General features: G+C 50.7%; 114 protein-coding genes and 1 tRNA gene (2 of these 115 only partly in view). 56 read left to right on the top strand and 59 right to left on the bottom strand.

From position 1 onward, the window contains the following. Positions 1–690, top strand: the 3' portion of a protein-coding gene (locus tag BW972_RS04150; RefSeq protein WP_076421225.1) for an FAD-dependent oxidoreductase. It extends 696 nt beyond the left edge of the window; the window shows 690 of its 1,386 coding nt (coding positions 697–1,386); the start codon falls outside the window, past its left edge; its stop codon occupies positions 688–690. Between the two features lie 128 nt (positions 691–818). Here BW972_RS04150 and BW972_RS04145 read toward each other — a convergent pair whose 3' ends face one another. The 4 genes from BW972_RS04145 to BW972_RS04130 all read right to left on the bottom strand — a co-directional run bounded on the left by BW972_RS04145 (position 819) and on the right by BW972_RS04130 (position 5,150). Beyond that, positions 819–1,115 carry a hypothetical protein gene (locus BW972_RS04145; protein ID WP_143731846.1) on the bottom strand — a complete coding sequence of 99 codons (297 nt, stop codon included), beginning with the start codon at positions 1,113–1,115 and terminating at the stop codon, positions 819–821. A gap of 115 nt (positions 1,116–1,230) precedes the next feature. Beyond that, the gene (locus tag BW972_RS04140; RefSeq protein ID WP_143731844.1) at positions 1,231–2,478 is read right to left on the bottom strand and encodes a hypothetical protein; all 1,248 of its coding nucleotides are present in this window, start codon (positions 2,476–2,478) and stop codon (positions 1,231–1,233) included. A gap of 91 nt (positions 2,479–2,569) precedes the next feature. Next, on the bottom strand, positions 2,570–3,826 hold the full coding sequence (locus BW972_RS04135) for an outer membrane beta-barrel protein (protein WP_083674066.1): 1,257 nt from the start codon (positions 3,824–3,826) through the stop codon (positions 2,570–2,572). Positions 3,827–3,917: 91 nt separating this feature from the next. Next, on the bottom strand, positions 3,918–5,150 hold the full coding sequence (locus BW972_RS04130; RefSeq protein ID WP_234986293.1) for a porin family protein: 1,233 nt from the start codon (positions 5,148–5,150) through the stop codon (positions 3,918–3,920). 297 nt (positions 5,151–5,447) lie between these two features. Here BW972_RS04130 and BW972_RS04125 point away from each other — a divergent pair, with 297 nt between their 5' ends. Beyond that, positions 5,448–5,942, top strand: a complete 495-nt coding sequence (locus BW972_RS04125) for a DUF4168 domain-containing protein (protein WP_076421217.1) — start codon at positions 5,448–5,450, stop codon at positions 5,940–5,942. Between the two features lie 66 nt (positions 5,943–6,008). Here BW972_RS04125 and BW972_RS04120 read toward each other — a convergent pair whose 3' ends face one another. The 3 genes from BW972_RS04120 to asnS all read right to left on the bottom strand — a co-directional run bounded on the left by BW972_RS04120 (position 6,009) and on the right by asnS (position 9,766). Continuing rightward, positions 6,009–7,544 carry a hypothetical protein gene (locus tag BW972_RS04120; RefSeq protein WP_076421215.1) on the bottom strand — a complete coding sequence of 512 codons (1,536 nt, stop codon included), beginning with the start codon at positions 7,542–7,544 and terminating at the stop codon, positions 6,009–6,011. A gap of 71 nt (positions 7,545–7,615) precedes the next feature. After that, entirely contained in the window at positions 7,616–8,203 is a 588-nt protein-coding gene (locus BW972_RS04115; RefSeq protein ID WP_076421213.1) for an outer membrane beta-barrel protein, read from the bottom strand. Positions 8,204–8,326: 123 nt separating this feature from the next. Continuing rightward, the gene (gene asnS / locus BW972_RS04110) at positions 8,327–9,766 is read right to left on the bottom strand and encodes an asparagine--tRNA ligase (RefSeq protein WP_076421211.1); all 1,440 of its coding nucleotides are present in this window, start codon (positions 9,764–9,766) and stop codon (positions 8,327–8,329) included. A gap of 288 nt (positions 9,767–10,054) precedes the next feature. Here asnS and rpoN point away from each other — a divergent pair, with 288 nt between their 5' ends. From rpoN to BW972_RS04090, 4 genes are all read left to right on the top strand, one after another. Further along, entirely contained in the window at positions 10,055–11,503 is a 1,449-nt protein-coding gene (rpoN, locus tag BW972_RS04105; RefSeq protein WP_076421209.1) for an RNA polymerase factor sigma-54, read from the top strand. A 141-nt stretch (positions 11,504–11,644) separates the two neighbouring features. After that, complete coding sequence (locus BW972_RS04100) at positions 11,645–12,265, top strand: hypothetical protein (RefSeq protein ID WP_007652209.1); 621 nt, start codon at positions 11,645–11,647, stop codon at positions 12,263–12,265. Between the two features lie 65 nt (positions 12,266–12,330). Then, entirely contained in the window at positions 12,331–13,113 is a 783-nt protein-coding gene (locus BW972_RS04095) for an enoyl-CoA hydratase-related protein (protein WP_076421206.1), read from the top strand. A gap of 189 nt (positions 13,114–13,302) precedes the next feature. Next, positions 13,303–14,022, top strand: coding sequence for a TapB family protein (locus BW972_RS04090; protein WP_076421204.1), 720 nt, complete (start codon positions 13,303–13,305; stop codon positions 14,020–14,022). On the opposite strand, the gene BW972_RS04085 is transcribed toward BW972_RS04090, so the two are convergent. Continuing rightward, entirely contained in the window at positions 14,023–14,733 is a 711-nt protein-coding gene (locus tag BW972_RS04085) for an ABC transporter ATP-binding protein (RefSeq protein WP_234986292.1), read from the bottom strand. It abuts the gene before it with no gap. A 237-nt stretch (positions 14,734–14,970) separates the two neighbouring features. Between BW972_RS04085 and BW972_RS04080 the strand changes: the two genes are divergently transcribed. Together BW972_RS04080 and BW972_RS04075 are read left to right on the top strand one after the other, a co-directional pair. Then, positions 14,971–15,558: a DUF4142 domain-containing protein gene (locus BW972_RS04080; protein WP_040573375.1), complete on the top strand. Its 588-nt coding sequence runs from the start codon at positions 14,971–14,973 to the stop codon at positions 15,556–15,558. A gap of 89 nt (positions 15,559–15,647) precedes the next feature. Beyond that, positions 15,648–16,220 carry a DUF4142 domain-containing protein gene (locus tag BW972_RS04075; RefSeq protein WP_076421200.1) on the top strand — a complete coding sequence of 191 codons (573 nt, stop codon included), beginning with the start codon at positions 15,648–15,650 and terminating at the stop codon, positions 16,218–16,220. Between the two features lie 65 nt (positions 16,221–16,285). Here the strand turns inward: BW972_RS04075 and uvrA are convergent, their stop codons facing one another. The 3 genes from uvrA to BW972_RS04060 all read right to left on the bottom strand — a co-directional run bounded on the left by uvrA (position 16,286) and on the right by BW972_RS04060 (position 20,189). Then, positions 16,286–19,180 (bottom strand): excinuclease ABC subunit UvrA, encoded by a 2,895-nt coding sequence (uvrA, locus tag BW972_RS04070; RefSeq protein WP_076421198.1) that lies wholly within the window; start codon positions 19,178–19,180, stop codon positions 16,286–16,288. A 131-nt stretch (positions 19,181–19,311) separates the two neighbouring features. After that, positions 19,312–19,728 (bottom strand): YidH family protein, encoded by a 417-nt coding sequence (locus BW972_RS04065; protein WP_234986291.1) that lies wholly within the window; start codon positions 19,726–19,728, stop codon positions 19,312–19,314. A 65-nt stretch (positions 19,729–19,793) separates the two neighbouring features. Next, positions 19,794–20,189 carry a DUF202 domain-containing protein gene (locus tag BW972_RS04060; RefSeq protein WP_007652189.1) on the bottom strand — a complete coding sequence of 132 codons (396 nt, stop codon included), beginning with the start codon at positions 20,187–20,189 and terminating at the stop codon, positions 19,794–19,796. A 185-nt stretch (positions 20,190–20,374) separates the two neighbouring features. On the opposite strand from BW972_RS04060, the gene BW972_RS04055 reads away from it, so the two are divergent. The 4 genes from BW972_RS04055 (at position 20,375) to BW972_RS04040 (ending at position 27,312) form a co-directional block, all read left to right on the top strand. Further along, positions 20,375–23,059: a TonB-dependent receptor gene (locus BW972_RS04055; RefSeq protein WP_076421196.1), complete on the top strand. Its 2,685-nt coding sequence runs from the start codon at positions 20,375–20,377 to the stop codon at positions 23,057–23,059. Continuing rightward, complete coding sequence (locus BW972_RS04050; protein WP_076421193.1) at positions 23,056–24,111, top strand: DUF4249 domain-containing protein; 1,056 nt, start codon at positions 23,056–23,058, stop codon at positions 24,109–24,111. The genes BW972_RS04055 and BW972_RS04050 overlap by 4 nt, the downstream gene beginning before the upstream one ends. Positions 24,112–24,179: 68 nt before the next feature. Continuing rightward, on the top strand, positions 24,180–25,205 hold the full coding sequence (locus tag BW972_RS04045; RefSeq protein WP_234986290.1) for a DUF4249 domain-containing protein: 1,026 nt from the start codon (positions 24,180–24,182) through the stop codon (positions 25,203–25,205). 16 nt (positions 25,206–25,221) lie between these two features. Continuing rightward, positions 25,222–27,312, top strand: coding sequence for a hypothetical protein (locus tag BW972_RS04040; RefSeq protein WP_076421188.1), 2,091 nt, complete (start codon positions 25,222–25,224; stop codon positions 27,310–27,312). A 154-nt stretch (positions 27,313–27,466) separates the two neighbouring features. Here the strand turns inward: BW972_RS04040 and BW972_RS04035 are convergent, their stop codons facing one another. Together BW972_RS04035 and BW972_RS04030 are read right to left on the bottom strand one after the other, a co-directional pair. Further along, on the bottom strand, positions 27,467–28,330 hold the full coding sequence (locus tag BW972_RS04035; protein WP_230392215.1) for an LOG family protein: 864 nt from the start codon (positions 28,328–28,330) through the stop codon (positions 27,467–27,469). A gap of 141 nt (positions 28,331–28,471) precedes the next feature. Next, positions 28,472–29,719 (bottom strand): ABC transporter permease, encoded by a 1,248-nt coding sequence (locus BW972_RS04030; protein WP_076421185.1) that lies wholly within the window; start codon positions 29,717–29,719, stop codon positions 28,472–28,474. A gap of 182 nt (positions 29,720–29,901) precedes the next feature. Between BW972_RS04030 and queA the strand changes: the two genes are divergently transcribed. The 3 genes from queA to BW972_RS04015 all read left to right on the top strand — a co-directional run bounded on the left by queA (position 29,902) and on the right by BW972_RS04015 (position 32,404). Then, positions 29,902–30,948, top strand: coding sequence for a tRNA preQ1(34) S-adenosylmethionine ribosyltransferase-isomerase QueA (gene queA / locus BW972_RS04025; RefSeq protein WP_007652169.1), 1,047 nt, complete (start codon positions 29,902–29,904; stop codon positions 30,946–30,948). Between the two features lie 95 nt (positions 30,949–31,043). Beyond that, positions 31,044–31,679 carry a CatB-related O-acetyltransferase gene (locus BW972_RS04020; RefSeq protein ID WP_076421182.1) on the top strand — a complete coding sequence of 212 codons (636 nt, stop codon included), beginning with the start codon at positions 31,044–31,046 and terminating at the stop codon, positions 31,677–31,679. A gap of 32 nt (positions 31,680–31,711) precedes the next feature. Continuing rightward, entirely contained in the window at positions 31,712–32,404 is a 693-nt protein-coding gene (locus BW972_RS04015; protein ID WP_007652166.1) for a 2-C-methyl-D-erythritol 4-phosphate cytidylyltransferase, read from the top strand. Here the strand turns inward: BW972_RS04015 and BW972_RS04010 are convergent. From BW972_RS04010 to BW972_RS04000, 3 genes are all read right to left on the bottom strand, one after another. Continuing rightward, entirely contained in the window at positions 32,401–33,129 is a 729-nt protein-coding gene (locus tag BW972_RS04010) for an ABC transporter ATP-binding protein (protein WP_007652165.1), read from the bottom strand. The genes BW972_RS04015 and BW972_RS04010 overlap by 4 nt on opposite strands. Positions 33,130–33,201: 72 nt before the next feature. Then, positions 33,202–33,423 carry a DUF2795 domain-containing protein gene (locus tag BW972_RS04005; protein WP_007652164.1) on the bottom strand — a complete coding sequence of 74 codons (222 nt, stop codon included), beginning with the start codon at positions 33,421–33,423 and terminating at the stop codon, positions 33,202–33,204. Positions 33,424–33,702: 279 nt separating this feature from the next. Continuing rightward, positions 33,703–35,016: a DUF349 domain-containing protein gene (locus BW972_RS04000; protein WP_007652163.1), complete on the bottom strand. Its 1,314-nt coding sequence runs from the start codon at positions 35,014–35,016 to the stop codon at positions 33,703–33,705. 366 nt (positions 35,017–35,382) lie between these two features. Here BW972_RS04000 and ettA point away from each other — a divergent pair, with 366 nt between their 5' ends. After that, a complete protein-coding gene (gene ettA / locus BW972_RS03995) occupies positions 35,383–37,053 on the top strand; it encodes an energy-dependent translational throttle protein EttA (RefSeq protein WP_076421179.1) in 1,671 nt (556 codons plus the stop codon). 1,000 nt (positions 37,054–38,053) lie between these two features. On the opposite strand, the gene BW972_RS03990 is transcribed toward ettA, so the two are convergent. The 3 genes from BW972_RS03990 to BW972_RS03980 form a co-directional block, all read right to left on the bottom strand. Beyond that, positions 38,054–38,758: a hypothetical protein gene (locus BW972_RS03990; RefSeq protein ID WP_143731842.1), complete on the bottom strand. Its 705-nt coding sequence runs from the start codon at positions 38,756–38,758 to the stop codon at positions 38,054–38,056. Positions 38,759–38,763: 5 nt separating this feature from the next. Next, positions 38,764–40,332 (bottom strand): serine hydrolase, encoded by a 1,569-nt coding sequence (locus tag BW972_RS03985; RefSeq protein ID WP_076421174.1) that lies wholly within the window; start codon positions 40,330–40,332, stop codon positions 38,764–38,766. Between the two features lie 122 nt (positions 40,333–40,454). Further along, positions 40,455–41,468: a zinc dependent phospholipase C family protein gene (locus BW972_RS03980; protein ID WP_076421172.1), complete on the bottom strand. Its 1,014-nt coding sequence runs from the start codon at positions 41,466–41,468 to the stop codon at positions 40,455–40,457. A gap of 205 nt (positions 41,469–41,673) precedes the next feature. Here BW972_RS03980 and BW972_RS03975 point away from each other — a divergent pair, with 205 nt between their 5' ends. Next, the gene (locus BW972_RS03975; RefSeq protein ID WP_076421170.1) at positions 41,674–42,102 is read left to right on the top strand and encodes a DUF1810 domain-containing protein; all 429 of its coding nucleotides are present in this window, start codon (positions 41,674–41,676) and stop codon (positions 42,100–42,102) included. A gap of 159 nt (positions 42,103–42,261) precedes the next feature. Continuing rightward, positions 42,262–43,353 carry a signal peptidase I gene (gene lepB, locus BW972_RS03970; protein ID WP_076421479.1) on the top strand — a complete coding sequence of 364 codons (1,092 nt, stop codon included), beginning with the start codon at positions 42,262–42,264 and terminating at the stop codon, positions 43,351–43,353. Between the two features lie 58 nt (positions 43,354–43,411). On the opposite strand, the gene BW972_RS03965 is transcribed toward lepB, so the two are convergent. The 4 genes from BW972_RS03965 to ruvX all read right to left on the bottom strand — a co-directional run bounded on the left by BW972_RS03965 (position 43,412) and on the right by ruvX (position 45,924). Beyond that, positions 43,412–43,762, bottom strand: coding sequence for a hypothetical protein (locus BW972_RS03965; RefSeq protein ID WP_143731839.1), 351 nt, complete (start codon positions 43,760–43,762; stop codon positions 43,412–43,414). 180 nt (positions 43,763–43,942) lie between these two features. Further along, positions 43,943–44,731: an alpha/beta fold hydrolase gene (locus BW972_RS03960; protein ID WP_076421166.1), complete on the bottom strand. Its 789-nt coding sequence runs from the start codon at positions 44,729–44,731 to the stop codon at positions 43,943–43,945. A gap of 207 nt (positions 44,732–44,938) precedes the next feature. Next, a complete protein-coding gene (gene def / locus BW972_RS03955) occupies positions 44,939–45,511 on the bottom strand; it encodes a peptide deformylase (RefSeq protein WP_007653138.1) in 573 nt (190 codons plus the stop codon). Continuing rightward, the gene (gene ruvX, locus BW972_RS03950) at positions 45,508–45,924 is read right to left on the bottom strand and encodes a Holliday junction resolvase RuvX (protein ID WP_007653137.1); all 417 of its coding nucleotides are present in this window, start codon (positions 45,922–45,924) and stop codon (positions 45,508–45,510) included. The genes def and ruvX overlap by 4 nt, the downstream gene beginning before the upstream one ends. A 373-nt stretch (positions 45,925–46,297) precedes the next feature. Here ruvX and BW972_RS03945 point away from each other — a divergent pair, with 373 nt between their 5' ends. The 5 genes from BW972_RS03945 to BW972_RS03925 all read left to right on the top strand — a co-directional run bounded on the left by BW972_RS03945 (position 46,298) and on the right by BW972_RS03925 (position 53,068). After that, the gene (locus BW972_RS03945) at positions 46,298–47,983 is read left to right on the top strand and encodes a S41 family peptidase (protein ID WP_076421164.1); all 1,686 of its coding nucleotides are present in this window, start codon (positions 46,298–46,300) and stop codon (positions 47,981–47,983) included. A gap of 76 nt (positions 47,984–48,059) precedes the next feature. Next, positions 48,060–49,259 (top strand): homogentisate 1,2-dioxygenase, encoded by a 1,200-nt coding sequence (locus BW972_RS03940; protein ID WP_076421162.1) that lies wholly within the window; start codon positions 48,060–48,062, stop codon positions 49,257–49,259. Positions 49,260–49,399: 140 nt separating this feature from the next. Continuing rightward, positions 49,400–49,927, top strand: coding sequence for a hypothetical protein (locus BW972_RS03935; protein ID WP_076421159.1), 528 nt, complete (start codon positions 49,400–49,402; stop codon positions 49,925–49,927). 17 nt (positions 49,928–49,944) lie between these two features. Beyond that, complete coding sequence (locus BW972_RS03930; RefSeq protein WP_040573517.1) at positions 49,945–50,325, top strand: co-chaperone GroES; 381 nt, start codon at positions 49,945–49,947, stop codon at positions 50,323–50,325. 193 nt (positions 50,326–50,518) lie between these two features. Beyond that, positions 50,519–53,068: a DUF5916 domain-containing protein gene (locus tag BW972_RS03925; protein WP_143731837.1), complete on the top strand. Its 2,550-nt coding sequence runs from the start codon at positions 50,519–50,521 to the stop codon at positions 53,066–53,068. Between the two features lie 78 nt (positions 53,069–53,146). Here the strand turns inward: BW972_RS03925 and BW972_RS03920 are convergent, their stop codons facing one another. The 7 genes from BW972_RS03920 to BW972_RS03890 form a co-directional block, all read right to left on the bottom strand. Further along, a complete protein-coding gene (locus BW972_RS03920; protein ID WP_007652234.1) occupies positions 53,147–53,770 on the bottom strand; it encodes a hypothetical protein in 624 nt (207 codons plus the stop codon). A 110-nt stretch (positions 53,771–53,880) separates the two neighbouring features. Next, entirely contained in the window at positions 53,881–55,818 is a 1,938-nt protein-coding gene (locus tag BW972_RS03915) for a heparin lyase I family protein (RefSeq protein ID WP_076421155.1), read from the bottom strand. Positions 55,819–56,382: 564 nt separating this feature from the next. Further along, on the bottom strand, positions 56,383–60,144 hold the full coding sequence (locus BW972_RS03910; RefSeq protein WP_076421153.1) for a S8 family serine peptidase: 3,762 nt from the start codon (positions 60,142–60,144) through the stop codon (positions 56,383–56,385). 202 nt (positions 60,145–60,346) lie between these two features. Further along, positions 60,347–61,321 carry a porphobilinogen synthase gene (hemB, locus tag BW972_RS03905; protein ID WP_076421151.1) on the bottom strand — a complete coding sequence of 325 codons (975 nt, stop codon included), beginning with the start codon at positions 61,319–61,321 and terminating at the stop codon, positions 60,347–60,349. Between the two features lie 76 nt (positions 61,322–61,397). Continuing rightward, positions 61,398–61,655 carry a putative signal transducing protein gene (locus BW972_RS03900; RefSeq protein WP_007652236.1) on the bottom strand — a complete coding sequence of 86 codons (258 nt, stop codon included), beginning with the start codon at positions 61,653–61,655 and terminating at the stop codon, positions 61,398–61,400. A gap of 123 nt (positions 61,656–61,778) precedes the next feature. Continuing rightward, positions 61,779–63,020, bottom strand: coding sequence for an ornithine--oxo-acid transaminase (gene rocD, locus BW972_RS03895; protein ID WP_007652238.1), 1,242 nt, complete (start codon positions 63,018–63,020; stop codon positions 61,779–61,781). Positions 63,021–63,168: 148 nt separating this feature from the next. Further along, positions 63,169–63,471 (bottom strand): hypothetical protein, encoded by a 303-nt coding sequence (locus tag BW972_RS03890; RefSeq protein ID WP_007652241.1) that lies wholly within the window; start codon positions 63,469–63,471, stop codon positions 63,169–63,171. A gap of 143 nt (positions 63,472–63,614) precedes the next feature. On the opposite strand from BW972_RS03890, the gene BW972_RS19615 reads away from it, so the two are divergent. The 9 genes from BW972_RS19615 (at position 63,615) to BW972_RS03850 (ending at position 69,967) form a co-directional block, all read left to right on the top strand. Further along, positions 63,615–63,788, top strand: a complete 174-nt coding sequence (locus BW972_RS19615) for a C1orf53 family protein (RefSeq protein ID WP_234986289.1) — start codon at positions 63,615–63,617, stop codon at positions 63,786–63,788. A gap of 133 nt (positions 63,789–63,921) precedes the next feature. Then, positions 63,922–64,161, top strand: a complete 240-nt coding sequence (gene rpmB, locus BW972_RS03885; RefSeq protein ID WP_007652245.1) for a 50S ribosomal protein L28 — start codon at positions 63,922–63,924, stop codon at positions 64,159–64,161. Further along, complete coding sequence (locus BW972_RS03880; RefSeq protein WP_076421149.1) at positions 64,161–65,777, top strand: aminopeptidase P family protein; 1,617 nt, start codon at positions 64,161–64,163, stop codon at positions 65,775–65,777. Before rpmB ends, BW972_RS03880 begins: the two co-directional genes overlap by 1 nt. Positions 65,778–65,910: 133 nt before the next feature. Next, complete coding sequence (gene rpmG, locus BW972_RS03875) at positions 65,911–66,099, top strand: 50S ribosomal protein L33 (protein ID WP_007652246.1); 189 nt, start codon at positions 65,911–65,913, stop codon at positions 66,097–66,099. 2 nt (positions 66,100–66,101) lie between these two features. Continuing rightward, entirely contained in the window at positions 66,102–66,254 is a 153-nt protein-coding gene (locus tag BW972_RS03870; RefSeq protein WP_007652248.1) for a DUF4295 domain-containing protein, read from the top strand. 114 nt (positions 66,255–66,368) lie between these two features. Next, positions 66,369–67,328 carry a signal recognition particle-docking protein FtsY gene (ftsY, locus tag BW972_RS03865; protein WP_076421147.1) on the top strand — a complete coding sequence of 320 codons (960 nt, stop codon included), beginning with the start codon at positions 66,369–66,371 and terminating at the stop codon, positions 67,326–67,328. Between the two features lie 18 nt (positions 67,329–67,346). Further along, a complete protein-coding gene (locus BW972_RS03860; protein ID WP_076421145.1) occupies positions 67,347–67,862 on the top strand; it encodes a hypothetical protein in 516 nt (171 codons plus the stop codon). A gap of 204 nt (positions 67,863–68,066) precedes the next feature. Then, the gene (rimO, locus tag BW972_RS03855) at positions 68,067–69,380 is read left to right on the top strand and encodes a 30S ribosomal protein S12 methylthiotransferase RimO (protein WP_076421143.1); all 1,314 of its coding nucleotides are present in this window, start codon (positions 68,067–68,069) and stop codon (positions 69,378–69,380) included. Positions 69,381–69,571: 191 nt separating this feature from the next. Beyond that, a complete protein-coding gene (locus tag BW972_RS03850) occupies positions 69,572–69,967 on the top strand; it encodes a hypothetical protein (RefSeq protein ID WP_007652257.1) in 396 nt (131 codons plus the stop codon). A 1-nt stretch (position 69,968) separates the two neighbouring features. Here BW972_RS03850 and BW972_RS03845 read toward each other — a convergent pair whose 3' ends face one another. Next, a complete protein-coding gene (locus BW972_RS03845; protein ID WP_040573377.1) occupies positions 69,969–70,349 on the bottom strand; it encodes a PH domain-containing protein in 381 nt (126 codons plus the stop codon). 251 nt (positions 70,350–70,600) lie between these two features. Between BW972_RS03845 and bshC the strand changes: the two genes are divergently transcribed. Together bshC and BW972_RS03835 are read left to right on the top strand one after the other, a co-directional pair. Beyond that, on the top strand, positions 70,601–72,178 hold the full coding sequence (bshC, locus tag BW972_RS03840) for a bacillithiol biosynthesis cysteine-adding enzyme BshC (protein ID WP_083674062.1): 1,578 nt from the start codon (positions 70,601–70,603) through the stop codon (positions 72,176–72,178). Beyond that, entirely contained in the window at positions 72,178–72,768 is a 591-nt protein-coding gene (locus BW972_RS03835; RefSeq protein ID WP_076421140.1) for a 5-formyltetrahydrofolate cyclo-ligase, read from the top strand. The genes bshC and BW972_RS03835 overlap by 1 nt, the downstream gene beginning before the upstream one ends. Before the next feature lie 122 nt (positions 72,769–72,890). Here BW972_RS03835 and BW972_RS03830 read toward each other — a convergent pair whose 3' ends face one another. The 3 genes from BW972_RS03830 to mnmD all read right to left on the bottom strand — a co-directional run bounded on the left by BW972_RS03830 (position 72,891) and on the right by mnmD (position 74,740). Then, on the bottom strand, positions 72,891–73,196 hold the full coding sequence (locus BW972_RS03830; RefSeq protein WP_007652269.1) for a hypothetical protein: 306 nt from the start codon (positions 73,194–73,196) through the stop codon (positions 72,891–72,893). 271 nt (positions 73,197–73,467) lie between these two features. Beyond that, entirely contained in the window at positions 73,468–74,007 is a 540-nt protein-coding gene (locus tag BW972_RS03825) for a glutathione peroxidase (protein ID WP_007652270.1), read from the bottom strand. A gap of 55 nt (positions 74,008–74,062) precedes the next feature. Then, the gene (gene mnmD / locus BW972_RS03820) at positions 74,063–74,740 is read right to left on the bottom strand and encodes a tRNA (5-methylaminomethyl-2-thiouridine)(34)-methyltransferase MnmC2 (protein WP_007652271.1); all 678 of its coding nucleotides are present in this window, start codon (positions 74,738–74,740) and stop codon (positions 74,063–74,065) included. Between the two features lie 314 nt (positions 74,741–75,054). On the opposite strand from mnmD, the gene BW972_RS03815 reads away from it, so the two are divergent. Beyond that, on the top strand, positions 75,055–75,483 hold the full coding sequence (locus tag BW972_RS03815; protein ID WP_076421138.1) for an acyl-CoA thioesterase: 429 nt from the start codon (positions 75,055–75,057) through the stop codon (positions 75,481–75,483). 21 nt (positions 75,484–75,504) lie between these two features. Continuing rightward, on the top strand, positions 75,505–76,581 hold the full coding sequence (gene rlmN, locus BW972_RS03810) for a dual-specificity RNA methyltransferase RlmN (RefSeq protein ID WP_076421135.1): 1,077 nt from the start codon (positions 75,505–75,507) through the stop codon (positions 76,579–76,581). A gap of 74 nt (positions 76,582–76,655) precedes the next feature. Here rlmN and BW972_RS03805 read toward each other — a convergent pair whose 3' ends face one another. From BW972_RS03805 to BW972_RS03785, 5 genes are all read right to left on the bottom strand, one after another. Continuing rightward, positions 76,656–77,645 (bottom strand): YihY/virulence factor BrkB family protein, encoded by a 990-nt coding sequence (locus BW972_RS03805; RefSeq protein WP_040573380.1) that lies wholly within the window; start codon positions 77,643–77,645, stop codon positions 76,656–76,658. 62 nt (positions 77,646–77,707) lie between these two features. After that, positions 77,708–79,162 carry a DUF4403 family protein gene (locus BW972_RS03800; protein ID WP_234986287.1) on the bottom strand — a complete coding sequence of 485 codons (1,455 nt, stop codon included), beginning with the start codon at positions 79,160–79,162 and terminating at the stop codon, positions 77,708–77,710. Positions 79,163–79,235: 73 nt separating this feature from the next. Then, positions 79,236–79,577, bottom strand: coding sequence for a thioredoxin family protein (locus BW972_RS03795; RefSeq protein WP_076421131.1), 342 nt, complete (start codon positions 79,575–79,577; stop codon positions 79,236–79,238). 164 nt (positions 79,578–79,741) lie between these two features. Then, complete coding sequence (locus tag BW972_RS03790; RefSeq protein ID WP_076421129.1) at positions 79,742–80,413, bottom strand: opacity family porin; 672 nt, start codon at positions 80,411–80,413, stop codon at positions 79,742–79,744. Positions 80,414–80,701: 288 nt separating this feature from the next. Next, positions 80,702–81,679 (bottom strand): NAD-dependent epimerase/dehydratase family protein, encoded by a 978-nt coding sequence (locus tag BW972_RS03785; RefSeq protein ID WP_076421127.1) that lies wholly within the window; start codon positions 81,677–81,679, stop codon positions 80,702–80,704. 418 nt (positions 81,680–82,097) lie between these two features. Here BW972_RS03785 and BW972_RS03780 point away from each other — a divergent pair, with 418 nt between their 5' ends. From BW972_RS03780 to BW972_RS03765, 4 genes are all read left to right on the top strand, one after another. Then, a complete protein-coding gene (locus BW972_RS03780; protein ID WP_076421125.1) occupies positions 82,098–83,450 on the top strand; it encodes a hypothetical protein in 1,353 nt (450 codons plus the stop codon). Between the two features lie 59 nt (positions 83,451–83,509). After that, complete coding sequence (gene kbl / locus BW972_RS03775; protein WP_007652288.1) at positions 83,510–84,706, top strand: glycine C-acetyltransferase; 1,197 nt, start codon at positions 83,510–83,512, stop codon at positions 84,704–84,706. Positions 84,707–84,807: 101 nt separating this feature from the next. Then, entirely contained in the window at positions 84,808–85,098 is a 291-nt protein-coding gene (locus tag BW972_RS03770; protein WP_007652290.1) for a hypothetical protein, read from the top strand. Between the two features lie 31 nt (positions 85,099–85,129). Beyond that, entirely contained in the window at positions 85,130–85,348 is a 219-nt protein-coding gene (locus BW972_RS03765) for a PLDc N-terminal domain-containing protein (RefSeq protein ID WP_007652292.1), read from the top strand. A gap of 73 nt (positions 85,349–85,421) precedes the next feature. On the opposite strand, the gene BW972_RS03760 is transcribed toward BW972_RS03765, so the two are convergent. From BW972_RS03760 to folP, 3 genes are all read right to left on the bottom strand, one after another. Then, complete coding sequence (locus BW972_RS03760; RefSeq protein ID WP_007652294.1) at positions 85,422–85,766, bottom strand: hypothetical protein; 345 nt, start codon at positions 85,764–85,766, stop codon at positions 85,422–85,424. A gap of 293 nt (positions 85,767–86,059) precedes the next feature. Next, complete coding sequence (gene cdaA / locus BW972_RS03755) at positions 86,060–86,908, bottom strand: diadenylate cyclase CdaA (RefSeq protein ID WP_007652295.1); 849 nt, start codon at positions 86,906–86,908, stop codon at positions 86,060–86,062. Continuing rightward, positions 86,905–87,762: a dihydropteroate synthase gene (gene folP / locus BW972_RS03750; protein ID WP_076421123.1), complete on the bottom strand. Its 858-nt coding sequence runs from the start codon at positions 87,760–87,762 to the stop codon at positions 86,905–86,907. The genes cdaA and folP overlap by 4 nt, the downstream gene beginning before the upstream one ends. Positions 87,763–87,804: 42 nt before the next feature. Between folP and BW972_RS03745 the strand changes: the two genes are divergently transcribed. The 4 genes from BW972_RS03745 (at position 87,805) to BW972_RS03730 (ending at position 90,934) form a co-directional block, all read left to right on the top strand. Continuing rightward, entirely contained in the window at positions 87,805–88,359 is a 555-nt protein-coding gene (locus tag BW972_RS03745) for a DUF1599 domain-containing protein (protein WP_007652301.1), read from the top strand. A 227-nt stretch (positions 88,360–88,586) separates the two neighbouring features. Continuing rightward, positions 88,587–89,678: a BT_3928 family protein gene (locus BW972_RS03740; RefSeq protein WP_007652302.1), complete on the top strand. Its 1,092-nt coding sequence runs from the start codon at positions 88,587–88,589 to the stop codon at positions 89,676–89,678. A gap of 18 nt (positions 89,679–89,696) precedes the next feature. Beyond that, a complete protein-coding gene (locus BW972_RS03735; protein WP_076421121.1) occupies positions 89,697–90,212 on the top strand; it encodes a shikimate kinase in 516 nt (171 codons plus the stop codon). 107 nt (positions 90,213–90,319) lie between these two features. After that, positions 90,320–90,934 carry a sterol desaturase family protein gene (locus BW972_RS03730; protein ID WP_007652304.1) on the top strand — a complete coding sequence of 205 codons (615 nt, stop codon included), beginning with the start codon at positions 90,320–90,322 and terminating at the stop codon, positions 90,932–90,934. A 63-nt stretch (positions 90,935–90,997) separates the two neighbouring features. Here the strand turns inward: BW972_RS03730 and BW972_RS19945 are convergent, their stop codons facing one another. After that, positions 90,998–91,168 (bottom strand): hypothetical protein, encoded by a 171-nt coding sequence (locus tag BW972_RS19945; RefSeq protein ID WP_007652305.1) that lies wholly within the window; start codon positions 91,166–91,168, stop codon positions 90,998–91,000. Between the two features lie 229 nt (positions 91,169–91,397). Between BW972_RS19945 and BW972_RS03725 the strand changes: the two genes are divergently transcribed. Further along, on the top strand, positions 91,398–92,429 hold the full coding sequence (locus BW972_RS03725; RefSeq protein WP_076421119.1) for an AI-2E family transporter: 1,032 nt from the start codon (positions 91,398–91,400) through the stop codon (positions 92,427–92,429). 44 nt (positions 92,430–92,473) lie between these two features. Here BW972_RS03725 and BW972_RS03720 read toward each other — a convergent pair. From BW972_RS03720 to pheS, 4 genes are all read right to left on the bottom strand, one after another. Beyond that, positions 92,474–92,547: transfer RNA gene (locus BW972_RS03720), tRNA-Asn, on the bottom strand. 136 nt (positions 92,548–92,683) lie between these two features. Then, on the bottom strand, positions 92,684–93,136 hold the full coding sequence (locus BW972_RS03715) for a Rieske (2Fe-2S) protein (protein WP_234986286.1): 453 nt from the start codon (positions 93,134–93,136) through the stop codon (positions 92,684–92,686). Further along, a complete protein-coding gene (locus BW972_RS03710) occupies positions 93,096–93,953 on the bottom strand; it encodes a 3-hydroxyacyl-CoA dehydrogenase NAD-binding domain-containing protein (RefSeq protein WP_076421117.1) in 858 nt (285 codons plus the stop codon). Before BW972_RS03710 ends, BW972_RS03715 begins: the two co-directional genes overlap by 41 nt. 91 nt (positions 93,954–94,044) lie before the next feature. Then, a complete protein-coding gene (gene pheS / locus BW972_RS03705) occupies positions 94,045–95,073 on the bottom strand; it encodes a phenylalanine--tRNA ligase subunit alpha (RefSeq protein ID WP_007652308.1) in 1,029 nt (342 codons plus the stop codon). Positions 95,074–95,283: 210 nt separating this feature from the next. On the opposite strand from pheS, the gene BW972_RS03700 reads away from it, so the two are divergent. The 8 genes from BW972_RS03700 (at position 95,284) to BW972_RS03665 (ending at position 105,098) form a co-directional block, all read left to right on the top strand. Beyond that, positions 95,284–96,132: a LiaF transmembrane domain-containing protein gene (locus tag BW972_RS03700; RefSeq protein ID WP_076421115.1), complete on the top strand. Its 849-nt coding sequence runs from the start codon at positions 95,284–95,286 to the stop codon at positions 96,130–96,132. Further along, complete coding sequence (locus BW972_RS03695; RefSeq protein WP_007652309.1) at positions 96,132–97,190, top strand: sensor histidine kinase; 1,059 nt, start codon at positions 96,132–96,134, stop codon at positions 97,188–97,190. The genes BW972_RS03700 and BW972_RS03695 overlap by 1 nt, the downstream gene beginning before the upstream one ends. After that, positions 97,165–97,908, top strand: a complete 744-nt coding sequence (locus BW972_RS03690) for a LytR/AlgR family response regulator transcription factor (RefSeq protein ID WP_076421113.1) — start codon at positions 97,165–97,167, stop codon at positions 97,906–97,908. The genes BW972_RS03695 and BW972_RS03690 overlap by 26 nt, the downstream gene beginning before the upstream one ends. 269 nt (positions 97,909–98,177) lie before the next feature. Beyond that, on the top strand, positions 98,178–98,810 hold the full coding sequence (locus tag BW972_RS03685; RefSeq protein WP_143731833.1) for a TetR/AcrR family transcriptional regulator: 633 nt from the start codon (positions 98,178–98,180) through the stop codon (positions 98,808–98,810). A 20-nt stretch (positions 98,811–98,830) separates the two neighbouring features. Beyond that, on the top strand, positions 98,831–100,201 hold the full coding sequence (locus BW972_RS03680) for a TolC family protein (protein WP_007652312.1): 1,371 nt from the start codon (positions 98,831–98,833) through the stop codon (positions 100,199–100,201). Between the two features lie 33 nt (positions 100,202–100,234). Continuing rightward, a complete protein-coding gene (locus BW972_RS03675) occupies positions 100,235–101,383 on the top strand; it encodes an efflux RND transporter periplasmic adaptor subunit (RefSeq protein WP_076421111.1) in 1,149 nt (382 codons plus the stop codon). An 18-nt stretch (positions 101,384–101,401) separates the two neighbouring features. Beyond that, complete coding sequence (locus BW972_RS03670) at positions 101,402–104,836, top strand: efflux RND transporter permease subunit (RefSeq protein ID WP_076421109.1); 3,435 nt, start codon at positions 101,402–101,404, stop codon at positions 104,834–104,836. 4 nt (positions 104,837–104,840) lie between these two features. Next, positions 104,841–105,098: an acyl carrier protein gene (locus tag BW972_RS03665; protein WP_076421107.1), complete on the top strand. Its 258-nt coding sequence runs from the start codon at positions 104,841–104,843 to the stop codon at positions 105,096–105,098. Positions 105,099–105,272: 174 nt separating this feature from the next. Here the strand turns inward: BW972_RS03665 and BW972_RS03660 are convergent, their stop codons facing one another. The 3 genes from BW972_RS03660 to BW972_RS03650 form a co-directional block, all read right to left on the bottom strand. Beyond that, entirely contained in the window at positions 105,273–106,013 is a 741-nt protein-coding gene (locus BW972_RS03660) for a M48 family metallopeptidase (RefSeq protein WP_007652316.1), read from the bottom strand. Positions 106,014–106,277: 264 nt separating this feature from the next. Next, on the bottom strand, positions 106,278–106,970 hold the full coding sequence (locus BW972_RS03655; protein WP_076421105.1) for a YkvA family protein: 693 nt from the start codon (positions 106,968–106,970) through the stop codon (positions 106,278–106,280). Positions 106,971–107,150: 180 nt separating this feature from the next. Continuing rightward, positions 107,151–107,771 carry a C40 family peptidase gene (locus tag BW972_RS03650; protein ID WP_076421476.1) on the bottom strand — a complete coding sequence of 207 codons (621 nt, stop codon included), beginning with the start codon at positions 107,769–107,771 and terminating at the stop codon, positions 107,151–107,153. A gap of 290 nt (positions 107,772–108,061) precedes the next feature. Between BW972_RS03650 and BW972_RS03645 the strand changes: the two genes are divergently transcribed. Beyond that, positions 108,062–108,439 (top strand): hypothetical protein, encoded by a 378-nt coding sequence (locus tag BW972_RS03645; protein ID WP_007652319.1) that lies wholly within the window; start codon positions 108,062–108,064, stop codon positions 108,437–108,439. A gap of 2 nt (positions 108,440–108,441) precedes the next feature. Here the strand turns inward: BW972_RS03645 and BW972_RS03640 are convergent, their stop codons facing one another. Further along, entirely contained in the window at positions 108,442–109,077 is a 636-nt protein-coding gene (locus tag BW972_RS03640; protein WP_076421103.1) for a thioredoxin family protein, read from the bottom strand. A gap of 9 nt (positions 109,078–109,086) precedes the next feature. Continuing rightward, positions 109,087–109,584, bottom strand: a complete 498-nt coding sequence (locus BW972_RS03635) for a TlpA disulfide reductase family protein (RefSeq protein ID WP_234986285.1) — start codon at positions 109,582–109,584, stop codon at positions 109,087–109,089. Positions 109,585–109,700: 116 nt separating this feature from the next. Here BW972_RS03635 and BW972_RS03630 point away from each other — a divergent pair, with 116 nt between their 5' ends. Then, entirely contained in the window at positions 109,701–110,258 is a 558-nt protein-coding gene (locus tag BW972_RS03630; protein WP_076421101.1) for a type 1 glutamine amidotransferase domain-containing protein, read from the top strand. A gap of 81 nt (positions 110,259–110,339) precedes the next feature. Here the strand turns inward: BW972_RS03630 and BW972_RS03625 are convergent, their stop codons facing one another. The 3 genes from BW972_RS03625 to BW972_RS03615 form a co-directional block, all read right to left on the bottom strand. Then, positions 110,340–110,885: a DUF6992 family protein gene (locus BW972_RS03625; protein ID WP_234986284.1), complete on the bottom strand. Its 546-nt coding sequence runs from the start codon at positions 110,883–110,885 to the stop codon at positions 110,340–110,342. A 127-nt stretch (positions 110,886–111,012) separates the two neighbouring features. Beyond that, positions 111,013–111,735 (bottom strand): YceI family protein, encoded by a 723-nt coding sequence (locus BW972_RS03620; RefSeq protein WP_159439841.1) that lies wholly within the window; start codon positions 111,733–111,735, stop codon positions 111,013–111,015. Positions 111,736–111,901: 166 nt separating this feature from the next. Further along, positions 111,902–112,531, bottom strand: a complete 630-nt coding sequence (locus BW972_RS03615; RefSeq protein ID WP_076421097.1) for a porin family protein — start codon at positions 112,529–112,531, stop codon at positions 111,902–111,904. Positions 112,532–113,095: 564 nt separating this feature from the next. Between BW972_RS03615 and BW972_RS03610 the strand changes: the two genes are divergently transcribed. Continuing rightward, positions 113,096–113,998, top strand: coding sequence for a histone deacetylase family protein (locus BW972_RS03610; RefSeq protein ID WP_076421095.1), 903 nt, complete (start codon positions 113,096–113,098; stop codon positions 113,996–113,998). A 2-nt stretch (positions 113,999–114,000) separates the two neighbouring features. Here BW972_RS03610 and BW972_RS03605 read toward each other — a convergent pair whose 3' ends face one another. The 4 genes in view from BW972_RS03605 to BW972_RS03595 are tightly spaced (at most 42 nt apart) and all read right to left on the bottom strand, a layout consistent with a single transcriptional unit that may run on beyond the window. Next, complete coding sequence (locus tag BW972_RS03605) at positions 114,001–114,213, bottom strand: hypothetical protein (RefSeq protein ID WP_076421093.1); 213 nt, start codon at positions 114,211–114,213, stop codon at positions 114,001–114,003. Between the two features lie 23 nt (positions 114,214–114,236). After that, the gene (locus BW972_RS19835; RefSeq protein ID WP_155801024.1) at positions 114,237–114,410 is read right to left on the bottom strand and encodes a hypothetical protein; all 174 of its coding nucleotides are present in this window, start codon (positions 114,408–114,410) and stop codon (positions 114,237–114,239) included. 42 nt (positions 114,411–114,452) lie between these two features. Beyond that, entirely contained in the window at positions 114,453–115,154 is a 702-nt protein-coding gene (locus tag BW972_RS03600) for a methyltransferase domain-containing protein (protein WP_007660503.1), read from the bottom strand. Further along, on the bottom strand, positions 115,135–115,343 hold the 3' portion of the coding sequence (locus tag BW972_RS03595) for a type III polyketide synthase (protein ID WP_007660504.1). Its footprint extends 913 nt past the window's final position; only the last 209 of its 1,122 coding nucleotides appear in the window; the start codon falls outside the window, past its right edge; the stop codon is at positions 115,135–115,137. The genes BW972_RS03600 and BW972_RS03595 overlap by 20 nt, the downstream gene beginning before the upstream one ends.

The raw sequence follows: 115,343 nt of genomic DNA, 5'->3' as shown, positions 1-115,343 counted from the left end.
TGTACCTTGTTTTTCCCTTACGAGGGGGAGCTTTCCTTTGAGAGCATCAAAACCGACGACGACCTGCTCAACTTCTTCCTGCAGACTTTCCCTGACGCTATACCTTTGATGCCTGACCTGGCCGAAGATTATTTCTCTAACCCCATCGGTTCGCTGGTGACGGTCAAGTGCTTCCCCTGGTCCTTCGAAGACAAAGCCTTGCTGATAGGCGACGCCTGCCATGCGGTGGTGCCGTTCTACGGACAGGGGATGAATGCCGGCTTTGAGGATATCACCGTGCTGGACCAGATGCTCGACACATTTGACGGGGACTGGGAAAGCCTGTTCAAGAAGTTTGAGCGCAGACGCAAACCCGATGCCGATGCCATTGCTGACCTGGCCGTAATGAACTTCATCGAGATGCGCGACAAGGTAGCCGATCCGCGCTTCCTGCTCCGCAAAAAGATCGAAGGCAGGATCAACCAGCAATACCCCGACAAGTGGATACCGCTCTACTCCATGGTAACCTTCACAGACCTGCCTTATTCCTACGCCCTGGAAACAGGCCGTGAGCAGGATAAGATCATGAAAAAGGTGATGAAGCACATCAAGGCTGTAGAAGATTACGACAAGCCGGAGGTGCAGAAACTGCTGGAAAAGCAGCTTGTAAAAAAAGAGAAACTGAAGGGGTATCAGGCAGAGAAGGTATAGTCTGCTGACCCAACCAGGTTTAAACCGGAATGCCTGTACATCTCTTTTTCATAGCCGTTGCCATTAAACTTCGACTCAAAGGTGCACAGGCATTCAGGAGAATAAATTGTGAGAGGAAATGGTTGCTACTACGGTGCCTTAAAAGAGATCATCTGCCCATATACCAGTGTGGTCCCGGTCTTAACGAATGGCCTCACATAATACACGACATTTCGGTCAAAGGTATGCTGTACATCAGCTGTAAAATAACCCGATTCTGACTTTTTACCCAGATTGACAGCTTGAGCAGTTTGCAGGCCCAGGTAAGGCTTCGTCTTGGCCCAAACGAAGCCGTGTTCTATGATAGGCTCCGTACCTGCATTGAGTATGGTCGCACTGAAAGTGGCGCTTGAGGCCGCTACATTGCTTGCCGAATGCGTATCCAATTGGTAATAATCCCTGGTCGGGCTAACGTCTTCTTGTGTGCACGCACCCAGGCACACTCCAATAGCTAGCAGCAAGAATAAACTGATCTTTTTTATAAAATTCATAACAAGTTGATTATCGGAAAATGTAAGCTGCTGTCAGATAAATACTGTTGTTGCTGTTCAACTGCGTGGAGGATCTGGAAGTGTCCTTTTTATTTCCGGGTGACAGTTGGCTAAGGTCATACCTGATCTGGAATTGCATCGTGTGCTTGTCACTTATCTGGTAGCCAGTGCCTACAGCAACAGTCGGAACCAAGTATAGCTTCTTGAGGTTGGAGTCCAGGAACTCATCCGTAATGCTGGTTTCAATATGCCGTGTATCATTGATCATACTCTCCGTCTCGATACGGGCGATCGCCTGACCACTCAATATGATGTTGCTTGTGAGGCCAACCCCCAGGTATGGCGTAAATGCAGCCAGTTGCGCAAGCTGATAACGTCCCATTGACACAATAGCTAGTCTTTTGATCGCAATGCTATAGTCGGTCTGATGTTTCACTTGAGCCTCCTGCACAGCCGCATACCCCTGGTGCTTTTCCTGGCTATAGAGCGGTTCCAACTGCAGCGATAGCCTCTGACTGGTTCTGGGGAATGCAATATTGAAGAAAGCGCCAAAAACCAGGTTCTGCGACTGGGAAAAGGTCGCCTGCTCCAACGAGTGTGAGCCTGTGTTAAAATCCAGTGTAGCGGTATGAGTACTTACTGATAAGCCCTTCTCGACGGTTGTCCAGGGCTTGTCGGCATTGTAAGTGATGCTATTATTGGGGCTAACACAGTTGTTGTAATTCTCCACTACCTCAACCATCCGCTGCGTGCTGATTTTGTTTAGCATCTTTGCCAGGTGCTCTTCCGGTACCGGACAGTCAAGGGTAAGTGAGTTGATCAGAATCAGGTGTTTCGTGGAGTTGGCATTCTGTTCATCCTTCTGCAGCGGCATCAGCGCTTCACCCTGCTTTGCGAGGTAAAGCTGATTCTGGTACTGGTATAAGTTTAAGCGGCCACGCACCAGCACCTCTGCAAACGCTGTAAGCACATTTCCCTTCTTATCCGTCAGTTGTTTGCGCTCCAACTGAGAACCATTGGTGAAGCCATAAGCCACGACAGATTCAGGGGAATACTCTGTCATATCAGCGTTTGTGTCTTTTTTGAAGAAAAAGCTTTTATAAATGCTTTTGCCCTCGCGGTGCTTCACCAGACCCCTGATTGTGTCGCCTGACGCCTCCACCATAAAGCCGGCTTTGTATGACTGCGCGGTTGCAGTTGTAGTGCAAAAGAAAGTACCCCCAATCGCAAGAGCACCTAATAAAAGTCTGTTAAGCATAAAATGAGAATGATGTAAGTGTCAAAAGCCTTGCGCAAAACTCCTTATGGGGGCTGAACACATAGATATGAAATAGTATGTACAATGTGATCTATTTGATCACAAAAGCAGCAGTCAGGTACATACCCGTCTGTTTGTTACTCATGAATATTCTGTTATCCATCGGATTGCCTCGGGTGTCTGCAATGTAACGACCGAACTCATATCTGAACTGCAATAGAAGATCCTGCCGTTCACTTAGTTGGAATCTGGATCCTACGGCAGCCGTTAATGCATGGGAGAACTTTGTGCCGATTTCAGAGTTAAATGTTCCTGCTTCGATGTGACCGTTATAATGATATTCAGTATTTTGATTCCCTCTCACCCTGCTGTTAAGAATGTAATCATTTGCAATACCAAAGCCTACATAAGGATTAATCCTTTTATCGAGCGTAAGTTTATATCTTAGAAAAACAGGAATGGATAGGCGGGTCATATTTATGTTATAATTCCCATAGGTAACGTAGGATTCCTTTGGATGACGGAAGGTACTGCTGTGCCGTTCTTTGCTGTATGTTGGCTCAACCTGCACCGAGATCCGCTCACTTCTTTTAGGCGAGGTAAAATTCAGAATAGCTCCGTAAACCAAGTTGTGTGACATATCGAGCTTAGTAGGCTCGGATGATTTGTGATTGAACTGTATAGCTGTTGAATAGCTACCTGCAAACATACCTACTTCTGCCTTAAGCCATGTTTTCTTATAAGAAACATTGTTGGCAGGCGCTACACAAGTGTTATAGCTGCGAACAATGGCCGTTACATCGGATACAAGCAGTCGCTTCTGCACCTTCAGCATCAACTTATCCGGTACCGGGCAGTCGAGGGTAAGGGAGTTGAGCAGGATCAGGTGCTGGGTGGAGGTGTTCACCGTTTTTTGCTCGCCGATATGCCTCGTTATGTCCTGGTCGTCTGTTTGCAGGTATAAGTGCTTCAGCCCGCTGTTCTCCTTCTCCAGGTATAGCAGGTTGTCTTGTGTGTAAAGCATAAGCTTTCCTTGCTCCAGCACCTCTATAAACATGCGGTTTAGTGTCCCATCTATTGCAGGCACCTCTTTGCTCATGAAAGGAGCTTCGCCTGCTATACCGTAGGCAAGAATGTCTGCAGGGAGGTACTCTTTTGTGTCAGCATCTTCAGCGGTTTTAAAAATACAGCTCTTGTAGTTCTGCCTGCCTTCCCGGTAGCGTACCAAGCCTTTGGTTGTATCACCGGCAGCCTGCACGATAAAGCCGGGCCGGAATGTCTGGGCAGTTGAACATAGAGGAGTGAGCAAGGCCACAGCAGCCAGCCAGTAGAGTAAAACTTGTTTCATGAAATTTGGAAGAAGCAGTGAAGACAAACAAGGCCGGAACCACCTATGGCTCCGACCTTATCAAGTTATAGTTTAAATTGGGGAATACAGCTTAAAAGTAGAAGCCGAGAAGCACTGATACGGTTCTTGTGTCAGAGTCAAGTGCATTGGTAATTCTATTAACGGCAGCTTGATCGTGCAAATCCAGCCCCAACTCATAGCGAGCTTCCAATGATAGTCTGTGCTTATTCAGGTTGAAATACGTGCCGGCACCCGCCATAATGCCTTGCTGCATTTTCCCAAAGAAGTTCTCATCATCACGGTTCCTTTCGGTAGGTGTACTGCTCTGTGTTCTTCTGACATACTGGGTGTGCTTGTAGTCGCGCTGACTGAAGATGTTGAAAAAACCACCGGCATTCACGAATGGTTGAAGCGTCTTACCCGCAAAATCGTAACGGAGAGCTGTCGTGAGCTTAACGGCAGCAAGCTCAATTTCAATGTTGTTATCATAATAGGATTCAAACCAAGCATAGCTGGGGTTGGCCTGATAGCTGTTGCTAAAATAACGGCCCTCTACCAGGATAGACGCATTCTCATTGATACGGGGTGAGTTGAGCAGCAGCGCGATACCAAAGGTAGGGTGAGTATTGGTATTGAACTCAGCATTTTCCAGGTGGATGTATCTTTCGTCAGTGGCTGAGAAGTTAAGCGAGGTATGGCTGATGGCTCCCACTAATCCCGGTTTGATGGCGAACCACTTCTTTGACTCCTTAAATGTCGTTTGTTCTTCAGCCCCGCCAATGCAGCTGTTATACTCTTTTACCAGGTCCACCAGGCTCTTTTCGGCCAGCTTGACCCGCTCCACCTTGCTGAACATCGCAAAGCAATCCTGCATCAGCGTGTTCAACGTGCGTACATGATGGTTGATGTCCCTTTGGGCTGTTACGCCGTAGTTGTTGACGTACGTTTCCTTTGTGATATAAAGCTTATGCAGTTTGTCCGGGTTGTCATTCTTTTCGACAAAGAATGTGCCTTTGTAAACATAGAGGCTGAGCGTACCCCGAACAAGTTCCTGCATAAACACATACTCAGCAGCCAGCGAATCAGCGTGATCAAGCGTGCGGGTGCGGTAGTTCCTGTCGCCCGGGAAGCCATAGCCTGAGAGGTCGTTAGCGGTATAGGATGTGGTGCCTGATTCTCCGTTTCTCTTGAAACCGATCATTTTGCCAGATGCGTCGGTGCGGTAGCTCACCTGCCCCTGCAGGGTATCGCCCTGTGGCATCACGACATAGCCTGGTTTGTAGTCACTTTGCGCCGCAGCGGGCACTGCAAGAAGTACACTCATGCAGAGTGTAATAAGTTTGTATAGATTTTTCATAAAAGCAGATTGGTGACTAAATATAGTAGGATATATTTATATAAGTTTATCTGCTAAAAGAAATTTTGTTCAAAAACTCCACCGAGGACGACCTCTGTTATGTGATTTAATTTTCAGCTGTTTGTGGCAGGGTTTTTGGAACCTTGGCCGATCGGAAGCAGGCCTCCGAAAACTATTTTTCTGAAATAAGGTATAGTTTAAGTGGTAATCGAGAGAACCTGCCTTTCTTTATTCATCATTTCAAAATTTTTAACCCCGAATCTCATGAATTTTTTACATAAACTGAAGGCCACTGCCGTGGCAGGACTTGTTGTAGGCTTCGTGTCAATAGGCGGTAGCGCTGTAGCCCAGCAGGCTACGCCTCAGAAAGCACCGCAGCAGCAGACGCAAGCTATTTCTGATCAGGATATCAAGCTCTTTGTAGATGCCAGTACCCGTTTGATGGAGCTGCAGCAGGAAAGCGAAAAAGCCATGCTGGTGATTCTGGAAGAAGAGAAATTAAGCGTCGATAAATTCAACACCCTGGCGCAGGCACATCAGCAGCAGAAGCTGGCTGAAGCCGAAGGCACAGCAGAAGAGAAGGCCGCTTTCAATAAAGCGATCGGACGTATGATGGAAATGCAACCTGACATTGAGAAGAACATGGAGGCTGCTATCCAAAAAGATGGCATGTCAGTAGAGCGCTACGAGCAGATCATGCTGGCTTACCAGCAGGATCCGGCCGTGCAGGCCAAGATCCAAAAAATGATGGGTTTGTAAAAGCTCTCAGGTATAAAGCCCAATAAAAAAGCTCCGCCGAATTCCGGCGGAGCTTTTTTATTGGGCTTAGTTCTGTGTGAACTCCAGTATCTTAAAGGTCTTACTGCGCTTGTCGTAATAGCCGTAGTGCAGCTTGTTATTGCCGTAGCGGTACAGTGTCTTATACTCCGGCGTCTGCTTCAGCTCTTCTTCATAGGCCTCTATCTTGTCCTGCACGGTGGCGGCGGTACTGTCGTCTTTTGCTACATAAGCTTTCTCAAGCGTCTCACTATCGAGCACAGCCCTGAAATAGGTACTCGTTCCCGGCCCTACCGGCTCACCGGATCGGTTATAAAACGGATCATAGTAGTAGCGGTTGTAAGGGAACATACTGTAGCTATACGGTAAGGTATAAGCAGGCACCCAACGACCTGGCATCAGGTATAAGCCACGTGAGGTCTGGATAAAACGATCGGGCGTACGCACCAGTCTGCCCGGGTCTCCGTTTATGTTCCGGCGGCTTGGTGGCTGATACGAACCGATGGTAAGCTGCAGTGTGCTGTCGTTGAAGGCATCCACCGTAATGGCAGGTTTACCCGTCGACAGGTTTCGCATCACCTTAGAGGTCTTCTCGATCACGCTATTGCCTGAAGAGAACAAGGCGCCTGCCCCCCGCTGGTGCACTGGCGTGGCTTTGATGTCGATATCCTGGTCGGCCGTATACCTGTACTCCTTAATTGGCTGCAGCGTGTTGAAGTTATAGGCAGTCAATGTAAACTCGTCTTTCTCTAGCTGTACCCGGAAAAGGGTGTTGGCATGCAGGAAAGAGTTGAAATTGGACTCGCTTTTAACAGCCAGCGACGGCAGTGTGCGGTATTCGGTTTGGCCGCTTGGCCAGTCGAGCGTCAGAATCTCGGTGGTCAGCTCTTTCTTCTTGCCACGGAGAGAGAAGCCGTCGAACACCAGGTATAGCTTATCACCGCGGGTATAGATCTTGCTGCGGTGCTGACCGGCAAACACGGTGCGTTCCAGATCGGGGTGCACAAAGATCAGTTCCTGCTGGCGTTCGCCCCGGGTGCGGGTGCGCGGCAGGTCAGCCATCTGGAAGGTCTTCTTCTCGTAGTAGCTTTCATCCAGTTCACGGTGCAGGATCAGGTTATCCTTTTTGTCGGTGTAGATCATGTAAAAATGTGATGCATCGGCAAAGGCCCCGACAAACGTCTCGTTCCTGTCACGGCGCAGCGGAACATCGGGTAGGCTACGGAAACCACCGCTATACCTGTTCACGGCAAACGGGCGCACAAACTCTTTGCTGCCGTTTACATACCGGCTGTAAAACACAAACTCAGTATCGGTTACGCGGGTGCCCAGCACCTGCGGCTGCTGGCCATTGCGGTACGGTATCTCCTGAGTCGCCACGGTCTGCCCTTGTGCATCTACCAGACTAAAGTGCAGCTTGCCACCCTGAAAGAAGTAAAGGCAGACATTACCGTCACCATCGGCCACCGACACCAGATCTTCGGCGCGGCGCAGGGGCAGCTCCAGGCTGGCGAACTCCTGCTGCGCACGCACTTCCGGAGCGGCAAAACCGAGCAGGAGCAAGGCTAAAAATATATATCGCATAAGTTTAATTTATTAAGGATTAATCTTAGTTGTGATAGCAAAATTCTAGCCAAAAAGATAAATTAGTAACACTACTTGCTACTGATGCAATAGGATAAGGATAGTTGGAATACTTGGTTTTTAGCGTGTATTACTTTGACCAAGCCTACCTGGTGACGAAGGCTAAAGGTCAGTCCGGCTTCATCTCCGTAGGTAAGCCCATACAATAATCCGTGATCTGCTCCTTTCATGTTCGGCCTGGAAGAGTAAGATTCAAACTCATAACGCTCAGACAGTAGCAGACCTGCATAGGCACCTCCTTGTAAACTTACATTGGGAGCAAGAAAGACTTTGGCAAGTACTGGCACATTCAGGTAATGCAGCAGCAGGTGGCCTCTGTTTATCTTTGCTCCCTGTAATGAATACTGAGCTTCTAGCTGTATACCTAGCCAGTCGTTTTCCATGGTGAGATAAGAGATGCCGGCATGGGCACCAATTTGTCCGCCAAACCAGGGCTCGCCCTTGGGAGATAAAGCCGTAAGGCTTGGTCCTATTTTGATACTGGTATACTTCCTCTTTGCAGAAGAGGAGGCTTGCTCCTGTGCCATCATCGTAGTAGAGTAAAGCAAAAAGAGTCCTGTAAAGAGTCCTGTAAAGAGTAGTAAGTAGAGTTTGTGCATAGAGAATTAGAAATAAGTTAGCAGCATAAAGATAGGTAAACGCGGAATAGCTTTTTCAGGTCAAAACAAAAGAGCCCGGCTAAGGTATAGCCGGGCTCTTTTGTTGTACAGGTATAGCCTGTGTTAAAACTCTGCGTTCTTCGGTGTGCGAGGGAATGGAATCACGTCACGGATGTTGCCCATACCGGTCACGAACTGCACCATGCGCTCGAAGCCCAGACCAAAGCCGGCGTGCGGACAACCTCCGAAACGGCGGGTATCCAGGTACCACCAGAGGTCCTCCTCGTGTATACCTACGCTCTTCATGCGCTCCACCAGTATGTCCATACGCTCCTCACGCTGCGAACCACCCACGATCTCGCCGATGCCCGGCGCCAGGATGTCCATAGCAGCCACGGTTTTGCCGTCGTCATTGAGACGCATGTAAAAGGCCTTGATGTCTTTTGGATAGTCGGTTACGATCACCGGCTTCTTGAAATGCTTCTCCACCAGGTAGCGCTCGTGCTCACTCTGCAGGTCGATGCCCCACTTCACGTCGTACTGGAATTTCTTCTTTTTGTAGTGGTTCGAGTTGAGCAGGATGTCGATGGCTTCAGTATAGGTCACACGCTCAAAGTCGTTGTTCACTACAAACTCCAGCTTCTCAAGCAGGGTCATTTCCTGGCGCTCGTTCTGCGGCTTGCTCTTGTCTTCCTCTGTCAGGCGCTGGCCCAGGAACTCAATGTCCTCGCGGTTGTGCTCCAGCGCGTAGCGGATGATGTACTTGATGAACTCCTCGGCCAGGTCAGCGTTCATTTTCAGGTCATAGAAAGCCATCTCCGGCTCGATCATCCAGAACTCAGCCAGGTGACGGGCCGTGTTGGAGTTCTCTGCCCGGAAGGTCGGTCCGAAGGTATAGATATCGCTGAAAGCCATGGCTGCCAGTTCGCCTTCCAGTTGACCAGATACGGTCAGGTTGGTTGCTTTGCCGAAGAAGTCCTCTTCGTAGTTTACCTGTCCGTTTTCGGTAACAGGCGGGTTCTGCGGATCAAGCGTGGTCACGCGGAACATCTCACCGGCGCCCTCTGCGTCAGAGGCCGTGATGATCGGCGTGTGCATGTACACGAAGCCTTTTTCGTTGAAGAATCTGTGTACGGCAAAAGCCAAAGAGTTTCGCACACGGAACACGGCCCCGAAGGTATTGGTACGGAAGCGCAGGTGAGCGATCTCTCGCAAAAACTCCAGCGAGTGCGCCTTCTTCTGCAGCGGATAGGTTTCCGGATCGGCTTTGCCCAGCACCTCAATCGTATTGGCCATGATCTCGTAGGCCTGTCCCTTGCCCTGCGACTCTACCAGCTGCCCCGTAATGGCTACGGCAGCACCGGTGGTTACGTCCTTCAGCGCATCCTCGCCAAATTTCTCGGCATCGGCTACTACCTGCAGGTTCTGTATCGTGGAGCCGTCGTTCACGGCGATGAAATTCACAAATTTGTTGCCGCGCTTGGTGCGTACCCAGCCCTTCAATAAAACCTCGTTGCCTACACCGGCACCCGTCAGTAGCTCTTTTACTTTTGTGCGTTGCATGTTATTTCTAGTAGCGTAATGTGTCTGAACAAATTATAAGTTAGGGTATAGTTCTCTGCCCTTCAAAAAAGATAGAAAAAGATGCGCTAACACCTTCAAAGGGACGACTCTAATCTGCTTAGGTAAAGTTCAGTAGCAGGCAAGTTAACCTGCGTTGACACTTAGGTATAGCCCCTTTTTCAATAATCCCTCAAAGTAACGATATTTTAACCTTTTTTGTAAATGCGAGTAAAATTATCCTAAATTTGAAGGTGCACTGACAGGCGCCAGAATCCATTTTCACCCACTATGCAGCGACTCGATTTAAGACAACTCTTATCCCAGAAGTTATCGCCGCAGCAGATACAATTTATCAAGCTGCTGCAGATACCTACTGTTGAGCTCGAAGCGCGCATAAAAGAGGAGATGGAGGTGAATCCAGCGCTTGAAGAAGGCCGTGAAGAGCCCGAAAACGAATACAGCGACTCCGACTCAGACGACTACGACAGCGATGACGACTACGGCAAAGACGATGTCGACATCAATGACTACCTGAACGATGACGAGATAAGCGGCTACAAGATGCAGGGCGACCGCGGTGGCGATGATGACGATGACCGTGAAATGCCCATCGCCATGTCCACTTCGCTCACCGACAACCTGATGGACCAGCTGGGCTTCCTGGAGCTCGACGACAAGCAGTACACGATCGGGATGCAGCTCATAGGCAGCATCGACAGCGACGGGTACATCCGCCGCGACCTGAGCTCTATTGCCAATGACCTGGCTTTTTCTCAGAACGTGATGACCACGGAGGAGGAGATCGAGCAGGTGCTGCACATGATACAGACCTTTGATCCGGCAGGTATAGGCGCACGTGATTTGCCGGAGTGCCTGCTGCTGCAGCTCGAGCGCCGCGAGCAGGACGAGACCATCCGGTTGGCTGAGCGCATCATCAAAGACTCGTTTGACGAGTTCACCAAGAAGCACTACCAGAAGATACAGAGCAAGTTTGGCGTATCGGAAGAAGAGCTGAAGAAAGCGATCGACGTCATCATCAAGCTTAACCCGAAGCCAGGTGGCAGCGGTGCCGGCATGACGCGGGTGCAGTACATTATACCTGACTTCATCCTGACGAACGAAAACGGGCAGCTGCAGCTGTCGCTCAACTCCCGCAACGCCCCGGACCTGCGCATCAGCCGCTCCTATGCCGATATGTTCGATGCCTACGACAAGTCGGACAAGAAGGATAAGAAGCTGAAGGAGACGGTGGCCTTTGTGAAGCAGAAACTGGATGCGGCCAAGTGGTTTATCGACGCCATACGCCAGCGCCAAAACACACTGCTGCGCACCATGGAGGCCATCATTAAATATCAGCACGATTTCTTCTTGGAAGGCGACGAAAGCCAATTGCGCCCGATGATTCTGAAAGATATTGCCGAGGAGATCGGGATGGACATCAGTACCGTGAGCCGTGTTGCCAACAGCAAAGCCGTGCAAACTGAGTTCGGTATTTACCCGCTCAAGTACTTCTTCTCCGAAGGTATAGCCACTGACTCTGGTGAGGATGCCAGCAGCCGTGAGGTGAAGCATATTCTTAAAGAGATCATTGACAAAGAGAACAAGCGCAAGCCACTGTCCGACGAGAAAATTGAAAAGCTCCTGAACGATAAAGGCTACAACATTGCCCGCCGTACCGTGGCCAAGTACCGTGAGCAGCTCAACATACCTGTAGCACGTTTGCGAAAGGAGCTTTAACTGTTGATGTCTAAATGGGTAAATTGTTGATTGCTGATTGTTTGGTGCACGATTGGACAAGTCACGACCTGTTTCTACAAGTGAAACCTTCTGAACTTTTTAACTCCTCAACTCCCAAACTTTTAAACTCCTAAACTCTACTTGAACCGCTCCCTTGCCCGCTTTTTGTCTATTGCGTTTCACCCACTGCTGATGCCGACCTATCTGTTCGTCATCATCCTATATTTTTTGCCGGTTTCCTCTATCTCACTTCCGCTCCAGAGCCGCTGGATTGTGCTGAGCATGATCTTCTTCAGCACCTTCATGGTGCCCGGGCTAGGAGCTTTTGCGATGTTCAAAACCGGTTTTATCGACTCGTATGAGATTGACCGACGCGAGCAGCGCAGCAAGCCGCTTTTGTTCACGGCTATTTGCTATGCGGTCACGACTTATCTGTTTTACTCAGAGCCTGTTTTTGATCAGCTTTTCTATTTTGTAATGGGGGTGATCACCGCATCTGTCTTTGTGGCCTGGTTCGTATCCTTCTTCTGGAAGATCAGTGCGCACGGCATCGGACTGGGAGGGGCCTTAGGTGTGCTTTTGCTGGTGAACAAACTGATGCCCGAAGCAGGTTTGCTCATGCCTATCATATTGCTGATCCTGGTATCTGGGGCAGTGCTCTCAGCCAGGCTGGCGTTGCATGCTCATACCCCGGCGCAAGCCTATACCGGCTTTCTGACAGGGCTTGTGCTGGTGCTCATGGCAGGCATGGTGGCATTATAGCGGTTTTTGCTCTTCAGGGTGATTATCTATACCTTTGGTTATCTCTACTATAAACAAACGACAACATGAACTACGAGTGCTTGCTATACAACGTGCAGGATGGCGTCGCGACCATCACGCTGAACAGACCTGATGTTTTCAACGCGTTTAACGACAAGCAGAGCTACGAACTGCAGGATGCTCTGAAGCAGGTAACGCGCGACGACAGTGTGCGGGTAGTTATCCTGACGGGTGCCGGTAAGGCCTTCTGCTCTGGTCAGGACCTTAAGGCCATCGCCAGTGCCGACAAGCGCGACCTGTCGGAGTCGCTTGAGAAAAGGTATAACCCGATCATACGGGCGATGCGAAACCTTCCGAAGCCAATTATCTGCAAGCTAAATGGTGTGGCCGCAGGTGCCGGTTGCTCGCTTGCTTTAGCCTGTGACCTGATCGTTGCCTCTACTGCTGCCAGTATGATCGAAGTGTTTGTGAACGTGGGCCTGGTGCTGGACTCTGGCTCGTCTTTCTTCCTGCCGCGTGTGGTGGGTTCACTTAAGGCCTTTGAGTTGAGTACCCTTGGCTCCAAGGTGGGCGCTGAAGAAGCCCTGCAGCTAGGTATGGTCAACAAAGTGGTAGCACCGGAAGAACTCGACGCTGCTGTGGCTGAGCTGGCGGCCCGTTATGCCGTGGCACCGACCAAAGCGATAGGCCTGATGAAAAAGATGCTTAACAAGTCATTTAACTCCACCTTGGACGAGATGCTGGATTACGAGGCGCACTGCCAGAAAATAGCCGGTAACTCAGCAGACTATAAGGAAGGAGTTACTGCCTTCAACGAAAAGCGCAAGCCGAACTTCACGGGTGCTTAGGCCAGCATATAAGTCCTTACCATAAGTATAGAAGCCGGAACCAGTGTCCGGCTTTTTTTATACCCCGCATTTTAGGCCATTCGCCCATGCTAACAGCCCTTTCACACATAAATTGAAATATGATGGGCACACAACTACTACATCAAGTATACATACAGTAGTATTCAAAGGAATAATTAGCTTAAAATTATGAAAAATCAGTTTCTCCTCATCACGACTGTACTGCTATGGGTATTGCTGACCACCCCTGCACATGCGCAGGACTGCAACGGCTATATGCTGTTAACTGAAAATGCAGAGTACGAGATACTCAACTACAACCAGCGCAATAAACTTACAGGCCGTATGCTTTACAAGGTGACAGATGTGCGGCGCGACGGCAATAAATTGGAGGCTACGGTTCATACCCAGATGTATGATGAGAAAGGCAAAATGGCCAACGAAGGCAGCTACCAGGTAGGCTGCGAAAACGGCTCCATCTGGATAGACATGCGCTCGCTTATGAACCCGGATATGATGGAAGCTTATAAGAACATGGAAGTTAAAATGGAGGGCGACCACATGGACTACCCGGCCTCCCTCAGTCCGGGACAGCAACTCAAAGACGGAAGCTTCACCATCAACGTCATAGACAAAGGCAGCGGCCAGAACATGAGCACGATCACGATGCAGGTGACAGGACGCACTGTGGGCAACAAAGAGCGGCTGGAGGTGCCGGCCGGCACCTACGAAGGCTTCAAGATAAATCAGGACATGGAGGTGCAGACCCGTGCCATGGGAATGAAAATGCCCGGTACCCGCATGCAAACGGTAGAGTGGTTTGTGCCCGGCACCGGCTGGATCAAGTCGGAAACTTACCGCAACGACAAACTAATGGCTTACAGCGTGCTCAACAAAATCAATAAGTAATCAGAAAGAATAGCCGATCGAGAAGTTCAGCTGCGGAGAGGGCCCCACCGTGAAGACGGCGCCTTCATCGGAATGCACCACATGCCCGATGATGTTTTCCCTGATCAGGTCTCCGCCGTTGGTGGCATTGGCAATCTTAACCCGCCCTCCAAGTCCTCCTGACAGCTCTGTGGTAAAGTGACGGCCCAGCCGGAACTGGTAACCAAGGTGGTAGCTCAGGTCTATGACATTCTGGTAAAGCCGGCCTACATACCTGAAGTCAGGGTCGTTGGGCGGCACGTCCGGCAGGTCAAACACATTGCGCTCAAACACAATGAAGCGGTAGCTGAACATAGGGCCGTGGAAAAAGCCGAAAGGAGCAGGTTTCTTCTTAGAGGTATAGTAACGCTGACTCATCCGGATGCCGATGCCCATCACATCCTTTATATTAGTTGACCAGCCATCGCCCTTCATGTGCAGTTTGTAAAAATAGCTCAGTCCGAACTCGTTACTGATACCGGGTGCGCGCACTTTTTCATAAGAAACGAAGACTTCTCCGTAGTGCAGCGGGTGTATCTTGAATACCTTGTCATGGTCCCGGTCAATGTTAGCCATCTCGGCACGATCCTCCCTTTCCTGCTCCGTTACCTGTGCATGGGTTGCGGTACAAATCATAAAACAATAGAAGAATACCAAAGCTGCGGTGGGGCGCAAGGCCAATAGTCGTGTCATAAGGTATGGCTTAAGAAGGGTTGCAGGCTTGTTTCAGGTATATATCGTTTTATGCCTGAGATGGTTGTAGCCTTTTCCGTCTGGGTTGCATACCCTCTCACTTTAACCCGAAAAATCCTCCAAACAGCGGTTTTTTGACTGTGTCTACTATATTAAAAGCACATAATATAACAACATTGCATTAGGGGCGTATACCAATCTGTTCAAACTATTTTACTATTAACAAGAAATAACACTATGAAAAGAATTGCAACAACAGGATTAATGGCATGTGCCTTTATGTTCGGCACAATGGCCTGTGGCGGCTCGGGCAGCGACAGCGTAGAACAGGCACAGGAAGCCACCGAACAAACCTTTGAGGACACTGCCATGGAGGACCGAAGAGTAGAGGCCTCTGAGTTTGTGACCAAAGCAGCCAGCAGCAGCATGATGGAAGTAGAGGCAGGTAAACTGGCGCAGGAACGTGCGACCAACCCACAAGTGAAGGAGTTTGCCGCCATGATGGTAAAGGACCACTCAGCGGCAAATGACGAACTGCGCACGCTGGCAACCAGCAAAAACATCACACTGCCTGACAGCATGAGCAACGAGCACATGGACCAGATGCGTGATTTGCGCGACAAGCAAGGTGCTGAGTTTGACAGAAACTATATGGACAAAATGGTGAGCGCGCACGATAGCGACATCAGCATGTTTGAGGATGTGGCAGAAGATGAAAACTACGCAGATGCAGATGTGAAGGCATTTGCCAGCAAGACACTTCCAAAGCTGCGCCAGCATCGTGATCGTGCCCAGCAGATCAGAGACGGCCTTGGTAATAACTAAGCACTTGTTCTGATTTATTTTATAAAAAGACTATCTTGAGCATCTGCAGCCCTTATGGTTGCAGATGTTCCTGTTTTAAACCCATGTGTATGATTCGGAAATTTACGGTGTATATGGCGAGCGCCCTATTGCTGTTGGGCAGCACCTCATGTGGCGGAGACGATAGCATAGAGCAGGCAGCCGCCCAGAGCGTAGAGCAGTTTGAGGCCGCTGGCGTGCAAGGCATGAAAAACGACGCCCTGTTTATAGCAGAGGCCACCAGCGCAAATATGCTGCAGGTGCAGCTCGGCGACCTGGCTTTGGAGAGAGCTGTCAGCCCCGAAGTAAAAGAAATGGCGCAGGATATGAGCACAGGTCACCGTCGTGTGATGGAAGACCTGCAGGATGTAGCTGTTCAAGGCGAATTTGTGGTACCTAACGAACTGGGCAGTTCGCATCAGAAGGTATACAATGAAGTGAGTGGCGAAACAGGTATAGGATTTGACCTGGCCTACATCAAGCGTATACGCGAAGAGCACAATCGTTTGCTGAAACGCTACGAAGACATGGCAGAGAACGCAATCAATATGGATGTCAAGCAGTTTGCCTCCAAGCAACTACCACTCTTGCGGCAGCACCTGCAGAAGGCCGAAGCACTCGAAGACAGACTCGGAAGCATCTAAAAACGAAAAGTCCGCTGCTATACCTTAGCAGCGGACTTTTCAAATATGCTGAGCTATACCTGATTTTAAGCCTGACCGTTTTCGCGGTAGTGGCTGGTCTTGAGCTCCTCTTTCAGGAAGCGGGCGGTATAGCCTTTGCCTTTTTTAACGATGTCCTCTGGCGTGCCGGCAGCCACAATGGTGCCGCCGCCCTCGCCGCCTTCCGGTCCGATGTCGATGATCCAGTCGGCGATCTTGATCAGGTCGAGGTTGTGCTCAATGATAAGCACCGAGTTGCCTTTGTCAGTCAGCTTGTGCAGCACCTCGCTCAGGTGCTCAATGTCCTGGAAGTGGAGACCGGTTGTCGGTTCGTCCAGGATGTAGAGCGTCTTGCCCGTGTCTTTCTTGGAAAGCTCTGTAGCCAGTTTCACACGCTGTGCCTCACCGCCCGATAGGGTAGTCGCCTGCTGACCGAGGGTAATGTAGCCTAAGCCCACCTCGTTGAGTGTCTGTATCTTGCGAAGTATGCGCGGCTGACTTTCAAAGAATTCCACTGCCTGCTCTACCGTCATATCCAGCACGTCAGTGATGCTCTTGCCTTTGAAGCGCACTTCCAGTGTTTCGCGGTTGTAGCGCTTGCCTTTGCAGACTTCACACGGCACGTATACGTCCGGGAGGAAGTTCATCTCGATCGTGCGCATACCTGCCCCTTCGCAAGCCTCGCAGCGGCCGCCCTTCACGTTAAACGAGAAACGACCTGGGTTATACCCTCTGATCTTGGCTTCCGGCAGTTGCGCAAACAGCGTACGGATATCGGTAAACACACCCGTATAGGTAGCCGGGTTGGATCGTGGCGTACGACCGATCGGTGATTGGTCCACCTCAATCACTTTATCAAGATGCTCTAATCCCTCAATTTTCTTATAAGGAAGCGGGTCACGCTTGGCCCGGAAGAAATGCGTGTTCAGGATCGGATAGAGCGTGTCATGTATGAGCGAGGACTTGCCACTGCCCGATACACCCGTTACGCACACCATCTTGCCGAGCGGCAGCTCCAGCGTTACGTTTTTCAGGTTGTGGCCCGTAGCACCTTTCAGCTTCAGCACCCCACCCGTGCCCGGACGCTTCACACGCGGCACCGCTATACCTCTTCTATTGCTCAGGAAGTCTGCTGTGGTGGTGCCGGCATTCATCATGTCTTCCGGTGTGCCGGCAGTTACCACCTGTCCGCCGTGTATACCTGCGCCCGGACCGATGTCCACCACGTAGTCGGCCTGCAGGATCATGTCTTTGTCGTGCTCCACCACAATGATGGAGTTGCCCAGATCGCGAAGGTCCTGCAATGCTTTGATGAGGCGCTCGTTGTCGCGCTGGTGCAGGCCTATGCTCGGTTCGTCCATGATGTAGAGTACGCCCACGAGCTGGGTGCCGATCTGAGTGGCCAGGCGTATACGCTGGCTCTCGCCGCCCGAAAGGGTTTTTACAGGACGGTGCAGGCTCAGGTAGTCCAGACCTACATCCAGCAGGAAGCCGATGCGCTTGCGAATCTCTTTCAGGAGTTCACGGGCAATCACATTCTGACGCTCGTTCATGCGGTCTTCCACGCCCTCAAACCAGGCAGCCAGTTTGTTGATATCCAGCACCGAGAGTTCGCCTATATTAGTATCAGCGATCTTGAAGTGCAGGGACTCCTTTTTGAGTCTATACCCGTTACACTCCGGGCAGGTCGTCGTCTGCGCAAAGTCCTCCACCCAGGAGCGGATGTTGTCGGAGTCAGATTCCATCTGCCCTTTCAGAAAATTGACAATGCCCTCAAACTCGACCACATAGTTGCCTTTTTTGGTATTCACCTCCAGCTCTTCGTCCAAACCATAGAGCAAAACACGCAACACGTCCTCCGGCAGATCTTTGATCGGCGTCGAAACCGATACCTTGAAATGCTTGAAAAGGGCTTCAATCTGCTTGAAGATCCAGATATCTCGGTACTCACCCAATGGCGCTATACCTCCGCGACGAATACTCAAACTTCTGTCAGGTATAACAGACTCTTCGGTGATCTCCTGAATCTCTCCCAAGCCGTTACATACCGGGCAGGCACCGTACGGCGAGTTGAACGAGAAAGAGTTTGGAGCCGGATCGTCATAGGCTATACCTGTGGCAGGGTCCATGAGGTGACGGGAGAAGAAGTGTGTCTTGTCAGCGTCCACGTCCAGTATCAGCACCGTGCCCTTGCCGTGCGTGAGCGCATTCTGGATAGAGCCAGACAAACGGAAACGGTCTTCCTCCTTCACCACGATCTTGTCGATTACGATCTCGATGTCGTGGATCTTATACCTGTCCACCTGCATTTTCGGGGCGATCTCCATCAGCTCGCCATCCACACGGGCCCGAATGAAGCCCATCTTGCGGATCTGCTGGAAGAGCTCGCGGTAGTGGCCCTTACGGCCTTTCACCACCGGGGCCAGTACCACAATGCGTTTACCGTCGAAGTTCTCCAGGATGTGGTTCACGATCTGGTCATCGCTCTGGCGCACCATTTTCTCGCCGGTCACATAGCTATACGCCTCGGCTGTGCGGGCCCAAAGTAGTCGCATAAAGTCGTAGATCTCTGTGATGGTGCCCACAGTAGAACGCGGGTTGCGGCTTGTGGTCTTCTGCTCGATGGAGATTACCGGCGAGAGGCCTTCGATCTTGTCCACGTCGGGGCGCTCGAGTCCGCCCATGAAAGAGCGGGCGTAGGCCGAGAAAGTTTCCATGTAGCGGCGCTGTCCTTCGGCGTATATGGTGTCGAAAGCCAGCGAGGACTTGCCCGAGCCACTAATGCCGGTAAAAACGACCAGCTTGTAGCGGGGCAGCTTGATGGAAATGTTTTTGAGGTTATGTTCGCGGGCACCGTATACTTCAATCTGCTGTGTTTCGCCATTTAGCGAAAAGGCAGTGTCGGTGCTGCTTGCTGTGTCTTGCGCTTGATTAAAAGCCATTCAGGAATGCTTGATTTTAAATAGCAAAGGTACAAAAATATCGGCTCCTCCGGACTCGGAGATGCTAACCCTTCTTAACAGAGATCAGCGCTAAATGGTTTAGCTTTCAGCAATTATCCTTAGCATATACCTCAATCTATGTTTCCGTAGCGCGATGCCTGTTTTTCGTGAAGTTCTTCGTGGTGGTGACTTGTGGGCTCGTATTCTTGCCGATGGCGCTGGATCAGCTTCTGCTTATTGAGGTAGCGCACGAAGCTATACACTGCCAGCAGTATACCAATAGGCAATAGCGTTAAGCCGATCAGCTCCATGTAAACATGCTGAGAGAACTTAATGGCAGCAAAGCCCCCCGCAATAAGTGCAATAGCCGTTCGGAAATAAGCCATCAGGGTACGCTCATTGGCAAAGATGGTACGTTGTATAGCCATCTCGTCCCGGATCTCAGCGTTCTTCTTTTCCAGCTTTTTGATCTTCTTACGCAGTTTCTTGATTTCGTCTTGCTCCTGCACAGGCATCGATTCTATTTTTTTGAGAAATATACGAAACAAACAGAAGGAAAGGGGTAGCAGCAGCGTGCCTTGTCTTTATAACGGCGGGCATAAGCAGGTACGCATTAGGCAGAGGTTTGTTTACCATTCTCGCCGGGTTCGAGCATTTCGCTGTGTGCCCGCTCGTGTTCATGACTGGTAGGGCAGTAGCCCTGGTGGTGATTCTCAATGATACGCTGCTTGTGCCTATACCTGACAAAGCTGTAAACGCCCAGTATAATACCAATCGGGATCAAAATGACACCAATGATCTCCAAGTACAGATCATCGGAAAGCTTGATGGCCACAAAACCACCTACTGATATGGTCATGGCCGTGCGCAGGTAGGCCATCAGGGTACGTTCATTGGCGAAGATGGTACGTTCTGCCGCCATGTGGTCACGTATCTCCGCGTTTTTCTGCTCCTGCACTTTCAGCTTCTTCTTGAGCTTCTTGATCAACTCTTTGTCCGCGTCTGACATAGGCTTGGGGCTTTCCTGTTATTATGTACGATTCTACTGGGCTAAGGTAATGGCAATCAGATAAAGCCTTTAGTTAGAACCGAATTCAAAATTTTCAAATTCAATGTTAAAACTATATATTGCTAAGGTGCAAAGTAGCTCCTTTTATACCTGCTGCGCACATACGCCAACTGCACCTCCGTTTTATGAAAAGACGCTACCACTATTTTCTGCTTGCAGTACTGATGCTATTGTCAGGTTATACCTGGGCGCAGGATACCGGGCAACCGCGCCTCACCGCCAGCTATCAGAACCAGCCCCTGAAGGCAGTGCTGCAAGACCTGCAGCAGAAGCACAGATTGCGCGTGTTTTACCAGCCTGACTGGGTGGAAGGTATACAAGTGACCAAGACCTTTGAGCAGGAACCACTCACAAGTGCTTTGCAAAAGCTTCTGGAGAAAGCCCGCCTTTCATTCGTGCTGTATGATGACCACACCGTCGTGCTGGTGCCTCTTTCTGCGGCTTCCATTTTTCGGTCCGATACGGTGCTGTCAGAGGCAGCAGCTGCAGGGCAGGTCGCCGAACGCATTGTGACGCTGAGCGGAGAGGTGCGTAGTGCCAAAACAGGCGAGCCGTTCATTGGCGCCACCGTGCTGCTCGTAGAGATTGGGAAAGGTACCGTTGCCGACGAGCAGGGCAGGTATACCTTGTCGGTGCCCGCCGGTAACTATACCCTGCGGGTGCGGGCCATCGGCATGGTGGAAGACCAGCGGCGGGTTAGTTTACAGCAGAGCCGCACCATGAACGTGGAATTGTTTGAAGTTAGCAACCAGTTGCGGGAAGTGGAGATATCGGCCAAAGCGCCTGACCATAATGTGGAGAGTCTCGAAATGGGAGTGGCCCGCCTGTCGATTCAGGAAGTGCGCAAAATGCCTAATTTTCTGGGAGAGGTGGACGTGTTGCGGAGCGTGATTACGCTGCCCGGCGTGACCACCGTAGGAGAGGGGGCCAGCGGCTTCAATGTGCGGGGGGGCAGTATCGACCAGAACCTGATCCTGCAAGACCAGGCGCCGCTTTTCAGTGCGTCTCACTTGTTCGGATTCTTCTCCGTATTCAACCCGGATATGGTGCAGGATGTTACCCTGTACCGCGGTGGTATACCTGCGCGGTATGGTGGCCGCATCTCATCGGTGCTGGACGTGGAGCTGAAAGAAGGCAACAAGAAAGCGCCAATCCTGAGCGGTGGTATCGGTCTGCTGGCAAGCCGCCTGATGGTGGAAGCACCACTGCTGAAAGACAAAGCTTCTTTTGTGCTCGGAGCTCGTGGTGCCTACCCCGGGCTGGCACTGCGCTACGTACCGGACAAGTCCGTGCGCGACAGCGACGGCTACTTCTACGACTTCAATGCCAAGGTCGACTATACGCTCAGCAACAAAGACCAGCTGATGGTGTCTGGCTACCTGAGCCGCGACGGTTTTCGCTTCGGGGCTGATACCACCTATACCTGGGGTACCGCCACCGCGACTGCTCGTTGGAACCACACCTTCAATGACAAACTTCTGTCGAGTGTCACGGGTGTGGTGGGTGATTATGACTATGGCGTAGAAGCCGAAACAGAGCCTTACAGCTATACCCTTGACTCAGAGATTAAATACAAGCAAATCAGGGCAGACCTGAACTACGAACCTACTGTACGGCATAAGGTAGGCCTGGGCGCCTCGTCCTCCTGGTATGAATTCAGTCCAGGCACTCTGACGCCCGGCTCAGAACTGTCCAGTCTGCTGCCTGTCAGCATGCCTCGTGAGCGCTCCGTTGAAGCCGCGCTATACCTGGACCACGAATACACGCTCAACCCAAGAATCTCGGTCAGCTACGGCCTACGCTACTCTTCTTACTATAACCTGGGGCCGGGCGATGTGTACGTGTACGATCCGGAGTCACCACGGCGTGAGTCTACTATTATAGACACGCTCAGCTACAGCAACGGCGGTGTGATACAGCAGTATGGAAACTTTGAGCCGCGTGCTTCACTAAAGATAAGCCTGGGCGAAAATAGCTCGGTGAAGCTGGGCTACAACCGCATGGCGCAGTATATCCATTTGATCTCCAATACAACAGCGGCCTCTCCGGTAGATATCTGGAAAACGAGCAACCCGAACCTGCGCCCGCAGATCGGTGATCAGGTAGCGCTTGGCTTTTTCAAAAACCTGCAGGACAATACCATCGAGCTCTCGGCGGAGGCCTACTACAAAAAGCTGCACGACCTAGTGGAGTATAAGGACGGAGCCCGGCTGCTGCTCAACAGTACCCTTGATGCCGACCTGCTGCCGGGCGAGGGCAAGGCCTACGGTCTTGAACTGATGATGCGCCGCAAAGGCAAAAAGCTCACGGGCTGGGCAAGCTATACCTACTCCAGATCGCTGCGCCGTGTGAATGGCCCCACACCAGAGGAACGCATCAACAACGGTAACTTCTTCCCCGCCAACTTCGACAAGCCGCATGACCTTACCCTGGTCCTGAACCAGCAGCTTACCCGCCTGATCAGTCTGTCAGCGAACTTCACCTACAGTACCGGCAGGCCTATTACTTATCCGGAGTCAGTGGGCTACATCGATGGGTTGCTGATCGTGAACTACAGCGACCGCAACCAGCACCGCATACCAGACTACCACCGCCTGGACCTGGCATTTGTGATAGATGGCACCAACAAGCGGAACGCCAACTGGGTAAGCAGCTGGGCCTTCTCGGTATACAACGTGTACGGACGCAAGAACCCTTATTCGGTATTCTTCAAGCCTGCTTACGGCGGCACTATTCCGCAGGCCTATAGGCTGTCAGTGATCGGGTCGGCGGTGCCGGCTATTACTTACAATTTCAAGATCACACGATGAAAAGGCTGCTGAGTTGGCTGGTGACTGTAGTTGGCCTGAGCTCCAATGCCTGCGTCGATCCGATCGCGATACAGACTGGGAAGACAGAGCCCCAACTGGTGGTGAGCGGGCTGATCACGGATCGGCCTGACGAAAGCCTCAACAAAGTGAGCCTCTCCTGGTCGGAACCCTTTGACGGTGAAAGCAAGGTGGTGTTCAACAGGCCTGTGCTGGGGGCCTATGTAAAGATTCTGGACAATCGGGGTACAGGATTTCAACTGATAGAGGGGGAGCGGGGTGTTTACTTCCTGCCTCAGTACCTGGCCGGGGAAGCAGGTCAGCACTATAGACTGTACATCAGGTTACCCGATGGCCGGGAGTATGAATCAGTACCCGAACTGCTGCAGCCGTCTCCACAGATGGAGCACGTCACCTATACCTTCAAAGAGTTTACCGAAGTAGTCAGAAACGGCAGCGGTGAACTGGTGGAGCAAACCTCAGAAGGCTTTGAGGTATACGCTACTCTAGCAGATCCGGCTGGCACCGCGAACTACTACCGTTGGGACGCAACCGGTGTATTCGAGTACTTCAGTCGCGCTCCAGACGCACTGCCTATACCTGCCACCCAATGCTGGTCTTTTGCAGGGCGTGTTACAGGCAGAGCTGTCACTGCCGGCGACAGGCTTTTTAACGGGAACATGCACAAGCAGACGGTCGTGGTGCTGCCTGCTGACATGCCCACCAAGTATCTGGTGAGAGTGCGGCAGTATGCCCTCACAGCACAGGCCTATGAGTTCTGGCGGCTTTTTGAACAGCAGCAGTCCAGTGTGGGAAGCATTTTTGATCCGCCTCCGGCCAAAATACGGGGCAACCTGTATAGTTTGAGCAAGCCCGCAGAAGAGGTGATCGGGTATTTTGGCGCTTCGGGGGTAAGCGAGAAAGGCGTGTTGATCGACAGAGCGGTGCACGCTCCTTTCCGGAGCGGACCTTATGAGCCCCCTTTTGTGGTACCGCCCCAGGATTGCCGGATTCTTTTTCCGAACAGCACTGCCATGAAGCCGGCTGGTTTTTAAGATTTACAGATTATTGTCTTTCAATGCAGCGAGTAAAAAACACATATCGTCAAATCCGGCAGTGGGCCATGTTACTGATCCTCATTCTGCTGCAGGCCTGCGTGGATCCTTTTGAGCTCCAGACCGGCACAGAGCAGAAGTCACTGGTGGTGAGTGGCATGATCACAGATCAGAATAACCCGGAACTGAACAAAGTAACCCTCACCTGGACCGCCCCCTTTGATAGCGAAAGCCAGCAGGTGATTGTAGAGCGTGTGCACAATGCCACTGTAACCATACAAGACAACCTCGGCAACAACATGCCTCTGTATGAAGAAGGCAGAACCGGCGTGTATACACTGGAAGAAAGCGATTACCAGGTAGAGCAGGGCCGAAGCTATTCCTTGCACATCACCTTGCCTGACGGCCGGGAGTATGCATCGCGTCCGGAACTGCTGCGCCCGGTACCAGCCATCCAAGGCATAAGCTATGAGTTTAAGCAATTTGTAGACGTCGTGCGCAACTCAGCGGGCATGTTGATCGAGCGCAGGTCGGTGGGTTTTGAAGTAAAGGCCCAGGTGCAGGACCCGCCAGAGCGAGGCAACTACTATCGCTGGGACACAGAGGGGGTGTTTGAGTTTTACACCAACACAGGTGATGCGCCAGTGCCTTCCGTGTGCTGGGCCAACATGGGTAGCATCAACACCAAAGTGGTGGCGAATAATGACAGACTGGTGAACGGACGCTACTTTGAGCAGCCCGTGGTGGTGGTGCCTGCCGATATCCCAACCAAATACCGCATTAAGATCAGGCAGTTTTCTTTGACCAGCGAGGCTTACGAGTTCTGGCGCCTGTTCAATGAACAGCAGACGAGTGTGGGCAGTATTTTCGATCCGCCTCCGGCACGCATTAACGGTAACATGTACAGCGTCACCAATCGCGAAGAACGGGTAGTCGGGTATTTCACTGCTTCTTCCATGGTGGAAGATTTTATCGTGATCCAACGCATGTTCTATGCGCCTTTTCCAGGTTTGCCATATGAATTACCTATTGGCGATTGTCGCTATACCTTCTTGTACCCGAATGTAACTGACCAACGGCCAATCGGCTTCTAACCTTTAAACCAAACAGATGCACATAGCCTTTTACAACATCCCCAAAATAACAGCCAGGCTGCTGCTGGCAGTTGCTCCCTTGCTCAGCATGCCGGCTTTTGCCCAGCAGGAGCAGGTTGCCAAAGTCGCCGCCGCCCAGGTACAGCGCCAGCTCTCAGACGAGCAGGTACAACTGGTGCACAGTCAGTCCTGGTACATGGCTGGTGAGCGCCTCTGGTACAGTGCCGCTGTGCGCAAAAGCTCCACTGCTCCCGCGAGTCGGGTGCTTTATGTAGAGCTGCTGGATGCAAAAGGCAGCACCCTGATCAACCAGCGACTGGTGCTGGAGGATGGAAAAGCACAGGGAGATTTCCTGTTGCCTGAAAACATGCCTTCGGGCAGTTATACCTTGCGGGCTGCCACCAACTGGATGCGGAACTTCAGTACGCGACAGCACTGGCAGGAACAGCTCACCGTAGTCAACCCGAACGAAGTAAAGGCGCTGGAAGGGCGAACAGCAGCAGCTAAAGCCCTGCAGGTACGATTTTTACCTGAGTCTGGTGTTTGGCCAGCGGGAGTGCCTACCAAAATAGTAGCGACCGTGACCAACGCAGCAGGTATAGGTATAGCCGCCCAAGGTATAGTAGCTGATACAGCCGGGCAAACCATTGCCTCCTTTAAAAGCGACGAGTCAGGTGTAGCCGTGTTTAGCCTGGCGGCCACAGAACAGCAGGAACTGGTAGCACAGGTACAGGCAGCTAACTATACGCCACAGCAGGTAACGCTTCCCAAACCAAAGAAACAGGGCGTAAGCCTGGCAGTTGGGGAAGTGAGCCCAACAGGTATACAAGTAAGGGTGCAGGGGCAATCAGCGGCAGGTCATGTGCTGGTGGCAGCGTCGGGGAGCAAGGTATACTTCGCGCAGCACGTGACGGGGGCAGAGCAGATCACCGTGCCGTGGTCAGATGCAGAACAGCCGCAGTGCAGGTTGCTGCTGCTCAACACGGGAGGTATGGTAGAAGCTGAACAGCGCATCACGATGCCACGTGCAACAGGTATAGAAGTACAGGCCGACCGCCAGCAGTACGGCACCCGGCAGCAGGTAACTGTTACAGTCAAGGGGTTGCCTGCCACTGCTATGCTCACAGCCTCTGTGGCAGAGCGTCGTGCCAAGCTAAAGCAGCCCAGCGGATCTGTAGTTGCAAACGGCATGCGGCTGGAACAAGAAACAGACGTGGAGCTCTGGGAGGCCATCACAAAAAATGAAACAGAGGCCCGCTTTGCCCGGGAGCCCCTGGTGGAGCCTATGCGGCAGGAAGCCGTAAAGGGGCCTTTTCAGCAGGAGGCTTTTGCCAAGCAGTTGGACACGGCTTTTGTGCAGGCGCTGCCCCCACACGTAATAAGCGTCGCGCAGAAGCATTATACCCGCACTAATATCCAGGACATTTATGGCCTGACAGAACCACATGCTGCCTCTCCACTGCCACGTTTGCCAGCCGACCGGGTGTTCAAGCTGGATGACTACGTTGCTTTTCAGGATGTAGAGGAGACTATCCGGGAAGTGACCACTAACCTGCGCATGCGTAAGAAAAAGGGTAAGCAAACCGTGCGGCTGCTTTACGTGGCCCCCGGAACCAAACGCATGATGAAGGACGAACCGCTATACCTGCTGGACGGCGTCATCCTGGAGAATATGGACGAGATCATGGCGCTCGACCTGAACGACATCGCCTCTATCGAGATAGCCTGGTCTGAGGAAAAGCTGTACGCCGGCAACCTGGGACGCCTGGTAGACAATGGCATGTTTGCCATCTATACCAAAAGCGGCGAGGCTCGGGAGCGACTAAAAGCGAAGGGCCTGCCTGTGTTGTATGAACAATACAACTTGCCCCGGAATTTTGTAGTGCCGGCCGCTGCCTCTAACGACGCGGTGCAGACTCAACTGCCAGACTTCCGGCAACAGCTTTACTGGCAGCCGCACCTGCAGGTTGGAGCTGACGGAAATGCCACCTTTACATGCTATACCTCCGATGAGACAGGAGTATTTGAGATACGGGTGCAGGGGCAGACAGCCGAAGGCCTTCCCGTAAGCGGAAGCACTTCCATTGAGGTAAAGCTGCTAAACTAGAAGCCAAACTAAGGTTGAATTTTAGCTAATGGCCTGCTTGTGCATGCTTTCTGCATAAAGTCACTGAGGTATCAGCTATGGAAAGACGGTACAACTAAATAAAAACGCCCCACTGAAGAACAGTGAGGCGTTTTTTTGTGGGAATGTTTTTCTCTTAGAAGTTCGGAGACAGCAGGTATTTGCTGTAGAACTCGTCGATTACTTTCACGGCTTCCGTTGGGTCATCCACGATATGCACCAGGTCTAAGTCCTCAGGACTGATGTTGCTCTCTACTTTCAGCATTACATCTTCTACCCACTGCATCAGGCCGCCCCAGTATTCACGACCTACCAGTACGATTGGGAAGGCGCCGATCTTCTTGGTCTGGATCAGCGTGATCGCCTCAAACAGCTCGTCGAGCGTACCAAAGCCGCCCGGCATCACGATAAAGCCCTGCGCATACTTCACAAACATCACTTTGCGCACAAAGAAGTAATCGAAGTTGATGAGCTTGTCAGAGTCGATGTAGATGTTGTTGAACTGCTCAAACGGCAGCTGTATGTTCAGGCCTACAGACTTGCCTCCCTCGGAGTGCGCGCCTTTGTTGCCGGCCTCCATAATACCCGGGCCGCCGCCTGTGATTACGCCGTAGCCATGGCGTACCAGCTTGGCTGCGATTTCCTCAGCCATGACGTAGTACTTGTGGGTGTTTTTGGTGCGGGCCGATCCGAAAATAGAAACGCATGGGCCGATCTTGGCCAGTTTCTCGAACCCTTCCACAAACTCCGACATCACCTTGAAGATCTGCCATGAGTCAGCGATTTTGATCTCGTTCCAGTCTTTGTCAACAAAAGCCTGTCTGATTTTTACATCCTCTTCAGATGCCGGGGGAGCTGAAACCTGTCCGGCTTCGCGCAGGTCGGTAATGGATTTTGCTTTATTTTCGTTTACGTCCGGGTTCAGGATAGTCTGTCCGCTACCGCTGTTGTGTGACTCGTCGTTGAGTTTCGTTTTGCTTGTCTTTCTAAGCTTTGTCATAATTCTTTCTTCGTCTTCTTCAGGAGGCAGGCCTCCTGCGGCACACTCGCAATGAGGCGCCTTCTTCATTAAACTAAATAATTTTAAGGGTGTGTGGCTGCAGCGTGGAGAAGAAAACTATGCAGCCACGGTTGTGTCTTTTTATTTGGAGCGAATCGCAATCACGGGATCCAGGTTTGACGCAAGCACCGCCGGAATAATCCCCGACAGCATACCTATGACCGCCGATACGCCCAGGCCCAGTATAATGTTGCCTGCCGATAGCGAAATCTTCATCATGTCCTGCGGTATAAGTGTGAGCAGGAACACGAGCAGGATGCCAATGCCACCGCCAATAATGCTCAAAAATACTGACTCAAACAAGAACTGAAACAGAATGAAATAGTTTTTAGCGCCCAGTGATTTTTGTATACCGATAATATTGGTTCTTTCCTTTACAGACACAAACATGATGTTGGCGATACCGAAGCCGCCCACCAGTATGGCAAAACCACCAATTACCCATCCCGCCAGTCCCACTACCTGGAAGAAACCTGTTACAGCTTGCGTTGCCATTTCGGGTCGATTGATGGCAAAGTTGTCTTCGTCGCGGGGCTTCAGACCCCGGATGTTGCGCATCATGCCGCGTACTTCGTATTCCAGTTCCTGTAAGCCTATGTCCTCTTCGCGGCCTTTTACCGCAATAGTGGAGCCGATGCCATTAGGGCCGGTCGCGTACATTTTGCTGAAGGTACCGTAAGGTATGATTCCCATCTGGTCAAAGTTAGGCATGCCAAACATACTCTCGCCTTGCTTCTCCATCACCCCGATCACCGTAAACTTATGCCCACTCACCCGTAGTTCCTGCCCAATGGCAGGCTGGCCCGGGTACAGCGTATTGGCTATCTCGTCACCTATAATCATCACGTTGCGGGCTGCGTCCACTTCCTGCGGTATAAAGTAACGGCCTTCTGCCACCGGAATATCTGTTACTTTGTTGTAGTCGAAGGTAACGCCCATCAGGCCGGCATCTCTGTAATTGTTATTGCGATGCTTGAACACGTTGCGGCCTCTGTTAGCGAAGATGGCCACACCCGCATCGTTGGTCAGGTTGCGGTCCAGCAGGCGGTATTCATGCGTGTTAGGCTGCGGTCGCTTAAAGTACTTCCACCAGGGGTATTCACCACCAAAGCTCCAGGGCCACTTCTCTACGTACAGCACTTTGTCACCTATAAAACTCATGCTGTCGCGCACGTTGCGCTCGAGCGAATCTACCAGCGTAAACACCGATATGATAGCAAAAATGCCTATCGTAACGCCCAACAGGGAGAGGATCGTTCGGAGCAGGTTCGCACGAAGGGCTTGCCATGCAAATCGGAAACTTTCAGCGATGAGGCGTAGGTAGATCATAGTTGGACGTACAGTAAAGTAATTTTCTTAAAAGTAAGAATATTTCGGGCAAACTAAGTAAATTTGCGGTTTGATTTTTTAATTGTATCATGGGTATGTCTTCTTGAATTTTGGGGAAGAAGACATAGGATTTGATACAGGCCGTTCTAAGTCAGCACGATTTATACCGTAATATAAAAAGTATGAAGTTATCAGAATTTAAGTTTGAGCTACCTGAGAGCCTGCTAGCCACACATCCATCCGCTAACCGCGACGAGTCGCGCATGATGGTGGTACACCGCGATACGGGCAAAATTGAACACCGCGTGTTCAAGGACATCCTGGAGTATTTCGATGAAGGGGATGTGATGGTAGTGAATGATACCAAAGTGTTTCCGGCCCGCCTGTATGGCAACAAGGAGAAAACCGGTGCCAAGATTGAGGTGTTCCTGCTGCGTGAGCTCAACAAGGACATCCACTTGTGGGACGTGCTGGTAGACCCTGCCCGTAAGATCCGCGTTGGCAACAAGCTCTACTTCGGCGACAGCGACCTGGTAGCTGAGGTAATCGACAACACTACTTCCCGTGGCCGTACGATCAAGTTTTTGTTCGATGGTCCGGACGAGGAGTTCTACAAGACCATCAATGAGCTGGGCGAAACGCCGCTTCCAAAGTACATTAAGCGTGAAGCTGAGCCGGAAGACAAAGAGCGTTACCAGACAGTATACGCTAAAAATGTAGGTGCTGTGGCTGCTCCAACGGCTGGTCTGCACTTTACGAAAGAAGTATTGAAGCGCCTTGAGATCAAGGGTGTTGATGTAACGCCGCTTACACTGCACGTTGGCCTGGGTACTTTCCGTCCTGTGGATGTGGAAGATTTGACCAAGCATAAAATGGACTCAGAGAACTTCAAGGTGCCAAACGAAACGGCAGAGCTGGTGAACAAAGCGCTGGATAATAAAAAGCGTGTTGTGGCCATTGGTACTACCACTATGCGTGCGCTCGAATCGTCTGTATCGGCCAGTAACCGCCTGAAGCCAAACGAGGGCTGGACAGATCGTTTCATCTTCCCTCCGTATGACTTCAAGATCGCGAATGCCCTGGTGACGAACTTCCACATGCCGGAGAGCACACTGCTGATGATGACAGCTGCTTTCGGAGGCTACGAACTGGTGATGAAAGCCTATGAAGAGGCCGTAAAAGAAAAGTACCGCTTCTTCAGCTACGGCGACGTAATGCTGATCCTGTAGTAGCAGGTATAAGATTTAGAAAAGCCCCGACTCTCCAAAGTCGGGGCTTTTTGCTTTATTTGCAGCCTCATCTAGTTTGCAACTAAATCGAAAGTATGCCTGCTCCGGACCCCAGTAACACATACCCTCTTCCGCATCACCAAAATCTGGTTTTTCTGAAGAACATCATCCAGAGTCCTAATATCATAGTAGGGGACTATACTTACTACCATGATATGGATAACCCACATAACTTCGAGAAGAATGTGCTGTATCACTTCGATTTTATAGGTGATAAGCTGCGCATCGGAAAGTTCTGCGCCATTGCCTCTGGTGCGAAATTTATCATGAATGGTGGCAATCATGAAACCAAGCCCATCTCTACATACCCTTTTGAAATTTTTGCAAATGGCTGGGAGAGGAAAGGTGGAACAGACGCGTCAGAATATCCATACAAAGGTGACACGGTGATAGGGAACGATGTCTGGATTGGCTATGAGGCCGTGATCATGCCTGGTGTGAAGATTGGGAATGGAGCGATTGTCGCAACCAAGGCGGTGGTGACCAAAGATGTGCCGGATTACGCTATTGTAGCGGGGAACCCGGCACAAGTTGTGAAGATGCGTTTTGTAGAAAGTGAGATAGCACAATTGCTCCAGACAGCCTGGTGGGACTGGAGTGTCGAAAAGATTACTCGGAACCTACCTTTTATCAAAGCTGCAGATATAGCCCGGTTGGCCAACTGCAAGTAAAAACAGGCTTGTACAGCACATAAACTTATTCTATGGAAAAAGCTTTGCAACAATACGCCATTATAGTAGCCGGTGGCACGGGCAGTCGCATGCAGCACAGTCTGCCGAAGCAGTTTATCGAGCTTGCCGGCAGGCCGATCCTCATGCACACGATTGAACGGTTCCATACCTATAATGCCGACATTCGCATCGTCGTGGTGCTGCCCGAGGACCAGCTGCAGGTATGGCGAAACCTTTGCAAACAGCATAAGTTTCCTGTTTTTCATATGGCGGTGCCGGGGGGCAAGACGCGCTTTGGCTCTGTGAAAAGTGGTTTGGCAACAGTACATGGCGAGGCGCTGGTAGCAGTGCATGATGGTGTGCGGCCATTTGTAAGCTATGCCACAATTAAAGCAGCCTTTGAAAGCGCAGCTGAGGCGGGAGCTGCTGTTGTGGCTGTGTCTCCGAAAGACTCTATCCGGGAGCTGACTGAGGGCGGAAGCCAGGCTGTGCCCCGCACCAGGTATAAGCTTGTGCAGACACCCCAGTGCTTTAAGGCAAGTTTGTTGAGAGCTGCCTATGAGCAGCCAGAGTCGGAGCACTTCACCGACGATGCCTCAGTGGTAGAGCAGCTGGGCGCAGGTATAGCGCTGGTAGAAGGTAGCTATAGTAATATCAAGATTACGACGCCTGAAGACCTGCTGTTGGCTGAAGTGCTCGTGAAGCAGTTCGATCCGGCATCCTAGCGAACAATGCGCTGCGCTTCCAGAAATTCCTGGTTCTGCTGTACTGTTTTAAGTGAAAGCAGTTCCAGTGTGGGATCGGGCTTAGACAGGTTAAGGAGATAACCTTGCATGGGCAGCAGGTTGTAGAGGTCATGTGTTATGCAGAACACCGTTTTGCCTTTTTGCTGTACCCATTGCTGCAAAAGCTGAAATACCTGTTTCTTATAGTAAACATCCAGCTGCTGGGTGGGCTCATCGAGTAACACCACTTCGGCGTCCTGTAGCATCAGCTGCGCCAACCACACCATTTGCTGCTCACCTCCCGAAAGCGTAGTAAAGTCTTGCTCCTGCAGGTGTGTCAGTTCCAGTTGCGCTAGTGTAGCGCGGGCCAAAGCATAATCCTGTGCGGTATAATTCTCAAAAAAGCTCTTTCTCCTGAAAAGGCCCATCACAACCAGATCAAGCACGCTGATCGAGAAAGAGACGATGTTTTTTTGGGGAAGGTAAGAGAGAAGGCCGGATGCCGCTACGTCTTTGGTGTTTTGCAAGTCTTGGCCGTGCAGCAGGAGCTGCCCCTGGTAAGGTATCTTTTGCTGAAAAGCTCTGAAAAGGGTAGTTTTGCCTGCTCCATTGTGACCAACGATAGCTACAAATGCCTGCGAAGGCACAGAAAAAGAAAGGTTGCGGATCAGAGTTCGATGCTCATAACCCGCAACCAGATTTTTTACTTCAACGATGTTTTTCAATGAGTAATGAATAGTGAAGAATGAATAATATAAAGTCAATTACTCATTATCCATTATCTAATTAATCATGAATTAGTACTCGTCTTCGTTGAACATGAAGTCTTCCTTGGTAGGATAGTCAGGCCAGATCTCCTCGATGTTCTCGTAAGGCTGTCCGTCATCTTCGAGTGCCTGCAGGTTTTCTACTACCTCCATAGGGGCGCCTGAGCGGATAGAGTAATCGATCAGCTCGTCCTTAGTGGCTGGCCAAGGTGCGTCCTCCAGGTATGATGCTAATTCCAGTGTCCAATACATAGTATGTGTCTCCTTAATCTAAATGGCGTTGAAAAAAATAGTTCGCAAAAGTATGAATTAATTCACAAACTAAAATTTTTTTGAAATATTTATTGCTTTTTGTGATTGTTTTTACCAAAACAACGCAAATACACTGTAAATGTTCATTTTGAGTCAAATTTTTTTGACCCCGCTTTTTCGCTGCAATTTGCCCTGATTGGGCTGTATGTAAATATAAAAAGCGCCTGCCGCATTCGCAACAGGCGCTTCCTCAAAAAATATAGGTAAATCTGAATTTTTCTATTTATTGATTGTGCTGAGCTGCTCCTGGAACATCTCGATCAGGGCCTGCTTCGTCTTGATCTTACGGTTGAAGTTGCGAATCTTGCCCAGAAGCATGTTACGGAACGAGTCATTGCTTGGTGCTTCGCTCAGTTTACCCAGGTTCGTCTCTAGCACTTCCAGCTCCTGACGGTCAGACTTGATGAAGTCGCGCAGGGCGTTGATACGGGCGTGCAGCCCCTCTTCGTGACTATAGGTTTCGTTGGCGTTCTGCTGGCGCTTACGAATGTAGTGCTCCAGGCTACTCATTTCAAACACGCGGTCGCAGGCTTTGATGAAACGCTCCCAGATGGCATCTGAAACATCAGGACGAACAGGACCTACTTTTTTCCATTCCGCCTGCAGTTCTTTAGCGCGTCTCACGGCATCATTGAGGCTGTTTTGCTGCAGCAATTGCTCGGCCTGGCTTACCAACTCCTGCTTTCGCTCCAGGTTAGTGTCGTAGTATTTTTCTTTCGAGTCGGCCTTCTCGTTCGTGATTTTTACTTTCAGGCGCTCAAAGAAGTGGTTGTGCGCTTTTCTGAACTCAGTCCATAGCTTGTTGGTGGTGGCACGCGGCAGCGATCCTCCAATCTGCTTCCATTGCGTCTGCAGATCTTTCAGCTTGGCTGTGGTTGCTTCCCATTCTTCAGAGTTTTGCAGTGCTACCGATTTGGCGATCAGGTCTCTATACCTGTCATACGTGCGGTTCTGCATTTGTTTCTTATCATTGAAGAAAGACTTCTTGCGCTCAAAGAAAGCCTCCAAAGCAGTTTTAAAGCGTTCTTCGATTTCGTCGGTAAGTTCTTTCTCTACAGGGCCGGTTTTGATCCAGGTGGCACGGAGGTCCTTCATCTTGTCAGAAGTTTCTTTCCACTCCACGCTATCCTGCAGCGCCTCTGCTTCCTGTATGAGTCCGATCTTGATGCTTAGGTTCTTCTCCCGGTTCTGCTTGATGGTTTCATTTATCTCCTCCTCAGCTTTGCTCAGGGTATGATAAATAGCCTCAAAGTCACCTAAAGCGTCATAGTTGCCTACCTGGTCTTTCATGTGCAGTACTTTCATCAGGAAAGAGCCTTTGTTTTCGGAAGTTGCAATGCGCTCAAGCAAGGCGTTTACTTTATCGCTAAACATGTGAAAGCGCTTGGCAAAATAAACCAGCGAGTCTTCTTCTGATTCTTTCACTTCGCCTACTTTCCGGTCGGGGTAGGTCATAAAAGCTTTCAGCCATACTTGCTGGTCCTGAATAAAGCCGTATTTTTTGGCTTCTTCCAATAGGTCGTTGTTTTCCATTTAAGGATCGGGTTAGAATCGGAACATAAAAGGGCAAAGGGTCCAAAATTTAGACTAACCTTAGCATACGCATGTCAGGTTGAAGCGTTGACAGTCTGCTCTTTAGCAGCATAAGTCTTTTGGCAATGACCTGATTAGGTGCTACGATAAGTCTGTGCGGACTTCTCCCATACAGTTTTTCTACAAGTTTAGTGATTTCAAAGCACTTTTGTGAACCATAAACACATGAATTTTTACGATATTTGTGTTTGTCGGCGTAAATAATGACTTATCCGGGCACTTTTGCCGGACCAGGCGCTGTAAACGCCGCTTTTCTTCTAAACTAATTTACTGTCTGCGGGCAGTACTAAACTGATATACAGTAAAATGAGCAACGAAACCATTATTTTCTCCATGGCCGGGGTCAGTAAGATCTACCCGCCACAGAAACAAGTACTCAAAAATATTTACCTCTCCTTTTTTTACGGTGCCAAGATTGGCGTGCTGGGTCTGAACGGTTCCGGTAAGTCAAGCTTGCTCAAGGTGATCGCCGGCGTGGACAAGGAGATACGCGGTGAAGTAGTGTGGTCGCCGGGCTATACAGTGGGCTACCTGGAGCAGGAGCCTCAGCTAGACCCGACCAAAACCGTACGCCAAGTGGTAGAAGAAGGCGTAAGCGAAGTGGTTGGCCTGCTGAAAGAGTTCGACGAGATCAACATGAAGTTCGCCGAGGAGATGACCGATGATGAGATGAACAAACTCATCGAGCGTCAGGGAGAGGTGCAGGAGCGCCTGGACCAACTCAACGCCTGGGAACTGGACAACCGCCTGGAGCGCGCCATGGATGCCCTGCGCACACCGCCAGAGGATGCCGTGATCGGAAACCTGTCGGGTGGTGAGAAGCGTCGCGTGGCCCTTTGCCGCCTGTTGCTGCAGGAGCCGGACGTGCTGTTGCTGGACGAACCTACCAACCACCTGGATGCTGAATCTGTGGATTGGTTGGAGCAGCACTTGCAGCACTACAAAGGCACTGTAATCGCTGTTACCCACGACCGTTACTTCCTTGACAACGTGGCCGGCTGGATTCTGGAGCTGGACCGTGGAGAAGGCATTCCGTGGAAAGGCAACTACAGCAGCTGGCTGGAGCAGAAAGCCGCTCGTCTGGCGAAAGAAGAAAAGTCGGAAAGTAAGCGCCAGAAGACTCTCCAGCGCGAGTTGGAGTGGGTGCGTATGGCTCCAAAAGCCCGTCATGCTAAATCAAAGGCTCGTATCAGCCAATACGACAAGTTAGCCAGCGAAGAAGCTTCTAAGAAAGAAGAAAAACTGGAGCTCTTTATACCGGATGGTCCTCGTTTGGGAGCACAAGTTATTGAGGCGCACAACATCAGCAAGGCCTATGGCGATAAGCTGTTGTTCGAGAACCTGAACTTCTCTTTGCCGCAGGGTGGCATTGTGGGTATCATTGGTCCGAACGGTGCAGGCAAGACTACCTTGTTCAAGTTGATTACTGGTCAGGAGAAACCAGATGCAGGTGATTTTACTGTTGGCTCTACAGTACAAATTTCTTATGTAGACCAGGAGCACGCGAACCTTGATCCGAGTAAGTCAGTGTTTGAAGTGATTTCAGGCGGAACAGAGCACATGATGATGGCTGGCCGTCAGGTAAACTCACGTGCTTATGTAAGCAAGTTTAACTTCTCGGGGGGCGACCAGGAAAAGAAAGTGGAGAAGCTGTCGGGTGGTGAGCGTAACCGCGTGCACCTGGCTATGACGCTGAAAGAAGGCGGCAACTTGCTGCTGCTTGACGAACCGACCAACGACCTGGATGTAAATGCTATCCGCGCCCTGGAAGATGCACTGGAAAACTTTGCAGGCTGTGCCGTGATCATTTCGCACGACCGTTGGTTCCTGGACCGCATCTGTACTCACATCCTGGCTTTCGAAGGTGACTCACAGGTATATTGGTTTGAAGGTAACTACACAGATTACGAGGAGAACAAGAAGAAGCGCCTGGGTGATACTGAGCCAAAGCGTATACGTTATAAAAAGCTGGTATAGATTGCACGATTGTGTGCTGAAGTTCTCTATGTCAATGGAATCCCCTGGCAACCGTTTAGTTGTCAGGGGATTTTGCTTTTATCTGCTTATCAGTAGAGGTAACGACCTGGATTAAGATTTTTTCCATAAAATTTTTAATAAAAATTTTAATTTCATTATTCTTATGGTTTATTGCCTTTTTGTATTCGTTTGACTATTAGTTAGTTGTATTATGGATAGGAGGTTAAGTAGTGGCAGGGTGTAGATATTGTTCTAATAAATAGAATTAGTATACAATTGTTTGTATATAATAATTATTTAATATTTATTTGCAATGTCTTCTGGAGAAAATATGGCTATATTTAACTAGAAGTGAATTTTTTTATGCTTACAATAATAAAGTCTAACCTAAACCTTAAAACATTCTATTGACATGAAAAAATTTACTCTTAACGAATCAAAAGCTAATCTGATTGTTGCTGCTTACTTTGTGCTCGGTGGTGCAATTAGTAGTTTACTAGTAGTAGTAGCATAGTTTAGCTTAAGAACATATTCTACAACAAGGGCGGTGCTGTCGAGCACCGCCCTTGTTGCATTAAAACGGATACTTAATTTGAATTAGACGTCCAGTAAACGAGCGATTACGTTACAACGATAAGAATATATAAGCTCTCAGTAATTGTCTGGGCTTAAGCAACATATATACATACCTATATTAATATATAAATAATTATAAATGTATTTAATATAGTACAACAATTGCCTGCATAAACACGTAAAGCATACTAAGACGGCCGAAGGTATTTTAAAGCATTTCTAACGTTTAAAAGGTTGTCACTCATGAAAAAACTTTACTTTGATGAAGATGCGCTCGCATACATTGTCATAGCAGGCTATTTTGCGGTTGCGAGCATTGTTTCTGTTATTGTAGCTTACTAAGAGCAGTATCTTAAAAGCAGCGGGGCCATACCTGAGATCAAGTATGGCCCCGCTGTTTTAGTTTAACTCTAATATTATGCTCTTATTGACTCGAAGGTACAATAGATAAATTAGACGTATTAATTTTCTTATAAACTGAAAAGGTAAACAAAAGAAATCCATATGACATGATCATTTCACATGGTTCGTTATCAATTCTTTCAACAAAGTATAAGTATTTTTCAGTCGAAATGTTTAAGTATGTTTCCATTATAATGATTCCGTATTCAAAATAAAATGCTGACATCATTATGGGTAAGAAATAAAATCTTAGTTCCTTGATAGGAACTAAGATTGGATTAAGTATTTTGAACTTTTTGTTTATCCACCAGCCCATCATCCCACTTATTCCGATTAAGATATAAATGTCCATAGTTATTGAATGGAATAAGCGTATGTTATGTAAATTTAACTCATCTTGAACATTAATAGCCTTCATATTATCGGGTGTTTCTAAGTTGAAAATACGTTGTCCCCAACTAATTTCCTCTAATGCTATTATTAAAAAAACTATAGATAATAAGCTAAAAACGAGTCGTAATTTATGGCTTTTATTTTCTATGATTTGTGCGATTTTAAAACTAATATATGCAGATGTTGCAAAAGAAATAGTTGTAAAATACTCAAAAACACCATCCTCATCCGAGAGTTTATGATAACTATGATAATTTGTAATCTTTATAAAAATTAAAAATAATATAATTAAAAGTGGAGTATACTGAATGATTAGTCTCGATCTATTCGTCATACAGCTCATTTAACTTTCTTGAATTCAAGTTCACTGAAGTGGAAATCCGGGTTATTTGCATCGAGTCGCATTTCAGCAATCTTACCATCCGGACCTACAATGAAACGCACTTTGGTTGGCGTGAGCAGCGCGAAGTTGTTCTTCCACTCCAGGTCAAAGATGTCATGTTGCCAGTGCGTGAGCTTGCCGCCTAAGGCAGGAGCAGGGGCCAGGTCCAATACTAATTGCTTGTTCTGTACCTTAATGGTAGCATCACCATACAACGGACTATTGTAGGTGCCCGCGTAGGCTTCCAGATCCATGGTCGGTTTACTCTTGCGCGGCTTTTCTTTTGGGGCTTTGGCGGCGGCTTCGTCTTGTGCTTTACGGGCTTTGGCTATGTTGTCGAGTGAGAACTGGCTCCAGTCGCGGCCGTTCTGCACTCCCAGGAACTGATCGAGGGTATAGTTGGCCAATGGCGACATAATACTGCTCATGCTGTTTGTCAGGATGATGATGCCCAGGTTCTCTTCAGGTACCAGCACCGTGCGGCTGTTCATGCCTTCATGCCCTCCACCATGGGCCAGTATTTTGCGACCTTCGTAATCGTTCATCATCCAGCCCAGGCCAGCGGCCGAAAAGTGTGTGGAAGGTACATTGGCTTCGGCTTGTTTGGATATTGGCATGGCATTGTGTGCAGTCCACATCATGCGGCTGGCATCTTCGCTGAAGATTTTTTGGCCATTGTAAGTGCCGCGGTTGAGCTGCAGGCGCATCCACTGGGCCTGCTGGTTTACGCTGGTAAAAATCCCTGCCGCCGGGTTCCAGTTGTCCCAGGCTGTAAAGGTTGTAGGGTAGGGCTTGCGCTTTTCGTCGAAGCCGTGCGGAGAGGCGATGTTGTCTTTGCCGGCCAGTTCGTTTACAGAGGTATAAGAGCGGTTCATACCCAGTGGCGAAAAGAAGCGCTGCTTGATAAAGTCTTCCCACGTTTGTCCCGATACGGCCTCTATCACTTCGCCGGCGGCGATGAACATGAGATTAGAGTAGCCGTAACCGTCGCGGAAGCTGTAGGCGGGCTTGAGGTGATGGGCACGCTCCAGAATTTCGCGACGGCTGTAGGTGGTGTTGTACCAGAGCAGATCTCCGCTGAAGGTGCGGAAGCCGGCGCGGTGGCTCAGCAGGTCCTTGATGTTGAGCTCCTGCGTTACGTATGGGTCATAGAGCTGCAGCCAGGGCAGGTGCTTTGTAACTTTGTCGTCCCAGTTGAGTTTGCCTTCATCAACCAATATGCCGAGGGCGGCGGAGGTATAAGCTTTGGAATTGGAGGCGATGCCAAAAACCGTGTTGGCATCCACTTGTCCGCCTGTTTTGTGGTCGCGCACGCCGTAGCCCTTGGCAAAGATCACAGAGTCGTTTTTCACGATGGCGATGGCCATGCCCGGGACATCCCAATCCTTCAGCGCCTTCTGGTAATAAGCATCCAGCTTTTGGAGGGTAGCGGCCGTGTTTTGCTGCGCTGAAGCCTGCAGGCTACACACTGTTGCCAGTGTAAGGAGCAGCACAAGGCGCTTAAAGAAAGTATCAATAGAGTTCATAGGTGAGTAAGTGGGTTGTAGAGGCAAGATAGGCAATTTTACATCCTTTTGCATAACATGGCCTGCCCGTTGTTGTATAGACGACAATAAAGAAAATAAGCAGTAGATGGGAAGCTTTCTAACTACTCTCTGCGTCCTGAAATCCACGTCTTGCGATGGAGGAGGGTCTCGCCTTCTTCACGGGGAAGGTGAGGGCCTTGTTCATACTCCTTCAGCTCCATGCGCAGGCGCTCCTGTTCTTCTGCCGATAGGGTGGGAGCTAGCTGACGAAGGTTAGGCTGACCCGCGTCTACCCAGGCTGTAAACCAGTAGCTGGCCACAGTATGGATGGCAAGACGCATCTGCCGCTCCACCTGCCCGTTTAGTCGGCGGTGATAGGCCTCTGAAAACTCTCTGGAATACACTCGCGTGGTTAGGTTGCCACGCACTTCGTAGCTATACTTCTTCTCTTCCTCAAAAGCCAGGGTGAGTTCACGCTCAAAACCGAGAACGGAGTCAAGGGCCAAATGGGCGCTGGCGACAATCTCCCAGGCCTTAAGCTGTGGTTGCTCGATATACCTGGCCTGCCCCACAAAGAAGTCGTAATTATCGGAGAGCAGCTCGGGGAGGCGGCTTTCCCAAAAGCCATGTATACCGCGCTGCCCTGTGAACTGTCCGTTGTAGTTGCGGGTGGTGTGCAGCGGCACGCAGGCATCGGCTATGTAATGGCCCATATCGGCCGAGAGGCGCAGGATGCGATCCAGGTCGCGGTCTTTGAAAGCCTGCGTGAGCTGAAACTTCATGCGGTTGATGTGCCAGGGCACGATACCATGCGCCATGAGTGTATCTTCACCATAGCGCTCCACCGCCTGTTGCCAGTAGCGGGGAATTTTATAAAGGGCGCTGTCGCCGTACACATCCAGGTCGATGTAGTGACGGGGCGCCTCGCCAGCCACAGCATAGCGGCGGCGGTCTGGGTTCACGGCGTTTTCTGTGATGTAGCGGATGTGCTTTTTGTAGAAGCCTACCATTTCGGGCGGCAGGGTATAGACGGCCAGCCGGTTGATGCGCTGGTGCGCGAAAAAGCCCCAGCTATACCCGCTGAGCGGCAGCAGGAAGGCAAGCAGGAGCAGTACAGCGATTTGTCGGAAAGCCATACCTGCGGTGTACGGAAAATAGCGGAATTTGTATGTTAAAAGCCTCCCTGGCTTTCTCGGAAGTGCGGAATAATAACAGGTATACAATGACAGTGAGTTTGGCCGGCAAATCCGTAAATTAGGCATATCGATTATGTAAGGTTTACATGCAGAAGCCTATAGTTTTTCGTTTAAACTCTTTTGTTCCGACATACACTTGAAACACATGAGCACAGAGAATATACCAAGCCTTGCCCGCTTCCTGGATGCACAGGCCAGCAGTTACGAGCAGGCTCTAACTGAAATAAAAAATGGCCGCAAGCACAGCCACTGGATGTGGTTTATTTTCCCACAATTGCAGGGGCTGGGGTATAGCGAGACTGCCCGATACTACGCCATTAAAGACCTGGAAGAGGCCCGGCTATACCTGCAGCATCCTGTGCTGGGGCAAAGATTAGTGGAGATTTCCAAAGCCATGTTAGCGCTGGAGGGAAAAACAGCCAACCAAATCCTGGGGAGCCCCGATGACCTGAAGCTGCGCTCCAGTATGACCCTGTTTGCTAAAGTACCCGGTGCTGATCCTGTTTTCAAAGCTGTGCTCGACAAGTATTACAGTGGCAAAGAGGATGAAAAGACGCTGCAGCTTTTGAAGTAACGCTGGCGATTTTTCCAGCTTAAATGGAGGCCCGTGCAGGCAGGTACTATCTACCCCTATACCTTACCAGGGTACAGACACGTGATTTTTTTCAGCAAGGATTATAATTTGTTGAACCTTGCTGCAGTTAAAATATACTAAACCTACTATGCTCTGATGATGCAGCTAAAACTCTGGAAGAAAAAACCGGCTGTGAAGCCAGCTAAGAAAAGTGCTCTGCGTGAATGGGGAAATGCCCTGATGTTTGCGGTAGTCGTATCCTCGTTTTTCCGCTGGGCCACATTTGAGGCCTATGCTATCCCGACGCCTTCCATGGAAAAATCGATGCTCGTAGGCGATCGCTTGTTTGTGAGCAAACTGCACTACGGCCCCCGCACCCCCATGACGCCATTGCAGGTGCCACTGACTCACCAGACCATTTGGGGTACGGATCTACCTGCTTACTCTAATGCCTTGCAATTGAAGTCTTTCCGGTTACCCGGCTTTTCGGAAGTGAAGCATAACGACCCGGTGGTGTTTAATTTTCCGGATGAAACGGAGCACCCTATGGACCAGCGCACGCACTACGTGAAGCGCTGCGTAGGTATAGCCGGCGACATGCTGGAAATCCGCGACCGGCAGGTATACATCAACGGTAAGCCGCTCGACAACCCGGAGCAGATGCAGTTCGGCTACTTCATGGCCACTGACAAGGTGCTGCAGCCGAAGTTTTTCAGAGAGCGAAATCTCACAGACGTATACCCGGTGCAGGGAGGTTACCTGCTGCACACTACACCTGCCAGGGCGCGGGAACTGGCTTCGCTCCACTTTATACGGGGCATCGAGCTGCAACAAATGGTGCCCGGTGAATCGGAGGCTGGTATCTTTCCACAGGTGCAGGGCCTTAACTGGAACCGTGACAATTACGGTCCGCTTTACATTCCAGAACAAGGCATTTCAATAGCGATCACACCCGAAACGCTACCCATCTACCAAAAGATCATCCTGGAATACGAGCAGAACAAAAACGCTGAGGTGCGGGAGGGCAGGCTATACCTGGACGGTAAGGAAGCCAAAAGCTATACCTTCCGGCAGAACTATTACTTTATGATGGGAGACAACCGTCACAACTCCCTTGATTCCCGCTACTGGGGCTTTGTGCCGGTAGACCACATTGTCGGGAAACCGTTGTTTACCTGGTTTTCGGTGGATGAAGAAGCGGGTGGGTTGGACAAAATTCGCTGGAGTCGGTTATTTAGCTGGGTGGAATAATAACCTCAGCTAGGGCTAACAGCGGCTGGGCAATTGGCTGCCAGCATACCTGGACAGGCTATGTGCTGGTCTTTTTGATGGAGACTTTCATGCGGAGCCACTCTTCGGCCCCCTCCTCAGCATCAAATGACTTTACATCGAGCACCTCCCTGAGGTTAGGAAACAATGCTTTAAATGACCGCTGCCCATAGATACCGGGAGACAGTACATGTGCAAAGTAGCGCAGCCCCAGACTTTTGGCCTGCGGGGCCCACTTAAAGGCCAGCCAATTGACTGCTGCTTCCCAGGGGCCTATTAGCTCCCGATTACTGTTCAGAATTCCTGGCGACGACTTCTGCCGCATCATCGACAGAACCAGGTTACCCCCCATCACAACAGTTTCAAGAGACTGTATACCGATCCAGTTCATAGCTATAAAGCCATTATCAGGCATCCTTCTTACCTCCAGGAAAACATCTCCGTTAGCCTTCTTTAATTCTTTATATTCTACACTGTCTGTCAATTCCACTAAAATGTATATCTGCTTCTTCGTAACCGAATGACTTTGCGCCCACTGACCAGTATCCGCATAAATACTTGTACGGTATTTTTATAAGAAATTCTTAATAGCCTTTATTGTCTCTTCCGGCGCACTCAGGTTAGGGCAGTGGCCTGTCGCCTCTAAAATTGTGATCTTGCTGCCAGCGATGCTCCGGTGGGTATATTCGCCAACCGGCGGCGGAGCAATGGCGTCCTCCGAGCACTGCAAAATCAGGGTGTCTGTCTTTACCTGAGGCAGGTCCCTTCGGTGGTCTGACAAGAAGGTGATATGGGCAAAGTCATTGGCGATTTCGGGATTGCTTTTGCAGAAGCTCTGTGCCAGCTCCCGGGCCAGCTCCGGACGCTCAGCGTTCCCCATAATAACAGGGGCTATGGTGTTGGACCAGCCCAAGTAGTCCCCGTCCAGCGACATGAGCAAGCCCTCAATATCCTCCCTGTTAAAGCCGCCATAATAGTCGCCGTCATTGATAAAGCTTGGCGAGGGGCTTACCAGCACAAGCTTAGAGAAGCGCTCAGGCTCCTGGATGGCAGCCAGCACTCCGATCATGGCACTCACCGAGTGGCCTACAAAGATGACATCCTGCAGGTCCAGTTCATAGCATATCTCCAGCACATCTGTCGCATAACCATGCAGCGACGAGTAGCGATCTTTCGAATAGGTAGAGGCATCTGAGTTACCAAATCCTATGTGATCGAAAAGTATGATCTTGTAATCATCCTGAAAAGCAGGAGTAATATAACGCCACATGTTCTGATCGCAGCCGTAGCCATGAGCAAACAGCATCGGCTTTTCTCCTTTTCCGGTTACCGTCACATTGTTTCGTTTGATCGCATTCATAAAATCTTGAGTTTAGAAGGTGAGTTGAAGAAAAATGTTGGTAATTGTATAGATGTGCCACTAAGGTAGGCATGGCAGATGAGAGTACAGCACAAAATCCGAAGTTTAACCTTTGATGATATGCGTGGCGGATGTGTGGCAGCAAAGTAAATCGCCTGCCACAATGGTATGGAGCAGGCGATCTTTGGTAGGTGTCAGGTATAGCGTCTAGCGTTTCTTTGTTGCCGCTGTCGGGAATTTCATGCGGTAATCCGCATCCACTTCTCCTTTGGATATTTTGGTAAGCTTGTTCTTGATCAGGCGCTTTTTCAGTCCGGAAAGGTGGTCTGTGAACAGGATGCCCTCAATGTGGTCGTACTCATGTTGGATCACACGAGCCGTCATGCCGTCGTAGGTATCGGTGTGTTCATTCCAGTCCTGGTCAAAGTAGCGGATAACGATGCGCTCAGGGCGGTATACCACCTCACGCACACCGGGTATGCTCAGGCAGCCTTCCTCAAAGCCCCACTCCTCCCCATCTTCTTCAATGATCTCCGGGTTGATAAATGCCTTTTTCACACCTTTGCCTTCGTCGCCTTCGTCCATCATGGGCTCAGAGTCGATCACAAACAGGCGTATGCCCTTGCTGATCTGCGGAGCAGCAAGGCCCACGCCGTGGGCATGGTACATGGTGGTGAACATGTCTTCAATCAGCTCATTCAGACCTTCGTAGTCCCTCGGGATGTCCTGCGCCGGTTCCTTCAGCACCGGGTCGCCATAGGCGGTAATAGGGTAAATCATATTGTTCTGCTTTCTAAATACGACTGTAAAATAATGGCTGCGCTCACCCGGTCCACGGTTCCTTTGTCCTGGCGGTCCTTTTTCTTGAGTCCGCCGGCCAGCATCGCTTTCTGAGCCATGCTCGAGGTAAAGCGCTCGTCAACGGTATGCACCGGTATACCCGGAAACTCCTTCTGGAGCTTACGTACAAAGCCAATGACATGTGGCGTTGCATCGGTGGCTTCACCGGTCAGGCGTCGTGGCATGCCCACGACAAAGGCCTCCACGGGCTCACGCAGGGTATAGGCTTTCAGGTAAGTCAGCACATCTTTGGCATGTATAGTTTCGAGTGGCGAAGCAATGATCTGGAGTGTGTCTGTTGCGGCCAGCCCCACCCGCTTGTTGCCGTAATCTATACCTAAAATTCTCGCCATAGTGCCCTGTGTAACGTCTTTTGCCTGCCTTAATCGAGCATTTGCGCTTTAAAAATACAAAGTTAAGGGATTTAATCAGGATTTACAGGATTAAAAAGGATTGGCGGGGTCGATCCGGTTGGAGGGGCTGCGCTTCACCTCGTCTTGCTGTCCTGTACGTGGCATGTGAGCAGAAAAAGGTAGCCTGCCCGGATCTTTTTATACTAAAATGGAATAAAACCCGACCAAAGCTTTGTTAAAAGAATAACAAGCTGTACTGTATGCAGGTATACTTAAAAAGGAGCCTTGTATAGCAGAGCCTGAATATTTATCTCTGTAAAGCTGCAAAAAAGCGCCCGCTTAGCTTTATATTTAACCGTTTTTAGAGATCGAAATGAGCGAAGAAACCAAATATAACCCACAGGAGGAGCCGGAAAAGACAGGTCAGGGTAAAGCCCGTAACACGCCTTTTCAGGTACGCTTGCCCCTGTACATCGCCCTGGCCCTGATTGTGGGAGTGCTGATCGGTGCAAATACCTTTTCCCCTTCCGATAACAATCCGCAAAGTACAGCCAAGGCTTACCTGAAATTCCGCGACATACTGAGCTACATCGATCGTGATTACGTGGACACCGTGGACACCGAGAAGCTAACCGATCACGCCATCACCAAGATGCTCGAGAAGCTCGACCCCCATACCTCCTATATCCCCGCCGCTGATCTGGCCATGGCCCGCTCTTACCTGGAAGGTGATTTTGAAGGCATCGGCGTGGAGTTCAATATCTTTAAAGACACGATTTATGTGATTACCCCCTTGAGTGGCGGACCGTCTGAAGCGGCAGGTATACAGGCCGGTGACAAGATTGTGAGTGTGAATGGCGAGAATGTAGCAGGTACAGGTATAACGAACGAGGGCGTCTTCAAGCGCCTGCGGGGCCCCAAAGGCACAGACGTAAAGATACAGGTGCTGCGCAAAGGCAACAGGAAGCCATTCGACTTCACGATCACCCGCAACAAGATTCCAACCGTGTCAGTGGACGTGAACTACATGGTGAACAGCAACACGGGCTACATCAAAGTGAGCCGCTTCGCCAACAATACCTTTGACGAGTTTAAAACAGCTTTGACCGGACTCAAGAAGAAAGGAATGCAACAGCTGATACTCGACCTGCGCGGCAACCCCGGCGGCTACATGGACCACGCAACCCGCATGGCCGACGAGTTTATAGCAGGTGACAGGATGATCGTGTATACCGATGGCAAAGGCTCCCGCTACGACTCCAAGTCTTTTGCCCGAACCAAGGGTGACTTCGAAAATGGTCCTGTGATCGTGCTGCTGGACGAGGGCAGTGCTTCGGCCTCCGAGATTGTGGCAGGCGCGCTGCAGGACAACGACCGCGCGCTGATTGTGGGGCGTCGCTCATTTGGCAAAGGACTGGTGCAGATGCCAATCCCACTTAACGACGGATCGGAGCTGCGCCTGACCATATCGCGCTACTACACGCCGAGTGGCCGCTCTATCCAGAAGCCTTATGTGGCGGGCACCGAGGATTATCAGAAAGACATGCTGAACCGATTTGAGAATGGGGAGTACTTCCATCCGGACAGCAGTCTGTTTGTGGATTCGCTCAAGTATAAGACAGGTAAAGGCCGTGTGGTGTATGGTGGCGGCGGTATCATGCCTGACATATTTGTAGCCCGCGATACTACGGAGTTGTCGGAGCTGTTGAGCCAGCTTTATAGCAAAAATGTGATTAGGGAATATGCATTGGCCTACTACAACGATAACCGCAAAGACCTGGAGAAGATATCAATGGACAAGTTCGTTAAGTCCTTCAACGTGTCTGATAAAATGCTGCAGGAGTTGATGCGTATGGCAGCACAGTCGGAAGTGAAGTACGACGAGGCCCAGTACAAGCGCTCACAGGCGCTGCTCCGTAATAACGTGAAGGCATTTATTGGTCGCAGCGTATACGGTAACCCGGGTTTCTTCCCGATCCTGCACGAGAAGGACGAGGAGTTTCAGGAAGCCCTTCGCCAGTTTGGCAAGGCCCAGCGATTGGCCAAAGGAGGCGTATAACAAATCAGAATTTATACCTGTATCAGAAAGGCACCCGGTAGGGCTGCTTTTATAAACCATAACCAAACAGAGAGGAATGGCTTATTATTACAAACTAGGCACCATCCCGCAGAAGCGCCATGTGCAGTTCAGGCAGGAGGACGGAAGTCTGTACGCCGAGCAGCTGGTGGGTACGCTGGGCTTCAGCGGCCTGTCGTCTTTGCTGTACCACAAGAATCCGCCGACGCGCATCACCCGGATTGACGACCCTATACCGTACGCACCCAAAATCGCCGAAGGTATAAAGCTGGCTCCGCACCACCTAAAGACGCTCGATCAGACCGTTACAGGTTCTGACTACCTGAGCGCCCGTAAAACCATGATGCTCAACAGCGATGTGGCCATCAGCATCTGCAATCCATCGGAGCGCAAAATGGACTACTACTACAAAAACGGCCAGGCCGACGAGGTGGTGTTCGTGCACGAGGGCAGCGGTGTGCTGCTGTCGCAGATGGGCAAGCTGGAGTTCCGCGAGGGCGACTATATCGTTATTCCGCGCACTATCATCCACCAGTTCCATTTCAACGACGGTCCGGTGCGCTTGCTGATCACCGAGTCATTCAGCCCGATCGAGACGCCGCGCCGCTACCGCAACCATTTCGGGCAGTTGCTGGAGCACTCCCCGTTTTGTGAGCGCGACATACGTGCCCCACATGAGCTGATCGAGTACACTGAGGGCGGCGAGCACCTGGTGCAGATCAAGAAAGACGGCATGCTGCACCAGTACTACTACGACTTCAGTCCGTTTGACGTGGTGGGCTGGGACGGCTACTTCTACCCATATGCGCTGTCCATCTACGACTTCGAGCCCATCACCGGCCGCATTCACCAGCCACCTCCCGTGCACCAGACCTTCGAGGCGCACAACTTCGTGATCTGCTCTTTTGTGCCGCGTTTGTTCGACTATCACCCACAGGCTATACCTGCGCCTTACAACCACTCCAACGTAGACTCCGACGAGGTGCTCTACTACGTAGCGGGCGATTTTATGTCGCGCAAAGGGGTGGACAGAGCTTCATTTACGGTACACCCGGGTGGCATACCGCATGGCCCGCACCCGGGCACGGTGGAGGCAAGCATCGGCAAGAAAGAAACCCACGAGTACGCTGTGATGATCGACACCTTCAAGCCGCTATACCTGACCGAAGAGGCCGCTGGCCTGATGGACAAGAACTACCCAATGAGCTGGCTCGAAAATGGCCCGGGTGGCTCGCGTGCTGCGGACATGTTTGATTAAGGGTATACTCTCGATCATTTTTGTTATTTTTGCACTCTGTGCAGGCATATAGTAAGGGCAGCCCGCAAGGCTGCTCTCCTTTTTTAGGCCCTGCAAGCTTGTAAACGAATAACAGAGAGTACTTTAAATTTCACCCTTTTATGAAAAAAATGCTGCTGGCGGCTTTTGTGCTGCTCACCATTATAGCAACATCCTGCGATAAAGTAGACGATTTGCTCACGTTCTACATCAATCAGGAAGAAACCATCAAGATTGAGTCTAATTTTCCGATAGGCGCAGTTACTCCGCTTTCTCCTGTACCTGTCAAGACTAACTCGTCGGAGACTTTCAAGAATAATAAGACCCGTGCCGAACTTGTAAAGGATGTGAGCCTGAACAAACTCACCCTAACCATAGTCGACCCAGCGGACGAGAACTTTGATTTCCTGCGCAGCATCGAGATCTACCTGAGCAACGACCAAGGAGCCGAAACGAAAATAGCGTATCTAGACGAGGTGCCGAAGGGTGTTAAAACTATAGAGCTGAAGTCGACTAACGCTAAGCTTGACGAGTATATAAAGGGCGAGACTTATACAATCAGGACAAGAGTTGCCGTGGCCAAACTGATTACACGTGATATTACCATTAAGTCGGCCATGCGCTTTAAAGTAACCGCAGACCCAATTTAATTATGCAGACCTTAACCATGAGAATTTCAGAAAGCAACAAACTGGAGAAGATCATCATTGTAGGCGACCGGGTGCTGATCAAGCCGAAGACTTCGCGGGAGCAGACCAAGAGCGGGCTATACCTCCCGCCTGGTGTACAGGAAAAAGAGAAGGTGCAGGAAGGCTATGTGATGAAAGTTGGTCCGGGTTACCCAATGCCTGCTGACTATGGCTTTGATGAAGAGGTGTTTGGCGACGAGGAGCAGGAACAAGTGCGCTATCTGCCGCTTCAGATAAAAGAGGGCGACCTGGCCATCTACCTGCAGCGCGACGCCATCGAGATCAACTACCTCAGCGAGAAATACTTTATCGTGCCGCAGTCAGCAGTGCTGATGCTGGTACGTGAAGAGGATTTGTAAACTCAATTGGAGCTTTTATAAAGGCGCCATACCTGTCAAACGGGTATGGCGCTTTGTATTTCCATCTTTTGTCGTTTAAATAGGCCTGTTTACCAGTTATGTAGTATGGTTAAGCGTTTTGTTGTCAGGAAAAAGCAAGTATTGTGGCCTCGGGGGCATCTATTCTATACCTTTGTATAAACACTCACTTTGATTGCCCTCTTACTTTATGATTGGCTGTATACCTACACCTGGTTTTGTGCGGATGGTTGTGCTTGTATTGACTGTGCTGGCATGGCAACAGGTAGTAGCGCAGGAGAAAAAAGCTCCTGTCTTTGCCAATGTGAAGCAGCTGCAGGCGCTTCGCATAACCGAACCCATCAAAATTGACGGTTCGCTGGACGAGGAAGTCTGGCAACAGGCCGAGACCGCCTCAAACTTTATACAGAGCAGTCCCAACCCCGGCGCGAAAGAGGTGCATCCCACGAAGGTGCGCATTCTCTACGACGATGAGTCTATCTACGTGGGCGCCATTATGCACGATGTGTCCCAGGACAGTATATTTAAACAACTGGGCAAGCGGGATGATCTGGGCAATACCGATTTTTTTGCAGTGTTCTTCGACACGTACAATGACCAGATCAATGGATTTGGCTTTTATTTGACGCCCGCAGGTGTGCAGCTCGATGCACGCTACTCTTCCGACGGTGAAGACTTTACCTGGAATGCCGTGTGGGAGAGCAATACTAAACTTGATGGCAACTCTTGGGTAGCAGAGATGCGCATACCTTACTCGGCCCTCCGATTCAGCAGCAAGCCGGAGCAGCTATGGGGACTTAACTTCATGCGTAACAGACGGTCCACGCGGCAGGAGTTTTTCTGGAATCATGTGGACCCAGCCATCAACGGTTTCATGAACCAGTTTGGCAAGCTTAGGGGCATCAAAAATGTGGAAGCACCGCTGCGGCTCTCGCTCACGCCCTACGTATCGGCCTATGCAGAGAAGTACCCGGTGCGCAACGGCGACGGCAGCGTGCGATACGAAGACAATGTTAACTTTAGTGGAGGTATGGACGTGAAGTACGGCATCAACGACGCCTTCACACTCGATATGACGCTCATACCTGATTTCAGCCAGGTGCAATCCGATAACCAGGTGCTCAACCTGTCGCCTTTCGAGGTGCAGTTCAACGAATACCGGCCTTTCTTTATGGAGGGCACGGAGCTGTTCAACAAAGGCGGCTTCCTTTATTCCCGACGCATTGGTGGCACACCCATCAATTTTCTGAACGCAAGTGCCGAACGCGAACAAGGCAACACTGTCATCGAAAACCCGCGCGAAACCAAGATGCTGAACGGTACCAAGATATCGGGCCGCACGCAGTCGGGCTTGGGTATAGGCTTGTTCAACGCGGTGGTAGGACGGCAATTCGCTACACTCGAAGACAGTGAGGGCAACCGCTTCAAAAAAGAGACGCAGCCGCTCACTAACTATAACATCCTGGTACTTGACCAGTCGCTCAAGAACAACTCCTACGTGACGCTTGTGAATACCAACGTGCTGCGTGCAGGCAGCACCTACGACGCCAACCTGACCGGTATGCTCTTCAGGATAGCTAACCAAGGCAACCGATATGCCGTGGAAGGCAGTGCCGCCCTGAGCCAAAAATACTATCCAGGCGATGCGCAGCTGGGGCACATGTACAGCATCGGCGGGGGCAAGGTAAGCGGCAATTTCCAGTACAGGTTCACCCACTCCATGAAGTCCGACACCTACGACCCGAATGACATGGGCATCAATTTCATCCGCAATACCGTGGACGAGGACCTGAACCTGCGCTACAACATCTACCAGCCTTTCTGGAAGCTTCTCAATATGAATACCCAATTGGGAGCCACCTACAGCCGCCGGTATAAGCCCGACGATTTTCAGAACTTTGTGATCTATGGCAGGGTGAGCGGCACTTTCCGCAATTTTCTGAGTGTGGGCACCAACTTTAATTTGGAACCAGTGAAGACCTATGACTTCTTCGAGCCACGGGTAGCAGGTCGCTACTATACCTTTCCGGTGAACCGCAGTATTGGCGGCTGGATCTCGTCGGACTACCGCAAGCGACTGGCCCTGGATGTGGACTTCAGCTACCGTACGTTTGACGAGCACAAGCGCCAGAATTTAGGCTACTCCGTTTCGCCACGCTTCCGGGTGAATGACAAGCTGATGTTCATCTACAGGTATAGCCGCAACAGCAATCGCGACGACATGGGCTATGCCAACCATCTTACCCGAAGCACGGAAGCAGGAAAGCAGCACGACATTATCTTCGGTCTGCGTGACGTGAATACGGTAGACAACACCCTCACCAGCTCTTATATCTTCAACAACCGCATGTCGCTGTCGCTGCGGGCGCGGCACTACTGGTCCAAGGCAGAGTATAACCGTTTCTTCGAGCTCGGAAACAAAGGGGAATTGTTAACCAGCAGCTATCCGAATGGCGGCTATTTCCCTGAAAACGAACTTCCAAACCACAACATCAATTATAACGCCTTCAACATCGATATGATCTACTCGTGGTGGTTTGCGCCGGGCAGCGAGATCAGCATAATGTGGAAGAACGCCATTTTGGAAAGCCAGGGCGACATCGTGCCCCGCTACCACGAAAACTTTACCCGCACCATCACCGGGCCGCAGACCAATAGTCTTTCGGTAAGGGTACTGTACTTTATCGACTACCAGGTGTTGAAGAAGCAGTTCTCTAAGTCCTAGGAATGAGATACTCCAAAAAGAAGGCCTGGAGCTGTAGTAGCTTCGGGCCTTCTTGCTTTAAGGTATGGCAGGTATAGGTTAGTTGATCGGTTGGGTCAGGTCGAAGTCGGCCTGAAAGCGGAGTTGGTTATCGCGCTTGAGTATGTAGCTGAACGTGCGTCCGTCGGGACTCAGGACCACATTCCACTCGTTGGTGGAGGCCGCAGGTATAAGCTGGGCGGTGAAAGCGTCGGCCGGGAAACGCATGGTGGTTGCGTCGTCAGTATCCATGGCAATGCCGCCGTACATGGTCACTTCGTCTGGGGTGCCGTCTTCGTGTCGGTGGTCATGCTTGAGTTGTAAGCCTTCCTCCATTTTAGTGAATACCCACGTTCTGGATTTGTCTTCACCCACGTGGAACGGGACACGGATAACCTGGTCGGAGCACTCACGCACGTGCATGGTCAGTTCTTTGCCTGCAAATGGGTCTTTGCCATCGGCCGGGAACACAGCCTTGCCTCTGAAGCTCTTACCGCACAGCTTGCTTAACTGAGAAAAGAAAGCCTGCTGCGTAGCCGTTACAGGTGATTGCGGGGCCGTAACCGTTTCCTGTTGCGTAGTGGTAGTCTCGGCAGTAGTGTTCGTTATGCTGCTGGCCTGTGGTTGCTGGGCGCAGGAGGCGAACATGAATGCCACACCGATAGCGAGTAGTAATCTCTTCATAGTTTCTGTTTTGTTTGGCTGAAGATAGGGAATACCACCGGATAAGCAAAGTTGGTCTAGCTCCTAGAGAAGTATAAGCTGCCTCAATAATCAGGTTTCATTATTGAAAACTAATCAGTGATTATGAATTTATGTTTTTTACGGTGGTTTTCTCCTGCCAGACTTATGAAATAAAGCCCATTGGGTAGATTACCTGTTTCAATTGAGGTGAGGCCAGTAAAGCTTTGCTCGTGGAAAAGTCGCCCTGTAACATCCGATACTTGAGCTACATTTACCGTAACACCGCTTGTTTTCAAAATGACTGTAGAGCCCCTCTTCGCAAGGGTGGGATATACCTCTACATCGTCTGTTTGTTCAGTATCCGATTGTAGGTCATTGATTTTATAGCTCAGGTTATCAGTCTTAGTAGTTGTGAGTAGTTTAAGATTATTACCTAAAGCGGGTTTGATGCTCTCGTAAGTTGATGTGGCATTGCCTACTCTGACCTCATCAACATACCATACACGTTTTATAGAATTAGTTGAGGACCCATTATTCCAACTGCTTTTGTAAATACCCATTTTCCATCTGCCAATAGGACCATCAAACATAGTAGGGCCCTGGTAGTCCATCTTGAGTTCACCATTTATCCAGACCTGCATGACCCCATCAGTCAGATGCTGCTTGATGTGGATTACAAAGTGCACCCATTGATCATAAATAATGGACCCCATGATGTAGTAGTGCGTTTTGCTTCCATCTGGAGAACGCCTTAGCACTTCAAAGCGACCATTTTCAGTACGGAATGTCATCATGGGCCGCCCGAAACTGCTTCCCTGATGCCACTGGTTGAAAGCCTCGTCATCAGTGTCGATTAAGTTGTCTTCAGAAGGGAAGTAGCCCACAAATGAGTGCCAAGTTTCCTGCTGTGCCAAGTCCTCAGAGAAAAGTACCTCTGCTCGGGTACCGTTAGAGGCGGGTGGGTCTCCTGCTCTCAATTCCCAGCGCCCAACTTTTAGGTCCTGATAAGTCGGGTTACCTACCACATTGAACCCATAAGTAGTACTGGTTTGAATATTCATGCCAGTGAAACCAACTCCGCTTTCAAATCCTTCATAATATAGGACTTTGGGCTGCTCTAAGGCGGGCTGTTGGATTGAATAGCTCTGCCCGCCGGTGTAGCCGCCATTGATAACATTACCCGCAACATCCATAATGCCCGTACCGGTTTCCTGCAGGTCCAAACGCAAAGTTCCTTCACCAGAAACAGTACCAACTGTCAGGTCATAAGTATTGCCGGCAGTGCCCACGGCTGCGGTTGATGTCACAGTCCCGCTCACAGTACCGGAGGTGGTGGCCGTAAAGTCAGCCGCATCCACACCTGCTACTTTCTCAGAAAAAGTTACCCTAAAGCTTAGGTTAGAAGCGCTGGTGACTTCGGTGGTTGGGTTTTGCCTGTTGATACTTGTTACTGTAGGAGGGATTTGATCTGTTGGTGTCGGAACTGCATGGGCTATAAGTTCTAAATCAAAGGCCATGTCCGGTGTGTTTGCCTGCGCCTGATGGATTTCCACTGCAATTACATTAGTGCCTTTATAAAAAGCTGAGGGGCTAATGGAGAATGATTGGGGAACAGTTCCACTATCAGCCGCCTCTTTAGCTAATGTGGTAAAAGCAACGTTACCTGTAGGCATGTTGCTCCGGTGCACTTCCTTGCCATTTACATAAACTACTGCTCCGTCATCTCTTTTCACATTGATAGTAAAGGAAGAGTAAATGGCAGGATCAGTTATGGAAATGCTTTTACGGAAATAAGTGGTGATATACTTCTTGCTGGGATTTGATCCGAAGCTTATCACAGTAGCAGCATCACTTATACCATAGCCAAATTTCCCATTGGCTGTTTTCCACTTGGTGTCCTTAAAGGCCACAGTGCGCCAGTTTGTATTTTGATTGGTGCCGTTATCGAGGTATCGCCAAGAAGAGCCAAAAGGAACAAGACTGGTCTGAGCGAACGCATTAAATGAAATTAACAGTAAGCAGTAAAGAATAGATGTGATTTTAAGCATTGTCCCTGTGTTAAAGCTTTAGTAACAATCTATGGGAATAGATCGAAAGCAAGGTGGGGTCAAGTTGTGCTATCGCATGTAGAGCGATTCTTTCTTCTTAATTATGTGGGGTAGTAAGGAGGCTTTAGAAAGAAGAAAGTAATTGAGTATTCGAGAGCTCAAAACGGAGAAAATAGTTCAGATTTTGGCTTGGGTTGTTTATAAATAATACGAGGAATATTATTTATAATCTGTGTTGTAACAGTGTTTAGATCTTTTAATTAGCAAACAGTATCTAATGTTATTCTAACTCCATGATATGGGAGGTGAAAGTAAAAAGCTGTACCCTTTTTGTGAAACATATGAAGGCCCCATTTTAAAATTGCTTTGAAGTGTCTCTATCAGATGAAGGGTTTGATGAAATTAATCTGATAGCTAAGGAGGAGAAGGGAAATGTAGCCGGAACGATCTAGTTTTAAGTTTCGGATTCATCAGTAGTATAGATTGTTCTTATTGGCAATTAACTTTTAACATAAAAAAAGCCCTGGCTGTTAAGCCAGGGCTCTTCTGATTGCTCGCTGCTTATTAGCGCTGTAAGACGAGCTTTTGGGTAAAGGCCTGATTACCGAACTTCACGCGGAGCAGGTAAATGCCAGAGGATCTTGCCGAGAGGTCGATGTTTGCTTCATAGAAACCATTGAAGCCAGCCACTTTACGGGTATAGATCAGGTTGCCCAGCATGTCGGTCACGTTCAGGTACAAATCCTCCTGCTGCGCCGTCTCAAATTGCACCTTAAATACGCCGGTACTTGGATTAGGCGAGGCTACCAACTCCTTCTTCAGTTCACGGCCATTAGCCTGATAGGCGAAGGTATAGATCTGCGATCGTGTAGAAACGCAGCCCTTCCACTGTGCCTGCACGCTATAGTCCCCGCTTTCTGTTGGGGTATAGGTCTGCTCAGTGGCACCAGGTATAGGCTGGCTGTTCAGGTACCACTGGTTGCCGTCCGCTGCACTTGACTGCAGGCTTAGGCCCTGGCGTGAAATCACCGGCGTCGGGAGTGGAGAGCCATTCTCAACCGGAACAGCTACCCTTGGACTAATACAGCCGAGAGCGCGCACCTTCAGGTCATAAAAGTAATAGTAATAGCTTAGCGCCCCCGGGTTGGCCGTGGTACCGGTAATAGTGAACACATTGCTTACGCCAAATGGATAACCCGTTACGCCGGCATTGTTTCTGTAGATGGTGGCCCCATTCGCATGGTCATACGTGATTGCGATGTTGTATGTGCCAGCCTCAGGAAGCTCCAGTCCAAGGTAGTATACCTCGCCCTGATCATTTGGGTCATCCTCCTGCACGCCCGGGGCAGGGCTGGAGCGGGTAGCCTCCACAGTAATGGTCCGGCTCGAAACAGGAGAACCATTACTGTTGTAGGCTGTAAACGTGATTTTGCCGGGGTTGCCGATATACAGACGGGCGCTTTCCAGCAGCATAGGAGCCTTGGCGTCTACGATCACATCCGGCGTAAACTGGTTATACCCCCCGCCTGTTGCAAACTTCTTGGTCGCTGGTCCAACAGTGGCCGAGAAATCATTGAGGGAGGCATAGAGCGTGCCGTTAACACTGCTCGTTGCGATACTGGTTGAGTTGCCCGCAGCGATGGGGGTGCCTCCGCTTGCCGTGTTGTACCAGAAGATGGTGCCATCGCCAGTGCCGGTCAGGGTATAGCTTGGCTGGTCGCCGCAGCGAGTCGCCACTGCTTGTGCCACGGTAGTGTTGCCACCTACCCCGTAGGTCTTGCTCAGAGTGTTATTCTCTGGTACAGCATCACTGGTGGTGCCTGCCGAAGCAATCAGTTCATAAGTAGCGCCAGCCTCTGTCTGAAAATCGGCTGTCAGCAAGACCTCATCTGTGGCAAAGGATTTTAGCATTTTGGTGTAAACCGTTGTCATGGCAGCTACCTTGGAACCACTACGGTATACCTCTAGTGTCACTGGGATATTTTTCTGATCGCGGAGCCCATTATTGCGGATTGTGACCAGGAACTGCTGATTTGTGCCGGCGCAGAGCGATGAACCCACCGGCATTACCTGCTCCAGGGCAACATCTGTGGAAGGCTTTGTGATCTGAATGATATAGTCCTGCGTTTCGCCGCGGGTGTAAGTGCCACAAGAGCTTATGCCTGCCGGAGTGGAGGTTTCAACCAACACGACGCGCAGTCGGGTCATGTAGCCAGGTTGTAGAAAAGAGGGGGCTGAAATGTTGGCATTGAACATCCCGACACCGTTGGTAACACCAGAAGCAGCAGCTTCCTCGCCCTGATCTTCGAAGCTGCCATTGCCGTTCCAGTCCACGTACACCTTGGCAGCCTTGCTGGCATTGGCGCCGCAGGTGCCCAGTTCAAACGACACCGTTTTAGTTTGCCCCGGCTCAAAGGATAGCAGCATTTCCTCCTGCAAGCGGTAGGTGGCGCATCCTTCAAAAGAAGTTGTAATGCCGTCAAAGACAATTTTGCTGATGCGTGAACCTGCCTCCGAAGTCGGAGTGCTTGCACAATAGGCTGTGCCGCCCATTCCGCTCACCAGCAGGGAATATTCCTGAGGCCCTTTCTGAAGCGTGCGCTTGTGCGATACGGTAATGGTGTAGGTCTCGCCAGGTATAGCGTTAGGTATAAGCACCTGCTCTACATTGTCTACCAAGTTGTCGCCTTGGACTGCGGGCAGTTCGGGAGCATTGGGGTTTAATACCCAGGGCATAATCGTATTGCCGCGGTTCGTGACGCGTATATCCAGGTCATTAATCAGGCGCGGACTGCGGTTATTCAGGGCGCTATACATGGAATGGGCAGCTCCTTCCGGGTCGGTCCAGGAAATGGTGGCCACCAGTGGTCCCGTGCCGGATGCCACTACCTCCAGCGTATAAGTTTTACCTTGCTCCAGATTGCGCTCCTGTATCAGGTGCGTGTTCTGGGTGTTGCTGATCATGGTAGCGGCGCGACTGGCGTTCAGAAGCCCCCAACCATGCATGTAGTCAGGTCCTGGAGCATCGCCGGCCTCGTCAGCCGTATGAATGGCCAAGCCTTTGAGTGTGGCGGCACGCATGAACTTCCCGTTGTTCAGGTTGGCATAGTGCTCCTGCAGGAGCAGCAGGGAACCTGAAATGTTGGGGGCTGCCATGGAGGTGCCGCTCAGAGCTTTGTAAGAATTGTCGCTGGCACTGGTTGTAGAAAGAATTCTTTCTCCGCCACCTACCAGGTCAGGCTTAATACGACCATCATCAGTAGGGCCAAAGCTGCTGAAGCTGGTAATCTTGACATCGGAAGGCTGGTTGTAGCCGTTTGGGAGGCTGTTTACGGCACCCACAGTAAGTATATTCTTGGCAGTGCCGTAAGTGGCGATGCCATCATAGCCGTTGTTGCTGCTGATGTTGCCCGGGCGCTGTGCCACCAGTGTAAAGTTGCCGTTGGAGTTGCGCTGCATGTAAGGCTTGCCCACAGCGGGACCAGGCTCCTGCCGGTTGTTACCACCTGACTTCACAATCAGAAAATAAGGTGCGTTGTAGGCAATGCGGTCCCAGCTGACAGCAGTTTCGTCATAGTAGCCAAACTTGTAGTCCTCTGTTTCGCTTACCTGAGGAGTGCCCCACCATTCCCAGTACGGATCCTCATCGGTGCCTTTGCGTTCACTATTATAACGCCAGCCGGCTATGGTGCCATAGGAGTGGTTCGAAACCAGCATATTGGCTTGCGCAGCCTCGGCCATTTCGGAAGGACTGTTATTAAAATCGTAAGCGTGCAGCTTTTTTACCCCGTGCGCCATGCCTTTGGCCATCAGGCTCTGTCCGCTGGCAATGAGGGTGCCGGCCACGTGGGTGGCATGATCATTCAGTTTGGAGGGTTTGTCTTTCTGCTCTATCCGGCCGCGCAGCTCCACATGCGACTCGCGTACCAGGCCACCGTCCCAGATCCCCATTTTGTCCGTGACGCTGTTGCTCGCCCCACTGAGGTTAAGTCCCAGCTTGCCGCCTGTCCAAAGCTGGTTTGTGCGGGTTGTGATGGCGGCGTTGTTGTTGTAGGTGATGTAGTAAACCGGCATGCCCAGTTCATCAAGGCTCTGTAAGGATATGTGGGTACCGTCCTTGTAAGTCTTTTCAATTTCCCAGCCATTTCGCTTGGCAAGCGCAATGGCTTCGGCACGCTTTGTCCGGTAACTTTTGTCTTCAGCTGCCGCAATGCGGCCCAGCTCCTGCACATTAGCGCGCACAGGCACCGAGCTACTCTGCTGCGCAAAGCTAACAGAAGTCGTTGCAAGTGCCGCAGCCATCAGCCAAAGGCTCAATCCTCTCATAAAGTAGTAGTAGGTAGAAGTTTAGAACCACCAATATAACTAAAAGTGCGCGAACGCCAAACTGGTTCAGCGTGAATACTTTATTTGGTGAAACATTGGTTTGGAGAGGTGCCAGGACCTGTGTTAATGCCGGCTGCTTTCAAAACAAAGCGCCCTGAGCTGTGAGCCCAAGGCGCTTTGTTTTGTCGTGGATATGACTTGTTTACTTTTGGAGGTACTTGGCAAAATCCTTAGCAAAGTATGACAGGATGATGTCAGCGCCTGCCCGCTTGATGCTCAGCAAACTCTCTAGCATGGCTTTCTCCCCGTCGATCCAGCCCTTCAGGCCGGCGGCTTTCACCATGGCATACTCCCCGCTCACGTTGTAGGCTGCTATCGGCAGGTGTGAGTTGTCGCGCAGCAGCTTGATGATGTCGAGGTAGGCTAGAGCGGGCTTTACCATCAGGTAGTCGGCTCCTTCTTCGGTGTCCAGGGCGGCTTCAATCAGAGCTTCACGGCTGTTGGCCGGGTTCATCTGGTAGGTTTTCTTGTCGCCCATTTTCGGGGCAGAGTCCAGGGCGTCGCGGAATGGACCGTAGAAGGCACTCGCATACTTGGCAGTATAGCTCATGATGCCCACCTTGTGGAAACCGTTCTCGTCGAGCACGCGGCGGATGTGGCCTACACGACCGTCCATCATATCGGAAGGACCTACGATGTCGGCACCTGCCTGTGCCTGCGTGAGCGCCATTTTGCCGAGTACTTCCAGCGTCTCATCGTTTACGATCTCACCGTTTATCACAATGCCGTCGTGCCCGTCGGAGCTATAAGGGTCCATGGCCACGTCGGTCATCAGCACCACGTCCGGGAAGTTCCTCTTGATTTCACGGATAGCTCTAGGGAACAGGCCCTCCGGGTTCTCGCTTTCTTTGGCGTACTTGTCCTTCAAACTTTCAGGGATGCTCGGGAAAGGGGCGAAGGCTTTGATGCCCAGATCGACGCAGCTGGCCACTTCATCGAGCAAAGTGTCAATGGAGTAGCGGTTAATGCCCGGCATCGAGGCCACTTCTACTTTCTGGTTTTGCCCCTCGATGATGAAAAGCGGGAAGATGAAGTCGTTCAGTTCCAGGGCAGTTTCCTGCACCATGCTGCGGATGACTTCGTTATAGCGGTTTCGTCTTGGTCTTTTGGTGATCATAGTATAGCGATTGCTCTAAAATGCTTCAACATAGGTATACGGCAAAGGTACGGCTTATGCTTGGCAAAGTGAAATGCTACTCTATGCCCTCTGTTCCGTCCCGGTCAAAATTCTCCAGTAGCTTTTTAGCCTCCTCTTCATCATGACCAGAGATAATTAACTTAACCGGGTTAAAACCGCCGGAAGCTACTTGAAAAGGCGCAATACTGCCCATGTGCTCATTTTGCATGAACACATAAATGCCATGGTTCTCGAGCATGTTTTTGATGACAGCCGCCCGGTGGAAGTCGCCGGAGAAGATAACGATAGGTCTGGACTGTTCTTGTTGTGTCATGTTTTCAAAGCTGTTGCTATTCTAAAGCTACCAAATTTCGGGCAGACGAGCATGGTTGGCGCAGATAAAAAAAGGCGAAGCCACTACAGCCTCGCCTTTTATATGTTTTAGCTATACCTTCTCTTAGAAGTTCATGATTACCTTTTCAATGATATCACAGCACTCATGCAGTTGCTCTTCTGTCATCACCAGCGGTGGTGCGAAGCGGATGATATCGCCGTGGGTTGGCTTGGCAAGCAGGCCGTTCTCCTTCAGCTCCACGCATACGTCCCAAGCGGTGCGGCCATCGGCTGAAGGCTCGATCACGATGGCGTTGAGCAAACCGCGACCTCTTACCAGCGTTACCACTTCCGGACGCTTAGCTTTTAACTTGTTCATGCGGTCGCGGAACACTTCACCCAACTTGTAGGCATTCTCTATTAGGTTTTCTTCTTTGATCACCTCCAATGCTGCAATGGCCACTGCAGCCGCCAATGGGTTGCCGCCAAAGGTAGAGCCGTGCTCACCTGGCTGGATGCACAGCATGATATCGTCGTTGGCCAGTACACAGGATACCGGCAGCACACCACCTGAAAGTGCCTTGCCAAGAATCAGAATATCCGCTTTTACATCGTCGTAGTAAGTGGCAAGCAGTTTACCGGTGCGTGCTATACCTGTCTGGATCTCATCAGCCATGAGCAGCACATTGTACTCTTTGCAAAGCGCATGCGCCTTAGCCATATACCCGTCCTGCGGTACCACTACACCTGCTTCGCCCTGAATCGGCTCCACCAGGAAACCGCACACGTTCGGGTTTTCTTTCAGGGCTGTTTCCAGCGCATCGAGATCATTGTAAGGAATCACCTTGAAGCCTGGCATGTACGGCCCAAAGCCTTTCGTAGAATCCGGGTCAGTGGAGAAGGAGATGATGCCTGTCGTACGGCCATGGAAGTTGCGCTCTACCACGATGATCTCAGCGTTGTGAGAGGCGATGCCTTTCTTCAGATAAGCCCATTTGCGGGCAAGCTTGATGGCCGTTTCTACGGCTTCGGCACCAGAGTTCATGTAAAGCGATTTGTCGTAACCAAACAGCTCACAGATGTACTTCTCGGCTATACCTAGTTTGTCGTTGTAGAAGGCACGGGAAGTCAGCGTGAGTTGCTGGGCCTGCTCGATCAGGGCGTTGATGATGCGCGGATGGCAGTGGCCCTGGTTTACGGCACTGTAGGCCGACAGGAAGTCAAAATAGCGTTTGCCCTCCACGTCCCACAGGTATACGCCATCGCCTTTGTTCAACACCACCGGCAGCGGGTGGTAGTTGTGGGCGCCGTACTTTTCTTCGGTTTCGATAGCCTGCTGGCTGGAGGTGATGGATAGCGTGCTCATAGTTTATGTGTTAAAAAAGCTGTGTCCGTACTGTTGGGCAGCGCTACGCCATAAGCTGTAGTGCCGCACCTATATTTACGGGATTCTGTATATAGGTTGTAAATATAGCAAAAACAGCCTGAATTATACCTTTAGCCGGAAAAGGAGCTTATTCGGTCTGCCGGCACTGCCTGAAAACAGAATGGAATTCATCGGCGTCGTACTCGGCATAGATGTCTGTCATGATGCCGAGCAGGTTGTTATCCGTCCGGAATCCGTATACCTCTTGCTGTCCGCTTTGTGAGGTGGAAGAGGGCACGGTATGCCGCTCCAGCAAAGTAAGCTGATTGGGGGAGAGTTCACAGCTCTGCTCAGAGCAGTAAACCCGCTGATGCTGAATAGTAAACGTGTTGACAAAGCCCCTTGCACGCATGGTACTCACAGCTTCGGTCAGGTTTTGGAAATGGGTCATAGGCTTGCAGGGTAAGGATTACACATTGAGACACGGCCATCTTTGATAGAACGAAATACACTGCCGCTACAAGGTATAATGAAGGGGCTATTTGGTAAACGTACCCGAAATGCCGATATTTGTCGCTTTATAAGGAGTATAGCGTGAGCGATCTGAAAGAAGGCGAGGATTTTTATTTTGAGCGTGGACTGATGGTACTAACGGCCAAGTACCTGCTCAAACGAGGCTATTGCTGCAAGAATGCCTGCCGGAACTGCCCTTACGGCTTCACCAAAAAGAAGAAAGAAACGGGCCTGAAAGGCGAAGACAAGGTATAAGGCATGCTGTTAAAAAGCCTTTGTAGTTGGCTTGCAGCGGGTTTTGTTAAAAATATCTGCTATGCTTTTGAATTTCTGTATCTTTTTGCAGATATTTGCACCCCTATTGAAATAATTTAGAAGAAAATACAAGATGGCACGAGTTTGCGATTTAACCGGAAAGAGAGTACAAGTAGGAAATAACGTTTCTCACGCTAACAATAAGACAAAGCGTAAGTTCTATCCGAACCTTCAGAAGAAGCGTTTCTACATCCCTGAAGAAGATGCTTGGGTAACCCTTAAAGTATCCACTTCAGCATTGAGAACAATCAACAAAAACGGTATTTCTGCCGTTCTGAAGAAAGCAGTAGAGCAAGGCTTCATTATGTACTAATGGCAGCCTTCCGGCTGTGTGCACTGTTATGCTGGCTGTCGATTACGGCAGTAGCGCAACCGCATGCAGGCTCGGGAAAGCCATCTGATACTTTAGATAAAGAGTTTCACCGGCAACGGAGAGAGGTACTGCGGCAACAGCTGCCCCCTCGCTCCGTTGCCGTTCTTTTTGCCAGTCCCGTGCGCAACCGTGCAAACGACGTGGACTATTATTACCATCCCGATCCGGATTTCTACTACCTGACAGGGTATAAGGAGCCGAACGCCGTGCTGTTGCTTTTCCAGAGTCCGCAGAGCGTGAATGGTAAGCAGGTACAGGAAGTACTGTTTGTGCAGCCCAATGATGAGATGCATGAACTATGGAATGGCAAACGGCAGGGCGTAGAGGGGGCGGCCAAAGAATTAGGTATAGCCACACTGGCAAATACCGATTTTGATTCCTTTAAGTTCGACACTGCCAATCTGCAGCAGATCCTGATCAAAAGCCTGCCGCATGATGTGCGCGACGACGCAGCGGATGAAGCTGATCTGTACAGTCTGCTTGGCCAGTTCAAGTCCAAGGTAAAGTACCCGGCCAATTTCAGCGCGACACGCAGCATGCTGTATGGCATTGTGCGGGAGCATGGATTGGCGCAGTCCGAAGGAGTAGTAGCCTACATTCAGGAAGCGATGCAGCAAGAGCCAAATCTGGAAGCAGATCAGGCATTGCAAGGCTATCTGCAGGCGAAAGACATGCGTGCCCGCACCAAAGCCGTGGCTGCTACCCCTAAGCAGAAGCTAGACGCTTTCACGCTCGACCAGGTGCTGGACGCCATGCGAGAAGTGAAAACCGAAGCCGAGATCAACTTGCTTCGTAAAGCAACGAGCATGTCAGCAGTGGGGCAAATCGAAGTGATGAAAGCCATGAAGCCGGGTATGTCCGAAATGGAAATACAAGGTATACACGAGTTCGTGTTCAAGAAATACGGAGCACAGCATGTGGGCTACCCCAGCATAGTTGGGGCCGGCAACAACGGTTGTGTGCTGCATTATATCTCCAGTTCCAAGCCGGCTATACCTGGCAGCGAACTGGTGCTGATGGATGTGGGGGCGGAGTACCTGGGCTATACCGCCGACGTGACGCGCACGATACCTGCCAACGGGAAGTTCAGCAAAGAGCAGCGTGCCATTTACGAGTTGGTACTCAAGGCGCAGGAAGCGGGCTTTCAGCAGTGCAAGGTAGGCAACGCTTTCAATGCCCCTCATCAGGCTGCTGAAGCTGTGATAGCCGACGGCCTTCTAAAGCTAGGCATCATTAAGAAAAGGGAAGAAGTACAGCGCTACTTCCCGCACGGTACCTCGCACTACCTGGGCCTCGATGTGCACGACCGCGGTAGCTACGGACCTTTCCAGGCTAACACGGTGATTACGGTCGAGCCAGGCATTTATATTCCGGAAGGAAGTCCATGTGACAAGAAGTGGTGGGGGATCGGCGTGCGCATCGAAGATGATATCCTAATCACTGATAAAGGCTGGGAAAATCTGTCGAAGCAGGCGCCCCGCACAATAGAGGAAATTGAGAAAACAATGGCCCAGCCGAGCGCATTGGACGGTTTCAAACTGCCAACGCTCGATTAGAAGCATTTTAGAAGAGGTATAGAAGCAGCAGAGCGCTTAGTTAAAAAGCTTCTGCAGAAAAATTTATACTTTGTTTGTAATTAGAGATTTAAGCTTGTATATTTGCAGTCCTAAATAAAAATTTACTGTTGAGATGGCTAAAAAAGCAAAAGGTAATAGAATCCAGGTAATTATGGAGTGCACAGAGCATAAAGCGACTGGCATGCCTGGAACTTCAAGGTACATCACTACCAAAAACAGAAAGAATACTGCTGAGCGTTTAGAGCTTAAGAAGTATAATCCTGTGTTGAAAAAAGTAACTGTACATAAAGAAATTAAATAACCATGGCTAAGAAGGTAGTTGCAACCCTAAAGACCGCTACAGGTAAAGATTGGGCAAAAGTGATCAAAGCCGTTAAGTCTCCAAAAACTGGTGCTTACAGCTTTAAAGAAGAGATGGTGCCTGTTGACAAAGTACAGGAGTTCCTTAAGAAGTAATTAAGCCTACTCTACTTATACATAGATAGAATACATGAAAAAGTCCCTTTACCGGGACTTTTTTAGTATATTACCGTATCACACCGAGATCGTCTCACCCTACAAAACACGCAAATGGGAATTTTTGACTTTTTCAGCAAAGAGCAGAAGAAAGAATCGCTCGACAAAGGTCTAGAGAAAACCAAAACCAGCTTTTTCGGGCAATTGAGCAAAGCAGTTGTGGGCAAATCCACGGTAGACGTGGAAGTGCTCGACGAGCTGGAGGAAATTCTGGTACATGCGGACGTAGGGGTAGAGACAACGGTGAAGATCATCGACCGCATCGAGAAGCGTGTGGCCCGCGACAAGTACGTGAGCACCAGCGAGCTCGACAAGATCCTGCGTGAGGAGATTGCCGCATTGCTTGAGGAGAACCGTGCCGGTGACGGCGCTAACTTCGACTTGCCGGCAGGCATCAAGCCTTACGTAATCATGGTGGTAGGTGTAAATGGTGTGGGTAAAACCACCACCATCGGCAAACTGGCCTCCCAGTTTCACAAAGCAGGCAAGAAAGTCGTACTCGGTGCCGCCGATACCTTCCGTGCCGCCGCCGTAGATCAGCTGATCATCTGGGGTGAGCGTGTGGGGGTGCCGGTTATTTCGCATGGCATGAACACCGACCCAGCCTCTGTGGCCTATGATGCCGTAAAGAAAGGTGTGGATACGGGTGCTGACGTCGTGATCATCGACACGGCCGGCCGACTGCACAACAAAGTGGGCCTGATGAACGAACTGTCGAAGATCAAACGCGTAATGCAGAAGATCACAGCCGACACGCCGCATGAGGTACTGCTGGTACTCGACGGTAGCACGGGGCAGAACGCCCTGCTGCAAGCGCGTGAGTTCACCAAAGCCACTGACGTGACCGCACTGGCCATTACCAAGCTGGACGGAACGGCCAAAGGCGGTGTGGTGATCGGTATTTCTGACGAGTTCAAGATTCCGGTGAAATACATCGGGGTAGGAGAGAAGATAGAAGATCTGCAACTGTTCGACAAGAACCAGTTCGTGGAGTCGTTTTTCTCCCGCAAATAGAAATTAGCTGTTGCCTGTATGGGGAAATTGCTGCTGATAGGGCTGTCGCTGTTGCTGACCACGTGTAACGGTACCCAAGGTACATCGGGGCAGGAGGGAGAAGCGCAGGACACGCAGCAGGAGTTGAAAACGCAAACAGGCCAGCAGATGCAGATCAAGCAAGGTATACGGGGGCAGATTCTATGGGAGGCAGGCAACCAAATGCCCTCCCCGGATGCACCACCATCCAGTGGAAGAAAAGGCGTGGAGCGCACCGTATACATTTACGAACTGACCAACAGTTCTCAAACCACATCCAAGGACGGTGTATTCCACACCGCGATTAAGACCAATTTAATTAAGCAGGTGAAGACAGACGCAAATGGCAACTTTGCCATTAGTCTGGAGCCTGGCAGGTATAGCCTGTTCACAAAAGAGACAGACGGACTATTTGCCAACCTGCTTGACGGCGATATGAACATCTTTCCGGTGGAGGTGAAAGAAGGTGAAGTGACGGAAGTAGAGTTTTTAGTGAATTACGACGCATTTTATTAGGCTCCCGAGAGTAATTCGGCTGCTTTCATCATAATCCGAAAGCCTCTTGTTTCCTGAAAATAACAAATCAGCCCGCTGTACAGGTGGGCCGTTCTTTTATTACCCAAACATGTTGTACTTTTGCAGTTCATTTGCCCAATCGAACTAATGCGCAGCCGCAATGGTTTTGAGTAATTGGGAATTATCGCGCTAATACATAGATAAGTGAAAGTAAGAAGTTTAAAGAAAGATAAGGTAAACGTGATCACACTGGGTTGTTCTAAAAACCTGGTGGATTCGGAAGTGCTGATGGGGCAGTTGCGGGCAAACGAGTTTGACGTATCGCACGAGTCTGAGAAGGACGATTCAAATATCATCATCGTGAATACCTGCGGCTTTATCGACAACGCCAAGCAGGAGTCCATCGATACCATACTGCGCTACGCCGAGGCCAAAGAGATGGGACAGATCGACAAGCTGTACGTAACAGGCTGTCTGTCGCAGCGCTACAAGGACTCGCTGGAAGCAGAGATTCCGCAGGTGGACGCTTACTTCGGTACGCTTGAAATGCCGCAGCTTCTCAAAAAACTGGAGGCTGACTACAAGCACGAGCTCATCGGCGAACGACTCATCACGACGCCTTCGCACTTTGCTTACTTTAAGATAGCCGAGGGCTGCAACCGCCCTTGCTCTTTCTGTGCGATCCCTTTGATGCGCGGCAAGCACGTAGACCGTCCGATCGAAGACCTTGTAAAAGAGGCGAAGCGACTGGCTAGCATGGGCACAAAAGAGTTGGTGCTGATTGCACAGGACCTGACTTACTATGGCTTGCAGCACTATGGCGAGCGCAAGCTGGCCGACCTGCTTCGCAACCTGTCGGATGTGGAAGGTATAGATTGGATCCGGATGCAGTACGCTTATCCGTCGCAGTTCCCGATGGAGGTGTTCGACGTGATGAACGAGCGCGAGAATATCTGCAAGTACCTGGACATGCCGCTGCAGCATATCTCCGACAACATGCTCAAGACCATGCGCCGCGGTATCAGCAAGCGTCGCACTATTGAGCTGGTTGACCAGATTCGTCAGCGTGTACCAGACATTGCTTTGCGTACGACACTGATAGCAGGCCACCCGGGCGAAACGGACCAGGATTTTCAAGAGCTTTACGACTGGGTAGAAGAAACCCGTTTTGAGCGTCTGGGCATCTTTACCTACTCACACGAAGAAAACACCCATTCCCATACCTTAGAGGATAATGTGCCGGACGAGGTGAAACAGGGGCGTGCCGACGCCATCATGGAGCTACAGCAAGGTATATCAGTAGAACTGAACGAAGAGAAGGTTGGCAAGACCTACAAAGTACTGTTCGACCGCAAAGAAAGCGGCTACTTCGTGGGCCGTACGCAGTATGACTCACCGGAGGTAGACAACGAAGTGCTTGTGCTAGCCGATAGCCAGTATGTGCGTCTGGGAGACTTCGCCAATGTGAAAATCACGGATGCCTCTGACTTCGATCTATACGGAGAGGTGGTGCTTTAAAGAAAGTGAAAGGTCGGGCGTTAAAAACCCGAGGCTGCGAATAACCATCATCAAAGGAAATTCCCTGTGAGCTACGGCCAACAGGGAATTTCCTTTTTTGTTTATAGCCCGGAATTATGTATTATGGTATTCAGAAACCTAAATATAGTTCAAGGAGCAGTTTTAGACGCTGCAAATCTTTTCCCACCTATATGCGGCACATCAAATTACTCACTACTGATTCCCTTACACTCGAGTATAATGCGGTGGAAGATTACATTGCAGCTACCTGGCATGGCGCCTTTACCAGCGAGGTCATCAAACAGGGATATGAGCAGATTCTGTTTTTCCTGCAAAAAGAGCGCTGCCACAAACTGCTCGACAACCACTACGACGTGCAAGGACTATGGGTGGATTTAACAGATTGGCTGGCGTATGACTGGCACCCACGTGCCGAGCAGGCTGGTTTGCAATACCATGCCGCTGTTTATTCGCAAGACTACTTCAGTCGGCTCTCCACTGACAGGGCCATCCAGATGGTGCGGGATGGAATTGCGAATGGATTTGAAACAGCCGAAAATGCTGAGGGCTGGCTCAATTCACTCTAGTTTATTTCAGCACATACCTGCTTAGCACTTTGTAAGCCTCATTCACATTATCGCCTTTGCGGAATTCCTGCTTGATAGTGGGCGACGCTTCACCTGTCAGCCAGATCTTCAATTCGGCATCGAAGTCAAGCATGCCGGCGCTCTCTTTTGAGAACATCTTGATGCTGGCATAAGGCACACTTTGGTATTCAATTTTAGAACCCGTTATACCCTGCTTATTCACTACGATCAGTCGCTTGTTCGTGAACACCAGCATGTCCCGAATCAGGCGGAAAGCCTTTTCAATCTGCTCATCATCGAGCAGGATGGGCTGAAATTCTTTTGTGAGTTTTTCGACAGGCACAGCTGATGCATGACCCATTAATCCGTTCAATAATCCCATATCGTTTGATTTTTAGCTAAGTATACGGACTTTATACCTTTAGTTTGTCCACTAAAGCCCTTGCTATGAAAGCTTTTGGAGCGAGAGCGGTGAGTGCCTAAATTCAGATTCCGCCCGCCTATACCTGTTTTCTATCGTATCAGCTATAGATCGAAAATAAAAAACACGTACTTTGTGGCGCAACATAGGTGAACGTGTTTGTTATACCCTCCAGGTATAGCCACACAGCATAAAGCCACAAAACAGAGCAGATGGAAGTAACTGATATGAAAATCACCAAAGTAGACTATGCCGCTACTGGCGCTTTCTCCCAGACGATAGCCGATTACCTGTCACAAAGCGAAAAGCTAAAGACGTTCTATCACCGCTTCCCGACGCTGGAGGCTTTTAGCGAACAGATCAGGGAGAAGCAGTTCTCGGTAGCCCAACGCCACACCTTATATCAGGCGCTACAGGAGCAGTATGTTTCTTTAGCAGATATCCACCCAGTTGTGCAGCAAAACCTGGAGCTGTTACAGCAGCCCAACACCTATACCGTCACCACAGGGCACCAGCTCAACATCTTCACAGGGCCACTTTACTTTGTGTATAAGATCGTGACGGCCATCAACACCTGTCGCCAGTTACAGGCAGCTTACCCGGATTACAACTTCGTGCCGGTATACTGGATGGCCACTGAAGACCACGACTTCGCGGAGATCAACCACTTCAACCTGTTTGGTAAGCGCTATACCTGGGAGTCTGAACAGACCGGTGCCGTGGGCCGATTCGCAACAAACGGACTCGACAAGGTACTGGAAGAGTTGCCGGAGGCTTTCCCGATATTTGAAGACGCTTACCGCAACAGCAAGACACTGGCCGACGCAACCCTTGCCATCACACATGCCCTGTTTGGCGAGTATGGTCTGGTAAGCATCGACGGTGATCACAAAGAGCTGAAGAAGGCGCTTATACCTGTAGTGGAGAAGGAAGTGACCGAGCAGCTGTCTAATAAGCTGGTGGAAGCGACAAACTCGCAATTAGAGCAGCTAGGCTACAAACCGCAGGTGTTTTCACGTGAGATCAACCTGTTTTACCTGCAGGACGGCATGCGCGAACGCATTGTGCAGGAAGGCGACAGGTATAAGGTACTCAACACTGACTTGAGCTTTACAGAGCAAGAAATGCTGCAGGAGGCACAGCAGCACCCGGAACGTTTTAGCCCGAATGTGATCCTTCGCCCGCTCTTCGAAGAAATGGTGCTGCCCAACCTGGCATACATTGGCGGTGGAGCAGAGGTGGCGTATTGGTTTCAGCTTTGTAAAGTGTTTGAAGCACACCAGGTAACCTTCCCGATCATCATGCTGCGAAACTCGGCCCTGTACATCAGCAAGCCGAACGCCAACCGCATGCACAAACTGGGTCTTGAACCAATCGACCTGTTCCAGGATTATCAGGAACTGAAGAAGAAACTCTCGTCGCAGCTACACGAAGAGGAGATTAACCTGGAAACGCAGCGTGAGGCTGTAGCCAAAGCGTTTAAACAAGTAGAAGCGCTGGCCGAAGGAATTGACCCAACCTTGGTAAGGGCAGTGGCGGCTGAACAGCAGAAAGCGCACAATTCATTGCAAATGCTCGAGAAAAAGCTTTCCAAAGCACGCGACAGCAAGCACGAGCAGACCTTCAAACAACTTGAAAACCTGAAGGACAAACTCTTCCCGAACGGCAGCCTGCAGGAGCGTCAGGACAACCTGCTCTCTTACCAGACCAATCACCCGAACTTTATACCTGCACTGGTAGAGGCTTTTGACCCACTGGAGTTTAAGTTCACAATATTGGAGGAGGAGTAATGCACAAAGCCGAGCTGCGAAAAACCATGCTGCAACGGCGCCGTGCCCTGTCCGTCGACGAGGTGGCTGTGCGGAGCCAGCGTATAGCCGACTTGTTTTTCCAGCACTTTCCTCTCCAGGCAGGTCAGACCGTGCACGTGTTTCTGCCGATTATCAAAAACAACGAGGTGAACACATGGCCCATCATTGAGCGGTTACGGCTGGAGTGCCCTGAGGTGCGCGTAGTAGTGCCCGTAACGGATGCCGGGCAGCATACGCTTTCACACCATCAGCTAACGGAAGAGTCAGTGCTCGTAGAAAATGCCTGGGGTATACCTGAGCCGCAGGATGCCGAGATCGTCCACGCCCGCGAAGTAGATCTGGTGCTGATCCCTTTGCTGGCTTTCGATAAGCAAGGGCATCGGGTAGGGTATGGCAAAGGCTTTTATGACCGTTTTCTGGCTGACTGCCGACCAGATGTTGTGAAGGTAGGGCTGTCGCTGGAGCCGCCTGTGGAGCGCATAGCCGACTCAAATGTCTATGATGTACCGCTTGACTTTGCCATAACGCCCGACGGGGTGTGGCCGGAAGCATCAGCGTTGCATAGTTAGTATGCGCAGTGCTGCCTGAGCTTGGTTGGTGTCAACTGAGATCAGAACGTTATATAAGCCGCAAACAAAAAGCCCCGCTGCATCACTGTAGCGGGGCTTTTTGTTTGCGGCTCTCTGGAGCCTTATTTCTTCTTGCCATTTACCACCTGGCGAAGCTGAGCTACAGGACCGAATTCAGCCTGTTCAATTGTCTTGCCACCAAGGTAGATTTTGCGCAGCTGCACTTCAACAGGTGCCATGGTGCGGGTCATGTCTGAGCTCACCACTTTTGTGTAAAAATCACGGGCTTCTACTACTGCGCCGCGTTCAAACTGGTGTCTGGATTCGTTCTTGTTCACTGGCAGGCCAGGTATAACCTGGTAAGTCGTACAAACCACTTCGTACTTCGCCTGGAAAGGCTTCACCACTTTCTGTAATAATTTCTTCATTTTGCTTCCTGTTGATTTGCTTTCATTGCTCTAAGACAATGCAAAATAAGACTTAATTCCAGAAATAAAACAATTTTTGAAGTATAACAATTAAAAAAAATGCTGAATGGTTTATGCAAGTGCTTGAATTATACTTTATTAAGATAAAACTTTGCTGTAATTTCTTAATAAGAAGGCACTTGTGATAAATCAAAGTTGAAGTAAATGGGATTCTATACCTGTGGAGGCATTTAAGTTTCACATTTAGGATGGTCTGTAACCCCTTGATATACTATTTGTTAGCTTGCGCTGGCTTGTCAGGTGTTACTTCTGTTTTATGAAGCAAGCGCTCTATATCCGGTGTTATCTTCTCGGGTTTGGTGATCGGAGCATAGCGTTTCACCGGATTTCCGTTGGCATCAATCAGGAATTTAGTGAAGTTCCATTTCACACGGCTGCCCAACAGTCCTCCAAGCTCTGACTTCAGGTATTGGAATACCGGATGGGCATTACGACCGTTCACATCCACTTTCTCCATCATGGGGAAGCTCACGCCGTAGTTCACCAGGCAACCCTGTTCAATCTCTTCTTTTCCTCCCGGCTCCTGATTTCCGAACTGATTGCAGGGGAAGCCCAGCACCACCAGGCCATCGTCCTTGTACTTTCTATAGAGCTCCTCCAGACCTTCGTACTGTGGCGTAAAACCGCAGTTACTGGCAGTGTTCACCACCAGCACGACTTTGCCTTTGAAGTTCTCCATATTGACCTCTTTGCCCTGCAAAGAGGTCGCTGACAGGTTATAGAAGGGGCTATTTTGATTTGACATGCTCATCATTACTTCGTTTTAAGTATTTGCTATACCTCAACCGAAAATAAGCGAAAAGGTTTTACTCCACCGGTTTGAAGCCGCGTGTCATTTCACGCTTGCCCGGAGGGCCTGGGAGTGCCTCTACTTCGTAACCAGCTGCTTTCAGGCTTCGCTTAAAGGAGCCCTTTGCGCAGTAAGTAACCAACACACCACCAGGGCGGGTAGCCTGGAATAACTTATCAAACATCTTATCAGACCAGAGCTCAGGCTGCTTCTCGGGAGCGAAGGCGTCGAAATAGATCAGGTCGTAATAAGCACGCGGTGGCACAAACTCCTCCAGCGTTTCGTGGATCTTCTGCAGCGTAAAGTATGGAATTACGTCAACCGGCTCGTTCCAGGGAGCTTTGTGAAGTTCCAGAAATGCATCGTGCAGCTCGGGGTTCAGAATTACTTTATCAAACTGCAGTTGCTCTACCACCTTCATTTCCAGCGGAAACTTCTCCAGTGTATCGTATTGGATGAAAGCCTTCTGAGCCAGCGCGAAAGGGTAAGTGAGGATGGCGTTGAGGCCGGTGCCAAAACCTACCTCCAGAATCTTGATGTCTTTGCGGAGATTGAGCACATGCTCCAGGCCGTGCTTAATGAAGACATGCTGCGACTCCTGCAAAGCACCATGCACCGAGTGGTAGTGCTCGTTCAGTTCGGGCACGTACAAGGTGTTGGAGCCGTCTTTGGTCTGCCTGATTTCGAGATGCATGATTATTTATTTACTTTACAAATGTAAGCAATGGTTGGGGAATAATGATTAAGGAATAGTGAGGAATGACTAATTTGGAATCAATAGCGGTAATGGCTGATTAAGAATGATTGACGCACTAAACCATTTAACGGCCTAACTCTCAAACTGCGCAGTTGATCCGGACATCCTTGCCCTCATGAAGCTTCGGGACATGGATACCCCGAAGAGCATATTCGTCGTTTTGGAATAGATGGCTTTGAATAGCGACCTCTCTCAATAGAGGGTATAAAACCATCAGCAATTTAACAATTCAACCATCAACAATTTAAAACATGCCCCGCATCAAAGTAGCTATACCTGAACATGTGTCCTTCGAGGCAACTATACCTGTGCGCATTACTGATCTCAACTATGGCGCCCATCTGGGCAACGATGCGTTGCTCTCTATTCTGCACGAGGCACGCCTGCAATTGCTCAGGCACTTCGGCTACACCGAGCTCGATATGGGCGGTGCCAGCCTGATCATGGCCGATGTTGCCATTGAGTACAAGGGCGAGGGCTTCTACGGTGATGTACTCACGCTGCGGCTGGCATTTGACGATGTGCACAAGTATGGCTTCGATATTACCTACCATGTGCTCAACCAAAACGGCAAGGAAGTTGCCCGTGCCAAGACGGGTATGCTCTGCTTTAACTACCAGGAACGAAAATTAATGGCCCTGCCCAACGAAGTAAAAGCCCGGATTGAAACTAAAGCCTAAGTATTTTTGTAATTTTGTGGTATGAATTTGATTGCAGATATACCCGTTTTAAATAAAAAAGACATCCGAAAGCTGTCGCTCGACGACTTGAAGGCATGGCTTGTGGAGCAGGGCGAGAAAGCGTTCCGTGCCAAGCAGGTCTATGAGTGGATCTGGAAGCACTCGGCGCAGTCGTTTGAGGAGATGAATAACGTGAGCCTGGCCCTGCGCGAAAAGCTGGACCAGCACTTTGCCATTAACGCGGTGCAGGTAGCCACCAAGCAGCTCAGCAACGATGGCACCATCAAATCTGCTTTCAAACTGCACGATAATAACATCGTGGAGGGTGTACTGATACCCCACGAAGAGCGCAAAACTGCCTGCGTGAGTAGCCAGGTAGGGTGCTCGCTTACCTGCAAGTTCTGCGCCACCGGCTACATGGACCGCGTGCGTAACCTCGATGCCGCCGAGATCTACGATCAGGTAGTGCGCATTAACGAGCAGAGCATGCAGCAGTATGGCCAGCCGCTTACCAACATCGTGTACATGGGTATGGGGGAGCCGATGCTCAACTATGCCAACGTGATGAAGAGCATCGAGCGCATCACGGCGCACGATGGCCTGGGTATGGCAGCACGCCGCATCACAGTGAGCACGGCAGGTATAGCCAAGATGATCAAGAAAATGGCTGATGATGGCGTGAAAGCCAACCTGGCGCTGTCGCTGCACGCCGCCAACGACGAGAAGCGCAACCAGATCATGCCGATCAACGAGACGAACTCACTGGAGGCACTGACCGATGCTCTGAAGCACTTCCATGAAGTGACAGGCCGCAAGGTGACGTATGAGTACATCGTGTTCCAGAACTTCAATGACACGCTGCAGGATGCGGAAGAGCTGTATCGCTTCTCCAAAGTTATACCTTGCAAGATCAACCTGATCGAGTATAACCCGATTGAGAACGCCGACTACAAAAATACTGACGAAGAACGCTGGCAGAACTTCATTTACTACCTCGCCGACCGTGGCGTGCAGGTAAACGTGCGCCGCAGCCGTGGCAAAGACATTGACGCTGCCTGCGGCCAGCTTGCCGTAAAAGAGAAACAGCCCGCTGCTTAAGTTTAGGCTAACGATAAAGCAAAAGGCCCCTGCTATACCTGTAGCAGGGGCCTTTTGCTTTACTTGGGTTTATGTCAGCTGGCTTTGTTGAACCTGCCTTCCGGCCTTGGTCTGCCGCTGGATATGTCGTGCGGGTTATTGGTGATCTCCTGCTCTCTGAACAGCACCGCATGCTCCTTGGGTCGTATCTCCTGGCCAAACTCAGCGGCATACTGTTGGGTGAACTCCGCTCCGAACAGCACAATCAACGACGAGTAGTAGATCCATACTAAAATCACGATAATGGAGCCGGCAGCACCATAGGCTGAGCCCGGGTCGCTGGTGCTGATGAACCAGCTGATAAGGAATTTGCCAATGGTGAACAGCAGTGCCGTGATCAAAGCGCCCACCCACACATCTTTCCATTTGATAAAGGCATCGGGCAGGTACTTGAAAATAAGTGAGAACAGGGCCGTTATAATGGCAACCGACAGGACAAAGTCCATGGCCTTGATGAGGAAATACAGTACATCAGGCGAGATAAACTGCAGGTAGCTGTCGAAGATCTCGCGGAGGTAGTCGCTCAGGATCGAAATGACGGCACTCAGCAGGAGCGACACCAGCATCAGCAGGGCGATGCTCAGCACAATGCCAAACGAGAACAGGCGCACCTTTAGCATCTTCACGATGCCGTTTGTCGGCTTCGGTTTCACGTTCCACACCCTGTTCAGCGACTCCTGCAACGTAGCAAAAAACGTAGTGGATGCGAAGATAAGCGTGCCTATACCTATCCAGAAGGCTATGCCGCCTCCTTCGCTCAAAGCCGCATTCTGTACGATGGTCTCAATGGATTCGGCGGCATTGGGCCCGATAGCTTCTGAAATCTGGCTGGAAAGCTCACCTGAAACGGCCTTCTCGCCAAGGAAGTACCCGGCGGCCTGTATGATGATGACCAGCAGAGGAGGGATTGAGAAAATGGCATTGAAGGCCAGTGCCGCAGCCAACATAAGAGAACCGTTGTCCAGAAACCCGCTGAAGGTATTCTTTACAAGAGGGAATATAATGTCTGTTAAAGATTTTGTCATATCGCTTGTCTGCATCAGGATAGCTTTTTGATACGACAGCGGGAAATGTTAGGTTGGAAATGCTATAGCTTATCAATCGTGGCGGTAAGGCTACCTCTGGCATTGACAACAGCCTGTATACCTGTAGGACCCAGGTAAATATTCTCAAGCGCCAACTCACTGACAGCCCCACGCAGCAGTACCGACTCGTGCAAGCGACCTGACTGGTTCAGCGTATGCTGCAGCATGTTGCGCACATCAGTCAGCTGGCTTTGCACCGGTATGTTCACCTGGCTTTGAATCATCTCCTTGAACTTGTTCTTGGCCAGCCAATTGGCCGTATTCAACAGCATGTCCCTGGTGTCGAGGTCATAGTCCACGTCACGCAGCCTGATAGAGGCAGTTTGGGCATCGTAGTAAGGTGTGCCGCGCAGGTATAGCTTGCCTACCAGTTTTTTAGTGAAGAGCCCGGCCTTTGTTTTGCCGTCCACGTCCAGCATCAGTACCAACTGCTCGCCACTTGGGGTGATGGCGGCGTCTTTTACGGTAAGCTGGCTTTTGCCCTCGTCGAAGGTATAGGTTTGGTTAGCTACTTGCTGCTGCATCAGACTGCTTGCATGGGCATAAGGGACGGTAGCGGTCAGACCAATCTGAATGTCGTCACTCATTCTGCTGTCGATGATCAGGCGGGGCAGGTTCTTGTTTACTTCTGTTTGTGGCTTGCCGTCAGTGCTCACCTGTATAAAAGAGCTGATGCCGATGCGGGTATGCAAACTGCCGTTCTGAGCGTATAGCGGAGCCATGCGCACCTCTTGCGGATTCACGGTGAGCCAGGCATTGAGGTTGTCGTCCAGCTTCACAGGCTGCTGCAGCTGCACCCAGGTGTTGGCTACGTACTGGCGCAGGTTCAGACGGCTTTGGATTTCTTTGTCCAGCTGGCGGGCGATGGTGTTCATCTGCTGCTTCATGGCGGGCTCTATAAAACGGGCCAAGCCGATCTTAAGCGGACCCAGGTTGATATAAGGCTTGGTATCGCCCCACTCAAAATTGCCGCTGGTAATGGTGTTTACTTTGTAGTCATCGGTCAGGCCAAAGCGGCTCTCAGTGCGCACGACCATGTCGAAAGAAGTAGCCTCGGTCTTGCTGAACGACGGGCAGGCCTTGCAGGGCTCCCACTGCCAGCGCCCCTTGGCGTATACCTGCAGCGGCACACTAAAGTAGAGTTTGTCCTTATCGGCCCGGATGGTCATGCGGCCCTTCTTGAGCACGGTCACCATCAGGTTGTCATCGTCCAGGTTGTCATCTTTGTAAAGGGCGCCCTGGATTTCCTGGTTCAGCTTGTCTTCGATAGTAGCCAATGGGATGGAAACAGGTATACTGACAGAGGAGAGCTTCGGCTTATAAACAGGCGCATTTGACACAGTAGCCGCTGGGGCAGTAGTGTTCAGGCGAGCAGTACTGGAGCATGCCTGAAATGCAAGCAGGCTGTTGAGTACAAACAAAATAAAAACAAGCTGTAGGGTAGTGAGTCGGAACACGCGGTATAGCCTTCTAAATTATGGCGCAAGTTAAGGGCATTTGTCCATTGTCCGTGCTCGACCCGATGTGTTATTATCTGGTTTCCGGACTAGCTGGTTGTAAAAGCCGGGACAGCATAGCGCGAATGCCTTCTTCGGTGTCAACAATGCCGCACTCCTGAATTGTTCCTTTTAGGTAAGAAGCGAAAAATGGCGTGCCCGTGAGCTTGACCTCCTGACTGGATACTGGATTCTCGCTGGCGCTCATGCGCGCAAAGGTGATGCTGCTGTATTGTGGTTCCGTGGAGAACTTTCGAAAAGAAGGGGAAAGCTGTTTGCAGACCGGGCAAGCCGGGTCAGTGAATTTTACGATTACTCTTTCTTTTTCAAATATCAGCTGCCTTAGCTTATCGTCATTTATATCAGTTACAGTCATGATCTTGTGTTTTGGGTCGTCGCATGCTTGCCAGGCCCTGCGACTATGCTTCTGTAACTTATAGACGTTTTGTGCAAAATATAGGTTAACTGCTGAATAAGAAAACAGCCGCCAACAAGATGCTGGCGGCTGATTGTATAAGTGTAGCTAATCTTTAATTTTTATTAAAATACAAAACCAAGGCGTATGCCTCCGGTTGAGAAAGGGGAGAAGCTGATGCTGTGATAGCCTTCCAGTTCCTGCGAAGAGTTAGGTAAATCTCTTTTGAAGGTGGTTTCAATGTCGTTGTATTTGTTATAGCGCACGCCTGCACCAAGTTCGAATCCCACGTAAAAACGTGGCGCAACATAATAGTCGACACCTGCCAGACCGTTCAAGCCTATGTTGAAATTGGCTCGATCCGCTGAACTGTTATAAGCTGTCGATCCCTTTACAGTGTAGTGGTCCGTTTCATACTTCGATGTTCTGAAACCAATCGGCAACTCAACTCCGATATAAGGCGAAAGCCTGTTTGTGCCGCCAAAGTGCCTTTCTATACCTGGTACCAGGCTAATGCCGAAAGTAGAGCTATAGACCTCAGCATCCATTTTGCTATAGGTGTAGTCCAGACTGGTGCCTAGTCGCAGCGCCTTATTTTCGGCCGTAAACTTACGGACGCGCAGCTGGCCACCGTTCAGGAACGTGCCATATTCCAGATTGACACTGACTTCAGTAGTAATGTCGCCAGTAGTTGGCTTATAAGTTTTGCTTTCAGATGGGGTATCCACCACAATCTGCGCCTGCGCTGTGAAAGCCGCGGCCAGGCAGCAGGAAAGGGCTAGTAGTTTTAGTTTCATATAGATGATTTGGTTAAGTATATATAGCCGAAACCAAATATTATGCCATGTTGAATAGTTTAAGGTATAAGTATGAATAAAAATTGTTCTGAATAGAGGTGCTCAAATGTAGCTGACTGGTATACAGGATGTTGATTTTTAAATAAAAAACGGGTGGTGCTTTTGCACCACCCGTTTTCGGTTATTCATATCGTATTATAAGACTTCAGGAAGATCTCACTTAAAGCTCAATGGCCGGATCAGTCCTCCGTTCGTAAGTCCCCTTTCTATCAAATCAGAGACCTATACCTAGGCAAGGGTTTGCTCTTCTTTCATCTTCTTGAGGTTCAGCAGCATGTCCTCAGTCATGGCATCGAGGTCGTAGGCAGGTTTCCAGCCCCAGTCCTGCTGGGCAGTGCTGTCGTCGATGCTCTGCGGCCACGAGTCAGCGATCTGCTGACGGTAGTCGGGCTTGTACGTAGTATCGAATTCAGGTATAAACTTGCGGATCGATTCGGTGATCTCTTTCGGAGAGAAGCTCATTGCGCTCAGGTTGTAAGAGTCACGGATCTTTACCTGCTCAGCCGGCGCGTGCATCAGGTCCAGCGTTGCCTTCAAAGCATCCGGCATGTACATCATCGGCAAGTAGGTGTCTTCGCTCAGGAAGCACTCGTATGTCTCGCCTTCCAAGGCTTTGTGGTAAATGTCCACGGCGTAGTCGGTGGTGCCACCACCCGGCAGAGCCTTGTAGCCGATCAGGCCAGGGTAGCGGAGGCTGCGCACATCGAGGCCATACTTCTGGAAGTAGTACTCGCACCAGCGCTCGCCTGCCTGCTTGCTCACGCCATATACAGTGTTAGGGTCCATCACAGTATTCTGGGGCGTGTTCTGGCGCGGGGTGTTCGGGCCGAACACGGCAATAGAGCTTGGCCAGTATACCTTCTGCACCTTGTGCTCCAGCGACAGGTCCAGCACATTGAACAGTCCTTCCATGTTCAGTTTCCAGGCGAACTTAGGGTTGCGCTCACCTGTGGCGGATAGCACCGCTGCCAAGTGGTAGATCTGCTTGAATTTATATTTGGAGGCCAGTTCGGCCAGTACGTTTGTGTCCAGTACATCCACCTTCTCAAATGGGCCTGAGTCGCGGAGGTCAGCCTGCTTAGGAGCCGCGATATCGGCTGCCACTACATTAGAACCGCCATACATGTTGCGGAGCTCCAGGGTGAGTTCAGAGCCAAGTTGTCCGCAGGCGCCAATCACCAATACCGTGTCACTTGTGTTTGCCATAGTCAGAGTAAATTTTTGTACAAAGTAACCGATTTCAGGGCAATCCTGAAAGGATAAGAACAAGAATCCCAATGCTCCTGAGTATAAGCGCATTGAGGAAGGGGACAGGTTTAAATAGAAAACGCCTGCCAAAGGCAAGCGCTTCATGCTCACTAAATTAATCTTAACCTAATACTTTCACCACGAACCAAAGGTATAGCGGCTGATTGGGTACTGAAATAGCCGCTTGCAGATTTAATGATTAAGTAATGCAATGGTAAAATAGAAATAATGCCAGCCTGTTTCAGGAGTGCGATTTTCTTATATTTGTTGAGCAAAAGGCCGCTGCAATGAGTATGGCAGGCCTATAAAGCGAATATTAAACACGATTCAGGCCTGTTTCCGTACCTTTGCAGGTATAGCACACGGTCAGCGCACTATGACGTTTGAAGAGTACCTCGTAAAAAAGCGGATAAACAAGGAAGCCTTTGCTACAGAGGACCCGGCCCGGTACCAGGCCTGGGAGAGCATGTATGCGCAAATGCATCCCAACAGCTTCTATGTGGCCGTGAAAATGGTGCTCAACAATGTACGGCTGCGCTACCACCTGCGTGAAGAGGACGTGCCGAAGCCGGCCACTACGGCTGCTCCACGACCGGCAGCCCGACGAGCTGCCGGTCCAGTTCCAAAGCCTGAAGCCGAAAGCCCTGCCGCTATACCTGTCGCACCTGATGTTCCACAGGAAACAATTGAGGAAAAGCCAGTTATACCTGCTGCAGCTCCTAAGCCAAGGCCCGTGGTGCGGCGCCCTGCTGCCTTAAAACCACCTGTAGAAGGAGAGGAAGCCACAACTGCAAATAAACCGGCAGAAGAGGCCGCTAAACCACCAGTACCACGTGCCAGACCAGTGATCAAGCGCCCGGCCGCCCTTGCAAAACCAGAAGATCAGCCAACTAACCAGGAGCAGGATACCAAAGCTATACCTGAGCTTTCCGCTACTTCAGAAGCAGCAGCTGAATCTGTCAAGCCTGCTGCCCGTCCGAGGCCTGTGATTAAACGGCCTGCCGCGTTGCAAAAGCCGATACAAGGAGAAGCGCAACCTGCTCCGGAAAAGCCAGCCGAAGGTATAGCACCTGCAAACGAAGCAGCTGCAGAAGCTTCAAAGCCACCACGCCCAAGGCCAGTGATCAAAAGGCCAACTGCCTTGCAAAAGGCTGCGGAAGAACAGCTGGCTCCAGGTACAGAAGATAAACCAGCGGCTGCAGAGACAGCACCAGCAGGCACGGATAACCCGCCACAGCCTGCTGCCGAAGATGCTCCGAAACCGCCAAGGCCACGGCCTGTCATCAAACGCCCGGCTGCCTTAACCAAACCGGCTGCTCCGGAAGCGAAGTCAGAGGAAGCAAGACCTGCAGCGGACGACACTGCTATACCTGACGCTACTGCAAACGTATCATCGGAAGAATCAGCAGCGAAATCACCAGCAGCAGGTGCAGTGCCAGAGGCACCAACAACAGGAGCAGAGCAAAATACACCGGAAGCCGAACCAAGTGCTGCGCCGCCAGCCAAACCGCCTCGTCCGCGCCCGATCATCAGGCGGCCGACACCGCCGGCTCCTGCAGCAGAATCAGAGCCAAAAGCAGAAGAGCAGCAGGAGGGAGGTAAGCCAGCAACGGACAAGCCTGAGGCAGCAACTGGAGAGCCGCTTATACCTGAGCCGCAACCGGAAAAGCCGAAACCACCGCGACCACGGCCCATTATCCGCCGTCCGCCGCCCAGAACAGAGGAATAAGCAGGTGCTATACCTGCCCGATTAAAATAAAACAAGTAACAGCTTAACGAAGATAACCCATGTACGAAACCTTAAAACCAGATTTGGAAAAACAGCTAGCCGAGATCAAGGAAGCTGGTTTGTATAAGCAGGAACGTATCATCACCACTCCGCAGGGAGCTGATATCGATACGACTCAGATGCAGCATGTGCTGAACTTCTGCGCCAATAACTACCTGGGCCTGTCGGCTCACCCAAAGGTGATCGAGGCAGCCAAGCATGCTATCGATACGCACGGTTATGGCATGAGCTCTGTACGCTTTATCTGCGGCACGCAGGATATCCACAAAGAGCTGGAGCAAAAGCTGTCTGAATTCCTGGGCACCGAAGACACCATTCTTTACGCAGCGGCTTTCGATGCGAACGGTGGTGTGTTCGAACCTTTGTTCGATGCCGAGTCGGCGATTATATCGGATGCGCTGAACCACGCTTCTATCATCGACGGTATTCGTCTGTGCAAAGCCCAGCGTTTCCGCTACGAGCACAACAACATGGAAGACCTGGAGGCAAAGCTGCAGGAGGCCGTGAATGCCGGCACCAAGCACCGCATCATCGTAACAGATGGGGCCTTCTCTATGGATGGTACAGTGGCGCAACTCGACCAGATCGTGGAGTTGGCTGATAAGTACCAGGCTGTGCTGATGGTAGACGATTCGCACTCTACAGGCTTTATGGGCAAAACGGGCCGTGGTACGCACGAGTACCACAACGTGATGGACAAAGTGGACATCATCACCGGTACGCTAGGCAAAGCACTGGGCGGTGCCATGGGCGGTTTCACGTCTGGCAAGAAAGAGATCATAGACATGCTACGTCAGCGCTCCCGTCCGTACCTGTTCTCTAACTCACTGGCTCCATCTATCGTGGGTGCTTCCATTGCGGTACTCGATATGCTTAGCTCTACTACTGAACTGCGCGACAAACTGGAGTGGAACACAAAGTACTTCCGTGAGCAAATCACAGCCGCTGGCTTCGACATCAAGCCGGGCGACCACCCGATTGTGCCTGTAATGCTATACGATGCACCGCTGGCGCAGGAGTTCGCGGCCCGCATGCTCGACAAAGGCATTTACGTGATCGGATTTTACTATCCGGTTGTTCCAAAAGGGCAAGCCCGTATCCGTGTGCAGCTTTCCGCGGTGCACGACCGCGTTCACATCGACAAGTGTATCGCCGCATTCACAGAGGTTGGTCGCGAGCTTGGCGTGATCAAGTAAGATTGCAACTATATCAAGGTATAGAAACAGCCGCTTCCGTTGGGGGAGTGGCTGTTTTTTATTACCTTGTCATTATCAGGATCCAAATACCTGCTCTACCTATGAATAATGTCAAAATAAAGGCTGGTCAGTTGCTGCTCGGCACCGTGCTGGCCTGGCTGGTTATTTCATTTCTGGCTTATGTCACGGCAGGTATACGGGGTGAGGTAAACCTGACGGGTACACTGCTCCAGATCACGTTTTACTTTTCTATTCTGCTTTCAGCGGAAGCCTACCTGAGTATGATGCTCAACCCGCAGTGGGTACGCGTGAACCTGGGTATGGTACTGCTGCTATGCGCCCCGGCACTGGCTTATCTGGCCTGGTTTGTCAGTCAGATCCTTTTCGGGTAAGTCGAACCCTTCTCAACATTAAGCTAACTTTATGTTCTTCTGTTTTATCGGAAACGACCCTTTCTTTGGCTCTATCTTCCTGCTGGTAGCTGCCTACTATATACTGGTGGTGCTCTCGCTGCTGCACCTGATCTTTAAGACAAATTATAACCTAACGGAGCGCTTGCTCTGGATGGTCGTGCTCTGGGTAGTGCCCGTTTTTGGCCTGTTGGCCTACTGGGTATTCTGGAAAAGAAGAGAAAAAGCATAGACGCAAAAAAGCCTCCGCTTAGCGGAGGCCCTTTTCCATAGTTCTAAGTATAGTTTCTTTAAGTACGCTTTGGCTATTCTTGTTCTTTAGAAGCGTCCTGGCCTTGTTCATCAAGGGTGATCGTGCCAGTCTGGCCTTCTTTGTTTGTCAGGGCGATTTCGTAAACAACTTTTGCGTTCGCGTCACCTTCAGCTGGCTTCACTTTGTAGATATCGCCTACAGTCCACTCTTTGTAAGCTTCGTGATCCAATACCGCCTTTACAGGGGCTGGAAGCTGATCTTTGGTAACTTTTTCTCTATTGTCGTTCTGAGTTTGCGTCTGTGCTTGCTCAGCAGCCTGTGTAGCTTGTGCGTTCGCATCGATAGATGTAAAACCAAGTAAGGCAATGGCGGCTGCTAAAAAAGTTGCTTTTTTCATGTTATGTTAGTTTAGTTCGATTAACATTTGTTGCGCATAGCCCTATTGGCATAACCGTGCCAGAACCATTTAAATTGCATAATGCACTGTTTATTAACTGGTTGTGTGTTTTGTATGGGTTTCGCAAACTGTGGAAGAGCACAGGGTGATGGGGAAATATTTCCACACTTTGTGGTGCGTGCCCACCATGTAACCCTGGCTGCAGGTACGTAACAGGTATAGCTTCTGAGCCCATGGCAATAAAAAAAGCCAGTCCCCAAGGACTGGCTTTGCTATCGTTATAGGCTTATACCTTACGCTGCACTCACCGATTTCTCTGCAGGAGCTGGAACAGCGGCTGGCTTCTGGTCTGTGTCGAACAGGAACTGGTTGAGTTTCACGCGCAGGTCGGCAGAGGAAAGGTTGCGGAATACCTCGGCATTGCGTACCAGCGCGATCTGGCCTGTTTCTTCGGATACGACCAGCACCACACTGTCGGTTACTTCCGTAAGGCCGATGGCAGCACGGTGTCGAAGACCCATGGAGGCGGGTATCTCGTTGTTCTCCGTTACAGGCAAAATGCAACGGGCCGCTTTGATGCGATTGCCCGAAATGATCACAGCGCCATCGTGCAGCGGACTCGTCTTGTTAAAGATCGACATCAACAGTCGCTTGGAGATCACGGCATCGATCAGGTCACCCGATTCAGCGTAGTATTTCAATTCGGAGCTTTTGGCAAATACGATCAGTGCACCGGTATTTTTGGCGGCAAGTGATTTAGAGGCTTCAATAAAGGGAGTGAGGCTGAGCTTCTCCACCTGATCGCGTCGCCATGGGAAACCACGGAAAAGTCGGTCATTGTTGAAGGCGGTGGTTTTGCCGATCAGCAAAAGGAAACGCCGGATCTCGGGCTGGAATACAATGATGGCTGCGAGTACACCCACTCCCATAAACTGGCCGAGGATGATGCTGAGGAGCTCCATGCCTGCGGCCCTTACCACCAGGTATAGCAGGTATACGGAGAGCAGGCCCAGGAAAATCTTAAGCGCCACACTACCAGTCAGAAGTTTATAGAGCTGGTAAAGCAATACCGTGACGAGCAGGATGTCAAGCACATCCAGCAGCTCAATTTCCAAAAAGCCTACTGTAAATAAAGGAATCAATGCGTTACTTTCGTGTATAGTTGGATAGTCTGTTTTGTTTCTTTTACGTCGTGCACCCGCAAAATGTCGGCACCTTTTCCTAACGCGATGGTATTGAGTGCTATTGTGCCGGCCAGTGCTTCAGATTGGTCAATGCCCAGGTATTTGTAGGTCATGGACTTGCGGGATACTCCCACTAATAACGGTAGCTCAAGTACACGTAGTTCCTCAAGTCGGTGCATTAGCTCAAAGTTCTGATCCACAGTCTTGGCAAAACCAAAGCCAGGGTCTAAGATGATGTCGTTCACACCTAAGCTTTTTAACTGCGCCACCTTGACCTGCAGCTCGTCCAGCACATCCAGCACAAGGTCTTGGTAGTCCGTGAGGCTGTTCATGGTCTGCGGCGTGCCGCGCATGTGCATCAGGATGTAAGGCACCTGCATTCGCGCCACCGTTTCGAACATGGCCTCGTCGAGGTTGCCGCCCGAAATATCGTTGATGATGGAAGCACCCGCCTTTACACTGGCCTCAGCTACTTCGGCCCGGAAGGTATCCACGGAAATCACAGCTCCCGGAAAAGCCTGCATGATGGCCTCAATGGCAGGTATAACTCTATCCAGTTCTTCGGCTGTTGAAACATCCGCAGCGCCCGGCCGGGAAGAGTAACCTCCCAGGTCAAGAATGTCAGCTCCGTCTTCCAGCATGCTTTTGGCTCGTTGAACAACTTCGTCGGGAGAGCTCAGGCGGCTGCCTGCATAGAAAGAGTCAGGTGTAACATTGAGGATGCCCATGACCAGCGGCTTATCCAGCGAAAGGATTTTTCCGCGGCAGTTAAGTGTACTTTTCTTTCGAAAAAACTTATCTTTCGATTCCAATGTTGGCGTATCTGTCAATCGTTTAAAATTAAAGCTAAAAAGTTGATTAGTCAAACACTCCAGGAATATAATCAGGTAGTAAACCGCTGCAAAGATACCTTCGTCAAGAAGACCAAAGACTACGGCACCGCCTGGCGCGTGCTGCGACTGCCGTCCATCACCGACCAGATCTTTATCAAGGCGCAGCGCATCCGCTCCATACAGGAGAAGGGCAGGCAAATGGTGGAGGACGATATCCGGGACGAGTTTGTGGGCATCATCAACTACTGCGTGATCGCCTTGATGCAACTGGGCCTGCAGGAGAGTGACGAGCTAACGCTTTCGGCAGAGGAGGTGGAGCGTATGTACACAGAGCACATTGAAGAGAACATCAAACTGCTCAACGCCAAAAACCACGACTACGGCGAGGCCTGGCGCGACATGCGTGTGAGTTCCATCACTGACATTATCCTGATGAAGCTCTACCGCACCAAGCAGATCGAAGACAACGAAGGCCAGACCCTGATTTCGGAAGGCGTAGAAGCCAACTACCGCGACATGATCAACTACGCCGTGTTCGCGCTGATTAAGTCGGGGTTTGCGGAAACGGTGAAGTAAGGTATAAATTAGATGCACACAAGTATGTCATCTTGACGATAGGAGAGATCTGAAGCTCTGTTATGTGAGACAGTTTCAGATTTCTCTGAGCTACGCTCGCCCCCTTCGACTCACGTCTCGGGCGTGTTCGGAATGACAAAACGCTGAAATGGAAGATAGCGGGGTGTGCGGGTGATCCGGTTATTGTGATTCCCTAAACTCCCAAACTCTTAAACTCTCAAACTCAAATGCGATACATCACCAAATTTTTCTGGCTTTTTGTAGGAGTCCTGTTTATTTTCTCGGGCCTGATCAAGATCAACGATCCGGTAGGTACAGCCATTAAACTGGAGGAGTACTTTGAAGTATTCGCCCACGATATTTCACCCGTATTTCTATCACTGGTGCCGGCGGCGCTGTTTCTTTCCATCTTCCTGAGTGCGGCTGAGATCGTGCTGGGTGTGGCGCTGCTTATCCGCTGGAAGCTCAAAGAGGTACTATGGCTGCTGCTGGCCATGATCGTTTTCTTCACCTTCCTCACCTTCTACTCGGCCTACTTCAACAAAGTAACCGACTGCGGCTGCTTCGGCGATGCCATCAAGCTCACGCCCTGGGAGTCGTTCACCAAAGACATCGTGCTGCTGGTGATGATTGTGTGGCTGCTCTTTTACCGCAGACACCTGCAGCCACTGGTGCAGCCTAAAGTAGGAGCGGCCGTAACAGCCCTTACCGCTTTAATTTCGGTTGGCATCGGCTGGTACGCTTATGAGCATCTGCCTTATGTCGATTTCCGCGCTTATAAAATAGGCAATAACATTCCGGCCCTGATGAAACCTTCAGCACCGCTACGCTACAAGTATGTGATGGTGAAAGATGGAGAAGAGGAGGAGTTTGAGGAGTACCCGATGGATGAAGCCTATACCTTCAAGGAGATGGTAGCGGTGAATCCGGAGGATGGTCCGAAGATCACCGACTTCAACGTATGGAACGATCAGGGTGACTTTACGCAGGAAATCCTCAGCGGCAACAAGCTGCTGGTGATCGTGCACAATGTAGAGAAAGCCAATCGCAGCAACATCGAGGAAATAAGCAAGCTGGTGCAGGAAGCCGAGCAACAGGGTATAACGCCTGTAGTCATCACTTCCTCCGGCCGTCAGGAGTTTGAGGCCTTCCGCCACGAGGTGGGTCTGGCTGCTCCGTACTTCTTCGGCGACGGCACTGTACTCAAAACCATGATGCGTGCCAACCCCGGCACCATGCTGCTGCAGGACGGCACCGTAAAAGGCATGTGGCACCACAACGACACACCAGATGTGTCGGAGCTGGTGAGCTTGCTGTAAAAGCACTATACCTTAGCTTTGAGCACGCAACGCATTTTCCTGATCGGTATGATGGGGGCTGGCAAGACCACTTTGGGTCGACAGCTGGCTGAGCGGCTGGGCTATACCTTCGTGGACCTCGACGAGTACCTTGAGCAAAGGGAAGGCTGCAGCATTGCGCAGCTGTTTGCCGCAGGGGGGCAGGAGGGCTTTCGACAGAAGGAACGGCAGGCGATGGAGTCGGTGGTGCAGGAATTTGAGCAAGCTGTGGTGGCTACTGGCGGCGGCACACCCTGCTTCTTCGACAACATGGCATTTATCAACCAGCACGGCACGAGCATTTTTCTGGACGTGCCGTCTGAAGAACTCACGCAACGACTGCTTTTGACAAACCTGAGCCAGCGTCCCTTGCTGGCTCAGAAAAGCGAAGAAGAGCTAAAGGATTTCATAGTCAAAACATTAGCTGAACGTCTGGTATTCTACAAGCAGGCTAAGTATACGGTATCGGGAAAAAGGTATAACATTGGACGGTTAGAATCGTTAGTTAAACCATAACAAAAACTCCTCGTTTCCGCTTATGTGTTGCAGCGGATAAATACATACGGGATACCTAATATTTAACTAATTTTGCGGTAAAAATCCGTTTTTAGCAAAATCTGACTATGAAACCCAATCACAAAGGACAAGCCCAGATATTCCAGAATCCTGTGCTGGAAAGACTGACACGTACACACATTGCACTGCCTATTTCTATTTTTATCGTCATTGCCATCGGGCTGATTTACTATGGCATCACGTATAGCTTTATTAATGTGCTGGAGGCGATCGGCTTCTTTCTGCTGGGCTGGCTTATCTTCTCACTGATCGAATACTGCGCGCACCGCTTCGTGTTCCATATGGATACCGATACGCCGATGAAGGAGCGCATTCAGTATACCTTTCACGGCAATCACCACGAGTACCCGAAAGACAAAGAGCGCCTGGCTATGCCGCCGATTGTCAGCTTGTTCATCGCCTCGTTCTTTTTCTTTGTGTTCAAGCTGATCTTCGGGCAGTTTGTATTCGGTGTAGTGGCCGGGCTGCTGTTTGGTTATGCGCTATACCTGTTCGTGCATTATGCCGTGCACGCATACGCACCGCCTAAGAACTTCCTGAAGCAGCTTTGGATTCACCATAGTATTCACCACTACAAAGACCCGAACGTGGCTTACGGTGTATCTTCTCCGCTCTGGGACTACATACTGGGAACGATGCCGAAACGCACTAATTCAAAATAGAGCAGTCCATCGAAATCAAAAAGGGAGCCGATTGGCTCCCTTTTCTTTTGTTAGGTATTGCGTTTATCGTCTGAATCTGCTGAACAGCCAGCCTACCAGGGCCACAATCAGAACGATGATGATGAGCGCGGTCCACATACCGGCTTTGAAGATGTCTCCTATCAATTCGCAACTACTCATGGTAACTGCCATCAGGACGAAAAGGACGGGGAGGTATAGTCTTATATTTTTCATAGTCTTATTTTGTTTAGGTTATAGCGCAGCGCCTAACACTCTTATAGAGAGTGCGGTTGCGGTAATATGACGAAATTGTCATATATATCAGATACTTGCTTTTTAAGTAAAAGGTTGGCTTATAAGGGGGGAGGTGCTGTGGAAGCTGCTGACTGCTTCTTAACCTAAGGCCCCCTGTATGAGTAAACACATGAAAGTGTTTTCATGTTTATAAAGAGTCAATTCCTTAATGCTAGATTTCTATAATTTCATTAAGCGGTTTGCGGCAGGGGTCTTAATGGTTCTTATCGCTTACCTTTTAATAAGCCAAGGTTACTTTTTTCTGCTGGTCTTTTCAGGCATTCTGCTTGCCGTGCTCTTCAGTGGTATGGCAGAGTGGATTGTCCAAAAAACGGGAATGAAGCGGTGGGTGGCACTACTGCTGTCCGTGCTGCTTTTCTTCGGTCTGATCATAGGGGCCTTTTGGTTGTTGGCACCCACTATAGCAGAGCAGGTAGGCGAGATGCGGGAAACCTTGCCTAAGTCCATTGAGCAACTGAGAAACTGGCTGGGTGAGCGAGGCTGGGGAGAGCGGGTCGCGGAGAAGCTACCTGAAAACTTTGAAGGTGCTCTCTCGAAACAAGAGAATCTTTTCTCGCAGGTTACCGGCGCTTTTTATACGACACTCGGGTTCCTGGCCGATCTTGTAATAGTCGTCATCACAGCCTTGTTCCTGGCCGCCAGTCCGACCCTCTACACACATGGGCTGGTGAAGCTGTTCCCTGTCCATAAGCGGACACGAATACTGGAGGTGCTGGATAAGTGCTACAGTACCCTACGGGGATGGCTGGTGGCTATGCTGCTGGCTATGTCTATGATTGGTATCAGTACCGCCATTGGCTATAGTCTGATCGGGTTACCCCTGGCATTCGCTTTGGCCTTCATCGCTTTTCTTTTCGCGTTTGTGCCCAACATTGGCCCATGGCTGGCAGGGGTGCCTGCTGTGCTCGTCGGTCTGATGGAAGGAGGGCAGATGGCGCTGTATGTGATTCTGATCTATGGCGGCATTCAGATGGTGGAGAGTTATGTGCTGACTCCCATCATTTTCAAGAAGACAGTAGACCTGCCACCGGCCCTGCTGCTGTTCTTTCAGGTGTTGCTTGGTTTGCTGCTAGGGGCGCTAGGACTGCTATTGGCTGCCCCGATATTAGCCGTGCTGATGGTGATCGTGCAGGAGTTGTATGTAAAAGACGTGCTAGAAGCTGAAGTTAAAGAGAAATAAAAAAAGCCACTTAACGATTTTATTCGTAAGTGGCTTTTTTTAAGCTCCCCCTCCTGGGCTCGAACCAGGGACCCCCTGATTAACAGTCAGGTGCTCTAACCAACTGAGCTAAGGAGGAATCTTATTTATGTTCAGTGACGGTCTCTACCGTCGAATGATGGTGCAATATTACGGCGCCTAAGCTTACTACGCAAGTGCTGGGCTAAAAAATATTTCGAGTAAGTTGTAAATGGTTGTGAATCAATCCGAAAAATTTAATTAAAAATGGAGAGCAGAGAGCCATTCAGTACGGTGCGGTATTGTCGGAGGCCATACACAGCAGGACCTGCATTCACACCTCCCTGAAAATTGAACTGGGATCCGCAGCAAGTGTCCACAATAAACAGGTTGGACTGGTCTGCCTCCACCTGGCCGCAAGGTGCAGTCGCAGTAGGGTCATAGGGGCAGGCTCGTTCAAAAGCCAGGTATAGGTTCGCATGCTGCCGGATCACAATGATGCCCTTGTAACCGGAGTTCAGGTATACATAGCCCCCATCCTGGCGCAGGCGCGTATACAGCTGGCTGTTTACATTGATCTGCTCGCTTACAGGTACATTGGGTATACCTGGGCCTGGGTTATCGCTGCCACAGGAAGTAAGCAGCAGCAACGCCAGCAGGCAAAGGAGCTTACTGATAGTCGTAGAAGCCTTTGCCAGACTTGCGGCCATGGTGGCCGGCGTCCACTTTCTGCTGCTGTATGCGGCTCGGTCTGAATTTCGGATCATAATGGAAAGCCTCAAACATGGAGGAGGTAACAGAGTAATTGGTGTCTACGCCGATCAGGTCCATCAGTTCAAAGGGGCCCATCTTAAAGCCGCTGGCCTGCATGAGCCGATCTATACCTTTAGCATCAGTCACACCTTCTTCGAGCAGCTTGAGCCCCTCTACATAAAAGTGGCGAGCCACCCGGTTCACAATAAAACCAGGAGCGTCTTTAGCCATTACAGGCTTCTTCTCCAGCTTCAGGGCCAATTGACGGATAGTATCAGCTACTTCCAGAGAAGTGGCCGCTCCTGAGATCACTTCCACCAGCTTCATGATATGGGCCGGGTTGAAGAAGTGCATGCCCACTACCCGCTCCGGGTGCGGTATACCTGCCGCGATGCGGGTAATAGGTATAGACGAGGTATTGGAGGCAAAGATCGTATCAGGCGTATTCACGGCATCCAGATCTTTGAAAATGCTCTGCTTCACCTCCAGGCGCTCTACCACAGCCTCAATGATAACGTCGCAGCTCAGCTGCAGCGTATCACCGGTGTAAGATAAGTTCTCCAGGGCCGCCTGTTTGTCAGCTTCCGTCAGCTTGCCGCGCTCTATCCCTTTATCGAGGTTTTTAACGGTGATAGCTTCGGCTTTCCTGAGCACCTGCGCATTGATGTCGAACAGAATGGTTTTGTACCCTGCCTGCGCACAGATCTGCGCAATACCCTGCCCCATGGTACCGGCACCTACTATACCTATCGTTTTGATGTTCTCAAATTTCATAGCCTTGGTTGTCTGTTAAAAAGAATGAGTGAATGTTCTGCCATATTTTAAAACAAAACATTCACTCATTTGCTCAATCACTCATTCAGAATTAAATAACCCCCTTGAACTGCCGCAGGAAGCGTACGTCGTTTTCGGTGAACAGGCGCAGGTCACGGATCTGGTAGCGGAGCATGGTGATGCGCTCGATGCCCATACCGAAGGCAAAACCTGAGTATACCTCCGGATCGATGCCGCAGTTGCTAAGCACGTTCGGGTCTACCATGCCGGCACCGCCGATCTCTACCCAACCTGATTGCTTACAGATGTTACAGCCCTCGCCTTTGCAGATCAGGCAGGAGATATCAATCTCTGCGCTCGGCTCCGTGAACGGGAAGAACGAGGGGCGGAAACGGATCTTGGTGTCCTGTCCGAACATCTCCTTGGCGAAGTAATACAAAGTCTCTTTCAGGTCTTTGAAGCTCACGCCTTTGTTTACGTACAGGCCCTCCACTTGCTGGAATACCATGTGCGCACGGGCTGAAATGGCCTCGTTGCGGTATACGCGACCCGGCATGATGCTGCGCAGCGGTGGCTGGTTGTTCTCCATCAGGCGCACCTGCACGTTGGAGGTATGGGTACGCAACAGCTTGTCACGATCTTCGCTCAAGAAGAAAGTGTCCTGCATTTCGCGGGCAGGGTGGTTCTCCGGGAAGTTCAGCGCCGTAAAGTTGTGCCAGTCGTCCTCGATCTCCGGTCCGTCAGCCACATTGAAGCCAATGCGCTCGAAAATGCGCACGATCTCGGCACGTACCAGCGAAAGCGGATGGCGGGTGCCCAAAGTGTTAGGTATAGGAGGTAGCGTAAAGTCAAAAGCGTTTTCAGCCTCAGAACCAGTGTTCGCGTTGGCCAGCTGTTCCTGTGCTTCGTCAAAACGGGTTTGGGCGCGGTTCTTGAGCTGGTTTAGCTCCTGACCTACCTGGCGGCGCTGCTCGGGCGCCACTGATTTGAGGTCGTCAAAAAGGGCGGCTATAGCGCCTTTGCGGCCAATGTAAGCGATTCTGAATTGCTCCAACTCGGCTGCGCTTGTCAGTTGCGCGGCCTCTATCTCTTGTGCTACTCTCTGTATATTCTCAACCATAGTATGCAAAGATAATAATTTGCGAAATGTGAAAGGCAAAATAAGGCGCTTTGCTATACCTTGCCATTCGGTGAATAAAACCTAACTTGGTTTACCGACGCCAACCGGCCGTTTACCGACTTCTGTCCGGGGGTAACCTAATAGCCATTGAATTGAGCAAGGGCATCTTATACCTTTGGTACAGATCTTAAAACTAAACGAAATAAAACCATGAAAAATCAAGAATATAATAGAGGTGGTTCCGGCAAAATGGCCGGCGTTTTTCTCCTGATGGTAGGGGTGCTGTTGCTAACAGCCAAGATGGGCGTCTTCTTTTTGCCAAGCTGGGTGTTTTCCTGGCCTATGTTCCTGATCGCGCTGGGCCTGTTTCTGGGCTTTAAGCATTCCTTCCAGAAACCAAGCTGGCTGGTGCTGATTGTGATCGGTGGCGTGTTTCTGCTTGACAGGCACTTCTTTCTCGATATTAACCTGAAGCTGTACTTCTGGCCCATCCTGATCATCGGTCTGGGGCTGTGGCTGATCATGAAACCAAAGAAGCGCAACCCTTGGGAAAACCAGGTGGGCCCTGGCCCCAACCCCAGACCAGAAGACACTCCCGGATACTATACCGACCCTGTGAACGGCGCCTATCCTGGTGGCTACACCGACTACACCGGCAACGAAGCTTATACCTCCAGCGGATATGACGGTAACCAGGGTTATACGGCAGGAGGGCCTGAAGATCAACTGGACAGTGTGGCGATACTCGGAGGCATAAAAAAAAACATCGTCTCTAAGAACTTCAAGGGCGGCGAAGTGGTGAGCGTGTTCGGAGGCACGGAGCTGAACCTGATGCAGGCCGACATACAACACCCGATCGTGCTGGAGGCAACCCAGATCTTTGGGGGAACCACCCTCATCGTGCCCCCACACTGGCAAATCAAGTCCGACGAAATGGTGGCCATCCTGGGCGGCATCGACGACAAGCGACCTGCCATGCCACAGGGCTATGACCCCAATAAGGTGCTCATCCTGAAAGGCACCACCCTCTTTGGCGGACTCAACATCAAGAGTTACTAATGGAGGGGGTTGCATCGCAGGTACGGCTGATGCTGCTCTATCTGGGCTGGGCCTTGCTTTGGTCGGTGGTGCTGGTATTGGTGCTTTGGCAAACCGGCTTTGCCCTGAACCTGATACTGACAGATGCCCTGCTGATGAACGTGCTACTGGCTGTGGGTGGATTTGCTGTAGGTACAGGCCTGCGATTCTATCAGCCGAGCATCCGTCAGGGAGCATTTCTGCTGGGCTGGAGTCTGGGTTTGGCAGGTATATGCACCTTGCTGTTTGACTTTATAATGGGTCAGATGCAGCCAGAAGCCACCGCATACCTGGCTTTTGTCGATAAAACCTTGCCGATGCGCATCGCATTTGGCTGGCTGATGCTCTTGCTTATGCTACTCCTGACCTGGCTGTGGTTCTATACCCGTCAACTGCAGGAGGCTGAGAAGCGCAAAGCCGCCACCGAGAAGCTGGCCCGCGAAGCCGAGCTCTATAACCTGCGCCAGCAGTTGCAGCCGCATTTTTTGTTCAATAGCCTCAACTCCATCAGTGCCCTGGTAGTGAGTCGGCCGGAGCAAGCCCGCACCATGGTGCAGCAGCTGTCAGACTTCTTGCGCGGCACCTTGCGCAAGGACAACAGCCAGCTGGTGCCCCTGGCAGAGGAGCTAAAGCAATTGCAGCTATACCTGGACATTGAAAAAGTGCGCTTCGGGCATCGACTACAGGTAGCGGTAGAGGCCACCGATGAAAGTCAAAGCATGAAGCTGCCCGCCCTGCTGCTGCAGCCCGTCGTGGAAAACGCCATCAAGTTCGGACTCTACGACACGGTGGGGGAGACGACTATCAAGGTAAAGGCTACTACCGCGGACGGCTACCTGACCATCACCACCCAGAACCCCTATGACCCAGCCACAAGCCAGCCCCGCAAAGGCACCGGCTTCGGACTCGACTCCATTCAGCGCAGGCTATACCTGCTCTACGCCCGGCAGGACTTGCTGCGCACCTCTCAACAAGACCATCAGTTTACAACCACCATCAAGATACCCCAACACTATGAAAAAATGCCTGATAATAGATGATGAACCGTTGGCCCGCAGCATGGTGGCCGAGTACCTGCAAGCCTACCCTGAGCTGGAGGTGGTGCAGGAGTGCGGGGACGGCTTCGAGGGTGTGAAAGCCATCATGCAGCATCAGCCCGATCTGATCTTTCTTGACATCCAGATGCCTAAGATCAACGGCTTTGAGATGCTGGAGCTGGTGGAGCAAGCCCCCGGTGTCATCTTTACCACCGCCTTTGACGAGTACGCCATCAAGGCCTTTGAGACTAATGCCGTAGACTACCTGCTCAAGCCCTTCAGCAAAGAACGCTTCGATGCCGCCATACGCAAATGGCTGCAGAGCCAGGCAGCAGCACAGGCTATACCCGCCTCAAGTGCGCTGGAGGAGGCTACTGGCAAGCAACCTGAAGAACAGCATCGCATTGTAGTAAGAGCCGGCAACAACATCCGCATCATACCAGTGGCCGATGTGCTATACCTGGAGGCCTACGACGATTATGTGAAAATCCATACCCGCGACGGCGTTTTCCTTAAGAAAAAGACGATGGGCTATTACGAAAAAGCGCTTGATCCGAAGCAGTTTGTGCGGGTGCATCGCTCCTATATCATGGCTCTGTCGCAGCTCACCCGCATCGAGCCCTTCGAGAAGGACAGCCACGTGGCACTGCTGCGCAACGGTGAGCGTATTCCCCTGAGCAAGAGTGGCTATGCCCGACTGCGGACAGTACTAGGTATATAGTCGCCTTTGTACATGCCAGTATTTGGATTTATCTGATCAGGAATGTGCTTCTGGCTGTTTGAAGTCAAAATAGCAGCGTCTGAATCAGCATTTGCCCTATTCGTCTAAATAGTTTTTCTCAAACCGAAAAAGCTCTCACATTTGTCTCGCTCAAAGCTGTTTTGAGCTTGCCCGGAAAGTCTGAACACTTACTAAATAATTCTGTTAAACACTTGTGGAAACTTTTGGGATAAAAAACGTTTCCGTAGTTTTGCCTCGGAATTATGAAAATGGAAACGACAGTACAGCTATCGGTTAAAGATAAGATTGCAACAGAGGCATTTAAGCTTTTCTGTCGCCGCGGCATCAAGGGGTCCTCTATGGATGACATTGCGCAGCACCTCTCTATGTCCAAAAAAACCATTTACAAGTGGTTCAGCAACAAAGACGAGATTGTGTACTGGGCTATCAACTCATACCTGAGTTCGGTGGATGCGGACTGTGAGCGATGCAGGCAGGAGGCGCCCAATGCCATCGAAGAACTTTTTTCGATCATGAAGACCACCCGTCAAGTCTTCGCCAGCATTCACCCCGGCATCTTCTTCGACCTGCAGAAGTACCACGCCAACGCCTGGCAAAAGTGGCAGGAGTATAAGAACCATGACTTCCTTCACCGGATTAAAGATAACCTCAGGCGCGGCATTTCTGAAGGCTTGTTCCGTCAGGACCTGGACGTGGAGGTAATCGCCCGCCTGCGACTCGCCCAGATCGAGGTGCCTTTTGACGAAACCCTTTTCCCCCGCTTCCAATTTGAGCTGCTGCATGTGCAAACGGCCAGCCTCGAGTACTTCATGCTCGGTATCGCCACGCTCAAGGGGCACAAGATGATCAATGACTACAAGCAAATCACAGAAGAAGAATAACTGACTACAACTCTCCGATTATGAAAAAAAACATTAGCCTGTTACTGGCACTATTCGTCTTGCTAAGCCCGGTCAAGGTGCTGGCGCAGGCATCGCCGCAGGCTTTCAGTCTGCAACAGAGTATCGATTATGCCCTGCAGAACCGCGCGAGCCTGAAAATGGCCCGCAACCAGCAGGACATCGACAAAGCCAAAGTAGGAGAGATCCGGGCCATGGGGCTACCGCAGATCAATGCCGCCGCTGACTTGGGCAAAAACGTGATACAGCAAAAGAGCTTCCTGCCGGCAGAGTTTTTTCAGGATCCGGATAACCCTAATTCGCCGGAGCCAGGCACCTTCGTGCCAGTGGTGTTCACGCCCCAGTATACTGGCAATGCTACCGTCACGGCCAGCCAGTTGCTCTTCGATGGCTCATACCTGATCGGTTTGAAAGCCGCCAAGACTTATACCGAACTGTCGCGCAAAACCACGGAGCAGAACGAGATTGATGTAGTGGAACAGGTGACCAAGGCCTATTACAGTGTGCTGGTGAGCCGGGAGCGCATGGAGCTTCTCAACCAGAACCTCTACCGCCTGGACACGCTCCTGAAGCAGACGCAAGTGATGTTTGAGCAGGGCGTAGCTGAAAAGCTGGACGTGGACCGCCTTCGTGTGACCTACAACAACCTGAACGTAGAAAAACAGAAGACGGAGCGCTTGCTTACTTTAGGAGAGGACCTGCTCAAGTTCCAGATGGGAATGCCCCAGAAAGAGCAGCTGATTTTGACAGACAGTCTGAGCGAAGTGCAGGTTGATATGGCCAAGACCAATCGAAACGGTTTCAATTATAGCAATCGCATCGAGTACTCTGTCCTGGAGACGCAGCGGGACCTCGCCATGCTAAACCTGCGCAACATTCGTTCTGGCTATCTGCCCAAGCTATACCTGAACGGCCGCTACGGTTACGTGGCCGCCAACAATGACTTCAGCGAGATCACCCGCAGCCGTAACTGGTTCGATTTCGCCTACGTGGGCCTGGGCCTGCAGGTGCCGATCTTCGACGGCCTGCGCAAGCACTACCAGGTACAGCAGTCCCGTCTGACGCTTGAGAACGCCAAACTAGGGTTTGAGAGTCTGGAGCAAGGTATAGACCTGGAGCTGGAACAAGCCTCTACCGACCTGACCAATTCATTGGACGTGCTGGCATCGCAGCGCGAGAACCTGGAACTGGCTGAGGAGATTGCCCGCGTGGCCAAGATCAAGTTTCAGGAGGGCGTTGGCTCTAACTTAGAGGTAGTCACCGCCGAAACAGACTTGCGCCAGGCACAGACCAATTACTACGCCGCCATGTACGATGCCCTGATCGCTAAAGTGAACCTGGACAAAGCCACTGGCACCCTGCTTATAAAATAAAACACTTGAAAAAAGACTAACACACGACTTATCATGAAAAAGATATTTGGAGTTTCATCGCTTGCCCTGTTCCTTAGCCTGGCCGCCTGTAACCAGGGCAGCGACAAAGAAGCGCAACTGGCAGAACTGAAGAAACAGCAAACGGAGCTGCAGGAGCAGATCGCACAGCTGGAAGCAGAGCTAAAGACAGAAGGCAAGGGCGGACCAGTTGAGAGAAAGACTGTGCCGGTAACCGTAGCGCAGGTGCAGCAGGACACGTTCCGTCACTACCTGGAGGTGCAGGGCCGTGTAGACTTCGATCAGAACGTGCTGGTTAGTGCCAAAGTACCGGGCGTGCTGACAAGCGTTCGGGTGAAGCGCGGTGACAAGGTGACGAAGGGGCAGACCATGGCCACCATCGATGCGCAGGTGCTCGAGCAGAACATAGCCGAGGTGCGTACCCGTCTGGAACTGGCCAACGTGGCCTACGAACGCCAGAAAAACCTTTGGGACCAGAAGATTGGCACTGAGATGCAGTTTCTGACTGCCAAAAATAACAAAGAGGCCCTGGAGCGCAGTCTGGCTACGCTGCAGCAGCAGCGTGACCAATATAACGTGAAAGCTCCGGTGAGCGGTGTGGTAGACAACGTGATTCCGAATGCCGGGGAGGCCGTGTCGCCGGGGGTGGGCATCATCCGGGTGGTCAACACCAATGGCTCTAAGATTGTGGCAGAGGTATCTGAGGCTTACCTGACCAAGATCAGCAAAGGCGACGAAGCTTTGATACGCTTCCCGGACCTGAACCAGGAGATCAGCGCCACGGTGGATGTGGTGAGCAGCTTCATCAACCCGAGCAGCCGCACCTTCATGATCGAGCTCCGGCCGAAGAAAGTGGACGTAGAGCTGCGTCCGAACCTGGTGGCCGTGGTGCGCATACAGGACTACCGCAAAGAAGACGCCATCATTATACCTGTCAACCTGGTACAGCGCGACGAGAAATCACAGTACGTGTACGTAGCCCAGAAACAAGGCGAGCGCTATGTGGCCACCCGCAAAGAGGTGGAGACGGGCGTGAACTACCAGGGGCAGGTAGAAGTGCTGAATGGACTGACAGCGCAAGACTACATCATTACAGCAGGATACCAGAGTGTGAACGAAGGGCAGCCGGTTGTTTTCAACCAGGAGCGTCTTGCGCAGCAATAATCTTTTAAGCAGCAAACTATGAAATATTTCAAGCCGACCAATTGGTCCATTGATAATAGGACGAGTATCTACATCATTACCCTCATCATCTCGGTGTGGGGTATCTTCTCGTACATCACGCTCCAGAAAGAGAATTTCCCTGACATCGTGATTCCGACCGTGTTTGTGGGCACGGTATACCCGGGCACGTCGCCGGCCGATATCGAGAACCTGGTTACCCGCCCCATCGAAAAGCAGCTGAAGGCTATTTCGGGAGTGAAGAAGGTGACGTCCAATTCTATTCAGGACTTCTCGATGATCACGGTGGAATTCAACACCGACGTGGATGTGGTGGAGGCAAAGCAGCTGGTAAAGGATGCTGTAGATAAGTCCCGCACTGACCTGCCGACCGACCTCGACCAGGACCCGAATGTGCAGGAGGTGAACTTTTCTGAGTTCCCGATCATGTACCTCAATGTATCAGGCAACTACAGCCTCGACCGCCTGAAAAAGTATGCTGAGGATATACAGGACCGCATCGAAGCGCAGCCCGAGATCACCCGCGTGGACATGGTGGGTGCTCTTGACAAGGAGGTGCAGGTAAACGTGGACCTCTACAAAATGCAGGTGGCACAGGTAACCTTCGCTGACATTGCCCGGGCCATTTCTTCTGAAAACGTTACCGTGTCGGGTGGCAATATATCGGTAGGCGAGATGAAGCGCTCTGTGCGTGTGGTGGGCCAGTACACCGACCCGAATAAGATTGGGGATATCGTGGTAAAGTCACTGTCCGGCGCAAATATCCAGCTGAAAGAAATCGCGGAGGTAAAAGAAGGGTTTGAAGAGCAGGAGAGTTTTGCGCGTCTGGACAATGCGCCCGTAATTACGCTCAACGTAATCAAGCGAAGCGGCGAGAACCTTATACAGGCATCTGACAACATCCACGAAATGGTGGAGGAGATGCAGGCTACCGTGCTCCCGGCTGACCTGAAGGTGACCATCACAGGTGATCAGTCTACGATGACGCGCCACACCCTGAACGACCTGATCAACACGATCATCATCGGCTTCGTGCTGGTGACCCTGATCCTGATGTTCTTCATGGGCACGACCAACGCCATTTTCGTCGGTCTGTCGGTGCCAATCTCCATGTTCATCGCCTTTATGCTGATGCCGGTGCTGGGCTTCTCGCTCAACATGATCGTGCTCTTCTCGTTCCTGCTGGCACTGGGTATTGTGGTGGACGATGCCATTGTGGTGATTGAGAACACGCACCGCATTTTGCATCAGTCCAATCTGGGTATTATCAAGTCAGCGAAACTGGCGGCCGGTGAGGTTTTTGTGCCCGTGCTGGCGGGTACACTGACTACGGTGGCGCCCTTCCTGCCACTGGCTTTCTGGCCGGGCATTGTAGGTAAGTTCATGTTCTACCTGCCGATCACGCTTATCGTCACACTGATGGCGTCATTGCTGGTAGCCTTTATCATCAACCCGGTGTTTGCGGCTTCTTTCATGAAGAGGGAGCACGAGCAGGAGGCTGATATCGCACCGCGTGCACGTCGCAACTTCTGGTTACTGATAGGTGGTGCCACACTGGTGGCCATCGTGGGGTACATGGCCGGCTGGTATGGCACGGCCAACCTGATCATGCTGGTGGTGGTATTGGTGCTGCTTAACCGCTTCGTCTTCCGTCGCATGATCCACGGTTTCCAAAACACAACGCTGCCACGCTTCATGCGCGGCTACGAGCGCCTGCTGCGCTGGATGCTGATGGGCAGACGGCCAGTGTGGATGTTCCTGAGCATGTTTGTACTACTTATTTTCTCTTTTTTTCTGACGGCAGTAAGAGCACCTAAAGTAGTATTCTTCCCGGATTCAGATCCGAACTTTGTCTATACCTATATTAGCATGCCGGTCGGTACGGATCAGCTTGTGACTGACTCGGTTACACGTGAGGTGGAGAAGCGCATCTATCGGGTGATTGGTGCCGAAAACAGCGACGTTGAATCGGTTATTTCCAATGTGGCCATCGGTGCCGGCGACCAGAACGACCGCAGCGTGACCGCACAATCTCACTTAGGAAAGGTTACCGTAGCCTTTGTTGAGTATCAATACCGAACCGGCGAGCGCAGTACGCAAGAGTATATGAACGAAATACGCGAAGCGGTGCGTGGTATACCGGGTACCAACATCACGGTCGACAAAGAGCAGAACGGCCCGCCGGTAGGTAAGCCGATCAGCATCGAGATAGCCGGAGAGGACTTTGAAGGCCTGGTGGCGCTGTCAAAGCAAGTGCAGGCTTACATTGATCAGCAGCAGATTGGTGGTATAGAAGAACTCCGCAGCGACCTGGAAGACAGTAAACCGGAGATCATCATCAACATCGACCGGGAGCGTGCCAACCGCGAAGGCATCAGCACCGGGCAGATCGGTATGGAACTGCGCACGGCCATTTTCGGCGACGAGGCCTCTAAGTTCAAGCTGGACGAAGAAGAGTACCCGATACAAGTACGCTATGCAGAGCCTTATCGCGAGAACATTGATGCCTTGCTGGACATGCGCATCACTTACCGCGACATGAACAGCGGGCAGGTACGCCAGATCCCGCTTTCGTCGCTGGCGAGCATTGAGTACGGTACTTCATACGGAGGTATCAAGCGCAAAAACCTCAAACGCGTGGTAACGCTGGAGTCGAACGTGCTGGACGGGTACAATGCCAACGAGGTGGTGCAGAGCATCGGAAGTTCGCTGCAGAATTTCGAAACGCCGGAAGGATTTGAGATCAGCATGGGCGGACAACAGGAGGAGCAGGAGGAAACAGCCAACTTCCTGATGATTGCCCTGGTGGCGGCCTTCCTGATCATCTTCCTGGTGCTGGTGACACAGTTCAACTCCGTCTCGAAGCCGTTCATCATCCTGTCTGAAGTGCTCTTTAGCATCATCGGCGTGTTGCTGGGCTTCTCCATCTTTGGGATGGACGTGTCAGTGGTGATGACCGGTGTAGGCATCGTGGCTCTGGCGGGTATTGTGGTGAAAAACGGTATCCTGATCGTGGAGTTCACCGACATGCTGATAGAAGAGGGGCGCGACCTGAAAGAAGCAATCGTGGAAGCAGGCAAGACCCGTCTGAACCCGGTGCTCCTGACCGCGACTGCGACTATACTAGGCTTGATACCCTTGGCGTTAGGTATAAACCTGAACTTCTATACCCTGTTCACGGAGTTCAAAGCGAACTTCTTTATGGGGGGCGATAGTGCCGCCTTCTGGGGACCGCTGGCCTGGACGATCATCTTTGGCCTGGGATTTGCGACTATCATCACACTCCTGATCGTGCCGGTGATGTACTTGCTCAATGAAAGACTGAGAGCAAAGGTAAAAGGAGAGAGAAAGCCGGCAGGAGGCGTGAAAATTATACCTCAGGACGAAACAGAGGTACCTGTAAATGGAAAAGTAGTAAGAGAATACACCCTATAAATATATGATTGCAACAACAGACAAGACTATTGAGCGAGAGGTAATCCGCATCATTAGCAAAACCAAGGAGATTAGACCTGCCCGTTTGCAGGTAAATGCCCGTCTGGAAAAAGATTTCGGCTTTGATACGGTGGATGTAGTGGATATCATCCTGGAGTTGGAAAAAAATTTCCAGATCACCATTCCGGATGAAGTTCCGATCAACACGGTGGGCGACTTTGTGGACTTTGTAGCATCACATGCGATGCAGAAAGCCAGCTGATCGAATTTATAAATAGTATAAACAGAAGCGGCCGGGGTGCAAACCCCGGCCGCTTTTTATTTGGTAAAACTACAGCCCTGAAGGTGGAATCAGGTTCCTGTGTGGCCGTCGTTGTGCGTATGTTTTCAGAAAATAATGCGTGTAGTAAGCGTTCTGTCGATAGGCAATAATTGGTTAATAGATAGAGATGCGGTAAGCTTTCAGTTTCTGGTCGAGTGCCTTGGAGTTAGGACATATCTTGTCGAGCAATGCCCAGAAACCCGGACCATGATTTTTCTCGATGGTATGCGCCAGCTCGTGCAGGATCACGTAATCGCAAAGTGAGTCAGGCAGACGCATCAGGTGCAGGTTGAGGTTGATGTTGTTGGTATGTGAGCAGCTTCCCCAGCGTGACTTGGCGTTTTTGATAAACACATTCTGGTAATCGAAGCCAAACTTGTCGGCAAAGAACCTGACACGCTCTGGCAGATACGCTTTAGCCTCTTTGCGGTAGGCCTCCTCGATCGACTTGCGGATAAACTTCTGCACTTCGTTGTCGCGCACGTCCTTATAAGCCGGGTAGAACACGTTGATGTAACCGTTCTCGATCACGCAGCGCATGGTATACTGGGCATGCGTGAGCAGGCGCAGGGTATGGCAGCGGGTCTTGAAATCAGTGTTGCCATCGTACATGGTCACGCGGGCCTCCTGCTGCTTCATGCGGGCCTGGTGCTCCTTTATCCAATCGCTCTTGGTATAAATAAGCTGCTCGGCTTTTTCGAAGCTGATGTGCGGAGGAACGGCTACACGCACCCCTTTGATAGGGCGCACGCTGATGCTAAGACGCTTGGCTTTGTCGCTGCGTTCGATCAGAACCTTCCCAATGCCGTCGATGTGAAGATTAACAGAAGTAAGTCGTAGAAATGATGAAGACACCTTGGCTAAAAGTTAAAAATACACAATCATCAGTCCAAATATAGAAAATTAATTCCTGAAGAAACTAATAGATAAGCGGCTTTTTTCTAAATTTTTTCAGATTTCTGTATTTGAATAGTACTATATTGTGTAGCCGTTATGTATTTTTTTAAGCTGTGTTATGCAGTTACTTAACCTGCTGCTGCACCCTTGCAGGAGGCACCAGGGGCATAAAAAAAGCCGCCTTGAAAGGCAGCTTTTCATGTGTTTTTTCTGTGACGCAGGCTAACGGATGTTGCCGCCCTCCGGAATGTCATCGTGTGGGTTTTTGGCTACGCGGCTGCTGTCGGTGGTAGAGGCACGCACAATGGGCTCGTGATGGCCTGGTTCCTCGGAGCCGTGCCCCTGCGAAGTGTGGGCTGGACTGTTGTGCTGCACCTCTGTTGAGTCAGCAGCCTGGTCGCTGTACTTTGGCGTGCCGAAAGAGCTGTCAGCATGGTGCGGCTCCATGGTATGCACCGACTGCTGCCGGGCCTGGCGATCCTCGTCCCACTCCTTGAATTTGTCGAGCTCTGACTTGATGCTAGTCATAAACCAGGCTAATAGGGTAGCATCGTCCAAAAGACCGATCACAGGTATAAAGTCGGGTATCAGGTCGATTGGCATCAGGAAGTACAGAATAACGGCCACACCACCTACCAATGTTGTATTTGGGATGCCTTTGTACTCCCCGTTCACCGCCGATCTGATCATGTGCGAGAGAACCTGGAAGCTTTCCCATACCTCGCCCGCAATCGTTCCCAAGCTTTTCTTGGCCGTGGCTTTCTTGAAGGCGTCGTTCAAAAGTCTGATAACCTGCGAAGGATGCTCCAGATACTTCTCTGCCTTTTTGAGTATGTTCTTGAAGAGCTGGCTCTGGGAAATGGTTTTCCCGTCCGGGCTCTGCTGTTGCTGATTCTGAGTGTTCTGATCTGTCATAAGGTATGTGTGATTTTGTATAGCACCTGCTTCGGCTGTTTGTCAAATCGGGCGCAAGTTGCTCAACTCCGAACAACCTTCCTATACCCTGCTACAAGTAATTTTGTTATACACCGCAAATGAAAAAACGGGCGCTGGTATAGCTGCCCGTCCTCAAAATCTATGATACAAGGTATAGCTCTAGTCAACCCGGCCGGCAGCGTAGTAGTAGTTGCGGTAATAAGGCTCCTTGAGGGAACTGATCATAACGCCACCGCTTGTGGCGGAGTGCACAAACTTGTTGTCTTTGAGGTAGATGCCCACATGAAAGATCGGCTGCCTGGGACTGCGACGGAAAAAGACAAGATCACCGGTGCGCACACTGTCTTTGCGGATACGGGTCACGTCGTCGAACATGGAGCGGGAGCTACGGCTAAGGTCGATGCCGTACACGTCGCTGTAGATACGGGTTACAAAGCCGGAGCAGTCGGTTCCTCGTTTTGAGTTGCTGCCATAGCTATAAGGGGTGCCGATCCATTTGCTTACGGTCTCGAGCAGGTCTTTATCTTCGCTGTAGTCGAGCTTGAGACCGAGTTTGCGGGAGTAGCGGTGGTAGAAGGCCGAATCCACGGGTTCGCTCAGGTGGGACGGCACCTGTAGTTGTAGTGCCCTCGCGATGTCCTCTCCTGTCTGGATCGGGTATAGCATGAGGCTGGCCGTTTCTGTTTCAGCCGGTGTCGACTCAGGCTTTTTTACTTCGTAGAAGAAAGAAAGAGCGATCGATACCAGGGCCAGTACGCTCAGTATGATTGTTTTTGTCATAGGGTTTAGCATGTTTAGCTCTGCCGTAGCAGCAAACTTTGTCACCTTATGGTTGTAGAGTGGTATAGGTCTTGTATTGCATTTTATACCCTGCAACCTGTTCGTCAAACCTAAAATGGCGAACCAGGGAGCAAAAGTAAGTACAATTTTCTAGACTGGCAATATGGTAAATAGCTGATGTTCACTGGAGAAAGGCATACTATTCACTTTTTATTCAGAGCTGTTTACCCGTATAATAGCCTGGGCACGTAACCTAAATGACCTGTTGTGTCAGGTATAAGCTTACAAAAATGAAGTACAAAATTGTTGAGAATTCCCCTTTTGCCCGCATCGCCCGCCTGGTGCTCAAGAGCAGTAATGTGGCCATGGTGCTGGGCCGAACGATCCACCTGAGCGGCGTAAAGCGGGATTCTTTTCTGCGTGACAAAGGCTGGGTGGCGCACGAACTCTGCCATATCCGGCAGTTTCAGGAGCATGGCTATCTGCGGTTCCTGTGGCTATACCTGCGCGAGTCAATGCGGGTGGGCTATTACAACAACAAGTATGAAGTGGAGGCCCGCATTGCCGGCCTGAAAGGGGAAATTGATCTGCCTGTGGCTCAAAAAGCAGACAGCTCGATCAAACCGACCGAGCTGCCATTGCCTGTTGATATCAGAAAGGAAAGCTGAAACTATGCCTGGCGCCACTTAATGGTGCAGCCGATCGCTTTGGTGTTCGGCTGGCTCACGGCTTTGCCGGCAACCAGTTCGTCAAGAGCGGCTTCCGCGTACTTCTTCTGCACCTTGTTTGGCTCGCGAGAGTTGTCATCTATGGTGCCAATGTAGGCTACCTTGAAAGTGCCGTCTTTCTGCTTCTGTACCACATATAAGTGTGGCGTGCGGGTCGCTCCGTAGGCTTTGGTAATTTCCTGCGTTTCGTCATACACGTATGGGAACGGGAAGCTCTTCTCTTTTGCGCGCACCTGCATGTGCTTGTAAGAGTCCTTCGGCGATAACTGTACATCGTTCGGGTTGATGGCAATCACCGGATAGCCTTTTGGCGCATACTTGTTGTGCAAGTCAATGATGCGATCTTCGTACGCCACAGAGTAAGGGCAGGTGTTGCAGGTGAACGTCACAATGAAGCCCTTGGCGTCTTTGTAGTCGCTCATCGAAACCATTTTGCCGTCCACGTTCTTCAGTTTGAAGTCGCGGGCCGTATCGCCTACCTGGTAGCCGGAGTTGTTGGAGGCAGGTATAGCTGCCATCAGCACGCCCACCAACAGCAGGCATGCCATGTAAAGAAGCGGGATTCGGTTATTCTTCATAGTGATAGATTATGGTTTATACTTGTTGATCAGTTCCTGTAGCTCCTGCTCCGAGATTTCACGCTCTATAAACTCGTACTGTCCACGCTTGTTGTTGAAGAACATGGTGGCAGGTATGGCGCCCGACCACTTCGGCTCAATGCGGTCGATCCAGGTGTTGCCGTCTGGCTCGTCAAGCAGGTATAGCCGCGACTGCAGCTTGCGCTTCTGCACAAAAGGCATCACCCGCTTCTCTTTGTCCTGCACGGCATCCATGCTTACCAGGATCACACGCACCGGCTGGTCTTTGTACTTGGCGTGGGCAGCTTCGAAATAAGGCATCTCTTTGATGCAGGGCTTGCACCACGTGGCCCAGAAGTTCACCACATACAGGGTGTCGTGCGGCGACTGGCGCAACTCCTGCAACTGGTCAAACTTAATGGTCGTGACTTCCTGTGCCAGTGCTGCCGTACTTGTCAGCAGGCCAAAGGCCATTGCCAGCATAAATTGCTTCAGATGTTTCATCATGGAATGATAACGAAATACACAGCAGGGCTATTGCTGCATGCTGCCTTCTAACAATTTGCCCTCTAAATCGTTTTGAATAAACTATACGAATGTTAAACTAAAAAAACGAACTTAGAATGGCTAATAAACTGGAAGGAAAAAAGATAGCAATAGTAGTAACCGACGGATTTGAGCAGGTGGAGTTCACCGAACCCAAAAAAGCGCTGGAAGAAGCCGGTGCCCAGACCCACATCATCGCCCTGAAAGACGGTGAAGTGAAAGGCTGGGACCACACGGACTGGGGCGATAAATTCAAAGTGGACAAGACCATCGATAATGTGAACGCTGACGATTATAACGGGCTGCTGCTGCCCGGCGGTGTGATGAGTCCCGATAAGCTGCGGGCCAACGACAAGGTGGTAAACTTTGTGAGTAAGTTCATGGAAAGCGGCAAGCCGGTAGCTGCCATCTGCCACGGCCCGTGGACCCTGATCGAAACCGGCAAGTTGCAGGGCAAGAAAATGACCAGCTACCATACGCTAAAGACTGACCTGAAGAACGCAGGAGCTGAGTGGGTGGATCAGGAAGTGGTAGTGGACAATGGCCTGGTCACCAGCCGCAACCCGGACGATATACCTGCCTTCAATAAAAAGATCATTGAGGAGTTTGCAGAGGGTCGCCACGAGCCGCGTTAAGCAAGCACCGGGGGATAACAAAAAACCGCTGCGCCATACCTGTTTGGGTATAGCGCAGCGGCTTTTTTTAGATTTATAACTTTAGTTTTGGATAAGAGACAGTAACAGCTCAGCCCGGCCTTCCAGCAGTACAGCCAGCGTGATATCGAGCACCAGTAAAAACAGCCCCTGCAGAGTGATAGACTGCCCATAGCCCAGGTACTGCTCTGCTTTTGGCGAACTCAGCGATCGTTCTTTCAGGTAAGCTGCCAGCATCAGAAACGCAAAGTCCAGGCCAATGCTCAGGTATAGCAGCTTGAGCGTCCAGTAGTGGAAAGCAACCGTTTCAGATAGTGATCGGACACTAGAGTCAACTGAGAGTATAAAATAGAGTGATCCGCCTGCAATGATCATGTTGACGATGTTCCAGTAAATGTTCATCTGGAAAAAGTAACGCTTGTTGCGCGAAGACTTGGTTAGTTTGATACTGCTGATCAGTATGTTGATAAGTGCCCAGACACCCAGTGCCAACATGCCGAATTTCAGCGTCTCTGCCTGTTTCAAGTTAAATGCCGCTATGGCGCTGCCCTGGGCGTTGGCCGTGAGACAGAGTAGCAAAAGAGGCAACAGGCAAAGGTATTTTCTCATAATATGTTCACAAATGGTTTGTGTAGGAACGTATTACGGGTGAGTTTAGCATAGCTGAGCGGTAATAAATGTCGGAACAGTACAATTGCTGTAACGCAACTATGGGTGTAAGTGTTTGTTAGCTAGTTTATTGCCTGCGAGCCACTATGTCAAGTCCAATATTGACGGATGGGTAAATAGTCCTGTTCCCGAGCGACTGGTCTGAGCCGTAGGTAAGTTTCCAGTGGGTGCGGTCAATGTTGAAATTAGCTTTGGCGCGCAGCACAGAGTCTTCCAACTCAATAAGGGCAGGAAAGCTGATGCTCTTGGTGATGCCTGTAATAGTAAGGTTCCCTGTCACTTTGTGATTCGGGTTTTTGATGCGCAGCTGTTTTGTGTTGTCGGGAAGGGCAAGGGCGTCCTGGCGCTCCGTGCTGTCATAAGGTACGATAGAGGTGATCACAAAGGAGGCAATGGGATGCTGTTGCACGTCAAAAAAGTCCTCGGAGCGCAGGTGCTTTGTCAGTTTTTTGTTTCCTGCCTCGTCAATTGACTTGTCATCCGAGCGCACATTGGTCATATCGAAGACTGCCTTGCCGCCATGGGGCTTGCCATCGTGCAGTGTGATCGTGCCTTCTCTGATTGGGATGAGGCCATTGTGGCGTCCTGTCACTTTAGCGCCTATCCAGGTAACGGTGCTTTTGGCTGTGTCCAGCTCAAATATCTGGTCGGGCATGCCGGGGCTGAGAGCCCGAACGGCAGCGCCCACTTCTGCTTCATCGGTTTTTACGGTAGTGTCGCAGGCCATGCCAGCAAATGCCAGGAAGGCCCAAAGTAGGGTATAGAGCGGTTGTAGTCTGTGCGTGTTCATAAGTGTAAGCGCTGTGCCTCCTGGCACAGGGGTGGTTTTCTGCATTATAAAATACGACATACAAAGACAAAGGGCTGAAAACAGCAGGCTGTATACCTGTGCTTAAAAACAAACAGGGACCTGCTGCCAGGTCCCTGTGTCGAGGAGATCAGAGGTGAGTAATCCCTTAAAAGCCAAAGCCCAGGTATACCTGGAACACGCCGTGCTTTATATCCTGATTTATCTTCTGCCCCTGGTTGTTTTCTTTGCGCAGGTCCTCCAGCCCCAGGTTATAGCGGGCTCCCAGTCTGAAAATGCTCAGTCGGGCCTCGGCGCCGGCTGCTACGCCATAGGCAAAGGTATTCAGCGGCTCTATGCTTACTTCCGTGTCCTCTTCCTTGGCAGACATCAGGATGCCTACCTGCGGACCAAAATGTATGCTCACATTTTCAGTGATATTGAATACCGCCAGAATGGGTACCTCCAGGTAATCGAAGCGGAAGGTGGAGTCGTTTCGCTCAATGCCCTTTCGGGAGTACAGCGCCTCAGGCTGTATAGAAAAGGTGTTGCCAAGCGAAAACTGGGTATAGACACCGGCATGGAAAGTTGTAAGGCCGCTGAAGTTGCCCAGCACGTCTTTGTCGCTGCCGCGGAGGGTGGCGAAATTCACACCGCCTTTTATACCAAAGCCGGAGTTGGTTCCGGTACCGCTGAACAGGTTGTGATTCTGCTGTCCTGCCGATGGTCCGTAATCGGTCTGAGCATAGGCACCTACTGAAAACAGGAAAGCAAGTAGGAGTAGTATAGATTTTTTCATCGTTTTGTCTGGTTGGTTTCTATTAAAGTTTACGATAGCCTATGCTAAAGTGTGACTTTTATATGTGAATTGCTATATATCGTTACATAAGTTACAAAGGTTGCATTGTCCTTGCGCACAGATTATTAGGTATAGCTTTTGCACTGATAATATTTAGTCGGGAGCACTCTCTTTTTGGACTGCTCCGTGTGAAGCCGTGCCTGTAGCGTCTGTCAGACAGGTGTTCGAGGTGATGAAATTTACCTGAAATTAACAGGGAGTTAACAGTAAATGGTGGATAATTCACCGTAATCAACATAGTTATCCACATTTATCCACATCCTGAATGCGCATTTGTGGGCAATTATATAGGGTTTCATGAATTTATGCACCTGTGTGCATAGGGTGTTTTACATAATGTTGTGAGAGGATAATTGCACTGAAAATCAGGTGTAAACGACTTGTGCAGGTGCTGTAAAAGTAGCTCTGTAACGGGTTCTGGTCGGCAGACAAAAGGGTGCATTGGGGAAAGAAAATGAAGCGGTGGATAAACCAGTGGCGGTGTATAAATGTTAATTTTGCACTATGCTAAAAATTGCCTGGTCCGAAATATTCGCACACTCCCTCCCCGAAGGCCACCGCTTTCCGATGGCCAAGTACGATTTGCTGCCCGAGCAGCTGCTCTATGAAGGCACTATTACGAAAGACAATCTCTTCGCCCCCGAACCGCTACAGGAACAATACATTCTTGACACCCACGACGCCACCTATTGGCAGCGCCTGCGCGACCTGGAGCTAAGTCCGTCGGAGATTCGAAAGACGGGTTTTCCATTGTCTGAGCAACTGGTGCAGCGGGAGGTCGTGATCATGAATGGTACGCTGCAGGCATCGCTGTTTGCGCTGGAGTTTGGCATCGGCATGAACATAGCCGGCGGCACGCACCATGCCTTCACAGACAGGGGCGAGGGCTTCTGTCTGCTCAACGACATAGCCATAGCGGCCAATCACCTGCTTAAATATAAGGGGATAAAGAAAGTGCTGGTGGTGGATCTGGACGTGCACCAGGGCAACGGCACGGCACAGATTTTCAGGAACGAGCCACGAGTGTTTACCTTCAGCATGCACGGTGGGCATAACTATCCCTTCCACAAAGAACAATCGGACCTGGATGTACCGCTGGCAGAGGGAACTGATGATAAAACCTATTTGAAATTATTAGGAGAGCACCTGCCGCGGTTGCTGGACGAGCAGGAGCCCGGCTTTGTGTTTTTTCAGTCAGGAGTGGATGTGCTGGCAACTGACAAACTCGGGAAGCTGGGTATGAGCATAGCCGGCTGTAAAGAGCGCGACCGCATGGTGCTGGAGGCTTGCGCACGCCATCGCATACCTGTCACGGTCAGTATGGGCGGGGGCTACTCCAAACAGATCGCGCACATTGTAGAGGCGCACGCCAATACCTTCCGGCTGGCGCAGCAGCTCTTTTTCTAAACCTAAGGCCTGGACTTCAGCTTATCGTCTTCGCTCTTACCTTTTGCACCAGGCAGTATCAGCTTGAGCACGATATAAATGATCGGGGCCAGTACAAGCACCAGAATCACAAACAGTACAGCCTTAAGCACCTTCACAAAAATAGAGATGATCAGGGCTGAGATAATGATGGACACCACGAAGAGGATCCAGAAGTTAAGCGTGCTTTTGTTCATGTCAAAAGGGTTAAGTGAGCGATTCAGCTATACCTGTTGCGGGCGTGCCGCAGCACCAGGTAAATAGCCGGTTGCAGCGTAGCGATTAATGCCAGTGCCAGCCACACATTTGTGACAAACTCGCGGGACCAGGCGAAGTAGAACGCCGCGGCAGCCACAAGTACCGAGAGCAGGTAAGGCATGTTGATCCGTCGCATTATAAGGGAGTTGGTTTGTATACCTTGTTAAGATACTAATTGTTAAGCTTTTTTCAAAAGAAGCTGCCACCGAAAAGCCCACATCCAGCGCAGGCTATACCTGTCTATACCTGCCTGCTGCACTAATTGCTGCAATTCCTCTCTCCGGAATGCCCGCCAGACTGAAAGCGGTGCGTCATTTTTAACCAGGTAGGAATCTGAGAAAAACCGGGTGAGCAATTTAATAGAATGATAGGCCAGCCAGTGACGGTGCAGGTCGTTGACGATAACGGCTATACCTGCCTGCCGGTGCAGCTGCCGGAACATGTGCACCAGCTGATCATCGGTGAAGTGATGGCAGAACAGGCTGCAAACCACAATGTCGTATTGCTGATGCTGAAAACGCTCTGAAAATACATCGTGCTGCTCCAGTTCTATTTCGGGGAAGCCGCCGCAGCGCTGGCGGGCATACTGCACCATAAAGTCATTGGCGTCTATACCTGTGAGCTGCAGCGGAATGTTTTTGCGGCGGGCCCACTTGGCAATGTGACGCAGCGTGTCGCCACCGCCGCAGCCGATATCGGCCAATCGAAGGGGCGGACCTTTGTGTCCGTCCAGCAGCTGCTCCAGCGCGTCGAGTACCACCTTGTAGCCACCCAGCCAGGTGTTGATCACTTCCAGCTCCTCCAGGTTGCGCCGCAACTCGTCACCCGACAAGTTGAGGTCGTCCATCAGTTCGGCTTGGTTAGACCTTTGCTTCAGCATAGTGCACCTTCAATAGCATCGATTCCAATGTGAGGCCGGGGCCAAAGGCAAAGCTCAGCACCGGTTCATCTTTTTCCTGTGTGGTCAGGCTGGCCATCAGCTCCTTCAGCACAAACAGTACCGTGGCCGACGACATGTTGCCGAACTCGTGCAGCACCCGGTAGGCGAAGCGGTTGTCGTCGCGTGTCA

Source organism: Pontibacter lucknowensis, assembly GCF_900156415.1.
Lineage (GTDB): Bacteria > Bacteroidota > Bacteroidia > Cytophagales > Hymenobacteraceae > Pontibacter > Pontibacter lucknowensis.
This window is presented reverse-complemented; position numbering and strand designations above follow the sequence as displayed.

Coding starts and splice junctions, on each gene's coding strand:
- BW972_RS04140 (WP_143731844.1), bottom strand. CDS start 2,478: ATGCTTAACAGACTTTTATTAGGTGCTCTTGCGATTGGGGGTACTTTC.
- BW972_RS04135 (WP_083674066.1), bottom strand. CDS start 3,826: ATGAAACAAGTTTTACTCTACTGGCTGGCTGCTGTGGCCTTGCTCACT.
- BW972_RS04130 (WP_234986293.1), bottom strand. CDS start 5,150: ATGAGTGTACTTCTTGCAGTGCCCGCTGCGGCGCAAAGTGACTACAAA.
- BW972_RS04125 (WP_076421217.1), top strand. CDS start 5,448: ATGAATTTTTTACATAAACTGAAGGCCACTGCCGTGGCAGGACTTGTT.
- BW972_RS04120 (WP_076421215.1), bottom strand. CDS start 7,544: ATGCGATATATATTTTTAGCCTTGCTCCTGCTCGGTTTTGCCGCTCCG.
- BW972_RS04115 (WP_076421213.1), bottom strand. CDS start 8,203: ATGCACAAACTCTACTTACTACTCTTTACAGGACTCTTTACAGGACTC.
- asnS (WP_076421211.1), bottom strand. CDS start 9,766: ATGCAACGCACAAAAGTAAAAGAGCTACTGACGGGTGCCGGTGTAGGC.
- rpoN (WP_076421209.1), top strand. CDS start 10,055: ATGCAGCGACTCGATTTAAGACAACTCTTATCCCAGAAGTTATCGCCG.
- BW972_RS04095 (WP_076421206.1), top strand. CDS start 12,331: ATGAACTACGAGTGCTTGCTATACAACGTGCAGGATGGCGTCGCGACC.
- BW972_RS04090 (WP_076421204.1), top strand. CDS start 13,303: ATGAAAAATCAGTTTCTCCTCATCACGACTGTACTGCTATGGGTATTG.
- BW972_RS04085 (WP_234986292.1), bottom strand. CDS start 14,733: ATGACACGACTATTGGCCTTGCGCCCCACCGCAGCTTTGGTATTCTTC.
- BW972_RS04080 (WP_040573375.1), top strand. CDS start 14,971: ATGAAAAGAATTGCAACAACAGGATTAATGGCATGTGCCTTTATGTTC.
- BW972_RS04075 (WP_076421200.1), top strand. CDS start 15,648: ATGATTCGGAAATTTACGGTGTATATGGCGAGCGCCCTATTGCTGTTG.
- uvrA (WP_076421198.1), bottom strand. CDS start 19,180: ATGGCTTTTAATCAAGCGCAAGACACAGCAAGCAGCACCGACACTGCC.
- BW972_RS04060 (WP_007652189.1), bottom strand. CDS start 20,189: ATGTCAGACGCGGACAAAGAGTTGATCAAGAAGCTCAAGAAGAAGCTG.
- BW972_RS04055 (WP_076421196.1), top strand. CDS start 20,375: ATGAAAAGACGCTACCACTATTTTCTGCTTGCAGTACTGATGCTATTG.
- BW972_RS04050 (WP_076421193.1), top strand. CDS start 23,056: ATGAAAAGGCTGCTGAGTTGGCTGGTGACTGTAGTTGGCCTGAGCTCC.
- BW972_RS04045 (WP_234986290.1), top strand. CDS start 24,180: ATGTTACTGATCCTCATTCTGCTGCAGGCCTGCGTGGATCCTTTTGAG.
- BW972_RS04040 (WP_076421188.1), top strand. CDS start 25,222: ATGCACATAGCCTTTTACAACATCCCCAAAATAACAGCCAGGCTGCTG.
- BW972_RS04035 (WP_230392215.1), bottom strand. CDS start 28,330: ATGACAAAGCTTAGAAAGACAAGCAAAACGAAACTCAACGACGAGTCA.
- BW972_RS04030 (WP_076421185.1), bottom strand. CDS start 29,719: ATGATCTACCTACGCCTCATCGCTGAAAGTTTCCGATTTGCATGGCAA.
- queA (WP_007652169.1), top strand. CDS start 29,902: ATGAAGTTATCAGAATTTAAGTTTGAGCTACCTGAGAGCCTGCTAGCC.
- BW972_RS04020 (WP_076421182.1), top strand. CDS start 31,044: ATGCCTGCTCCGGACCCCAGTAACACATACCCTCTTCCGCATCACCAA.
- BW972_RS04015 (WP_007652166.1), top strand. CDS start 31,712: ATGGAAAAAGCTTTGCAACAATACGCCATTATAGTAGCCGGTGGCACG.
- BW972_RS04005 (WP_007652164.1), bottom strand. CDS start 33,423: ATGTATTGGACACTGGAATTAGCATCATACCTGGAGGACGCACCTTGG.
- BW972_RS04000 (WP_007652163.1), bottom strand. CDS start 35,016: ATGGAAAACAACGACCTATTGGAAGAAGCCAAAAAATACGGCTTTATT.
- ettA (WP_076421179.1), top strand. CDS start 35,383: ATGAGCAACGAAACCATTATTTTCTCCATGGCCGGGGTCAGTAAGATC.
- BW972_RS03990 (WP_143731842.1), bottom strand. CDS start 38,758: ATGACGAATAGATCGAGACTAATCATTCAGTATACTCCACTTTTAATT.
- BW972_RS03985 (WP_076421174.1), bottom strand. CDS start 40,332: ATGAACTCTATTGATACTTTCTTTAAGCGCCTTGTGCTGCTCCTTACA.
- BW972_RS03980 (WP_076421172.1), bottom strand. CDS start 41,468: ATGGCTTTCCGACAAATCGCTGTACTGCTCCTGCTTGCCTTCCTGCTG.
- BW972_RS03975 (WP_076421170.1), top strand. CDS start 41,674: ATGAGCACAGAGAATATACCAAGCCTTGCCCGCTTCCTGGATGCACAG.
- lepB (WP_076421479.1), top strand. CDS start 42,262: ATGCAGCTAAAACTCTGGAAGAAAAAACCGGCTGTGAAGCCAGCTAAG.
- BW972_RS03965 (WP_143731839.1), bottom strand. CDS start 43,762: ATGAACTGGATCGGTATACAGTCTCTTGAAACTGTTGTGATGGGGGGT.
- BW972_RS03960 (WP_076421166.1), bottom strand. CDS start 44,731: ATGAATGCGATCAAACGAAACAATGTGACGGTAACCGGAAAAGGAGAA.
- def (WP_007653138.1), bottom strand. CDS start 45,511: ATGATTTACCCTATTACCGCCTATGGCGACCCGGTGCTGAAGGAACCG.
- ruvX (WP_007653137.1), bottom strand. CDS start 45,924: ATGGCGAGAATTTTAGGTATAGATTACGGCAACAAGCGGGTGGGGCTG.
- BW972_RS03945 (WP_076421164.1), top strand. CDS start 46,298: ATGAGCGAAGAAACCAAATATAACCCACAGGAGGAGCCGGAAAAGACA.
- BW972_RS03940 (WP_076421162.1), top strand. CDS start 48,060: ATGGCTTATTATTACAAACTAGGCACCATCCCGCAGAAGCGCCATGTG.
- BW972_RS03935 (WP_076421159.1), top strand. CDS start 49,400: ATGAAAAAAATGCTGCTGGCGGCTTTTGTGCTGCTCACCATTATAGCA.
- BW972_RS03930 (WP_040573517.1), top strand. CDS start 49,945: ATGAGAATTTCAGAAAGCAACAAACTGGAGAAGATCATCATTGTAGGC.
- BW972_RS03920 (WP_007652234.1), bottom strand. CDS start 53,770: ATGAAGAGATTACTACTCGCTATCGGTGTGGCATTCATGTTCGCCTCC.
- BW972_RS03915 (WP_076421155.1), bottom strand. CDS start 55,818: ATGCTTAAAATCACATCTATTCTTTACTGCTTACTGTTAATTTCATTT.
- BW972_RS03910 (WP_076421153.1), bottom strand. CDS start 60,144: ATGAGAGGATTGAGCCTTTGGCTGATGGCTGCGGCACTTGCAACGACT.
- hemB (WP_076421151.1), bottom strand. CDS start 61,321: ATGATCACCAAAAGACCAAGACGAAACCGCTATAACGAAGTCATCCGC.
- BW972_RS03900 (WP_007652236.1), bottom strand. CDS start 61,655: ATGACACAACAAGAACAGTCCAGACCTATCGTTATCTTCTCCGGCGAC.
- rocD (WP_007652238.1), bottom strand. CDS start 63,020: ATGAGCACGCTATCCATCACCTCCAGCCAGCAGGCTATCGAAACCGAA.
- BW972_RS03890 (WP_007652241.1), bottom strand. CDS start 63,471: ATGACCCATTTCCAAAACCTGACCGAAGCTGTGAGTACCATGCGTGCA.
- rpmB (WP_007652245.1), top strand. CDS start 63,922: ATGGCACGAGTTTGCGATTTAACCGGAAAGAGAGTACAAGTAGGAAAT.
- BW972_RS03880 (WP_076421149.1), top strand. CDS start 64,161: ATGGCAGCCTTCCGGCTGTGTGCACTGTTATGCTGGCTGTCGATTACG.
- rpmG (WP_007652246.1), top strand. CDS start 65,911: ATGGCTAAAAAAGCAAAAGGTAATAGAATCCAGGTAATTATGGAGTGC.
- BW972_RS03870 (WP_007652248.1), top strand. CDS start 66,102: ATGGCTAAGAAGGTAGTTGCAACCCTAAAGACCGCTACAGGTAAAGAT.
- ftsY (WP_076421147.1), top strand. CDS start 66,369: ATGGGAATTTTTGACTTTTTCAGCAAAGAGCAGAAGAAAGAATCGCTC.
- BW972_RS03860 (WP_076421145.1), top strand. CDS start 67,347: ATGGGGAAATTGCTGCTGATAGGGCTGTCGCTGTTGCTGACCACGTGT.
- BW972_RS03850 (WP_007652257.1), top strand. CDS start 69,572: ATGCGGCACATCAAATTACTCACTACTGATTCCCTTACACTCGAGTAT.
- BW972_RS03845 (WP_040573377.1), bottom strand. CDS start 70,349: ATGGGATTATTGAACGGATTAATGGGTCATGCATCAGCTGTGCCTGTC.
- bshC (WP_083674062.1), top strand. CDS start 70,601: ATGGAAGTAACTGATATGAAAATCACCAAAGTAGACTATGCCGCTACT.
- BW972_RS03835 (WP_076421140.1), top strand. CDS start 72,178: ATGCACAAAGCCGAGCTGCGAAAAACCATGCTGCAACGGCGCCGTGCC.
- BW972_RS03830 (WP_007652269.1), bottom strand. CDS start 73,196: ATGAAGAAATTATTACAGAAAGTGGTGAAGCCTTTCCAGGCGAAGTAC.
- BW972_RS03825 (WP_007652270.1), bottom strand. CDS start 74,007: ATGAGCATGTCAAATCAAAATAGCCCCTTCTATAACCTGTCAGCGACC.
- mnmD (WP_007652271.1), bottom strand. CDS start 74,740: ATGCATCTCGAAATCAGGCAGACCAAAGACGGCTCCAACACCTTGTAC.
- BW972_RS03815 (WP_076421138.1), top strand. CDS start 75,055: ATGCCCCGCATCAAAGTAGCTATACCTGAACATGTGTCCTTCGAGGCA.
- rlmN (WP_076421135.1), top strand. CDS start 75,505: ATGAATTTGATTGCAGATATACCCGTTTTAAATAAAAAAGACATCCGA.
- BW972_RS03805 (WP_040573380.1), bottom strand. CDS start 77,645: ATGACAAAATCTTTAACAGACATTATATTCCCTCTTGTAAAGAATACC.
- BW972_RS03795 (WP_076421131.1), bottom strand. CDS start 79,577: ATGACTGTAACTGATATAAATGACGATAAGCTAAGGCAGCTGATATTT.
- BW972_RS03790 (WP_076421129.1), bottom strand. CDS start 80,413: ATGAAACTAAAACTACTAGCCCTTTCCTGCTGCCTGGCCGCGGCTTTC.
- BW972_RS03785 (WP_076421127.1), bottom strand. CDS start 81,679: ATGGCAAACACAAGTGACACGGTATTGGTGATTGGCGCCTGCGGACAA.
- BW972_RS03780 (WP_076421125.1), top strand. CDS start 82,098: ATGACGTTTGAAGAGTACCTCGTAAAAAAGCGGATAAACAAGGAAGCC.
- kbl (WP_007652288.1), top strand. CDS start 83,510: ATGTACGAAACCTTAAAACCAGATTTGGAAAAACAGCTAGCCGAGATC.
- BW972_RS03770 (WP_007652290.1), top strand. CDS start 84,808: ATGAATAATGTCAAAATAAAGGCTGGTCAGTTGCTGCTCGGCACCGTG.
- BW972_RS03765 (WP_007652292.1), top strand. CDS start 85,130: ATGTTCTTCTGTTTTATCGGAAACGACCCTTTCTTTGGCTCTATCTTC.
- BW972_RS03760 (WP_007652294.1), bottom strand. CDS start 85,766: ATGAAAAAAGCAACTTTTTTAGCAGCCGCCATTGCCTTACTTGGTTTT.
- BW972_RS03740 (WP_007652302.1), top strand. CDS start 88,587: ATGCGATACATCACCAAATTTTTCTGGCTTTTTGTAGGAGTCCTGTTT.
- BW972_RS03730 (WP_007652304.1), top strand. CDS start 90,320: ATGAAACCCAATCACAAAGGACAAGCCCAGATATTCCAGAATCCTGTG.
- BW972_RS19945 (WP_007652305.1), bottom strand. CDS start 91,168: ATGAAAAATATAAGACTATACCTCCCCGTCCTTTTCGTCCTGATGGCA.
- BW972_RS03725 (WP_076421119.1), top strand. CDS start 91,398: ATGCTAGATTTCTATAATTTCATTAAGCGGTTTGCGGCAGGGGTCTTA.
- BW972_RS03715 (WP_234986286.1), bottom strand. CDS start 93,136: ATGGCCGCAAGTCTGGCAAAGGCTTCTACGACTATCAGTAAGCTCCTT.
- BW972_RS03710 (WP_076421117.1), bottom strand. CDS start 93,953: ATGAAATTTGAGAACATCAAAACGATAGGTATAGTAGGTGCCGGTACC.
- pheS (WP_007652308.1), bottom strand. CDS start 95,073: ATGGTTGAGAATATACAGAGAGTAGCACAAGAGATAGAGGCCGCGCAA.
- BW972_RS03700 (WP_076421115.1), top strand. CDS start 95,284: ATGAAAAATCAAGAATATAATAGAGGTGGTTCCGGCAAAATGGCCGGC.
- BW972_RS03695 (WP_007652309.1), top strand. CDS start 96,132: ATGGAGGGGGTTGCATCGCAGGTACGGCTGATGCTGCTCTATCTGGGC.
- BW972_RS03690 (WP_076421113.1), top strand. CDS start 97,165: ATGAAAAAATGCCTGATAATAGATGATGAACCGTTGGCCCGCAGCATG.
- BW972_RS03685 (WP_143731833.1), top strand. CDS start 98,178: ATGGAAACGACAGTACAGCTATCGGTTAAAGATAAGATTGCAACAGAG.
- BW972_RS03680 (WP_007652312.1), top strand. CDS start 98,831: ATGAAAAAAAACATTAGCCTGTTACTGGCACTATTCGTCTTGCTAAGC.
- BW972_RS03675 (WP_076421111.1), top strand. CDS start 100,235: ATGAAAAAGATATTTGGAGTTTCATCGCTTGCCCTGTTCCTTAGCCTG.
- BW972_RS03670 (WP_076421109.1), top strand. CDS start 101,402: ATGAAATATTTCAAGCCGACCAATTGGTCCATTGATAATAGGACGAGT.
- BW972_RS03665 (WP_076421107.1), top strand. CDS start 104,841: ATGATTGCAACAACAGACAAGACTATTGAGCGAGAGGTAATCCGCATC.
- BW972_RS03655 (WP_076421105.1), bottom strand. CDS start 106,970: ATGACAGATCAGAACACTCAGAATCAGCAACAGCAGAGCCCGGACGGG.
- BW972_RS03650 (WP_076421476.1), bottom strand. CDS start 107,771: ATGACAAAAACAATCATACTGAGCGTACTGGCCCTGGTATCGATCGCT.
- BW972_RS03645 (WP_007652319.1), top strand. CDS start 108,062: ATGAAGTACAAAATTGTTGAGAATTCCCCTTTTGCCCGCATCGCCCGC.
- BW972_RS03640 (WP_076421103.1), bottom strand. CDS start 109,077: ATGAAGAATAACCGAATCCCGCTTCTTTACATGGCATGCCTGCTGTTG.
- BW972_RS03635 (WP_234986285.1), bottom strand. CDS start 109,584: ATGATGAAACATCTGAAGCAATTTATGCTGGCAATGGCCTTTGGCCTG.
- BW972_RS03630 (WP_076421101.1), top strand. CDS start 109,701: ATGGCTAATAAACTGGAAGGAAAAAAGATAGCAATAGTAGTAACCGAC.
- BW972_RS03625 (WP_234986284.1), bottom strand. CDS start 110,885: ATGAGAAAATACCTTTGCCTGTTGCCTCTTTTGCTACTCTGTCTCACG.
- BW972_RS03620 (WP_159439841.1), bottom strand. CDS start 111,735: ATGAACACGCACAGACTACAACCGCTCTATACCCTACTTTGGGCCTTC.
- BW972_RS03615 (WP_076421097.1), bottom strand. CDS start 112,531: ATGAAAAAATCTATACTACTCCTACTTGCTTTCCTGTTTTCAGTAGGT.
- BW972_RS03610 (WP_076421095.1), top strand. CDS start 113,096: ATGCTAAAAATTGCCTGGTCCGAAATATTCGCACACTCCCTCCCCGAA.
- BW972_RS03605 (WP_076421093.1), bottom strand. CDS start 114,213: ATGAACAAAAGCACGCTTAACTTCTGGATCCTCTTCGTGGTGTCCATC.
- BW972_RS19835 (WP_155801024.1), bottom strand. CDS start 114,410: ATGCGACGGATCAACATGCCTTACCTGCTCTCGGTACTTGTGGCTGCC.
- BW972_RS03600 (WP_007660503.1), bottom strand. CDS start 115,154: ATGCTGAAGCAAAGGTCTAACCAAGCCGAACTGATGGACGACCTCAAC.